This is a genomic window from Cerasibacillus sp. (genome assembly GCF_036516575.1).
Taxonomy (GTDB): Bacteria; Bacillota; Bacilli; order Bacillales; family Amphibacillaceae; genus Cerasibacillus.
In genome coordinates, this window is sequence record NZ_DATBTY010000006.1 from 115,343 (window position 1) to 207,423 (window position 92,081).

Here is a 92,081-nt window from a genome sequence, read left to right on the forward strand (position 1 = left end):
ATTTTCGCAATCTCTTACAACAGCAACCGAATATGGAAGTATGCCTTGATGTAGATGCGGAACGCTTTGTAACATTATTTTTAGAAACATTGGCTAAAAGGAAATAAGTAAAACAATCAACAGAACTAAATTAATAATTTAATTATTATCAAAACACCTTTTGTTCAAGCAACATGAATAAAAGGTGTTTTTATAATCAAGGATGTAAGCACTTACTAATGACGGGAGGGAGATCGGTGGATTATATTATTTTAACGGAGTTTGTCTTGTATTTCTTATTGATTATTGGAGTAGGGTATTTTACGAGCCGAACGAAGATGAGTCATGATGTGTTTATCTTAGGTGGAAAGAAACTCCCAGGATGGGCGTTAGCTTTTTCAGAGCGGGCAACAGGTGAGTCAGCATGGCTACTACTTGGATTTACTGGTTTTGTTTTTGCAACTGGATTATCTGGTATTTGGGTTGCAGCAGGAATTGCTTCTGGAATTATTTTTGCTTGGGCCTTTCTATCTCGGAAATTTATGAGAGAAGCAGAGAAGTATAATGTTCTAACATTGCCAGATTATCTAGCAACAAAATTTGGCGAAAAGGCAAAAATGATTCGGTGGTTAGCAACGATATTAATTGCAAGTTTTTTCGTTTTTTATGTTGGAGCGCAATTAGCAGGAGCAGGAAAATTGTTTCTGACAACTTTTGAAATGAATGAAACAGCAGGAATTATTATTGCTACATTAGTTATTATCGCGACGGCTTTTTTCGGAGGCTTTATTTCTGTTGTTTGGACAGATATGATTCAAAGTATTATGATGCTAATTACATTATGTGTCTTGCCAATTGTTGCACTCATCTATGTATGGACGAATGATTTGTCCATTGCTGAGTCTTTAATTACCGCTGGACCATCCTTTAATGCGTGGCTTGGTGGAACGACTGGCTTTGCGATAGGTGTTTTGTTTTTTAATAATTTTTCATGGTTTTTTGGATATCTAGGCGGTCAACCACAATTAAGTGCACGATTTATGGCGTTGAAAAATGAAAAGGAAGCTAAACAAGGTATTTGGATTGCTGTTATTTGGACATTACTCGCTTATACAGGAGCATTTGTAATCGGTTTAGCGGCTATTGCGATGTATAAACAAGGTTCTTTCGTTGATGTGGAAATTGTATTACCACAAATGATTATTGATTTAATGCCACCATGGATTTCTGGACTATTACTGGCGGGCATTATGGCGGCAATTATTACAACAGCAAACTCACAATTAATGGTCGTTACGAGTTCAGTAAGTGAAGATATTATTCATAAAACGTTAGGGTTAAATGTAACTGATCGCCAATTGTTACTTATTTCTAGAATGACGGTATTGCTTGCTGGAGTAACTGGTATGATTATTGCTTTATTTTCCGATTCGTTATTGTACCTTGTTGTCAGTTGGGCTTGGGCAGGAGTAGGCGGGACATTATCACCAGCAATCCTTCTTACATTTTTCTGGAAACGTTATTCTAGCGTGGGGTTAATTACTACGATTATTTCAGGCTTTGTTTTTACAGTTATTTGGATTAGTACACCATTGGATGGAATGATAACCTCTCGATTTACGACATTTTTCATTGCAAGCATCTTTGGTATTATTTTTAGTCTTATTTTCCCAGATAGTCAACAAAAGAAAAAAGAATCAGTTATAGAACAACGTGTCTAAAAAGTGAAACTGTGACATAACTCGTATCAAATAATGGTTAAAGCTTGGTACATCATATTTTGTTTACTTGAACGAAAAACAATATTGGGGGAGAATTTGTAAATCCACTCCTTTTTCTTAGATGTAGAGATCTCTATTTATAGATGTTATCATTACACCTCAAATACGCCTCAAATCGCAGTATATCTTTGAATGATTAAATGGGATATAACTCCTACTAAAATTATCGACTTACATACCATTGAACCCTCCAATGCGATATGAAAGAAAAAGACACGATATAAACGTACAAATCCTCAGCACATTGTCGAGTATTTTCCAAGAGCAATTAATAAATATATTGACTTCTAACATTTGCATTATGAAAGTATCAAAAAAGACTAAACGGCCTTAGCCCTCTTGAATACAGAGCTAAAGCCGTTTAGTCAATTTTTATAATTTCCGCTTTCTACTTGACAAGTCCAAGTTCATTCTGGTCTTTTTCCTTATTTAGTTTAGAATAGCTACAACGACAGACAAAATTAGCAGTAGTGTAGGCATAAATGCTTGTTGGATTGGGTCTTTGGCGCGGATGTGCGTAAGTGCTGCGAAAAACATGATAATTGCTAGGCCAACTCCACCGATAATGGCAAGAATTGGTACCCAAATACCAATGATTAAAGCAGCCGCCCCAAGTAGTTCAAGTATACCTGTCACGACACGTAACCATTGTGGTAAGCCGAAGTGTTCAAAACCTTCTACCATTTCTTTCGCTGTAAACTTCATAATCCCGAACATGATAAACCCTAATCCGAGTATAACTTGTAAAATAATTGCAACGATATGCATAAACCGATCTCTCCTTTAAGTTCTTCTTTGATAAATATGATCCATAACTATTATGCAATAGATAGTATATTTATGGAAGTAGGCACTTAAAAGTGTTATAGTATCCTAAAAGATACTATTGGATGAGGAGTGGTCTTTGATGCAGGATAAAACGTGTCACGGTGTCGAGGTAGCGATTGAAGCCTTAGTAGGTAAATGGAAACCAATTATATTATTTCATCTCATGGAAAAGGGGACGATGCGATTTAATGAATTAAAACGAGCAATCCCAAATATTACGCAAAAAATGCTCACTTCACAACTACGTGAATTAGAACATCATCAAATTGTTAATCGAAAGGTCTATCCACAAGTTCCTCCAAAAGTTGAATATTCACTAACAGAATATGGTAAGGAGATTATTCCTATTTTGCAATCGATGCAAGAGTGGGGGACAATTCATAAGAAATACATGGTTGAAAATAATATTGATTATGCAGAAGGTTGAAAATAAAAAACACTCGCTAGTTTTGAATGTGGGTGTTTTTCTATTGACAAATAAAACAATCTGCTTTAATATCATAAACAAGTTACTCATAGTGGTAACTTTTCTACAATCTGAAATATACCCCTATATGTATTTTAAATTTAATGCGCGCGCATATAATAGTGTACACTAAACCTAAAGATTATTTAGAGAGAAGAGATGTCATGACACAAGATTATATTGTTTCTTTAGAAAAATTTAAGCAAAAATATGAAAGTCAGTCTGATTTATTTGTTCTAGATGTTCGAGAAGATGATGAATATGCCTTTGCTCATGTTCCAAAATCAGTTCATATTCCCTTAGGACAATTAGAAGCAAATTTATCTAAATTACCACAAGATAAGGATATTTATATTATCTGTCGGACTGGAAATCGCAGTGATTTTGCTGCGCAATTGCTCATGCATTATGGTTACAAACATGTATTTAATGTTGTGCCGGGCATGATTGCTTGGGACGGTCCAATAGAAACTGGAATTTAAGAATAATATGAAAGTGGGGAAAGATTAATGTCAACGATTATTACAGCTAGTGAATTAGCGAGAAAAATTATTAACAACGAGGATGTGCTTATCCTTGATATTCGCTCTCAGGAAAATTTCGATAACTGGAAAATTGAAGGGGTAACTGTTAAACATATTAATGAACCATATTATAATTTAGTAAATGGCTTGGAAAAGCTAGATGGTCGCCTTAAAAAAGAGCAGGAAGTCGTTGTTGTCTGCGCAAAAGGTGGTACATCATCAGAAATAACAGAAATGTTAGATGATGCTGGATTTGCACATGTTTATAATTTAGAAGGTGGTATGAGAGCATGGAGTGAACACCTTGAACCAGTCAAAATTGGTGATTTAACAGATGGGGGATCACTTTACCAATTTGTTCGCTTAGGAAAAGGCTGCCTTTCTTATTTTATTGAATCAAATGGAGAAGCAGCGGTTGTTGATCCAGTTCGTATGACAGAAACATTTACAGCTTTTGCAAGTGAGAAGGATGTGACTATTAAACATCTTATTGACACGCATCTGCATGCGGATCATATTTCCGGTGGAAGAAAGTTAGCTGAACAAACAGGTGGCATTTATCATCTCCCACCAAAAGATGCGACTGAAGTCACATATGGTTATCAGCCGTTAGAAGAAGGCAAAGATATTATTGTCGGAAATACAACAGTTAAGGTTCAACCGATCTATTCACCAGGGCATACAGTTGGGAGCACATCATTAATCATTGATGATCAGTATTTATTAACAGGCGATATTTTATTTGTTAAATCAATTGGTCGACCAGATTTAGCTGGTAAGGCTGAAGATTGGGTCGCTGATTTACGTCATACCCTTTATACACGTTATAAAGAATTATCAGCTGAACTCATCGTTTTGCCTGCACATTTTTCTTTTATTGAAGAATTAAGTCAAGATGGATCAGTCTCTGCTCGTTTAGGTGATTTATTTGAGAATAATTCAGGTCTTAATGTTGAAGATGAAGGGGACTTCCGCAAATTAGTAACTGAAAACCTCCCACCGCAACCGAATGCTTATCAAGATATTCGTCAAACAAATATGGGGAAAATAAATCCCGATTTAGAAGAACAACGTGAAATGGAATCCGGTCCAAACCGTTGTGCTGTTGAAGGTTAATTGATTTATTTGATACTAAAGGAGACCTTCTATAAGGAGGTCCCCTCTAATTTTAGGGGGCGACATGATGGAATATAGTTTATTGTTTATCCTTGTTATCTTTTTAATTGGTTTTATCGGTTCTTTTATTTCTGGGATGGTTGGTATTGGTGGTTCGATTATTAAATATCCACTCCTTCTATATGTCCCAGCTTTATTGGGACTTCAGACGTTTACATCACACGAAGTATCCGGGATTAGTGCCATTCAAGTGTTCTTTGCAACAATAGGTGGTGTTTGGGCCTATCGAAAAGGTGGCTATTTAAATAAATCGCTTATCCTATATATGGGGGTTAGTATTTTATTTGGGAGTTTCCTTGGTGGCTACGGTTCCCAATTTATGACGGAGATAGGAATCAACTTGGTCTATGGTGTTCTGGCAACAATAGCAGCTATTATGATGTTCATACCAAAAAAGGGAATTGATGATATACCTTTAGAACAAGTCACGTTTAATAAATTTTTAGCAGCTTTGCTTGCTTTTATTGTTGGAATTGGTGCTGGTATTGTTGGAGCAGCAGGAGCATTTATACTTGTTCCGATTATGTTGGTCGTACTAAAAATACCAACCCGAATGACAATTGCATCCTCTTTGGCTATCACATTTATCTCGTCAATTGGATCAACTACAGGTAAATTATTAACAGGTCAAATTCTCTATGTTCCAGCCATTATTATGATTGTCGCTAGCTTATTTGCTGCGCCTTTAGGTGCAAAAGCGGGTCAAAAAATGAATACTAAGATTTTACAATGGATACTTGCACTTTTAATTTTAGCAACTGCGATAAAAATATGGGTTGATATCATTTAAAGATCTCTTTAGATAAAATTGCCATACGGATTCTCAACTGCATATAGCTCATCTTTCAAACATTTATTTTTGTGTTGACTTCTAAAAAATACCAGCAATTTATTACTAATTTTCAATTTGCATAAATTCGCCGAATGGTCCAATACTATAGAGCGAAATGGTAATTAGATATAAGAAGGTGAGCACAATCGAACAAACATTGCTATACTTAAGAGAGTCCTTAGCTAACTATGTGAACGATAATAAAGTAAGCAAAAAAATATATCTTAAATTAAGACGTGGTAATTATAAGGATGAGCGGGATTTTGTAGAAGATCTGACCGAAAGAGAAGTTTCTTATCTAAATAAATTGCTAGCACAGGAAATGCATTATGCTAAAAACAACGATGATCAAGTTCGTTTAAGCCAACTAAATGAGATTTATGAATTGTTGTATTAGTTGGTTGTTTCAGAATGAACAAATATTGATTTTTGGTTAAAAATAAAGTATAATACAGTTAGCTGCATTGTACGTATATAAATTAAGTTTTAACCTCTATTGTTAGTATAGGGAGTTTTAAATCGAAGCTCTAATGCCGTGCCGTGATCGAGCGGAAGGCAGGAAAGTTTCTGCGAACACCCACTTGGTCGAAGTGGTGGTTTAAAACTTTTTTTACTAGTTTATACGGCAATTGTGGCTTATTCTTTTTAATAACAGAACTCGCATCATATTAGTGGGTTCTGTTTTTTTAATGTCATTAATGATAGGAAATAGTTATACCTTTATATTGATAAGTAATATTATTTTAATCTCATTTATTGGGATATAATGGGATTAGAACCGATAAATGGAGGGATTTCAATGTCGTCTTTACTTCAGGCAATCGACCATGTTCAATTAGCAGCACCAATAAACAGTGAGGATACAGCTCGTGAGTTTTACCATGATGTACTTGGACTTTCTGAAATTGAAAAACCACTACCATTAAGGAAACGTGGTGGCGTATGGTTTCAATGGGGGCAGGTGGCGATTCATATTGGAATTGAAGAACCATTTACTCCTCAGAAAAAAGCTCACCCAGCTTTTCAAGTAAAACATTTAAATGATTTAAAAGAACATCTGCGCGTATCAGATATTCCTTTTATTGAAGATGATCGTTTACCAGGAGCTGACCGGATTTATGTTTCAGATCCGTTTGGGAACCGCTTGGAATTTCTAGAATGGAAAAATAAATAAGAGGGATTAGCCCTCTTATTCTTCATTAGTGAATGTCACGTAAAGTAAGTAGGCTTCTTCATGATCTGTAAGGTGTTCTAAAACGTCTTCTGAATGTATCTCATTTGGCGCAGAGTGCGTTGTATCATTTGAATAAATTATATATCCAATTAAATGCTTTTCTTCCATTTCAATTGGCTCAGAAAGATTTGTGTATGCATAAACGGATGAAGTCGTTTCTTTAATTTTTTGTGGGTCAGTTTTAAAAGAACTAGAACCAGAGGAATGGATGATGGATCCAATCCATTGTCGGGTGTCATTTATATTCTGTTGAGCCAAAATAATGCGAAATTTATTTTCGCTCAACTCTTCATGTGGTAAACTCGTTTTTAAAAAAGGACGTTCTTCTTTTTGCTCTCCATTTTCATAATAATCAACTGAAAGCTCTACTGCTGCTGGTTCGTAATTATGTAATTCGACATCGTAAACGAATGAGTGATCAGTTAAACTTCCTAACAGTTGTTTTTCAGATTTTGATAAATTCGCTTCTTCAATGATAATGTTACTTTGTTTTTCAGATGTACACGCAGTAAGAACCGTTAAAAGTAAGGAAATAAATAAATAACGATAACGTTTCATTGTACTTCTCCAATCTCTTTTATTTATTTTAATTGTATCGTTCATCATGATTAAAAACAATATATTTCCGAAAATTTAAAACCCTAGAAAATGCCCTAGGGTTTGTATAACTGGATGTTTGGACTACATCATTAAAGAAAACGGTCATATGATACAGTATTCCTATTAATACTATTCCATTTTATCTAGAAGAAAAACGGAAAGAAAAAGCGTCTAATTCCAAAGAATGGGAAGAAGAAAGGATGAAATCTTCTAAAACGAAACGGAAATCTACCAAAGGATGGTCCAAAACCGAATTGCCTGTCATCGTTATAATCAGTCTGTGCAGATTGATGTTCTTCTCCGATTGGCATAAAAAGATGCACATGTTCATGATCGATATCCATAATGATCCCATCATAGTATTGACCATCATTCATTTCCATTATCACGTAATGATAACGATGCTTATGACAAAAATCTTTCATCTCTTCAACCCGATGGTGCGACATCTCTTTATTTTGATGCATTGAAGCATATGGCATCATTTGATCTCCAGTCGCCACTGTATGATGACTTGAATGTCCTTTTTTATTCATGTTTTAATTCCTCCTATTACGTTTTTTTAAGGTAGCTTTTAATGGGCTACCTTCTCTTTGCATTAACATTCTATGTAAGCGTGACAAATTACGTACTAGGCGTTCATCACTATAATCTATCGTTCAATTTGTCATATGTTTAATAATTTTTATATGTGTGAAAGCTATAAACGTAAACGGATACAAGTATGCTGTTTCATTACGGTTATATCGCATTGAATGCTCAATGTACCAATTTGTGGTAAATGTAAGAGTTATATTCAATGGTACGAAAGAAGCCCGGAGCTGTTTGATATTAAACGTTCCCTTGATCCTGATAAACATATCGAGGTAATCAATCTGAAACAAGATAAAAAATAAAAGCATTCCAAAAGTCAAAATAGGACTTATTGGAATGCTTTTTTTATACAAATCGTTCTAGTTTTAGTCGTTTATTAATATAGAAAACGATGAATATGGCTAATGCCATCGTCACAAATTCACTTAGTGCTAATGTAGACCATAGAATGAGAAAACCATCTTTTAATCCAACAAATACTTTTAACATGTACGCAATGATAAACATATTAAATGAAAAAACGGCTGTATTAATGAACATGAGTGCTACTTTGTTTTTAACAAATTGTGCAAATAACATTGTGATTCCTAAAGAAAGTGCTGTGTGAAGGACACCAAAAACGAGGTCTGCCTTGGTCGGTGAATAAATTAAATTAGCAATAAACACACCGAGTACAATTCCAAAGAAATATTTTTTGTTAAAAACGATCAGATGATTAAATAATTCGGACAGCCGAAGTTGGATATTTAGGAATCCAAATGGCGCTACAAGTGCCGTTACAGCGAAGTAAAGTGCGGCCACAAGTGCATTTGTTACAAGTGTTTTTGATTTCATATTCTATTCTCTCCCTTAGTTTTTTTACGTGGGATGGTTTCGAACCACGGTGTTTATTCACAATAAATAAGTATAATGGAAACGTTATGTGTGTGTCAAAACAAAATGATTTAAGTTGACTACTTTTAGAGAATCAGAAAGGTAAGGGTTAAGCTTTTTTATTTTTAAGGGAGAACATGATGTTATGACTGTCTATATATATCCTTCAATTTCATTAAAAAATGAATATGATAAAAGTTTATAAGTAGTATTAGGTGCTAACACCTTGTGTTATAATTAGGTTAAAATTGTTAAAAACAGGAGGACATTATGTATTCCTTTGCTGCAAGATTTTTAAAGATTTTTTTAAGTTTATTTGGACGAATTGATGTCTATGGTAAGGAACATTTACCACAATCAGGTGGTTATGTTATTGCTTGTACACATACAGGATGGGTAGATATTTTATGGTTGGGAATCTCTGTTTTTCCAACGAAAATACATTTCATGGCTAAGAAGGAATTATTTCAAACACGATTTACAAAATGGTTAATGACTGAATTGAATGCTTTTCCAGTAAATCGCGAAAATCCAGGACCAAGTACACTTAAAATCCCGAGAAAATTATTAAAAGAGGGAAAAGTAGTCGGTATTTTCCCAAGTGGTACACGGACAACAGAAGATGTGCCCTTAAAGAAAGGGGCAGTAACGATTGCTAACTTGGCCAATGTGCCAATTGTTCCAGCTGCTTATGTTGGACCTAATAATTTCAAAGAATTATTAAAAAGAAAGAAACCTGTTCTCATATTCGGAGAGCCGATAATGATTGACCAACAACTACCTAAAAAAGAAAAAATCGATCGCATGCTCCATATACTTGAGAAGGAAATGACATCATTACAAACAGGCTTTAAATCAAAAGTAAAAAAGTAGTATTTTGGAGCAAGAGTCCCCTAAATGAAATAAGCGGAAAGAATGTATGAGTTTGAGGTGCCCTTCATGAGTTAGACCAATCAATGCTAACTCTAGTTTTTTACTTTTGTAAAAGCTTTTGCGTGAATCAACGCGATATAATCTCAATTCGGTTCTCCTGATTAAGTCGCATTAAGGATTAAGCCCATAATCTAATGTCACCTTTCGCCAATCTATATGAATCTCATTGATGTACTTAACTGAGCATGCCTAAATGTATCATATCGCCTATTTTCACATATGTATATATGAGATGTTTAAGTGAAAGTGAGGTAAAGTCAATGGATTCTAATAAGAAAAAAGTAAATAAAAATCGAAAAACGGAACAGTTAGACCAGTTTAGGATCAAAAATACAGGTCATAAAATGACAACGAATCAAGGGTTGAAAGTATCGAATGATGAAGACTCTTTAAAAGCAGGGATACGGGGTCCGACATTACTTGAGGATTTCCATTTAAGAGAAAAGATTATGCATTTTGACCATGAACGTATTCCAGAAAGGGTCGTTCATGCCCGGGGATTTGCCGCGCATGGGGAGTTTGAGTTATATAAGTCGATGAAAAAATATACGAGAGCACATTTTCTCCAAGAGCCGGGAAGCAAGACACCTGTTTTTGTACGTTTTTCGACGGTTGTTGGAAACTTAGGTTCGAAAGATACGGCGCGTGATGTACGTGGTTTTGCTACTAAATTTTATACGGAAGAGGGGAACTATGATTTAGTAGCGAACAACATGCCGGTGTTTTTTATTCAAGATGCGATAAAATTCCCCGATATTGTTCATGCGATCAAACCGGAACCTCATAATGAAATGCCACAAGCATCTTCAGCACATGATACGTTTTGGGATTGGGTGGCAAATAATCAGGAGTCAGCTCATATGATTATGTGGCTCATGTCGGACCGTGCTGTTCCGAGAAGTTGGCGTATGATGGAAGGGTTTGGTGTTCATACGTTTCGATTCGTCAATGAAGAAGGGAAAGGAACCTTTGTAAAATTTCATTGGAAACCTGTTCTAGGTGTTCATTCTTTATTATGGGAAGAGGCACAGGTGATTGGTGGAGTTGATCCCGATTTTCATCGGCGTGACTTATGGGAAGCTATAGAAAAAGGAGCATCCCCAGTATATGAATTAGGGGTACAAATGATTCCAGAAGAAGATGAATTTATGTTTGACTTTGATATTCTTGATTCAACGAAAATATGGCCAGAAGAAATGGTACCGGTTGAAATAATCGGGAGACTTACGCTCAATCGTAATGTGGATAACGTCTTTGCGGAAACAGAACAAGTCGCTTTTCATCCTGGTAATGTTGTGCCAGGAATTGACTTTACAAATGATCCACTTTTACAAGGAAGACTTTTCTCCTATTTAGATACACAATTGTTACGTTTAGGTGGACCGAACTTTGTGGAAATACCGATAAATCGACCTATTTGTCCGTTTCGCAATAACCAACGTAACGGTTTTAGCCGTCAACGAATTGATGTGGACCGCGTGAGTTACCATAGAAATTCACTGGCGAATAATACGCCAGCGACTACAAGCCCAGAAAAGGGTGGTTATGCTCATTACCAAGAAAAAGTGGAAGGACGGACAATCCAAGCTCGAAGCGATTCATTTACAGATTTCTTCTCACAAGCTCGATTGTTTTGGAATAGTATGTCCCCAGTAGAAAAAAATCATATTTTAAATGCTTTTATTTTTGAATTAGGTAAAGTTGAAAGCCGTTCTGTAAGACAACAGTCTGTTGATATGTTTGCGCATGTTGATGAAAATTTAGCTCGGATCATTGCTGACAATATAGGAGTAAATCAACCTACTGTTACCCAAGTTCAAGTGTCTGAAAGGTCCCCTGCGTTGAGTCAGGAGAACACACCAAAATCACCTTATTCATTAAAGGTTGGCGTGTTGATTGGTAATGGATTTAATGGTGGGGAAGTAAAAGGTGTTCTTCAAGCATTAAAGGGGCAAGGTGTTTTTGTCGATCTGATTAGTGAAAAGCTCGGACCGATCAGAGGAACAGATGGTGTGGAATTAAATCCAGATCAAACGATTGTGACATCATATCCTGAACTTTATGATTCAATTTATATTGTTGGGGGTAAGACAGATCATCAAGATAAATTTAATCAGGCTGTTAAGATATTTTTAAATACGACGTATAAGCACTATAAACCGATTGGCATCGCGACAACAGGAGAAAAATATGCCAAAACGAGTGATGCAAATAATTTAGCGGGTGTTGTTTTTGCTAGAAATAATCGTCAATTTGCTGAAGAATTTATCGCCACCATTAGTCAACAGCGATTTTGGAATCGGAGATAATGAGTTATGTTCATTTTATTTACCAAAGAAGAAGCCGGGACAAAATGACTGTCCCCTGTAGACAGAGGGAATAATAAAAATTGACTTAAGCGGTTTTAGCTCTGTATTCAGGAGAGCTAAAGCCGTTTAGTCTCTATATCAATTGATTTTAGGGAAACCTCAGCAATGTGCTGAGGATTTGTACGTTAATATCGTGTCTTCTTTTCCATCATACCGCATTGAAGTGCTCAAAGGCATGTAAGTCAGCGATGTTATTTCAAATTACCTCGCATTGAAGCGTTCAATGTTATGTAAGTCAGTGACGCTATTTCAAGTAAGCTCGCATTGGAGCGTTCAATGTTATGTAAGTCAGTGATGCTATTTCAAATTACCTTGCATTGAAGTGCTCAATGGCATGTAAGTCAGCGATGTTATTTCAAATTACCTCACATTGAAGCAATCAATAGTATACAAGTCAGTGAAAATAGTAGAAGTTATATTGCATTGAAGGATTCATAGTTACAAATCGGTGCTCTGAGACGTAGTTATAACACCTATAATAAGAGATCCACGCCTAAAAGGAGTGGATTATTAGTGATTGCTAGGATTATTTATCTTTTAATAACAAACTATACATAACCTTTCCCAAGTACTGTCTTTCGTTCCAGCTAGCAAAATATGATGTGCCAATCTTTTTTTCATTATTTGATACTAGTTATGTCACCACCTCTTTCCATATTTACGTCATCATGAATCATCTTTAATGTTTAATCCAATCAATTTCGCAAAACCGATTGCTTGTTCTGATGAAACGGTACATCCGCTTAATTCTGGTAAACTCACTGTTAACCGTTCAAAAGAATTCGTGCTTAAATCAACGCCATTTAATGACGTATTCGCGAAGTTTGCTTCATTTAATTGGCATTCCTGAAACTGAACTTTCTTAAACTGACATTCATAGAAGTCACTCTTTTCTAAGAAGCATTCGTCAAATAGAACATGTTTCAAACGAGAAAACCCAAAGGCACTGAGTCCAGCTTGACATGATTCAATCCTAACATGCCCAAGTGTTGTTTCAGAAAAATTCATACCAAGCATTTTGCAATTTTTAAAATGGACACGATGAATCATACCGCTACTAAAATCAACATTTGATAAATCGCAATGGTCAAAGATGACATCCATTAAATCAATATTAGGAAACGATACATTTTCAAAGCGGACATGTTTAAAGATAACTTGGTGAAAGTAGATTGGCTGGAACATGTCATGATGTATCAATTCATTTTCAAACATGCATAAAGAATAGTAAGGGTCGTCAGTTACTTCAAAAGTTTCCAAGGGTAAATCATGGGGAATCCTAGGTTTTTGCAAGTTATTCCTTCTTTCATGTTTATTTTAAAAAAATATGCACTTATCTGTCTCTTGTTATATTTATTATATTATAATAAAGAGGTAAAAGGAAGATTCATAGGGGGAATGAGATGGATCGGTTTTGGTTGCGGATTATTCTATTTGCTGGATATTGGTTCTATATCTTGTTGCAGTTTGATTCGTTTTAAGTTCTACTAATAAAAGGACTAAATCCGTTTTTATTTTCTCATCTTTGTGACAGAAGATTATTTTTCTTATAAGTTTCATGATTTTGTTATATTTAATCCACTTCTCCAGCTGATTTTAAGCTAAACTAAGATTATAAGTATGTGTTTGGATAACTAAGGGGGAAGTCGATTGATTGAATTATTATTAGATGAACTTCATGTGTCATCTGTTTGGAATGGTGGTATTTTACTACTAGCGTTTTTTACAATCATATTATATTTATTTATTTTACCGAATGGAAAAAACCATACGTGGTGGAAATCGATTATTTTTATTGTTGGAGTAGCAGTTGCATACATGGCGATCGGAAGTCCATTAAATATTGTTGCGCGTATTCAATTTAGTACGCATATCATTCAATTTCTATTATTCTTTTTAGTAGCGCCGCCTCTACTTATTATCGGTTTTAAGACGGAAATTATTCATCGGGTGTTAAAATTTTCAATTGCTAAAAAAATTGCTCGTGTTTTAACAAATCCTTATTTCGTTTTTGTTCTCTTCTTCTTATTAATCAGTATCTTCCATTTACCGTCTGTTTTTGATGCGGGGAGAATGGATATTTACGTTAATTACTTCTATATGTTTGGACTATTTTTCTTGGCAATCTTATATTGGATTCCGATTGTGACACGACTGCGTTTGAATAAGAAACAGAAGTTAATCTATCTTGGTGCAAGTATCATTGCGCTTATACCAGTGAGTGTATTCTTAATGCTTTCAACTGATAATTTATACGAGACATACTCAGATTTAGGTGTGTTTGTTGAAGCGCTTGAAGCGTGTTTCCCACCAGATGAAGAACCTTTACCAGCTTCATTCTATGAAACATTGTTACCGAATAAACCCCATATGGAACAGCAACTCGGTGGTAAAGTGTTACTTATTGGTGAATCGATTATCTTTTTAATCACGATGGCACTTGTATCCTTTATTGAACCACGTTTGAATAGAAAATAACTGAATACATCGTCATGTTAAGCACTCTTTGATTGTTATCAAGAGTGCTTTTTTGTATAAAAAGTGATTCCATATGTGTTTACGATCGTCGCATGAGCGATGTTATTAACTTCAGCTGTTAGAAATATGCAACAATTTAATGCCGCATTACCATTCATAGCCGTGGCGATGGCAATGATTGGTGGAGCGTTTTGGCCAATAGAACTGGTAGAGTCAAAGCTCATGATCGCTTTATCTCATGCGATGCCAATTAAATACGGAATGGATATGTTACATGGTGCGGCTGTTTATGGATATCCTTTAGACGAATTGTTCAAACCAGTCAGTATGTTGTTGTTAATGGGAGTACTAATGATGGGAATTGGCATCCGTCTAATGGAAAAAAGACATGTTCAGTGAATAGGATTGTCCTAAAATATGAGGACACTCCTTTTGTTTTCCATTGATTATTGATAAATATGGTAAAATAAGGCATGCTTATTATAAAACAGGAAAAATAGAAGGACGGTTTATATGAAAAATAGCTGGCATATCTTTACAGAAGATTGGAGAAACATCATAACCAATTGGGTAGTTGCAGTCGTGATTGGTGGACTAATCATCCTACCGTCTCTATATGCATGGTTTAACATAAAAGCATCATGGGACCCATATAGTCAAACAGATCAAATCCCAGTAGGGGTCGTTAATGAAGATATAGGGGCGACAATACGTGGAAATGATCTCGATGTCGGTGGTGAATTAATCGACACTCTAAAAGAGAATAAATCTTTCGAATGGCATTTTTTAAAACGTGAAGAAGCGCTGGATGATTTAGAATATGGTGATTTATATGCAGTCATTATTATTCCAAAAGATCTCTCTGAAAAACTAGGGTCAGTTGTATCAGATCATCCTGAGAAGGCTCATATTGACTATTATGTAAATGAAAAAATTAATGCTATCGCACCGAAAATTACCGGAAAGGGTGCCAGTGTGATTGCAGAAAATATTAGTAGTCAGTTTGTTTCCACGGTAAATGGCGTTATTTTCGACATTTTTAATGAGATTGGTCTAGAACTTGAAAAAGACTTACCTAATATTAATCAATTTGAAGAGTACGTTTTTATGTTAGAAGAAAAAATGCCGTCCATTAAAGAACAGCTTGATCAGACATATACAGATGCTGAACAAGCCGAAAAAATGCTTCAAAAAGCTGAAGGAGCTTTACCAGAAGTTGAAAGGGTGACGAAGGAAAGTCTTCAAAAAGTAAATAATGCAAAAACGACATTACAGACAGTTGAAGAGCATTGGCATACATTAGCACCAATCATAAAAGATACGGTTCATGATGTTCAAAAAGAAATGAATCAACTTGAGGATTATTTTACAAAAGTTGAAGATCAGCCGATTGATTTAAATAAAGTTAAAGAAAAAATGCAACATGTTGACCAACAATTTTCGGATGGTATTAAGAAATTAGACAATTTGATTCATACGCTAGAAACGAAAGGTCAATCAGAACAACATTTGCGAAAACAACATCAATCTCTTGAAAAAGATTTAACAGCTCTAAAAGAACAACTTGATCATGAGTCGCAAGATACAAAAACGATTGAACAGGTCATTGATTTATTACAAACGACAGATCATCAATCTACACAGCAAATAACCGAGGACTTAAAAAAATTTAAAGGTCACTTAGAACAAATTCAAGTCAATGTGAATCAACTCAATGATGTGATAAAAACAGAAAAACCACGTGTTGAAGAGACATTACGTACAATTCGTCAATTGACAAAACAGGCGAATCAGCATCTTGATAAGTTTTTAAATGAGTTCGCTGAAAAAGTTGAGCCTAAAGTTAATCAAGTGTTGAAACAAGCACATCAAACGTTAGATAAAGCGTTAACGATTATTCAAGATGTGCAAACAGCACTTCCAGAAGTTAAACAAATGATAGGTAAAGTCGACAAAGAATTAAAAGAAGGAAAAGATGGATTAAATCAGGCGATTAATCGTTTTCCAGTTATAAATAATAAAGTGAAAGAATTAGCGAATCGACTTCGTAAAATAAATGAGGAAGCTGATTTAGCCGAAATCATTAATTTATTACAAAATGATCCAGAAGCTGAGCAAAGCTTCTTTGCTGAACCAGTCGTTCTTCATGAAAATAAAGTCTTCCCTATCGAAAATTATGGTACGGGCATGACACCATTTTACACAGTATTGGCGATATGGGTCGGTGGACTATTATTAATCTCAGTCGTGACAACAGAAGGGAATCGTTTAGACAGCTATACATTTCGTGAAGCATATTTTGGACGATTATATACTTTCCTATCTATATCCTTGTTACAAACATTGATTGTAACCGTTGGAGATTTATACCCAATCGGTGTGCATGCTGTAAATCCGGTATGGTTTGTTGTATTTGGTTTATATACGAGCCTTATCTTTATGACAATCATTTATACGCTTGTTTCTGTACTTGGTGATATCGGTAAAGCGGTAGCCATTGTTATGCTCGTCCTACAAATCGCTGGTTCTGGTGGAACATATCCAGTCGTTTTATTACCAGAATTCTTTCAAAAGATTCACCCATTCTTACCATTTACGTATGCAGTTGGTCTCATGCGTGAAGCGATAGGTGGCATCGTTTGGGAACGTGTTATACACGATATACTCTTTTTAACTTTATTTGCTATACTTGCCTTAATTTTAGGTGCGTTTTTAAAAGAACCGATTAATAAACATTCACGTGAATTGAAAAACAAATCACAAGAATCGGGTTTATTTCCGTAAATCAGGTTAAGCTGGAGACAAATTGTTTCCAGCTTTTTCATTTCAAAAAACTCCCAACTCTGTGACTGCTTATTTACTGATATAATAGAATAACAGATATGGGAGAGATGTTGTTATGAAAAAGTGGGGGAAACGACTCGCCGTTCTAGGAGGCATATTATTCATTATTCTTGTTTGTTCTAGCTACTATTTCTATCATCTAGCTATCCAACGTGGTGAAAAGAAGTTTCTAGAAGGAAATCAGGACTTAGAAGTTTCGGCCCAAGCAATGGAAGAATTTATAGCAGGGGATTGGCGCGAGTGGGTCCGGGAACAACAGTTTCAAGACATGATGTTAACTTCGTTTGATGATTTAAAGCTGAAAGGCTATTTCCTAGAAGCTAAACAGCCATCAAATAAATTAGTTGTTTTTGCACATGGTTATTTAGGTCATGGTAAACAGATGGGCCTGTTTGGACAATACTATTATGAAGAACTAGGGTTTAATGTATTTATGCCTGATTTAAGAGGGCATGGACAAAGTGAAGGCGCGTATTATGGGTTTGGTTGGCATGACCGGCTTGATTTAATTGATTGGACGAATCAATTAATTGACCAACTAGGTGAAGATACGGAAATTATCTATCATGGCTTATCGATGGGAGCAGCGACCGTTTTAATGGCGAGTGGTGAAACACTACCATCACAAGTAAAAGCGATCATTGCCGATAGTCCGTATACGGATGTGTACGAATTATTTAAATATCAAATGGATAAGATGTTTCATTTGCCTGCTTTTCCTTTACTAGACCTAACAAGTGTTATAACGAATATAAAAGCAGATTATACGTTGAAAGAAGCATCAGCATTGAAACAAGTCAAAAAGGCTCAAGTACCTATTTTATATATTCATGGAGAAAATGATACATTCGTACCAACTCATATGACACGGGAATTGGCAGAACATACATCTAGCCATCATATCGTGTGGACGGTTCCACATGCTAATCATGGTGAAGCTTTTGTATTAGAAAAAGAAACATATATACAAAAAATACAATCATTCTTAAACAAGTACGTAAAAGATTGATTCATCTATAAGAGCTTAAAGAATGAATTGTTAAACGCAAAGAAATCATCTTCTTTGCGTTTTTTTGTGTTTAAAAAATTTGTAACATTTTCTTTCTAGAGCAGGTTGAAGATATTTTCTTTAATAGACTAATTATTTATTTAATTTCATTAAGGTTCTGTACCCGAACGAGTTGTTTTCTCTAGCATAAAATAGTTAACAGCATAATAGGAGGTGTAAGTATTATGATGGAAAATCTTCATTTGTCCAATAACAAACACCGGAAACACAATATTAATGATTTTATCAAAGCGATGACGAAGTTGGAAAATGCTTTCGCTGATATTTTAAATGCAGAAGCAAAGTATTTACGTGAAAATCTAAATCACTTAAACCCAGACGAAGCACTCAAGTTTAATGAAAAACTGGAGAACATTTTAAAGCTCATTATAAAAAAAGAAATCATCTTAGAATTTCTTTTTGATGAAATCAAGCAGTGTCCGAAGAAATGTAGCGAAGTGTGCGATTGTTACTGTAAAGATGAGCATGATACATGTCCTTGTGAGGGATGTAAACCACATGATTGTTGTTGTCATTGTTGTTGGTGTTGTAAAGACTAAGTGCTAGTTTAAATAAAAGAGTAGTAAAATAGTCTGTTTTTACTTCAATTAAGTGATACGTACAACAAGGAAAAGTTAGCCTGCATAAGCTAGATTAGCACGATGAAAAAGGAGGGATATTATGGCCTTTAATGACGCTGTTCTTGAATTAGAAACAGAGTTGACAAACGCATTAGCAGCTATAACTGACAATGGAGATCCAAATCGGATTGAAAGATTTTTACGACTGCTCATTAAAAAAGAGATCATTCTTAAAATGTTAATTATGGACATTGACCGACTTTAAATGATTTTTTAGCACATGAATGAAAGGAGAAAATACAATGTCAAATGGTTTTCAAGATATTATCGGCGAATTAGAGCGACAATTAGGAGAAGCTTTAAGGATTATAACTGAAAATGGTGATATAGATCAAATTGAGAGAATGGCAGAGTTATTAATCTTAAAAGAAAAGTTAATTGAAGAACTTATTGATGCGCTCTGTCAACCGATAGACACGACTTTTGAAAATAGTGATGAAATTGTTATTAACGATGATGAACAAGGTCCAGCTAACCCTTATCCGTCGGAAATTGGTGTATCAGGATTGGATGGGGCAATCCGCGATGTTACAGTCACCTTATATGGCTTAAGTCATACATGGCCAGATGATTTAGATGTTTTACTCGTTGGACCTGAAGGGCAAAATGTCATGCTTATGTCAGATGCAGGCGGAAGTCTAGATGTCGAAAATGTTACTTTAAAGTTTGATGATGCTGCAGCAGATTTTTTACCTGATTCAGGTCAAATTGTTTCGGGAACATTTAAACCAACGAATTATGAAATGGATACAAACTTACCGAATCCAGCTCCACCACAGCCTTATGGTACAACGTTAAGTGTTTTTGATGGTTTAAATCCAAATGGAACGTGGCGTTTATTTGTGTTTGATGATGCTGGGGGGGATAGTGGTGAAATTGCTGAAGGTTGGGATATAACGATTAAAACGAATCCTTGTGTACTTCCTACCGATTCTGAAAATGATGTTGGTGATGACCAAGAAGATAATGGGAACGGGGTTCATTCAGTAATTTCCAATTTGGAATTTGAACTTTCTCGTGCTTTTCAGGCAATACTTGATTCAGGAAATCCAGATCAGATTGAAAGATTCCTTAAATTGTTGATTAACAAGGAATTACTAATTTTGTTAATTAAGGACGAACTTGGAAATGGTAATGGAGCCGACTGTCCTTGTAAGTTTAGAATAGGTATTCAAGGAAACGCAGCTCCTACAGATGTTATCGTGACACAAGAAGGACAGGAAGATACGAATTTAAGTGGAACGATTAATGTCTCTGCTGAACAATGTTTTACAGGTTCTACAAGATGTAATCCTAATGTCGATGAATTTTCAATTGATTTTGGTTCGGATGGAACAACGATAAACTTTACGCAAGGTAGACGGACAACAATATCCTGTGAAAACGGCACCGTTGCTAGATTACAAGGGACGGCGCAGGCAAGCGGTGACCTCTTATCAGGTGATTTTAATGTGAGTATTGAATTAACTGTTGATCCGGATACAGAAATAGGAACGTGGGATATTTTTGCCCAAAGTTTTGATGGAGACACAACCTTCTCAACACAATTTACAGCTCCTATTTCTTCTAGAACATTTATTGGCGCTTGTTCTGAAAATGTAGGACCGAATTAGCTCAGTTTGAAGCAGCCGCTTTCACAGGGCTGTTTTTTTATTAAATTGGTTAGTTAACATAGTGTATGTAACATATACCATATAGGTGACTAATTGGAAAGGGGAACAAAATGATGCCAGTTAGGAAAGAGTTTATGAACAGTGTGATGAATCTAGAAAAAGCGATGGCTAATACGTTAAATGCTGTTGTTAAAACAGGCCATTTGGATTATATAGAGAGAATAACAAAACGAATGATTCAAAAAGAATTAGTTTTAGAATCACTCTTTAATAAAATCAATTGAGATGCTGGCTATAAATAAATTGCTTAAATCAAACCTTACACTATACTACTTTAGCGTGAAAAGAATGTAGACGTTAACAATTCAAAAAAATAGAGAGCCACTGAGTGCGCTAGCACAAGGCGGCTCGCCAATAGTCATTTTCGTATTGCTTTCTGTTGCTTTAATATAGTTTGTCTCAATTTTGAAATATGCATTATAGATGTCTTTCGAACCAACGACAAATATGATTTAGACGTTCAATACGCATTTGTGGCTCACCACTGCGACTTAATTCATGATTAGCACCTGGGAAGCGGACAAATTCGACTTCCTTTTTTAAATGTTTTAAAGTAATAAACAGCTGTTCGGCTTGCTCAATAGGACAACGAAAATCTAGCTCGCCATGTAATATTAGTAATGGTGTTTCTACATTCTTTGCGTATTTCAACGGAGAAAAATCCCATAACTTCTCAGGGTCGTCAAGTAAATGATATCCGTGCTCCCATTTCGTAAAGAAGAAACCAATATCACTAACTCCATAAAAGCTAAGCCAATTGCTGATGGAGCGCTGCGTAACGGCGGCTTTAAATCGATTTGTATGGCTCACAATCCAATTTGTCATAAATCCACCATAACTACCACCAGTCACACCCATTCGCTTTTCATCGATGAATGAATAAGTTTTAAGTGCATAATCGACTGCTTCCATTAAATCACTGTAATCTTTCCCGCCGTAATCTCCACGACAAGCATCGACGAATTTTTGACCATAGCCATGGCTGCCACGTGGATTCGTATAAAGAACAACATAGCCTTTAGCAGCAATGAGTTGTAGTTCATGAAAATATGTTTGCCCATACATCGCGTGTGGTCCACCATGTACTTCAAGGACTAACGGATATTTCTTACCTTCTTTAAATCCGTATGGTCTAAGTAGCCAACCTTGAATCGACCAGCCATCAGATGTTGTATATTGAATCTCTTCAGGCTCAGATAACAAAACATTATTTAAATAATCTTTGTTAGCATATGTTAGCTGTTTGATTTGCCCGTTTTTTAGGTAATAAAAATTACACGGATCAGTCGGGGTGCTAATACCAGCGATAAATGCATCTGTATCAGGGTCATAAGAAAAACCGAATACATGTGAATTATCACTATAAATGGTTTTTAAATGCCCTGATAAATCAGAAGTGTAAATTCCTGTTGCCCCACGATCGGTTCCGATAAAATATAATGATTTCTCATCTTGGCTCCAAACAGGACCAGTCTGCGATACGCCTAAACGGGTGTCACCAATCATGGCATCACCTAATTGAATATCCCATTGTTCACTAAGGCATGTCTCTGTATGATTCTTTAGATCAAAAACATATAGCTTTGTCAATGTCGCGCCCATATATTTAAAATCATGTCCAAAACAGGCAATTTCGTTTCCAGTTGGCGAAAATGTCGCTTGATAGAAATTTCCTTTCTGTTGATTGATTTTAGTGAACTTCTTTGTTGGGATATGAAGTGTATATAAATCAAGAAAGAGTTCTTCATCCTCATTTTCATTTAAATTAGCACTAAAAAGTACTGTGGTACCATCTGGTGAAACATCTTGAAAATAATGATGATGTGCTCCAGTAGTTAATTGTGTTATTTTCTTTGTTTGTAAATCATATGAAAGGATGTGTGTTTTTTTGTCATCATGAAAACCTCTCGCATCTGATTTGTATTTTAAGCGATTTACAATGAGTGGTTGTTTTGATTTTTCATTTTGTTTTTGTTCTTTTTCCGCTTTAGTTAATTCTTTTTGCGAATGAATATCATCATCACTTTCTAAAAAGGCAGTGAAGAAAATGGATTTTCCATCTTTTGACCATTTCGGATTTGTTGCCCCGTATGTCAGTGTTGTTAATTGTTCTGCTTCACCACCAGATAAAGACATAAGCCAAAGTTGTGTTGTGCCAGAACGATTGGATTGGAAGACGAGTTTTGTCCCATCAGGTGATAGACGTGGATGACTATCTTTATGGTTTCCAAATGTCCATTGAATTTGCTCTTTCTCATCGTGACGATATATATGTGACTCGTAGGTGTCCGTATCTTTAATAGTAGTAGATACATAGAAAAAGTCTTGATCGTTAATACCGAATTGTGGATCACTGTAAACATGTAATGATGTAAAATCATCAACTTGAACGGCGCGTTTTGACATTAGATATGCCCCTTTCTATAATTAGAAAATATTTTGATAACGTTTTTATTAGTTTAAACTATTTCGATTAACGAATCAATCGATAAAATAAAAAAGCTACCTTTTTCTAAGGTAGCTATTGTTTAACTGTTTCTGTTTGAATTGATGCGTCTTGTTCGTATGCTGCTTGGAGTTTTTTACTAATAGGTCCAGGCTTTCCATCAGCAACGGGTGCGCCGTCAACCTTTACAATTGGTAACACTTCAGATGTACTACTTGTTAAAAATAGCTCATCAGCTGATTTAATATCTTCTAATGTGAATGCTTCTTCAATAAAAGGAATGTTTAGTTTTTCACTAAATCTTTCTACAGCCATTCTGACACATCCGTGTAAAATGTTTTCCGTTACAGGATGTGTATAGATATGGCCGTCTTTCACGAGATATACATTTGAAGAACTACATTCGGTTACAAGCCCATCTTTATGAAGAATAGCTTCATAGCATTCTTTCTCTTTAGCGGTTTGTTTTGCTAAAATATTTGGTAACAAGTTTAAACTTTTTATATAACATTTTTCCCAACGGATATCACGTTCAGTAATTGTACAGACACCATGCTCTAGTTGATTTAATGGTCGCGCTTGTTTACTGATGTAAGCATAAACGTTAGCAGTAAGATTTTCTGGAAAAACATGGTCCCTCGGTGCTGATCCACGTGTTGCTTGTAAATACACTTTCCCATCTTCTGTCATCTGATTCCTTTTTATTAATCCGTTTAATAATTCGGTTAATTCAGTTTTTGTGTAAGGCAATTCAAGTTTAATCGCTTTAGCAGAACGAAAGAGTCGTTCGACATGTTCTGTTAATAAATAATAATTTCCACGATAAATGCGAATCACTTCATAGATCCCATCACCAAATTGTAGACCACGCTCTTCAAATGGATATTTAAGACTATCACGATGCACAAATTTGGCTTGTGATAAGACTACAGGATACACTCCCACCATTGATTCCCCCTTTTTATAGGCTATTATATACGGATACGTATGGAATGTAAATATTCTCGTTATAATGTATTCCGCCAATGGTCGAGTATGTGACTAAATACATTTCGAAAAATTGTTATAAATAGTTACTCTTATCAGTGTTATAGTTGAATTAATAGATAGAAGGGTGGCGGAAAAATTGGTTGCATTACTTCAACGATTTGAACCAGCCGATCGAGATAAAATGATACAAAGGAGTAAATTATTTGTTGTTGAAAAAGGTGACACGGTCTATAAAGAAGGAGATCCGGCACATCATTTATATTTTATTGAATCAGGAGAAGTGCGTATCTTTAAGAATATTAGTGACGATAAAGAAATAACTATTTTTATTCGACGTAAACAAGATGCATTTGGAGAAACAGGCGTATTTACTGGAACAAAATATACAAATACGGCAAAAGCGACAAAGCGTTGCAAACTATATGTTTTACAAAAAAAAGATATTGTGTCCTTGATAAAACAAAATGGTAAAATAGGTTTAGAATTTACAAAGTGGTTAACTGAAGAACTTGAAATTAGTAAAGCAAAAATACGAGATTACCTCGCATTCGGAACAGAAGGAGCGATTGCATCAATCTTTATCCGTTATTCAAATATGTATGGGGTTATTTCGTCAGAGGGTATTTCAATTACCGAGCCGATCAAATTAAAGGACGTTAGTAAACATATCGGGGTATCGCGAGAAACAGTTAGTCGTATAGTTAATAAATGGAAGGAAAACGGCATCGTTACAAATATTAATAAACAATATGTTATTAAAGATATTGATTATCTCACACAATTATTAGCTTGTGATACGTGTGCGGTAAAAAATTGTGTGCTATAAAGTGAAATCGTATCGTTCATACAATCTAAATGAAGAGTGATATAATATTGATATCTTCTAAATTGTTTTGTAAGATGGTTAGTGCTAAAGGAGTTGTCATGTAGTGGATATCAGCTTATTAAAACAAGAAGTGATTGAATACAGTAAAAAAATCGGGATTGATAAAATCGGCTTTACAACTGCTGATGTCTTTACTGAGTTAAAAGAACGGCTTAGACGGCAACAAGAACTTGGGTACCAATCAGGTTTTGAAAAAGGAACGATTGAAGAGCGAACCGAACCACGTCGTCTTGTTCCAGAGGCACAATCCATCATTGCAATTGCTGTTGCATATCCATCACGGATGAAAAACGCACCTCGTGGAACGAAAGAAAACCGACGAGGGATTTTTTGTCGGGCGTCGTGGGGAATGGATTATCATGTCGTTTTAAGAGAGCGACTTATGAAGTTAGCTAACTATATAAAAGAGAAAGTCCCTGATGCGATTACAAAATCAATGGTGGATACAGGTGAATTATCCGATCGAGCGGTTGCTGAACGAGCGGGAATAGGCTTTAGTGGAAAGAACTGTTCAATCATCACGCCGGAATTTGGTTCATATGTTTATTTGGGTGAATTAATTACGAACATTCCATTTATACCAGACAAACCAATTGAAGACAGTTGTGGTGATTGTCGTAAATGTATCGACGCTTGCCCAACTGGGGCACTTGTCCAAGGTGGACAACTTAATGCACAGCGATGTATCGCTTTTTTAACACAAACGAAAACGATTTTGCCAGATGAATTTCGTGACAAAATCGGTAATCGATTGTATGGTTGTGATACATGTCAGCAAGTGTGTCCAAGAAATAGACAGGCTGATTTTCACCATCAAGTAGAATTTAAACCAGACCCTGAATCAGCGAAACCGCTTTTAAAACCACTACTAAAAATATCTAATCGGGCCTTTCGTGAAAGGTTTGGATCGATGTCTGGTTCATGGCGTGGTAAAAAACCAATTCAAAGAAATGCTATGCTTGCACTGGCACATTTTAAAGATAAAACCGCAGTAAATGATTTAATCGATGTGATGCGAGAAGATGTTCGTCCGGAAATTCGTGGTACTGCTGCATGGACATTAGGTAAAATTGGCACAGAGGAAGCTTTTTCAGCGATTGAAGAGGCAATTGCCTATGAAACGGATGATCGTGTTTTATATGAGATGGAAAAAGGATTACAATTTAGGGGAGATTAATGAAGTCATATTAAAATGGCTTTTGAACAAAGAGGAAAAGAGGGGCTTATGTGAAACAAACAACATTATACTACGCAGAAATCGATACGCCGGTCGGCCCCATGTTAATTATGAATGATGGGAACACAGTCCTTCGTATCGATTATGGTACATTCGAAGAACTTGAGTTACAACTTCAGAATTGGACAGAGCGTTATGTTAACAATGCTGTGTTTCTCAATTATCCAGAAACATGTCATGAAGTTATTGAACAATTAAACGAATATTTTTCTGGTGAGAGATTAGCTTTTTCATTTGAATGGCAAGTACATGGAACCCCATTTCAAAAACAAGTGTGGGAAACCCTTGTTAAAGAGGTTGCTTATGGCCAAACAAAGTCATATCATGATATTGCTAAAATGATTGGTCGACCACAAGGTAGTCGTGCGGTCGGGCGTGCATTAAATAAGAATCCACTATCTATTGTCATTCCGTGTCACCGTGTAGTCGGTAAGAGCGGTAAATTAGTTGGATATGATAGTGGTCTAGAAAAGAAACGTTTTTTACTGCAACATGAACAAAAAAAACTAAAAAAAATTTAAATAATGATATCACTAAACCCTTCTCCATATGAATAAGATGGAGGAGGGTTTTTATGGATATATGGGAAGATTATTGGAAGAACGTATTATCTTTTCAGTTCAATCGGCAAAAAGAAATTCCGAACTGGCTCATTCGAAAAAAAGAATTATATAAACAACGAGAAGCGACGATTATTAAAATTAATGGTAAAGCACATATCTATCATAGACTGACTGATGCTTATCACGTTTCATTTCAATATTTATTACATCTTGTTTTTTTGATTAAGCAACATGAGTTAATTTACGCAGAAGAGGTTGTTATTCCTTATCGATATTATAAGAAAATTGGAGGAACAACTATCCATGAGCCATTGAATGATCGTAAACGTAATCATGTTGAAAAGGAACCATCATTAGACTTAATTAACAATATAGGAGAACATCAGAATATGAAGCGTGTCTTTAAATACGATCGTTTAAAAGCTGTTCAATATGCAGAAAGATGGTGGAATAGTTATCATCCGAATTTTCGCCAATTTGATGTTGATTGTACAAATTATGTATCACAATGTCTTTATGCTGGTGGAGCACTAATGTGGGGAAGTCCAGTCCGAAACCGTGGCTGGTGGTACAGACAAGACAACTGGAGCTATAGTTGGGCAGTGGCACATAGTATGCGTTGGTACTTAAGTGGAGCATCACAAGGGATTAAGGGGATTGAAAAGTCATCCCCAGAACAATTACTTCCAGGCGATGTCATTTGCTATGATTTTCAAGGGGATGGTCGATGGGATCATACGACAATTGTTGTCACAAAGGATGCCAACAATATGCCGCTCGTTAATGCACATACCGTCAATAGTAGACATCGCTACTGGTCTTATGAAGATTCCACTGCATGGACACCACAAATTGAATATAAGTTTTTTCATCTAACAGAATCATGATATAATGAGATGGTTTATTTCATTATTAATGTAAGGGAGTTATGTGAAGTGGGCTTACATGTTGTACTCTATCAACCAGAGATTCCAGCGAACACGGGAAATATTGCAAGAACATGTCTAGCGACAGATACGACACTTCATCTGATCCATCCACTTGGATTTTCATTAGAAGATAAAATGGTTCGTCGTGCAGGTTTAGATTATTGGGAGCATGTTGATGTTGTGGAGCATCATGCGATTGATGAATTGTATAGCGCTTATCCGAATGGAAAGTTTTATTATATTGAAAACTTCGGAACAAAGTACTATACAGACTATGATTATAGTGATTCTGATGATGAGTTGTTTTTTATTTTCGGTAAAGAGTCAAAAGGGATACCTAAAGAATTGCTTGTTGGGAAGGAAGATAGATGTTTACGAATCCATATGAACGATCACGTTCGTTCACTCAATTTATCGAACACGGCCGCTATTATTATTTATGAAGTGTTACGACAACAAGGTTTTCCAGGTGTAAAGTAAATAAGAAAAACCGCCATATTCTAAGTGGCGGTTTTTCTTATTGATTATCTTTTGGCACTCCTGGTTTTGCTTCATAACCAGATGCAAAAATAGAAATTAAAAAGGCAACAACAACACCTAAAAGAAGTGTGATTTTCATAAAAGCTTCCTCCTCTTGTTGATATGTACGTTTGCTTAAAACTTATGATGTACTATATTAAAGCGTTTCATCCGTATTCATTATAACGGAAATTGAGTCACTTGTACAACTGAGAAGGGTAAAATAGAAACGTTTTTTCAGATGAAATAACAGTTGAATTTTAAACGCCATTTTGCTGCTCTTAGCGTAAAATACCTTATTTTAAACACTGTGATTTTTTATAGGGAAAATGAAGTGACAAAACAAGTTTTGTAATCATTGTATAGAGTAAGGAAATAAGGTATATTAGTTGATGAAGAAGCACTCTATATCTATAATAGACTGTGGAGTAAGAAAGCCGTATTGCTACGGAGAAAGTTAACTTCTAATGGGGGTATAGGATGTGGCACAGAGTGAAGAATCTACGCTAAGATTCTGGGAAAGATTTCATGGCCCAAACATGGGGTATATTGAAGAACAGTATGAATTATATTTAGAAGATGCAGAGCTAGTTGATCCATCCATCAAACAATTATTTGATGAATATGGGGCCCCTGAGTGGAGGCAACACGATGGTCAATCGGTACAAGTTAGCTCAGCTCCATCTGCTGGCGATGTAAAGAAATTAACAGCTGCAATGAAGCTTGTTGAGGCAATTCGTCGTTATGGGAACTTAGAGGCAGATATTTACCCAGTTGGTCGTGAGAGAGAACGTAAATCACATTTAGTAGATCCAAGTAACTATCATTTAACAGACCATGATTTAAAAAACATCCCAGCTGATTGGCTGTGGGAAGAAGCGCCTAATCATGTACGTAACGGCTTAGATGTTGTAATCGAGTTAAAGAAATTATATTCTGGTACGATTACGTATGAATATGATCATGTGAATAGTGATGAGGAACGTCAATGGTTACTCGATCAAATTGAATCTCGTAAAAATCATTTACAATTATCTCATGAAGAGAAAAAACAACTTCTAGAGCGTCTTGCTCAAGTCGAAGGTTTTGAAGACTTTTTACAGAAAACATTTGTTGGGCAAAAACGTTTTTCAATAGAAGGTCTAGAAGCAATGGTTCCAATGCTTGACCGCATTGTAAAATATGCAGCAGAAGATAAAATTGAAAATATTATGATGGGAATGGCACACCGTGGCCGACTTAGCGTATTAGCTCATGTGCTCGGGAAGCCAATGGATGTTATCTTTTCCGAATTCCATCATTCTCCAGATAAAGAACTTGTTCCATCAGAAGGTTCTAAAGGGATTAACTATGGTTGGAGCGGTGACGTGAAATACCATTTTGGTGCTGTTAGAGATGTTGAAAATGGTGATGAAACGACCACTCGAATTATTATGGCACATAATCCATCACATTTGGAATTTGTCAATCCAGTTGTCAATGGTTTTGCACGTGCAGCACAAGAAGACCGTTCAGAACGTGGCTACTCAAAACAAGATATGAATAAAGCGATTCCAGTGCTCATTCATGGAGACGCAGCATTTATCGGTGAAGGAATTGTCGCTGAAACACTAAATTTAAGTAATTTACCACATTATACAACAGGTGGAAGTATTCATATCATTGCAAATAACTTAGTTGGTTATACAACAAATCAAAAAGACGGTCGTTCGACACGTTATGCTAGTGATCTTGCAAAAGGATTTGAAATCCCAATTATACACGTGAATGCTGATGATCCAGTAGCATGTCTATCAGCTATTAAATTGGCTTATGATTACCGCCAAAAATTTAATAAAGACTTCTTAATTGATTTAGTTGGTTATCGTCGCTATGGTCATAATGAGATGGATGAACCGAGAGCAACACAACCAACACTTTATAAGAGTATTGATGAACATCCAACTGTTGCAACTGTTTTTGCTGAGAAATTATCAGATGAAGGTGTCGTCACAAAAGATCAGTTTACGCAAATAAAAGATAACATTGAATCAGATCTTCGTGAAGTTTATAACAATATGAAAGAAAACGAAATAGTTGCTGAAGAGCCAGAAGTACCAGCTGTTTTACAAGCTGATATAGAAGAAATTGATACTTCTATACCATTAGAAACATTACGTGATTTAAATGAAGGTTTACTCGAGCGTCCTGAAGGATTTAATCAATTTAAAGGATTAAATCGAATTTTAAAACGTCGTAAAAAAGCACTTGATGAAGGAAATAAAGCGGACTGGGGTGCTGCGGAGGCATTAACCTATGCTTCGATTTTGAATGATGGTATTCCAATTCGTCTAATGGGTCAAGATTCTGAACGTGGTACATTTGCGCATCGTCATCTTGTTTTACATGATACGGAAACAGGGGAAACATATTGTCCAATGCACGGTTTAAAAGAGGCAAAAGCATCTTTTGATATTGGGAATAGTGCGTTATCTGAAACAGGTGTCCTAGGATTTGAGTATGGCTATAGTATTCAATCACCAGAAACACTTGTTATTTGGGAAGCTCAATTCGGTGACTTTGCTAACGTTGCCCAAGTTATTTTTGACCAATTCATCTCATCAGCTCGTGCGAAGTGGGGAGACATTTCGAATATGGTCATGTTACTTCCACATGGCTATGAAGGACAAGGGCCAGAGCATTCCAGTGCACGTTTAGAGCGTTATTTACAGTTATCAGCAGAAAATAACTGGATTGTCGCCAATGTGACATCAACGGCACAATTCTTCCACTTAATGCGTCGTCAAGCTACATTAAAAGGATCAGAACAAGCACGTCCGTTAATTTTAATGACACCGAAAAGCTTGCTACGTAATCAGCGTATTGCATCAACTGCTGAGGAATTTGTGAATGGAAAGTTTGAATCATTACGCAATCAGCCGAACTTGAAAGTAAGTAAGAAAAATGCAAAGCGTCTATTAATTGGTAGTGGAAAAGTGATGGTCGATATTGAACAAGAAATCGAGCGCTCTGATGAGAAATTTGAATGGTTACGTGCTCTTCGCTTAGAGCAAATTTATCCATTCCCTAAAAAAGAGCTTGAGAAAGAACTAAAACAGTTACCTAATCTTGAAGAGATAGTATGGGTGCAAGAAGAACCAAGAAATATGGGTGCTTGGAGCTTCGTAAGTGAATATTTAAGAGACTTAATACAAGAGAATCAAACCTTACGCTATGTAGGTCGTCCTGAGCGTTCCTCACCATCTGTTGGTGATCCAAATATTCATAAACTAGAACAAAATCAAGTTGTACAACAAGCAATTAACCCAACTATAGGAGGAGAATCCAAATGAAGGAAATTATCGTTCCAGAACTAGCTGAGTCGATTACTGAAGGTACTATTTCTGAATGGCTTGTAAAAGAAGGCGATCGCGTTGAAAAGGGTGACCCTGTACTAGAACTTGAAACAGATAAAGTAAATGTTGAAGTGAATACAGATTATGCAGGTGTCATCACTGAAATCTTAGTTGGTGAAGGTGAAGACGTAGAAGTAGGGGATGCAATTGCTAAAGTAGATGAAAACGCTGAAGCTGGTGCAGCACCTGCTAAAGAAACACCAAAAGAAGAAGTAAAAGCGGAAGAGCCAAAACAGGAAGCACCTGTTCAAGAAGAACCTGCTCAAGAGGTTGATAAACTTGATGTTATTGCGACTCCTGCTGCTAGAAAACGTGCTCGTGAGTTAAATATTGATTTATCAAAAGTTAGCCCACGTGATCCACTTGGCCGTATTCGCCCAGAGGATGTAGAAGCAGCACATAAAACAGACTCTCAGCCAAAAGCACCTGCTAAAAAGACAGCTGCAGCAGCACAAAAAGCAGAGTTTGACAAACCAGTTATTCGTGAAAAAATGTCTCGTCGTCGTATGACTATTGCTAAGCGACTTGTTGACGTGCAACATACAGCTGCTATGTTAACAACATTTAATGAAGTTGATTTAACAAATATTATGGCATTACGTAAAGAGCGCCAAGAAAAATTTGTTGAAAAACACGACATAAAATTAGGATTCATGTCATTCTTTACTAAAGCAGTTGTTGGTGCACTTAAAGAATTCCCACTTCTTAATGCAGAAATTCAAGGTGATGAATTAGTTATTAAACAATTTTACGATATCGGCATTGCCGTTGCTGCTAAGGAAGGGTTAGTCGTTCCAGTCGTTCGTGATGCAGATCGTCTAGATTTTGCTGGGGTTGAAAAAGAAATTAAACGATTGGCCGCAAAAGCACGTGATAATAAATTAAGCTTAAGTGAGTTACAAGGTGGATCATTTACAATTACAAATGGTGGGGTATTCGGATCAATGATGTCTACACCAATTTTAAATGCGCCACAAGTAGGGATTCTTGGTATGCATACAATCCAAAAACGCGCGGTTGTTATGCCAGACGATTCCATTGAAGTACGTCCAATGATGTACCTTGCATTATCTTATGACCACCGTATCGTAGACGGTAGTGAAGCTGTCCGCTTCTTAGTTCGCATTAAAGAAATGCTTGAAGATCCATATGATCTATTATTAGAAGGATAATAAAAACATTTTAAGCTTCGGCCCACATTAAAGTGAGCCGAAGCTTTTTAATTAGAGTTTTCGTTTGTCCGATTATGTTGAACTGAAACCTTCTTTTGGATATATAATAGTCGACCTAATAATGTGATGGCACCAGCACTTAATCCAATAATGATACCAACCCAATAGCCGAATGGTTGTAACGTTGTATAATTGGCTAGGAGCCAGCCACTCGGTAATCCGATAACCCAATAAGAAATAAATGCCATAATGAGCGTCATGTTTACATCTTTATATCCACGAAGCGCACCTTGTAGTGGTGCACCGAATGCATCAGCAAATTGAAAAATAATGGCATAGTAGATAAATTGTTTTGTTAACATGATGACGGCTGGGTCGGTATGATATAGCCTTGCCACAGGGTCATTAAATAGATATAATGTTAACCCGGCGAATAAAGCGATAAAAATTCCGCCACTAATACCGATATAGCCATATGTTCGGGCGTGATCGAAGCGTTTTGCACCAACCTCATAACCGATTGCAATTGTAAGTGTCATACCGACACTTAAAGGAATCATATATAATAAAGAAGCGAAGTTCATCGCCGCTGTGTGTGCTGCAATAGTTTGTGTACTATAAGTACTCATAAATAGAGTAACAGCTGAAAAAATACTCGTCTCAAAAAACAATGCAAACCCAATTGGGACTCCAATTTTTAATTGTCTTCCCCATTCAATAAAGGACGGTTGTTGCCAATTTGTTAATATACGATACCGTTTAAAAGGCTTGACTTTCATCGTTGTACCAATTGCAATGATACATACGAGCCAGTAAGTAATCGCTGTTGCAATTCCGGAACCGATCCCCCCGAAACTAGGAACCCCGAACTTCCCAAAAATAAAGATATAATTAAGGATTATATTTAACGGCAACGAAACTAAAATAATGACCATTGAAATCCGTGTCTTCCCATGAGCATCTATAAAATTTCGTAATGTGTTAAAGATAAATAATGGAATAATCCCTGTTAATAATGAAATTAAATAATACTTAGCCGTATATCGAACACCCTCTTCAAGATCCATCATTTTAAGAATAGGATTTATAAGCAAGCCAACACTTATGATTACTATGATAGCTAAAGTAATGGCTAAATAAAGTGCCTGTTGCATTTTTCCAGGAATATCGTCTTCTTTTTTTGCCCCGACTAACTGAGCAATAATTGGTGTCACAGCTAGTAAAATTCCGTTAATACCGGTAAAAATGGGTACCCAGAGGCTCGAACCTATGGCAACCCCAGCTAAGTCAACAGCTCCAGCTTTACCCGACATGATTGTATCAAAGAAGTTCATTAAGTACATACTGAGTTGTGTAATTAAAATAGGAATTAAAATATAGCCAAATAACTTTATTTTTTCATTTAATGATGTTGTTTCGTGCATGAAATTCTCCCTTTTTTAATTTGTTTTTGTTAGGATAGATTTGTAAGAGAAAAGGATTACAAATCTTTAAAGAAAATAGGTATAATATATATTTAGTGTATCAAGAAGAGGAGAAACATGTTATGAAAAAGAAACGAATTTTATTTACCGGTGGTGGAACTGCAGGGCATGTTATTGTTAATTTAGCGTTGATCCCCGTGTTCCAACAGGAAGGATGGGAAGTTGATTATATTGGTTCGATTAATGGGATTGAGCGTCAGTTAATTGAGCCATTAGATCACGTCACCTATTACCCGATTTCAACAGGAAAATTAAGACGCTATATGTCAATAGAAAATTTTAAAGACCCATTTAAAGTATTAAAGGGGACGTTTGAAGCATGGCGTATTATTGGCAAGCGAAGGCCAAATATTATATTTTCAAAAGGTGGTTTTGTTTCGGTTCCAGTGATCTTTGCTTCACGTTTACGCCGTGTGCCTGCAGTTATTCATGAGTCTGATTATACGCCAGGTTTAGCAAATAAGCTAGCTTTTCCTTTTGCTAATAAAGTCCTTGCAACATTCTCTGAGACGATGGATTATTTGCCAAGTAAAAAAAGTGAATATGTCGGTGCTGTCATTCGTGAGGAGCTCTTTAAAGGTAATGAAAATAAAGGATATGAGTTAACAGGCTGCACAAATGAAAAACCGGTACTCCTTATTATGGGGGGGAGTGCTGGATCAGAAAGAATAAATACGATTGTAAGACATAGTTTAGATGATTTATTGATGCATTTTCAAATCATACATATATGTGGAATTGGGAAAAAAGATGACACAATTAAGCAAGAAGGCTATGTGCAATTTGAATATGTCAATGAAGAATTAAATCATTTATTTGCTATTACTGATTTTGTTTTATCGCGTGCTGGAGCGAATGCAATTTTTGAATTTCTTGCTTTACAAATTCCGATGTTACTTGTTCCACTTTCACGACAAGCGAGTCGAGGTGATCAAATCATCAATGCAGCTTCGTTTCAAAAGAAACAATTTGCACATGTATTAGAGGAGGAAGACTTAACAGCAGAAACATTATTAACGAGTTTATTAAAGCTACGGAAGGAAGCGCCTATTATTAAAGATCACCAAGCAACATACCAAAGTAGTGAATCACGTGATCGAGTCATTGAGATTATAAAAGAACAGGCGAAAAAATAAAAGGAAAATGTTTTTAACGTGAAATTAACTCATTTAATTAAAAAAGAAGTTAGATGCTTCCATCTCAAGATGGACTGCCTAACTTCTTTTTACATTTACTGGTGTTTTGTCCTAGCCTCATATCAGCTAAAAAATATTTATTTCATAAATGGCCACCAATTTATTTTCCCGAATATGCGGACCATGATTGGTACAAACAGTGGTAGCATGACAAAAGCATATAGAAATAGACCTGTTAACACAACTGTGGCTATTTGGAGAATGGATAGAACGCCCGACGGTAACATGGCTGAAAATGTTCCGCCTAAAATAATTGCTGCTGAGATAATGACAGTTCCCATGTTTTTCATTGCTGTTAATAATCCTTCTTTGATTTCCATCGTTTTATACTCATTAAAACGGTCCATTAAGAAAATACTATAGTCAATTCCGAGTGCAATTAACATAACAAATGCAAAGAAAGGAACAGCCCACGTAAGCCCATCATAACCTGATAAATTGACAAAAATAAACTCCGCAAACGCCATTGATGTGAGATACGTTACAATCAAAGATCCGATTAAATAGATTGGCATAATGAGTGAACGTAACAATAAGATCAAAATGATAAAGATACCAATCAGCATGAGAATAGCGGTTCGCTTATAATCATCATCTGATATGTTTTGTAAATCGTAGTTTGTACTTGTAACACCGCCTAGCTTTGGATCACTCTTTGCAAAAACGGAGTCCTGTTTTGCTTCATTTGTTTTAGCTTCTATTTTATCAATCATATCCATCGCTTTTACTGAATATGGGTTAACTGTTAACACAACATCCCATTTCGTAATTGTTAAGTCATCACTTAGATATGGTTTCGTACCATCAATAAAATCTTCATGATTTAGGGCTTCTTGTGGAATATAAACGAATGGTTCATGTTCTTCTGTATTGAAATCTTTAAGAAAATCTTTCATATCAGTTAAACCGTCTTCGATTTTGCCAAGCCCATCGGCACCTTCTGAAAGCCCATTTGATAGAGTGTCAAGTTCTTTCTCCATCGTTGAAAAAGCTTTCTTCAACTCATCTTGACCGTTAAGTATACGATTCAAGCCATCACTGAGTTGAGGTAAGTTTTTTGTCACTTGGCCTTGCCCATCATATGCTTGTGATAAACCACTGTGAAGCTCATCGAGGCCACCAATTAGCTCACCAATTCCGGCTGATAATTGTTCTTGTCCTTTAATGATCGCTGAAAAGTTTTGGTTTAGTTTATTAAGTGGTTGAATAACTTCTTTCTCAACTTGGTTGGATAACTGTCCTAGCTGACCTAATTCTTTTTGAATGGTAATAAATTGTTTTTTTAGCTTATTAATTTCTTCAATCATCCCATCGATCATCACATGAGTTGAACCGTATGTTCTTAAATAAGTTTCATCCTTTTGTAATTGTGGATTAGCTTTAATTGCCTCATGATGAATCGCATCAATTGGTCCCCTTAATTGCTCCAATGCTTGAACAAACCGATTTAAATCTTCAGGTTTACCAAATTGTCCTGTATTAAGGTCAATTTTTCCAAAGTCTTTTAAACCTTTAGCAAGTGCTTGATATCCTTTTAAAATCTGTTTGTTCCCGGAAATACTTTCGTCAAAATTTTGCTTAATGGTTGTTAAATGGTCTTTTACTTCCTTAGCTCCAAGTGCGCCAGATTTCATTCCTTCTTGGATTGTAATGAGCGCCTTTTTGACATCATCAATTCCTGACTTTGCTTCTAAGGTGCCAGCTTTTAATTGATTAATACCATCTTCAGCTTCAGAAAGTTGGGGTTTGGCTGCTTTTATTTCTTTTGAAGCTTCTTTTAATCCATCTTGAACGTCAGTTAATCCATCAGTGCTCTGTTTTATACCATCAGCGATTAAATCGGTTTGTTCATCGACAAGAAAGTCTTCTATAATATCACCAGCTGGACGTGTGGCACTTCTCACTTCTTGGACACCGTCAAGCTTGTTAATTTCAGCTGTTATTCTCTCGATATCTTGATAGTTGGATCGTGATTCGATTGGTTCATTTGACGTCATATAGACGGTTACAGGCATTGCTTGCCCAGGTCCGAAATGATCAGCAATGAGATTAAACCCTTTTACGGTGTCATATGAGTCGCCAATTTCTTCTAAATTATTATACGATTTAGTCCCATCATAAGAGATTATAGCAGGTACTGTAATGACTAATACGATGATAAGTGCCCAAAGCGGTCTATACCAAGAAAATTTCCCAGCAAAACCCCAAATTCTACTTTCTTTATGTTCGACTTGTTTATGAAATGGCCAAAATAACTGGTTTCCTAATAAACTTAAGAAGAACGGAACGAGTGTAAACAAGGCGATAAGTACAACGAGAACCCCAATTGCTACAGCAACTGCAGATTTATATAATGAAAAAGTTGATAGACCAATCGTTGAAAACCCGATTAAGACAGCAATTGCTGCATAAAGAATTGTTTTCCCCGCACCTTGATATGTCGCGATAACGGCATCTATTTTTGATTCATGATTAGCCAGTTCTTCCTTATAACGACTGATGATTAAGATGCAATAATCGGTTCCGATCCCGAACATAACCGCAACCATGAAAATCTGTGTATATGTTGATAATGGGAAATCAACTGAATCGGCTAAAATGGCAACAATGCCTTGTGCGGCAAGATAACTCATTCCAACTGTAAGTAATGGAATCAGTGGTGCAACAAATGATCGGAATACAATGAACAAGATAACTAAAATCAATCCAACCGTAATTATTTCCGTTTTACGCAACCCTTCTTCTGAGTTCGTAATAATATCTTGGTTAATGTAGTCTTCACCGGTTAGATAATGGTCAACTTTGATATCTTCTAAAGTTTTATAAATGGCTGATTGAGATTGTTCAATTTCTTGGTCACTGAAAGAAACATGAAATGGAACGATGATTGTTGTCCCATCTTCTGAAACAGTTTGTGATTCAATTTCTTTATGCTTACGAAAGTCTAAAATGTTTGATATGGCAAGACTGTCTTCATTTTCTTGTAAGCGATCAATGGCTTTTTCAACGGCTTGAATATCCGTTTGTGATAACCCTTTTTTGTCATGAAAAACGAGGACCGCGCTTGATGTATCACCATCACTATCTTCAGTCATTTGTGCTAAAAGTTCATTGGCTTGTTGTGATGGGGCATCTTCAGGAGCAGTGATTTGCCCTTTTTCACGGACAAGCTCTTGTAAATTAGGTGCCAATAGAAAAAGTGCGGTTGCCGCAATGACCCATAAGGCAATAATAAGCCAACGAAAACGTAAGACATGTTTCATATGGTATTTCCCCTTTCATTTATTGATAATCTGTTTCATCCATAAGTCGAGCCAATCGTTCTAAAGATTGGATGAAGCCTTTAATTTCGTCATCCTCAAATTGTGATAAAAGAGGTGTAAAAGCTCGTACTATTTCGGTTTCTGTAAAGTTAACCAATTCTTTTCCTTCATCAGTGACTTTCAAATAAATATTACGACGATCGCTCTCATCACGAATACGGTGAATCAAACCTTTCTTATAGAGACGATTTACTTGATTGGTAACAGCACTTTTCCCGATGCCAAAAGCATTAGCGATTTCCGTACTCGTACAGGGCTGGTTCTGAAGGACATATTGCAATGTGGAAAATTGATCTGTTGTAATATCTTCATGTACTTTTTCTTTCATTATTTGATTAATTTTGCGATAAACCGCACTAATAGCAATTTGATATCGACTTGCTAATTCCTTAAAATTCATAACATCACCTACTCTAAAATAGTTCATCGGTTAAATAGTTCACTAAGTGAACAATTACAGCATAACAGGATAACATGATTGAAGCAATGCTATGATAAAACTTTCGAAAAGTGTTCATTTCTATGAATCTAATTTGTGTAAAATCGTTTTAATTTTAGTCATATTTGGCTTAATCGTGTGCTAATAAGAGATATTACGTCCATAAATTAAGAAAGCGCTATCTATTTTAGATTAATCGTTTTATATGAAGGTTATTCGCTGTAAATCTGTTTTAATGACGTTTGCGATTCACTTCCTTGTTCGATATCCTTGATAGTGTCTTACTTTTGCTGCTTTATTTTCTTCAATATTGCCTCTCTTAGAAACTCATAAAATAATAGTTGGTTTATCTCGTTTATTGTTTATATTTTAATCATCAAAAAAACAATTAAAGTATGGAGGAATTAATTACATTTATGAAACGAATATTAATGTCAATATTGCTATTATTTGTATTGATTCTATCGGCATGTGGTTCAGATGAATCATCAAGTGATATCAATACAATTGTATTTGCTGATGCTGGTTGGGATAGCATACGTATTCATAATCATATTGCACAAACGATTGTTGAAGAAGGGTTAGGATATGATACAGACGTGACAGCAGGATCAACTGCAGCAACGTATCAAGGATTGCGTAAAGGCGATATTCAAGTATATATGGAGATTTGGACAGATAATTTAATCGAGATTTATGAAGAATCGATTGAAGCAGGTGATGTAGTTAAAGTATCAACTAACTTCGATGACAATGACCAAGGTTTATACGTACCTACTTATGTTATTGAAGGTGATCCAGAACGGGGCATTGAGCCGAAGGCACCAGATTTAAAGAGAGTAGAAGATTTAAAGAAATATCCTGAAGTGTTTGAGGATCCAGAAGACCCAGGACGTGGTCGGATTATTAATGGACCAAGTGGTTGGTCAGTTCAAAAAACAATCTCTGAAAAAATCAAAACATATGATTTGGATGAAACAATGAATGATTTTGTTCCTGGCTCTGATTCAGCTGCGGTAGCGGATCTTGTTTCAGCATATGATGATGGCAAAGGTTGGGTTGGCTATTATTGGTCACCGACATGGGTAACAGCTAAATATGATTTAACATTATTAGAGGAAGACCTATATGATGAAGAGGTTTGGAATGAAAACAAATCAACCGAATTTCCACCGAATGATGTTGTAGTTGGTGTCAATAAAGATTTACCAGCTCAAGCACCAGATGTAGTGGAATTTTTAGAAAAATATGAGACAAGCAGTGAGCTAACTGAAGCAGCTCTTAAATATATGCAAGATGAAGATGTATCTGCTGAGGAAGCAGCTGAGTGGTGGATGAAAGAATATGAAGATGTTTGGACAAAATGGGTTTCTACTGAAGTAGCGGAAAAAGTGCAAGAGGCACTCAATTAAAGTGTTGGAAGCAGCTGACCGGTATGGACAGCTGCTTTTCAACATTAAAAAATTTAATAAGAGGTGAGATGGCTGCATAAAGCAGTCTGTGTATGGGTAGTTTTCCTGATATAAAAACAAATTTAGGTGAATATGCGGATTTTATTGTAACGTTTTTAGATGAAAAGTTTAAAGGTTTGTTTGAAGCCATCTTTTATATTACATCGCGAACAATAAATGCCATTGATGGTTTCTTAGTATGGCTGCCTTGGTGGGTGTTTATCGCTCTCATCATTATTTTAGGTTCGTATTTTCGTTCCGTGTTTTCAGGGATTTTGTACGGTCTTTTTGTCTTTCTAATAGGGACATTTGGTCTATGGAATGAAATGATGACAACGATTGCGATAATGACAGTTGGTGTTATTATTGCTGTTATAATCGGTATTCCAACAGGGATTTTAATGGCTTATCGAAAAGGCTTTTCTATGGCAATGCGTCCTTTATTAGATGCGATGCAGACAATGCCAAGTTTTGTTTATCTTATTCCAGCGATTTTTTTCTTTGGATTAGGGAACGTATCGGCCATATTTGCGACACTTATTTATGCATTACCACCTGTCACTCGATTGACAGAATTAGCTATTCGTCAAGTTGATCGTGAAGTCGTCGAATCAGCCCTTTCATTTGGTTCATCAAAAGGACAAATGCTTCGTAAAGTTCAATTACCTCAGGCTATGCCCACCATTATGGCGGGTGTTAACCAGACAACGATGATGGCATTGTCAATGGTTGTTATTGCTTCCATGGTAGGGGCTAAAGGATTAGGTGAACAGGTGCTTGTAGCGATTAATCGAATCGATATTGGATTAGGATTTGAAGCTGGTATTAGTATTGTCTTTTTAGCGATTATCATTGATCGGATTACAAATGGAATTGCTAATAAATTTCAAGGGAAGAAGGGGGTGCAATCATGACAAGTCATATTAAATTAAACCGTGTAACAAAGATTTTCGGACCTAAACCACAATCTGTCCTTCCGCTGATTAAAGATGGTATGTCCAAAGAAGAGATTCTTAGTAAGACAAATCATACAGTCGGTGTGTATAATGCTAGTTTTGAAGTGAAAAAAGGTGAGATTTTTGTCATTATGGGGTTGTCAGGCAGTGGTAAGTCAACATTAATACGTTGTTTTAATCGTTTACATGAACCGACATCAGGGGAAATTTATATTGATGGTGATAATATCGTTTCATATGACGAAGCTGAATTGACAAAAATGAGACAAGAAAAAATTGCCATGGTGTTTCAGCATTTTGGTCTTTTTAGTCATCGAACGATTTTGGAGAATGTAGAGTATGGCTTAGAAATTCGGAAAGTACCAAAGGATGAACGCCGTAAAATAGCTATGAAAAATATTGAAATCGTCGGATTAAAAGGTTATGAACAACAATATCCAAATGAATTATCTGGTGGGATGCAACAACGTGTTGGCCTAGCTCGGGCGCTTGCAAATGATCCCGATATATTACTAATGGATGAACCGTTCAGTGCGCTGGATCCGTTAATCCGCCGTGAGATGCAATTAGAATTAATTCATATTCAAAAGAAGTTACAAAAAACGATTATTTTTATAACACATGATGTGAATGAAGCATTTAAGCTAGGTGACCGGATTGCTGTCATGAAAAATGGAGAAGTTGTTCAAGTTGGGACATCTGAAGAAATTATTAATGAACCGGCAAATGATTATATTAAAGAGTTTATTAAAGATATTGATCGGTCAAAAATATTACAAGCTAAACAAGTGATGACTAACTCAGCACCAATTATTAACGAAACTGATTCGTTGGCAGATGTTCAGAGTTCATTAAAGGATAAACAAATGAAGGATATTTGTGTTGTTGATCAAGAACAAAAATTAAAAGGGATTGTCACATATGATCAAGTGATGAATGCTCATCATAATACATCTATTAAAGAAATCATGGATACTGAATGTGTCGTTGCATCCCAGGACGAATATATTCATGAGCTTATTCCAAAAGCGACTCAGTCATCACATATTTTACCGGTTGTCAATGATAAACAGAAAGTTGTTGGCATACTTTCAAACCGGGATATTTTAAATTGTTTAGTTTGAGAAAATAAGTAGTCGTTAGGACTAAACCGAAGCTAAATAAGAAAAAGACCTGGACAAAATGAGCTGTCCCAAGTAGACAGTGAAAATAATTAAAATTGACTTAAGCGGTTTTAGCTCTTTATTCAGAGGGCTAAGACCGCTTTCTCTTTTTTGATAGCTTTCGTAATTATAGAGGTCAATGTATTTATCAATTTCTTTTGGAAAATGCTCGGCAATATGCGGAGGATTTATACGTTTATATCGTGTCTTTTTTTCTGCGATATCGCATTGAAGTGTTCAATGATATAAAAGTCGGCGATGTTGGATGAAATTAACTCGCATTGGGGTGTTCAATGTTATGTAAGTCAGTGATGTTAGTTCAAGTTATATCGCATTGAAGCGTTCAATGATATGTAAGTCGGCGATGTTGGATGGATTTAGCTCGCATTGGGGTATTCAATGTTATGTAAGTCAGTGATGTTAGATGAAGTTATCTCGCATTGAAGTGTTCAATGATATACAAGTCTGTACTTCGAGGCGTAATGATAACACCTATGATATTCATAAAAAAGAGATCCACCCCTAAGGAAAGGAGTGGATTATTATTTTTAGTGATTGCTAGGAATATTTATTTTTTAATAAAAAACTATACAAGATATGATGTACCAAGCTTTGATCATTATTTGATGCTAGTTATGTCACAGTCTCTTAATTTTTTCATAGAATGATACGGTGATTTATATAAACAAATAGGAATTTAAAATATCTATTCACGTGTAATGACATCAACTTTTCCTGTTCTTGGATCAATCACAAGGCCGTGAACTTTGATGTATTCAGGAAGTAAAGGATGATGACGAATGATGGAGACACTTTGTTTGACAGAATCTTCTACACTTTCAAACCCACTAAATTCCTCTTCAAAATGAATTCCAGAACGTTCAATTGTTTGAATAGTTTCCTGTTTGACTCCATTTTCAATCATTTTTTCTTGTAATTTAGAAGGAATTGTATGGGACATGCCACAGTCATAATGACCAATAACAACCACTTCTTTTGCGCCAAGCTCATAGATGGCAACAAGGATACTTTTCATTATAGTATCGTAAGGTTTTCGGATGATTGCCCCAGCGTTTTTTAACATTTTTACATCGCCATTCTTAAGATTTAATGCTTTTAAGAGTAATTCGATTAAACGTGATTCCATACAAGTCAAAATGACCATTTCTTTATTAGGTGGGCTATTCGTTTCATAAGGCATATATTTTTTATTAGCTACAAATTGTTCGTTATATGCCAACATATCATCTAAATGTACCATATGTATTCCTCCTCGTGTAGTATGTTTAGGCGTTAATTTTTCGCCTTTTCAATCTGACTCATTCATAAAAATTTGTCTCTTCTAGTGCACCCGTTACTTTCCAATGCAGGCGGACGCTTTCCTAAGAGCTTCTTGAATCTCTTCACTCGCAAAAAAACTCGTTCTTGGGTCTCAAGACGCGGGCTTTTATCGCAGGAGTCGTCACCTTCCGTTCCAAGTAACTTGGTTCTTTTATTATACTATTTCACCATAGTGAAAACCAATATGTATAACAGATATCGTAAAAAAATCTTATCTTTATAAAAATTTTAAAAAAACTCTTGTCATTTTAGAATATATATATTAAAATGCATATTGTGACATAAAAAAAGGATGAAAGAGGGTCATACAGATGATTATATTAAAAAATGAAACCAAGAAAAAGTTCATAATTTGTACCAGCATGATGGAGTTGATGGATTCCTCATCTTGATGCTGGGCTAATACATCTGTGGCTCCTTTATGGTTAATTGGAATAGAATAGTGTTATTTATTCTAATTGTGCATGCGTCATAGGCGTATGCCTTTTATTTTGCCTGAAAATCATTTAGTGAGCGCAGAGAAAGGGTGAAACCAACCGTGTTTTCTATATTTAAAAAGTTAGATTGGTTTTTCAAATATTATTGGAAGAGATATTTAGCGGCTATTTTAGCCTTGGTTTTTGCAAGTACGCTTTCACTTATTCCACCTAAACTGGTTGGATTTACGATTGATCATATTCAATATCACACATTAACAGAGAAAATCTTAATGCTTGTCATCGTTGGCTACATCATCTTAGCATTTGTTCATTACACAGTTTCCTTTTTTTGGGATTATACGTTGTTTAGCGGAGCAATTATTTTAGAAAAGTGGATGCGTAGTAAGTTAATTGCACATTTTTTAAAAATGACTCCACCGTTTTTTGAAAAGTTTAAAACTGGGGATTTGATGGCAAGAAGTACCAATGATCTAAAAGCGATTGCATTAACGGCAGGATTTGGCATTTTAACACTTGTTGATTCAAGTATCTTTATGTTGATGATTGTAGCTGTTATGGGATTTACGATTAGTTGGAAGTTAACATTAGCGTCACTGTTACCATTACCGATTATGGCTTTAATTATGAATAAATATGGTGCAGCAATTCATGCGAGATTTACAAAGGCGCAAGAAGCATTTGGGGAAATGAACACAGGTGTACTAGAATCTATTCGTGGTATTCGCGTTGTTCGCGCTTTTGTTCAAGAAAAACAAGATATTGAGCGTTTTAGCAATAAAACGGATGAAGTATATGAAAAAAATATGGCAGTCACTAAAGTGGACGCTTTATTTGAACCGACAATAACAATATTAGTTGGTTTATCATATACGATTGGGATTGGTTACGGAGCCAATCTAGTTTTTAATCAAGTGATTACACTTGGAGATTTAGTTAGTTTCAACGTTTATTTAGGTATGCTCATTTGGCCGATGTTTGCGATGGGTGAGTTGATTAACATATTACAACGAGGGAATGCATCATTAGACCGTGTAAATGAGATTTTAGACTATGTAGCAGATGTTAAAAATAATAAAGATGCTCAAGTCATTGGTGAAGTTGATCAGATTGTTTTTGAACATGTTTCATTTACATTTCCAGCAAGTAACCGAAAAAGCTTAGATAATATTAGCTTCCAAGTCAATAAAGGTGACACAATCGGCATTGTTGGTAAAACCGGTGCAGGAAAGACAACATTATTTAAATTGCTATTACGACAATATCCGAACTTCAAAGGGAATATTCGTTTATCTGATGTACCAATTGAACAGATTGATTTAGAGCAATTGCGCGATTGGATTGGTTATGTGCCTCAAGATCAAATATTATTTTCAAAATCGATTAGAGAAAATATTCAATTTGGAAAAGAAGATGCTACCGATACAGAAATATCTCGGGTAATGGAACTCGCTCATTTCCTAAAAGACATTCAACAATTACCCGATGGCTTAGACACAGAAGTCGGGGAGGGTGGTGTGTCGTTATCTGGAGGGCAGAAACAACGCGTCGCTTTAGCGCGAGCGTTTATAAAGGATCCAGAGATTTTAATTCTTGACGACTCTATGTCAGCTGTGGACGGTAAGACGGAAGCAAATATTATTCAACATTTACGCGAAGAAAGAAAAGGGAAAACAACGTTTATTGCGTCACATCGATTGTCCGCTGTTGAGCATGCAGATTTAATTATCGTCTTAGATGAAGGGAAAGTTATCGAACATGGTACACATGAATCACTAATCCAAGAAGATGGCTGGTATAAAGAACAGTATGATTTACAACAGCTTTCTCGAGGAGAGGAGGCGTTTGAATGAAGAAAGCAACGACTGAGAAAAGGTTATTTCAATATGCTTTAAAGTTTAAAAAGGGGATTATCATCGGAATTATATGTCTGATGATTGCCACTGGATTAGAGTTAGCTGGTCCATTAATTGCAAAGAAAATTATTGATGATCATATTGTTGGAATAGAGGGTGCATGGAATGAAGTTGAGGAGCAGATTGACGGAAATACGGTTACGTTTCAAGATAAGTATTATAAGCGAACAGACCGTCAAATATCAGAGGACAAAGTTTTAGGAAAAGCAACACTTCTTCAGGTTGAAAAGAATTATTATCTTATCAATCAAGAAGTTCCTTTAACAGGAAAGCGGGCGGTTACTGGGAATCAAGTAACCATACAAACACCCGATGGTCCGATTAAAGCGAATGGACAAAAGCTTCGATTAACAGACTTAGCACAATTTATTAAACCGGAAAAACGTCCCATTTTTCTATTACTAGGATTATATGTGTTACTGTTATTTGTAGCTGGTTTGTTTCAGTTTTTTCAAACATATATGTTGCAAAAATCATCGAATCAAATTGTTAAAAAAATGCGTAATGACGTCTTTTCTCATATACAAAGATTGCCGATTCAATATTTCGTCAATAGACCAGCAGGTACAATCGTCGCACGTGTCACAAATGACACAGAAGCGATACGTGATTTATATGAACGTGTACTTTCCATTGTCATTACAAGTTTCATTTATATGTTCGGTGTCTATATCGCGATGTTCTTTCTTGATGCTAAACTAGCGGCTCTATGTTTATTAGCTATTCCACTTATTTATATTTGGATGAGATTGTATAAAATATTCGGTTCTAAGTTTAATCAAGTGATTCGTTCAACAAACAGTAAAATAAATGGAAACATAAATGAATCAATCCAAGGTATGCCAATCATTCAAGCCTTTCGTCGTGAAAAGAAAACGAAAGAGGATTTTGAAACATTAAATACGCGCCATTTCACATATCAACGTAAATTATTAAAACTAAATGCCTTGACATCACATAATTTAGTGACTTTTTTCCGTAATATCACATTTGTTGTTTTTATATGGCATTTTGGGTCGTTTTCATTAGAGCCTGGAAGTGTCATATCCATTGGATTGTTATATGCCTTTGTTGATTATTTAACACGCTTATTTGGTCCAATCAATAATATCGTGAATCAATTGCCATTATTAGAACAGGCACGTGTTGCGGGTAGCCGCGTCTTTGAATTAATGGACGAAGAAATTGAAGATGTGAACCATACACAAATTCCGCGTTATAATGGCCATATTTCTTTCCAAAATGTATCATTTGCTTATGATGATGAATATGTGTTACACAATATTTCATTTACGGTCCAATCAGGTGAAACGGTTGCTTTTGTTGGACATACTGGTTCAGGTAAGAGTTCGCTAATGAATTTGCTTTTTCGCTTCTATGATCCACAAAAAGGAAAAGTCTATATTGACAATCACAATATAAAGGATTGGTCACGCCAACAAGTACGCAGTCATATGGGGATTGTGCTTCAGGATCCATTTTTATTTTCTGGAACGATTCTTTCTAATGTGACGATGAATGATGAACGCATTTCACGTGAACAAGCGATTAAAGCATTAAAAGCCGTTGGTGCTAACCGCTTTATTGAGAAATTACCAAATGGTTATGATGCTGAAGTGACAGAGGGTGGGACGACATTTTCCCTTGGTGAAAGGCAACTGATTTCTTTTGCCCGTGCGCTAGCTTTCGATCCAGCTATTCTCGTCTTAGATGAAGCGACGGCGAATATCGATACGGAATCAGAAAGTTTAATTCAAGAAGCTTTAAAAGTACTGAAAAAAGGTCGAACAACTTTAGTTATCGCCCATCGACTTTCAACCATTCGTGATGCAAACACGATTTTTGTTCTTGAACGTGGTAAGATAAAAGAAAGTGGAGACCATCATGAATTACTAGGACAGAAAGGCATTTATAGTGAAATGTATCAAATGCAGCAACAAGGTGCACGTGTGTCCCTGACATAATCGATGTTATCCACAATTGACTTCACAAATAATAATATAGTTCAAAATAGGATGATGGTGATGTCATGAAGGAAAACCAAGAGCACCAAGTCGATATTATTGATGAGGATTTATATGAGGAAATTGACGATGAAGAAATGTATGAACTCGTTCAACAGGCACGTCAAGAAGCTTGGGAAAGGGAAAGAGAACGTACAAAAAACAAGCAAGTCAAACGCCCTTTCCCAAAATGGATGTTTTGGCTGATTGCTTTGGCACTTATGTTTAATATTGTGGCCTTACTTCCACAAACCTTATCTATTCCAGCGATTGACTTTTTGATGACATCAACCAAATTATCAACTTCACAAACGATTCAATCATACAAAGATGCAGTTGTTGTGATTGAGACTGAGGGGAGTCGCGGTACAGGTTTTTCTATCAATGCAAATGGTAAAATCATTACGAATGAACATGTTGTTAAAGAAGAAGCAGAAGTAACTGTTGCCTTTAGAAATGATGGATTATTCCGTGCGTCTGTTGTTGAAACATATCCAGAAGTTGATTTAGCTGTGTTACAAATAATTGAAGGCAAAGATTTGCCCTTTCTATCTTTAGCTAAGCAAGCACTATTTGAAGAAAGGGAAAAAGTGACGTTTATCGGTAATCCACTTCGATTCCAAGGTATCGTGAACGAAGGACATATTATTGATTATATCCAATTAAAAGAATGGGATGAACCCGTACTTATGATAGAAGCACCGATTTATCGGGGCAATAGTGGTAGTCCAATCATCAACGAGCAAGGTGAAGTAATTGGGGTTGTGTTTGCTACGCTTGACCATACAGAATATGGTACCGTGGGATTATTTATCCCGATTGATTATTATCATAATCGCCAATAATATGAAAAGGAATGCCCTACTAAATGGGCATTCCTTTTTTAGTTTGATTTATTGCATTTCGATTGTTGCTGTTGGAGTCGTATATTTCATCGCGTGATCTAGATAGCATAGGAGGTTATCGTGTGTTTCAACAATTATTTGTTGGTCTGTTGCATAGTGATAGGCATGGAGAAAGTGTTGGATTCGTTTTGATAAGATATCATCTTTTGTACGGACCATTAGGATAAGTAAATTATCCCATTGTCCCCATAAAATATAATATAAAGCTTTGTCATAATCTGGTATTTCCATTACATCCCTCCTATAAAGGGTCATTATAGGTTTCCCGCTTTCTACAATATATTTCCCAAACAATGTTGGTGTGCTTGCCATTTAAAGGGTTTGTCATGTCCGTATAATAAATTGAATTAGATACAAACTACAAATGATAAAATAGAAGGAGGGATATATCTTGAAGCGAAAAATAATCACTGTCTTTACAGCATTCGCATTGTTAACAGGTTGTAATGTTACAGATGATAATGCAACGCGAAATAATAATAATGATGGAGTCCAACCAACGCGATTTGAAAATACAGGTACAGGGGACCGGATGAACGATAATAATAACCGAAACAATACGGACAATAACCGTAATCGAAATCAGGCGAATAATGAGCAGCGATTCAATGATAATAATACAAACGGTAATAATCAAAATCGCTACGATGTTGCAGAAGAGGCAGCAGAACAAATTGCCAACAAAATACCAGAAATTAAAACAGCTTACGTATTAACAACTGAAAATAACGCCTATGTAGCAGCGCGATTGGATGCAGGCAATGAATCAGATCGAAACCGTGATAATGCACGAAATACAAAAAATAACAACAATAAGGATAACAACAATAACAACAATAACGATGAAGAATTAACGGAAGACATGAAAGAACGTATTGCTGATATTGTTCGTTCAGTTGATAATGATATTGAAAATGTTTTTGTATCAACAAATCCTGATTTTTATAATTTAACAACAAACTATGTAGACGATGTTGATGGTGGAAGACCAATTGAAGGATTCTTTACTCAATTTGAAAACATGATTGAACGTTTATTCCCACAAAATAGATAAGTTAGAGGAGTAAAAAAACGAGAATTTTTCTCGTTTTTTTACTGTTTAAAATAGGGAGCGAGCGTTGACTTAAGAATGTGTGCGCTTTTTTTAAATTGTCCTTTTTCAATATTATTTAACTTCAACTCAATGATCTCGCGTATTCCTTTTCTATTAATTACGGCGGGTACACCTAGATAAACATCTTTTTCATCATACTCACCCTCAAGAAGAGTTGAAACCGTAAGGATAGAATTTTCATTGCGGAAAATCGCTTTAGTAATGCGAACGAGCCCCATAGCAATCCCGTAGTATGTGGCACCTTTTCGATTAATGATGTGATAAGCAGAATCACGGACATTGATAAAAATCTGCTCTAAATCCTTCTGGCTAAACTTATTGTTCTTTTTAATGTATTTATCGAGTGGTATACCACCAATATCAGCAGTAGAAAATACAGGTAGCTCACTATCACCATGTTCACCAATAATATTAGCGTGTACATTTTTAGGGGAAACTTTAAAATAGTCACCTAACATATACCGAAAACGAGCTGTATCTAAAATCGTTCCTGAACCGATCACTCTTGATTTTGGAAGGCCACTATATTTCCATGTTGCATAAGTTAAAATATCTACCGGATTTGTTGCTATAAGAAAAATACCATCAAAACCACTCATCATTACTTGGTCAACGATTGACTTAAAAATGGCTAAATTCTTTTCAATTAAATCGAGTCGTGTTTCTCCTGGTTGTTGATTAGCACCAGCGCTGATAACGACAAGGTCGGCATGTTGACAGTCACGATAATCTCCATAATGAATGTTTGTATAATCTGGGGCAAATACTTTACCGTGATTTAAATCCATGACGTCTCCTTGTGCTTTATCCTCATCTTTATCGATGAGAATAATTTCATCGGCAATCCCTTGATTTAATAATGCAAATGCATAACTTGAACCAACAAAACCAGTTCCAATAACGGCTACACGGTTTCCCTTTACCATTTTTATCACATCCTTTTTATCGTTATATTTATTATAACTGAGTATAAACTTGATTTAATTACCAAATTAGAAAAAATAACGAAACTTTATGGTAAAATGTAAAGAGAACATTGCACTGGAAAGAAAGGATGAAAAACATGTCACAACAAGTATTAAATTACTTACAAGGAAATCGCAAACAACTATTAGATAGCTTAAAGGAATTTCTATCCATACCGAGTGTAAGTACGGACAGTGAATATAAAGATTCAGTCCGAAAAGCAGCAGATTATCTGATTACATATTTAAAAGATATTGGATTTAACCTAGTTGAATTACAAGAAACAGCGGGGCATCCAATTGTCTACGCTCATTATGATCAAGCAGGAAAGGACAAACCGACTGTTCTCATTTACGGTCATTATGATGTTCAACCAGCTGACCCTTTAGAGGAGTGGAAAAGTGATCCATTTAAACCAGAAATAAGAGAAGGACGTCTATACGCTCGTGGTGCAAGTGATGATAAAGGTCAAGTCTTTATGCATTTAGCGGTTTTAGAAGCGTTTATGAAAACAGAAGGTAAGCTACCATTAAATATTAAAGTATGTCTTGAAGGAGAAGAAGAAATCGGTAGTGAAAATTTATACCATATGCTTGAGGAAAAGAAAGAGTTATATGCGGCTGACTTCGTTGTCATTTCAGACTCAGGTATGGTTGATGAAAACCAGCCAACAATATTATATGGCTTAAAGGGCTCGACTGGTCTTGAGTTAACTGTTACAGGTCCTGAACGTGATCTTCACTCAGGTATATATGGTGGGGCAGTACGTAATCCTATCATGGCTTTATCACATATTCTTTCTTCAATCAAAAATGAAGATGAAGAGATTTTGGTGGATGGATTCTATGATGGAGCTGAACAACTATCAACCGAAGAACGTGAATTGATTCAGAGTGTTCCTGGTGAAGATTATGTTCAAACAACCGGTGTAATCGAAACTGTATCAGAAAAAGGCTATACAGCAAAAGAACATACAATGGCACGTCCAACGTTTGAAATTAATGGGGTTTACGGTGGCTATCAAGGGGAAGGTACAAAGACGATTATCCCAACGTCTGCAACAGCTAAAATTACATGCCGGTTAGTTCCTGGCCAAGATCCGGTTCATGTTCAGCAATGTATTAAGAAGCATATTGAAAAAGTCAAACCATCTGGCGTAACAGTGGATCTAAAGATAGAAAAGTTTTCGGCTAAAGCTTATAAAGTGGAACCGAATCATCCACTGATTAAAAAAGCAGCAGATAGCTATACAAAAGCCTTTGGAAAAGAAACGGTTTATGCTCGTATGGGTGGTTCGATTCCGGTTGTCGAATGGCTTGATACCATTTATAATGTTCCTGTTGTGTTACTAGGGTTTGGTACGCCAGAAGATCGTCTACATTCACCAAATGAAAGTTTCCCATTATCAAGTTTCGATAAAGGGATGGAAACACTCGTCTATTATTGGAATTCATTTCAAAAATAGGGGGAGTTATAGTGAATAAATTAGCTGTCGTTACTGGGGCATCGAGAGGCTTAGGGAAGAATATTGCTATTTTATTTTTGAAAAAGAACATACCTGTTATCGGCCTTTCACGTCATGAAAATGAAGATTTAGTCCAAATAGCAAATGAATATGATACGACTTACCAACATATAACATGTGATTTAAATGATCAGAAAGAAACGCTGGAAGTCATGAAGGACATTGAAGCGAAGTTTAAACAGGGTCAAATCGCTTATTTAGTTAATAATGCAGCTATGATTGAACCGATTCACCAAGCAGCAAAAATAGACCCATTTCAATTAGCGAAACATATTCAGGTTAATGTAACAGCACCGATGACGATAACAAATTATCTTTTGCATGCTTTAAATCAAAAGAGTGGTACTTTGATCAATACAATCATTACATCAGGTGCGGCCGAACGTGCAGTTCATGGATGGAGTGCTTATTGTAGTACGAAAGCCGCAATGAATCGTTATATTGAAACAGTCGCTTTAGAACAGAAAAATTTAAAAACAAACCATATGATAATTGGGTTAAGTCCTGGTATTATGGATACAGAGATGCAAACTGAAATTCGCAAAAGCACGCGCGAAGCGTTTGCTGAAATAGATACATTTATTCAATATAAGGATGATAAGTTGTTACGTCAACCAGAGGAGATTGCACAAATCCTCATGCATATATTATTTGAAGAACAACTTACTAATGGAAAAATATACCATGCTCGAAATTATTTCTAACCAAAAAAAATCTGCTTGCAAAATGGCAGATTTTTTTCTCGGATTGAACGAGACTGCAGGAAATATTTGTTTGTGGTAAACTTTAAATAGTTTTTTAATATGCTGTTTAATAGGTTATTTGATTATGTAGGGAAAGGGAGTTATAAATGATTACACGGAAAAGTAAACGTGAAATTGCACAAATGCAAAAAGCAGCTGATTTACTTGTTCTCACACATAAAGAAATTGCAAAAATGATTAAGCCAGGCATAACAACAATGGAAATTGAACAATTTGTTGCTGATTTTTTAAAAAAGCATGGTGCTACTGCAGAACAAAAAGGTTATCAAGGATATAAGTATGCCACATGCGCTTCGATTAATGATGAAATCTGTCATGGTTTTCCGCGTCACGAACCTCTAAAAGATGGTGATATTGTCACGATTGATATGGTTGTGAATTTAAACGGCGGTCTTGCTGATTCGGCTTGGACTTATGCAGTTGGTGACGTTGATGAAAAAGGTAAACGTTTAATGGAAGTGACAAAAACATCGTTATACAAAGGAATAGAACAAGCAAGACATGGAAATCGTCTTGGAGATATTGGGCACGCCATTCAAACATATGCGGAAAAAGAGGGTTTCTCTGTCGTGCGTGATTTTACAGGACATGGAATTGGACCAACGATACATGAAAATCCATACGTCCCTCACTATGGAGAAAAGGGTAAAGGTTTACGTTTAAAAGAAGGTATGACCATCACCATTGAACCGATGTTAAACGAAGGTGATTGGAAAAGCAAAATGGATGCGAACGGTTGGACAGCGCGTACAATTGATAAGGGCCGTTCTGCACAATATGAGCATACCATTGTTATTACAAAAGGCGATCCGATTATTTTAACTGAACAAGACCGTGATATTCCACCACTTGATTAAAGGAAAAATCCTAGGGTTAAACGACCCTAGGATTTTTTTCATCCATTATGTTGTAATTGAGCGCTATTTGATTTACCGCCGAAGATAACAGTAATCAATGGACTTAATAAACAGAAGAAGGCAAATGGTAAGTAAGTGAGAACAGGAACACCGAGTACATCAGCAATAAATACACCACATACACTCCAAGGAACGAGAGGGTTAATGACTGTTCCTGCATCTTCTAAAGTCCGTGATAAAGCTTTATTTGATAAACCAACTTTATTGTATAAATTTTTGTATGTTTCACCTGTTAATAAAATGGATAAATATTGCTCACCTATTAAAACGTTTATTCCAATTGCAGTTAAAGCTGTTGATACAATAATGGAACGAATACGTTGTAATTTCCGTTGCAACGTTTCAAGAATAGATGGAATAATACCTGTTACAAATAGAAGTCCACCAAAGCCAAGTGCTAAAATGACAAGGGACATCGTGAAAAACATGCTTTCAATACCGCCTTTAGAAAGCAATGTATTAACAGGCTCAAAGTCAGTTGTTGCCGTATAGCCTTTAAACCAAATATCCCATACTTCATTAAAAGATATGGTCTTCGTTATAATAGCAAGTATAGTAGCTAATAAGCTGCTAATTGTAATTGACATAAAAGCGGACATTTTAAATAAAACAGATATTACAAGTACTAATAATGGTAGCCATGATGTCCAGTGAATTAATCCAGTTGATTGTAAAGCATTCATATATTCTGTTGTTGTATCAATTTTCGCTCCCGTTTTAGGGGATAAAAAGATAAATAAGATAAATGAAATAATAAACGCTGGTATCGTTGTTAAGCTCATATGCTTAATATGATCAAATAAATCAACTTTAACAATCGTAGAAGCTAAGTTAGTTGTATCAGATAAAGGTGACATCTTATCACCGAAAAAAGCTCCAGATACGATTGCGCCAGCTGTTATAGCTAGAGAAGCATCTAGCGCTTGGCCGATACCGATGAATGCCACACCAATCGTTGCAGTCGTTGTCAATGAGCTTCCGAGTGAAACACCAATAATGGCAGTCACTGTAAAGACGATGGCATAGAACCATTTCCCATCAACTATTGAAAATCCCAAATCGATCAATGCTGGAATTGTTCCACTCATAATCCAACTACTCATTAATACACCGATTAATAAAAACAAAAACAATGCCCCTAAACTATTTCTTGCACCTTCAAGCATACCAGCATGTAAATCATCAAAAGCAATTTTATGAATTAATCCATAAATGATCAGAAAGAATATACCTAATAAAATCGGAATATGTGGGACAGTCCCAATCTCGATAATATAATAACTAATCATCCCTACTAGAATCATGAAAATAATAACGGCTTCGAACACATGCGGTTTGTACTTCGCTTGGATTGGAAACATTCATACTCCTCCTTTTAATTTTAATGAAATAAAAAAAGCTTCATCCCTAATGAAAGGGACGAAGCATACTCCGCGGTACCACCCTGTTTGCCAATGACGTCAATTGGCCACTTACTTCCTAGGATATATCCTTATTAACGAAATGTGTAATTCATTAAATTCCCTGCCAAGACTTGCACCAACCGTCTTGTCTCTTTTCGCTGCTCAGAAATCAACTACTCGGTCATTTCAGGATAACGAATATTCGATTTTAAATATTAGTGAATAATATACACTGTTATTCTCCTGATTGTCAACTGCTTTTAAAATGATATAAAATTCAGAGAACAGACTTAGAAATTATATTTATGTCTGAAGCATGATACAACGGCATAAAACAGAGAAAAATGGACTTAAAAGATTATATTATTTATTTTTTAGGGTAAATCTATTGAAATTATTCTAAACATTTAGGATAATATATAAAGAAGACTTGTCAGATGGAGTTTTTACTGTACTTGAACCCAAGTCGCACTTATTTCAAAGTTTAGTGTCGCGAAGATAAAAGGAACGAGGGAGGGCATATGTCATGAATAAAGAAAAAACAATATATCGTTTCAAACGTTATCAAGGAAATCGTGTTCAAGCGAAACGAGAAATTTCATTTGAAATGATGCTGTCTGCTCGGTTACTATTGGATGAAATATGTTTCCAACGAAATAAAGAACAGTTAATGACCGCCATTGATACGGCTATTGAATCAGGTGATCAAGAGATGTTTCAAACGTTAAGTGAGTTTTATAAACAATACGTTTGGGAATAAGGAAGATGGGACAAAAATAATATGCTAAACTCAAAGCCAAACATTGTACTATTCCAGCGGTGGAAATATACGTAGGTTTCTGGTCGACTTATAATACCGACGTCGTGTGGTCTAGGCCGACACAAGATGACAGTCTGACGCAGGAAAATAGGCATCGGTGAGACCCCGGAGTGCGTTAGCGCGAGGTCGATGACAATCATCACGTCCTGTGACGACATCGACACTAGCACGTCCTGTGCGTCGGAGGCTCACCAGCCACCCGCCAAAAAAGCGAAGTATATTTCCAAAGCAGTGTATATGCACTTCGTTCGGGTTATTCTTTGATAAAAACGCCTTTTGTCCCAATCTCTTTCTCAACGTTTTGGATATATTTAACAAAAAGTTAATAATAATAAGGCGAATACTTTGATATGCTACAAGAAAGGAGGGAAAAGGGCAAAATGAAATCAAAGAAGAAGCAAAGATTAGGTTGGGTGTTGTATGATTTTGGGAACTCAGCATTTGCTACCACTATTATGGCTGCAGTCCTACCGACATTTTATTATGACGTTGCTGCTAAAGGATTAGAAAATCATCTTGCTACGAGTTATTGGGGATATTCACAATCGATAGCAGCTTTAATTGTTGCGATATTAGGTCCCATTTTAGGTGCCATAAGTGACTTCTCTGCTGCAAAGAAGAAGTTCTTAAGATTCTTTTGTTATATGGGTGTCATTGCCAGTATTTTGTTAGCTTTTGTCGGTGAAGGCGATTACATATTTGCCTCGATATTATTAATTATTGGTACGGTTGGATTTTCAGGTGGGAATGTTTTCTATGATGCATTTTTACCAGAAATAGCTGAGGAGGAAGAGATGGACCGTGTGTCTGCCGCGGGATATGCTTGGGGATACATTGGTGGTGGTGTACTGTTAGCAATAAATTTATTAATGATTTTAAAACATGATTGGTTCGGCTTACCGAATGCTACAGTAGCAAGTCAAGTTTCGTTTGCAACTGTGGGGATTTGGTGGTTTATTTTCTCTATTCCATTATTTAAAAATATCCGTGAAGAAAAAAAGCCCGCTGTTAAACGTGATCAATCATATATCGTTATTGGATTTTCCCGTTTAGGTCAGACGATAAAGGAAATTACCAAATATAAGCAATTATTACTATTTTTATTTGCATTTTGGCTATATAACGATGGTATTTCAACAATCATTAAAATGGCAACAATTTATGGAAGGGATATTAATATTGGCCAGAATGATTTAATCGCAGCCTTATTAATTACTCAATTCATTGGAATTCCTTGTACTTTCTTTTTTGGTTGGTTAGCAAAGAAAATATCTGTTAAATCGGCATTAATGCTATCACTTTACATTTATATGGGTATCGTTATATTCGGATATTTTATGTCATCTGCACTCCATTTTTATTTACTCGCTATGTGTGTCGGGTTTGTTCAAGGTGGAGCACAATCATTGAGCCGTTCTCTATATGGTCGACTTGTTCCGGCTCATAAGCGAGCAGAGTTCTTCGGGTTTTACGGTGTATCAGCGAAATTCTCTGCTGTATTTGGACCGTTTTTATTCGCAATAGTCGGTCAACTAACAGGTTCTAGTCGCCTCGGAATTATCTCATTAATTTTCTTCTTCTTGGCTGGTATTATTTTATTGAAATTTGTTAATATCGAAAAAGGAATTGAAGAAGTCAAAGGGAAAAAAGCAAGCTAAAAAATCAGGCATGTTGCCTGATTTTTTTATCTAAATAAGTGGGTCACTGTATTTATTTTCTATTCCTAATGCCACTGGTTTGCCTGTATCATAAGAGATATCATCGATTAATGCAATTAGTTGATCATCGGGATGTTTTTGATTAGGCGATGTCCAGTAACTCAAAACCATCGGCATAATTTCGCATGCATCTATTTTACTTTGATTATATAAATCGATGAAGCTCTTTGTCGATGATTCCTTTGTCGCTGGATGATGCCATACGGTATGATTAAGATTCAAAAAATCTTTATCATCTGTAACTGGTCGAAGGGAATAGGCAGATATAAATGATTTTAATAAAACATTTTTCCAACCGTACGGATCATAGAGAATGCGTTGTGCACGTTTTAAATCACGATAAGACTTTTGAATATAGTTATCTGACGAGAGTGCTCTGTCTGGATAATGTTTGTGGATTGTTTCATGTAATAGTGAAACAATTGCTTTAGGCATGGAAAAACCGACATTAATTTCATTATTAACGGGTGATTTCCATGTTTTCAAATGGTGATATTTATCCATCATTAATGTATCGATAATAATTTCCAACCGTTGATGATTACTCCCCTTATATCCCGCTCGATAGTGAATGTATGGATGCGTATGCCGGTCAAGGATATGATGTGTTATGAAACCAAATACAAATGCTTGAACATTGTCATCCATCTCTTTAGCAGTTGTAATTAAATCAATTAAAAATGGACCACACCGTTTTGTATGGATTAAGGTCCCGATTTCTTGAACAGGCCCATCTTTAAACCATGGCCAAAAATTATAATAAAAGAAAGGGTCAGGACCTTGGGCACCTAACTTCATCACTCTTTCGCTTGTAAAATACACCTGTCGTGTATTGTTAATGGTGTCAACAACATCTTCACAAAAGAGAATGTGGGTCCAAATATTAGGCAATGTATATCCCTCCTTTTTCATATATGTCAATATTTATATTGGGTAACAACATTTTTTACACGCTATAAAGAAAGGTCTCCCTCATCACATATTATAAATGATAATCCTTCTTTTCGTATGCTTTCTTAAGAAAATTACTTGTTTTGTAACAATCTAACGCTATCAAATGACATTAAGAAGAAATTTGGTACAATATATGGTGTATGGTTAGTTTATCAAAGGAGGAACTAGAGATGGATTTTCGGATTGAACATGATACATTAGGTGAAGTGAAAGTCCCAGCGGATAAATATTGGGGAGCACAAACACAACGCAGTAAGCAAAATTTTCCAATCGGTAATGAAAAAATGCCGAAAGAAGTCATTCGTGCTTTTGCTATTTTGAAGAAAAGTACGGCAAAAGCTAATAGTAAGCTCGGGCTCTTAGATGAGAAAAAGGCAGAAGCCATTGCCCATGCCGCTGACTTAGTATTAGAAGGAAAATTAGATGATCATTTTCCGTTAGTTGTTTGGCAAACAGGAAGTGGGACACAGTCCAACATGAACGTTAATGAAGTCCTTGCACACGTAGGAAATAAATGGTTAAAAGAGCAAGGTAGTGACTTAGTCCTTCATCCAAATGATGATGTTAATAAGTCTCAAAGTTCAAATGATACATATCCAACGGCATTGCATGTATCAGCAGTTTTAAAATTAGAAGATGTGGTCTTACCAGCACTTGAACAAATCAAAGCAAGTGTAAAGGAAAAAATGGAAGCCTTCAAGAATATTGTTAAAATTGGTCGAACTCATTTACAAGATGCGACTCCATTGACATTGGGGCAAGAAATAAGTGGTTGGCACCGTATGTTAGAAAAGTCGCAAATAATGATAAAAGAAAGTGCCGAGCATTTAAAAGAGTTGGCAATTGGTGGAACGGCTGTTGGTACAGGATTAAATGCTCATCCTGATTTCTCGAACCTTGTCTGTGAAGCGATTAGTAAAGAAACCGGAAAAACATTTGTTTCTGCGCCAAATAAGTTTCATTCATTAACTAGTTACGATGAATTAGTATATGCACACGGTGCATTGAAGGCTTTGGCTGCTGATTTAATGAAAATCGCTAATGATGTGAGATGGCTAGCAAGTGGTCCACGCTGTGGAATTGGTGAGATCACTATTCCTTCAAATGAACCAGGAAGTTCGATTATGCCAGGAAAAGTAAACCCAACTCAATCTGAGGCAGTTACAATGGTTGTTGCTCAAGTGATGGGAAATGATGCTACAATTGGCTTTGCGGCAAGCCAGGGAAATTTTGAGCTAAACGTATTTAAACCGGTGATGGCATATAATTTCTTACAATCATGTCAATTATTGGCCGATAGCATGCTTTCATTTGATGAACGTTGTGTACGTGGTATTGAGCCGAATGAAGAAAAGATTGAAAGGAATTTAAATGATTCATTAATGCTTGTAACCGCATTAAATCCACATATTGGTTATGAAAATGCTGCTAAAATAGCTAAAACAGCCTATGAAAACAATGCGACATTAAAAGAAACAGCCGTTGAATTAGGCTTATTAACTGAAGAACAATTTGATGAATATGTTGTACCGAAAGACATGACACACCCGAAAGAATAAATGATATGAGACAGGGACATAACTAGCATTAAATAATGATTAGTTGGTACATCATATTTTGTTAACTGGAACGAACGAAAGACAGGCTTTGGAAGAGGCTTTGTATAATTTCTTATAAAAAAATAATAATCCACTCCTTTTCTCAGGGGTGGATTTCTTTTTATAGGTGTTATCATAACGCCTCAAAGCACAGATTTGTAAATCTTTGAACGCTCCAATGCGATCTAAGTTTAACTAAAATTACTGACTTACATACAATTGAACACCCCAATGCGATCTAAGTGTAACTAAGATCACAGACTTACATACAATTGAACGCTTCAATGCAATCTAACTGTAATTAAGAATACAGACTTACATACGATTGAACACCTCAATGCGGTCTAACTGTAACTAAGATCACTGACTTACACACCATGGAACGCTCCAATGCGATCTAACTCTCAAACATCGCTCACCTATATATCTTTAAACACCCTAATGCGATATTGTAGTAAAAAGACAAGATATAAAATGTATGAATCCTAAGCACATTTGCTGAGCAGTTTTTTCTGCCTGGCAGGGGCAGTTCATTTTGCCCCCGTACGCTTTTTTTATTAGTAAATCATGTTCAATTTTCCAACGTTTATCAGTGATAAGATTTCTTGAACTGTGAACAATATAGACTACAGGAGGTGATATCAATGGCTAACAACAATTCAAATCAATTGCTAGTGCCTGGCGTTCAACAAGCATTAGATCAAATGAAATATGAGATAGCTCAGGAATTTGGTGTTAATTTAGGAGCAGATACAACATCACGTGCTAACGGTTCTGTTGGTGGAGAAATTACTAAGCGTTTAGTTCAGACTGCCCAACAACAATTAGGTGGCGGAAGCACACCACAATAAAATAATGATGGCTTCATAAGGAAGGTTATTCCTGTTCTTATATTAAAAAGAAGAAGGAGGGTCTGATGACCTTCCTTCTTTCTATATTAAGAATGGATACGTTTTTCTGTTTGAATATCAAAGAAATGAGCTTTATTCATATCTAGTGCTAGTTCAACTGACTCCCCATTTGTCACATTAGTTCTCGAATCAACGCGTGCAATAATATCTTGGTTGGATAAAGATAAATAGAGATATGTCTCTGAGCCCATCAATTCAGCCACTTCAATTTTCGCTGTTACTTTTGTGTCAGGAGATGATTCCATAAAACTTAGCTCATCATGTAGATCCTCTGGGCGTATACCAAGAATAATGTCTTTATTGACATAGCCTTGTTCGCGAAGAGGCTTCATTTTTCCTTCTGGTACTTTAATTTTGATGTCATTAAGAGTGAAATACCCATCGATTAATGTTCCTGTTAAGAAGTTCATGGCAGGTGAACCGATAAAACCACCAACAAATACATTTTCTGGATTGTCATATACTTCTTTAGGTGCTCCGACTTGCTGGATAATACCGTCTTTCATAACGACTAGGCGAGTCGCCATTGTCATTGCTTCGGTTTGGTCATGTGTTACATAAATGGTTGTCGTTTTTAAACGATTATGCAAACGTTGGATTTCGGCTCGCATTTGAACTCTCAATTTAGCATCTAAATTGGATAACGGTTCATCCATCAGAAATACTTTAGCATCTCTAACAATGGCACGTCCTAAAGCAACACGTTGACGCTGTCCGCCTGATAATGCTTTTGGTTTTCGATCTAAGTAAGCTTCAAGCCCTAAAATCTTAGCCGCATCCTTTACACGGCGGTCAATTTCGTCTTTCTTAAACTTACGTAGCTTAAGTCCGAATGCCATATTATCATACACATTCATATGTGGGTATAAGGCGTAGTTTTGGAATACCATGGCGATATCGCGATCCTTAGGTGCAACATCATTCATTAGGCGGTCATCAATATATAATTCACCACTTGAAATTTCCTCTAAACCAGCGATCATACGTAATGTAGTTGATTTTCCACAACCAGATGGCCCAACAAATACGATAAATTCCCGATCTTTAATATGTAAATTGAAGTCTTGAACAGCTACGACATCTTTATCGAACACTTTTTTTAAGTTGTTTAATTTTAGTTCAGCCAATGTTTTTCCTCCCTGTGAGTGATTCCAATGCTACTTTCATTATATCGCCTTATAAAAGGCAAATAAATGGTCATGTTGCACAAAAACAGACTTATCTTTTGTGCAACATGACTAATCGAGAATCATAAGTGCTAAATAGACGATAAATGCGTCATGAACATGTCTTATGTCCAGGCCTGTTTGTGAAGAAAATTTGTCCAGTCGATATTGAAGACTATTACGATGGACGAATAATTGTTTAGCAGCATGTGTAATATTAAGATTACATTCAATCAGTGTTTGTACCATCTGGCGTAATTCATGATTGTTTTGAAGACAGTTTAACTCATTTGGAATCAATTTCTGGAGTAGTTCTCGATCACTGTTTTCAATTATAAAAACAGGCAACGCATCTAGAAACGTCAAAACATGAGCATTGTCATATTTGAATGCAATTGGAGCGTATCGGCTAATCTGATCATATATGAGTGGTGCGTCTAATATATTTGTTTGGAGTGGACCAATTAAAAAACGTAATTTAACATATAAATCGCTCATTAACACGTGGATGATTTCTTTATAAGATAGCTGTTCGGTATTTGGTTGACATTCTTCAATAAGAACACCTGAATCATTACTCTCCCAAAGGACGATAACATCATTTTGGAATAATTGTTTCATGGCATCTTTAAAAAGAATCGGTTCCATCGATTGTTCAGGGAATTGAAAATATATTAAACGAAATTCAATGTTTTGAAATGATTGCGTGTCAATAGGTTGTTTATAATGTAGAAGTTGTTTCCACCATTGCTCTTTTTTTGTTAGTTTTGGGAAGTATTCATGAACAGGCTTTAGAAAAGTTGCGAGTAATGTACAGTCCTTTTCGGTTAGTTCAGTTTTAGCAATTCCAATGTATTCTCCGTCTTTCCCTAAAAACCATTCATAATCGTCATTTAGAGTTTTAGCGTCGTTTGCATAAAAACAAATAGATGGAAAAATATTTTTCAACTGTTTATACATTTTGAAAAACCTCTTTTCTCTATAAGGTTTTTGGATTTTTTATATCAAAATAGGAGGGAAATTTAATTTTTATCTTTAGGTATTTATTCATATGGGTATACATAGATTAAATCGTCTGATATAGTTATTTCAGATAGATTCGTTTTATTTTATAAAGGGGGCAAGGCAATGTCTAATATGTATGATAGCGCATATGATATAGAAAAAGCAATTCGCAATAGTGTTGAATTTAAAGAACTTGTGGAAAGTTACCAAAGTGTGATGAATAATAATGAGTCTAAACAATTATTTGAGGATTTTCGTGATACGCAAATTAATCTGCAAGAAAAACAAATGCAAGGTGTAGAAATAACACAAGAAGAAATTGAAGGAGCACGGCAAATTGTTGAAAAGGTTCAACAAAATGAAATGATTTCAAGTTTAATTGAAAAAGAACAGCGACTAAATCTAATGATTAATGATATTAGTCGCATTATAACGAAGCCGTTAGAGGAATTGTATGACAATTAATCACATGGCTTATATCATGAAATAAGACTCACATTCGTGGGTCTTATTTTAGATTAAGAGTGGAACAGAAGTAATTTAGCATTAGGTGAAACGAGGCGATGTGTGTGTTCACTATAGCCTTCCTTGTCTAGTTTTTCTTGGCCAATTTCCTTCGCTTCTAAATCAGTCTTTGCTTCGATTTTCTCATCAAGTAATTTCTTTCCATCTTTTTCGAAGACGGTTAATACATATGTTTTCATAATTATCCCCCTTAATGAAATCGCTTACCCCTATTATAGTATATTTCAGCTTATTTTTGAATAAATAGCCTCGGCATCGAACGTGCATTCGTGTTGGTGATTTGGTAAAATAAAAGGAAAAGGAAATAGGAGGAAACGGTGATGAGCCAAATTTCATTTATTCATGCGGCAGACTTACATTTGGATACACCATTTCGTGGGTTAGCACATATACCAGATACGATATTCTCTGATATTCGTGAAAGTACGTTTCGAGCATTTCGTCAACTCGTTGATGTAGCGATACAAAAACAAGTCGACTTTGTCTTGTTAGTGGGTGACTTATTTGATAATGAACGTCAAAGTCTTAAAGCCCAATTCGAATTACGCCAAGGCTTTGAACGTTTAAGAGAACATCGTATTCATGTCTATATGTCCTACGGCAATCATGATTATATAGCAGGTAATATTCATCCGATAAATTATCCTGATAATGTTTATGTGTTTCCTGATGATACTGTACGTCATGTCGTATACACGAAGGAAGGTCGAGACCTGGCAACCATTTATGGTTTTAGTTACGAAGAACGTGCGATACATACGGCAAAGGTCGACGAGTACAATCTTGCTCAAACAAAGACACCGTTTCATCTAGCCATGTTACATGGCAGTTTAAAGACAAATACGGAACATGATGTTTATGCTCCGTTTACATTAAATGATCTATCTGACAAACCATTTGATTATTGGGCACTAGGACATATTCATAAAAGACAACAATTAAAAATGAACCCACCAATTATTTACCCTGGTAATATTCAGGGGAGAAATCGAAAAGAGACTGGGGAAAAAGGATGTTATTACGTAGAGTTATCGTCAGAAAGTCCAAACATAGATTTTATTCCTTTGCAATCGATTCAGTTTCAAACAGTGAATTTACATGTTGATCATATCCAAACGATTCATCAGTTGGGGGAGGTATTAAAAGCGAAGATTCTTAATCAGTTTTCCACTGCTATTCCACAGCTGTTTGATGTGGTTTTTTTCGGCACGCAATCTCAAATATTAATCTGGAAAAGTAACGGTATGTTGGAAGAAGTTATCGAACTTATTAATGATCAACTCATCACACTTGATACATGGAAATATATTTATCGATGGTCAGATGATATAAAGCAGGCGGAGCATCTAGATACTGAAGGTGATCCGTTTATGGCTGAATTAAGGCGTGTAATCGAATCGTCAAATATGGCGGAATGGCTCGAAGATCTCTATCATCACCGCGAAGCTCGGAAATATCTAATCCCCATGACAGCGGACGAAGAAGAGGCGTTAAAAGCTGAAGTAAAGCAACTTTTATTTTATATGCTCCACAACAAATCGAATTGAGGTGATTTGATGCGATTTAAACAAGCATTTATTTATGGTTTCGGGAAATGGGTCGATTATACGATTGATTTTTCGGATTCATCATTTCTTGTTATATATGGGACAAATGAATCGGGAAAATCGACCATTCAGAATTATATTTTATTTATGTTGTTTGGCTTATATCCGAGTGAACGTGCTTTTTATCGTCCGAAAACGAGTAGTAAAATGGGCGGGCGCTTGACAGTTATCGATCCGGATGTTGGAGAATTTACAATTGAACGGCTTGACCATGTTCGAAATGGTAAAGCTGTTTGTTTTACTGAGACAGAACAATATGATGAGGAATGGTTAAAGAAACGATTAAACGGCTTAACACGAGAAACATATCAGGCGATTTTTTCCTTTTCGGCGGTTGATTTATTAACGATTCGCGATATGAAGGAAGATGAATTAAGTGAAGTTTTGTTAAATATTGGATTAACCGGTTCGACACATATACATACAGTAGAAAAGAAATTAGATGATTCACTTGCTGACCTTTTTAAACCATATGGAACACGGCCTAAAATGAATCAACAGCTGTCTAACTTAAAGATAATGGTGACTAAACAAAAGCAACTTAAAGATGAAAGTATACGCTATCGAGATAAAAGAGAAGCAGTTTCACGTTGGCAAGCTAAATTAGCACGTTTAGAAGAGCGCCTAACCGAGGAGAGAGAAGCTTTTTTACAGTTGGAAAGAGTAGAACAAGCCCTTCCATACCTTTACTCATATATCGATGCATTTAATGAGAAAAATACACTTGACGAGATAATAGGATTTCCAGAAGACGGTATATTACGTTTAGAACAAATAAAGGAAAACATGGTTCCCTTACTAAGCGAGTACGCCATTTACGAGAAGAATATGCAAGAATATCATAAAAAAATGACAGATTTAGAAGATGTCAAATTGGACCAAGCATCGCTTGAACAGATTGACAAAGCCCTTCAATATGAAGCACGTTACCAACATCTTAATGAAGAATTACGGAAACTGAAAAAAGCATATGCATCAGAACTTGTTCAATTAAATACAGAACTTGAACATTTAAATCTCAAATTGACAAGAGATGGTCTACCTGAGCTTCGTTTACCATTCCATATTGAAAAAACATGGTTAACGATAAAACAACGTCATGAAGATCTAACATTACAAAGCGAACAACTTAATCGTGAAAAGCGCATGCTAGAAAAACGACTCACACAGCTAGAGGAAGAAAAAAAATCCATAGAAGGTCAATTATTATCACAAGAAACACGATTAAAAATGGAACAAACAATGGAACATTCCAAAAAAGCTGTTTACATGAAAATGCTAGAACAGCGATATAATAGAACGAATGAAAAGGCGAAAACAAGTATAGATAAATTGCAACAAAAGACAAAGCTCACCAGCATTATAGGGATGATCATTTCCCTAATAAGTGGTATATTCGCATTACTAAATGAATCTCCATGGTATTACGCTGGAATATTAATTGGACTCCTTCTAAGTGGTGCTTCGTTATTTGTGGGGAAGAAATCTAAAGTTTATGTTAAACAATGGATGACGACTATGAATGAAGTACCTGATTCGATCCTTTCACAAGAGGAAGAAAAGGAAGTCCTAGCGCAATTAGCATCAGATAATACAAAGCGTCAACAGCTAAGCTCTATACAACAAGAAATAAAGAAATTATCTGTGCAATATCACGTCTGTGACGAGAAAATAATCGATCATACCATCCATGAACAACAACTAGATCATGACATTCACGAGCAACAAAAGCGTTATCCATTCTTATCTGATGTAGAAGTATCTTTTTGGCCAACACTTTTTCACACATTAAAACGCATATTAGCACGCCACAAAAACGTTGCCGATATAAAAACAGATATGATTGAATGTGAACAACATATTAATCATATACGGGAAGTAGTAATAGTGTTAATGAAAGACCTACGCATTAGGCAGATGGATAAGGCAAAACTCTCATCTTGTTTTGAACAATTGAAAGAGATGATAAACGATGACGAGAAGAAACAGATCAAGTTAGAAAATTATAAGCGATTATCTCAGGACGTCATGAACCAATTAGCATCGGTTCAGGCAAATATAAAGATTTACGAACAAGAAAAGCAATTACTATTTCAGACAGCCCATGCACAAGATGAGGAAGATTATTATAGAAGGGCAAAACAATATGAACGGCACCAATACTTAGTATTAAAAATTGAACAAATTGAGAATAGCTACGCCCCAATGTTTTCTAAGAAAGAGTGGGATGCTTTAGTAAAAGAACAACCAACGCATAAGGAAATAAGTATGAAGAAGCAAGAACAAGCCCTGAAAATGAATCATATTGAAGAAGATATTGAGCATATCAGGAAGCAGATTGCAACAGCAGAAGTGGAAATGAAAGAATTGATATCATCTCATGCATATTCAGAATGGATTCACCGTTTTCAACTTGAAAAAGATGAGCTGAATACCCTAGCTAAACAATGGTCTACCTTAAAAGTTGCTAGAATGTTATTACAAGAAACGAAGAAAAAATATAAAGAGAATTATTTACAACATATACTAGACAAAGCATCCACTTTCTTTATGTATATCACGAATGAACAATATGCTAAGATTATTGCACCAACAGATGATAGTGGGTTTAAGGTGGAATCTAAGAATCAGCTAAGATATGATGTAACAGAATTATCTCAAGGAACAATTGATCAGTTATATGTTTCTTTACGCCTAGCAATTGGTGTTATTATGAGTAAATCCGAGCGATTACCGTTTATCATTGATGATGCTTTTGTCCATTTTGATGGTAAACGAACAGATCGCATACTTGATATATTAGCTACTCTAGCGAAAGAAAGACAAGTTATTTTATTTACATGTAAGAAGGATATTAAAGAAAGAGTGGACCAGACTCATATCATGACAATCGAAAATGCCTATCAACACATATAAGGCATATTAAAAGGGAGAGAATCAGCGAATGAAGAAAGGGATTAAATCATTACAAGTCGGTCATAAATTTGATGGTTTTATGTTAATTAAAGAGGCAACAAAAGGCGTTGCAAGTAACGGGAAACCATTTTTAACATTAATTTTACGAGATATTTCTGGGGAAATTGAGGCTAAACTATGGGATGCAACACCTGAAGATGAGACGGTGTATACCGATGAACAGATTGTGTATGTAACAGGTGATATCACACAATTCAGAGGAAAATCACAACTGCGTATTTATACGATTCGTCCAGCTCAAGTCACTGACGGTGTGCAAATGAGCGATTTTATTGAGAAGGCACCTGTAGCGAAAGAAGTTCTCTATGAGAAAATAATGGAAGCTGTCTTTGAGATGGAAAATCCGAGTATCCAGCGTATGATTCGTGCGTTTATTAAAGCATATCAAGACGAATTACTCACATTTCCTGCGGCCGTATCTAATCACCATGCCTATATGTCTGGTTTGGCACATCATATTGTCAGTATGCTACATTTAGCAAGAGAAATTTGTAAGTTATATCCAGATGTTGATCGCGACTTACTCTATGCAGGCATTATTTTACACGATTTAGGTAAAATCAAGGAATTATCTGGTTTTGTTACGACATCGTATACACTAGAAGGTAAACTAATTGGCCATATTCCGATGATGGTTGAAGAAATCGGTCAAATGGCTAAGCAATTAAAAATAGAAGGTGAAGAAGTTGTCGTCTTACAACATTTAGTACTAAGTCATCACGGTAAAGCGGAGTGGGGCAGTCCAAGACCACCACTAATTCGTGAGGCTGAATTATTGCATCTTATCGATCTCATTGATGCCCGAATGAATACATTAAACCGGGCACTTGAACATGTTGAGCCAGGGGAATTTACTGAAAGGCTTTTCGCCTTAGATAACCGTTCTTTCTATAAGCCTAAATTTGAATCATACGTAAAAGAAGAAGGCATTTTTTAAACAATATGTCATATATCTATTATTAAGAAGGGACGAGGGGTGTATACAGTGTTTTTAGGCGTACCTTGGTGGGTTATTTTATTGATTGGCTTTACATTTTTAAGTGGATATATGGCGTTAAGAGCAATGGTCGCTGAAAAAAGGTTAGAGCAGCGGTTTATTGAACAAGAAGGGCAGATTTATATGGAACGAATTGAAGAGGAACGGCAAAAGCGATACATTAAAAAAGTGGGTGAGTAGCATCGAAGCTACAACCCACTTTTTACTTAACCTTGTGCATTTTGCTGGTCTAAATTAAATAAGTCTTTAAATTGATCATCTTTCACGTCAATTTCAGCTTGATCGAGTAGTTCCTTTAGTTTCGCCTCTGTATCAACTTTTTTATTTCTTAAGTCGTTTTTGATCATGTCTTCCATGTCTTCGAAGCTACCAATGTCCTCTTCTTTTTTACGCTTGTCTACTAATAAAATAATATGGTAACCGAATTGGGACTTTACAGGTTCGCTGATTTCGCCTTTTTTCATACTATATGCTTGATTTTCAAACTCAGGAACCATTTCACCTGTTGAGAACCAACCAATATCGCCACCATTTTCAGCAGAACCATCTGTAGAATGTTCTTTTGCTAGCTTTTTAAAATCAGCACCTTCATCAAGCTGTTTCTTAAGATCTTTTGCATCTTTTTCATCCGCGACAAGGATATGACTTGCTTTTAGTTCGGTTTTCATTCGTTCATATTGTTCTTTTAGTTCATCATCAGTAATCTTGACATCACCAAACATCGCTTCTTCGTAAAGCATACTCATGCGAATTTGTTCTCGTAATTGATCTTCGTCTTGAATCCCCTGTTGCTGGAGGACAAGGTCGAATTGCTCGCCCATTTCATCTTTCATCTGTTTAACTTCTTTATCAATTTCCTTATCGTCGATATCATATTTGTCCTCAAGTATTTTCAATAACATCATCTGTTGCAGGACATTTGCACCAATCTGGTCTTTCATTTCAGTATAAAATTCTTCTTTTGTAATATCACCAGATTTTGATTTTACAATGACATCTCCTGAATTACTGCAACCGGAAAATAATAAAACACCCGCACTAATTGTTGCGGCAATGGCTAACTTCTTCATGTGAACACTCCTAATCTAGATATAAACTTCAATTTCTCACTACCAATAAATATAACATATTTTCTTGTAAAAACATACTATCGATTTACTGAATTTTATATCAAATCATCGCTTGTTGAACTTTAATATATGATGTGAATAAAAGAATTAATATGATTATATTCATGAACCGAAACATTTTCTCTTGGCGTTGTTTACTTAATTTAAGTTTAAGGCAAAATTTATATGTTAGTATATTGAAAATAAAGAAAACGATAAAACTATAAATAGGAAATATGATGTTCATCCACAAATCCCCCTAATAAAAGAACAATTCTCGTAGCCCCTTTTAAAACAGCCTCTCCCTTACTGTAACAAAATTAATGCAGGCTGAACAGGGGAAAACATAATTAGTAATATTTATTATAGCAAAACACGCCTTTATTGTGTTTAAAATGGTATAATATAAGTTACCATTTTTATCGGTTTGATTTTGTTGTAAACGAGGTGTTGTCATGCAAAATAAGACGGCATTCCATCTACAGCTCATTATGCAATTAATTGATATGGAAAAATTCCCTTTAACGAAACTATTAATTGAAAAAAATGTATCGGAACAAGAATATGTTGATTTCATGCAATTGCTTCAGCAAATTAATCAAGATTATCAGGAGCAAAAAGATGAAGGGTTATTAGATTTCACATCATTACTCATACAATTTGTTGGAATGTTAAATGAAAAATTAAGTCCAAATGAAACGATTTTAGCATTAAGGCAAGAAGGGTATTATATAGATTTAATGAATGAATTTATATCACTATTAAATAAACATAATCTCTGAAATGGCTATCATTAAAGTAACGCTATTGGGGTTCAGCACACTCGTTTAATAAAAAAAGTAATCGGACACATACCGATTACTTTTTGTTTTTCTTTACTTTCTCTTCTAATTCTTTTAGGCTTACTTCTATTTGTTCTAAATAATCTTTAATGCTTTCTTGATGTGGTTCAACAGATTCTTTCCAAGCAATGACAGAGCTTTTCATCTCACGAGTGAGATCTTTAATCAGTGCCGAGCTTTCTTTTGATGTTTTAGCTAGCTGGTCCTTTAATTTTAAACCATCTCGTTTTAATCCTTCAAGAAGTTCTTTCCATTCAGTCGCTTGATCCTTTAGCTTTAAACGCGTATCTCTTCCAGAAGCTGGCGCACTTAATAAAGTTGCTGTTGCACTAACAACGCCGCCAACGAAAATACCGAGTAGTAATGATTTGGCTCTTGACATCGTTAATAACCCCTTTCTAATGAAAAAAGTAACATTCTAATTTAATTATAACTTAAAATGAGACACAAGAACAATAACGGTTACATTTATATTGTGTCATCTTATCAAATTTAGTAAAAAACCCTCTGACTGTTAAAGCCAGAGGGATGATTTGGATAATCATGTGGTACGTGGACGCATTCGTTTCAACACGCCTTGGGCAATTGGGTAAACAACAACCATAACCATTGTGTTAACTGCTGCTGCTGGCAGAACAATACCGATAAATAAAGTAATAAATCCGCCTTCCATCAGATTGACAATAAATAGTGCGACGGTTAAAAACACACTACCACTAATAATTGTGCCAATTGCTGTTAGGATAGGTAAGATAATATTTATATTTCCCTTTTGCCTCAAGAAAAGAAATAAACCTAAAAATACAAATGCCGTAATCGGTTTATCAATCAAATTAGCAATTTGTCCACCTGGTGCACCTGTTGTTAAAGCAGACACAATTCCTGTTACAATTGAAAGTAACAAGACATAATTGGCTTTAGGAAATAAAATAATGCCTAAAAACATCATTGCTAAAAGCATATCTGGCTTCATCCCAAATAAAATCGGTGGGATGATAGCGTGTAATACAGTACCAATACCTACTAAAAGGGACAGCAATACTAAATCTTTCGTCTTCATTGACTCATCTCTCCTATTCTATTCTAACTCTTCTAGACGTTCCCAACTGTACACTCATTGTCAATTGCGGAACTTATAATTTAGTATAACAAATCATAGATAAAAGAAAAAGAACTTATCTATTTTATTTGTTGACTAATCTCTTTTGCGATTTGTTGTAAGTCATTTGGTGTATAATCCTTCTCATGTGTATGCCAGTTTGGTGAGTAGCCATCGCCTTTACCATATCGCGGTATTAAGTGAAGATGTAAATGGAAAACGGATTGTTCAGCAGCACGTTCATTATTATTAAGTAGATTCATTCCAAGTGGTTGATAAGCATCTCGAATAGCGTTAGCAATGGATGGTACACGCTCAAACAAATGCTTAGCAACCTCAGGTGGTGTCTCATAAATATTTTTCGTATGTGTCTTTGGTATCACTAACGTATGTCCTTTTGTTACTTGGCTAATATCGAGAAAAGCATAAACATGTTCATCCTCGTAAATTTTAGCAGAAGGCAATTCTCCAGCAATGATTTTACAAAAGATACAGTCTTTTTCTTCCATTTTATTCATCCCCTTTTCATATTGTTACGTTCATTGTAATGATGGATGATATGTATGTCAAAAAATAATAATGAGGCATGACGTTTGTCATGCCTCGATTCGGAAGAGATAGGACGTCAACAATTAGGATAACAACTTCTTTTAGTTGCTATGGTATGATAACCGTTTTAACAGCATCCTTTGACCGAGAGGATATCAACCTGCTAAAAGGGTTTAAATCATATACTTGTCGATTGGAATCACCTCATTATTTTTATTAATGTCGGTGAGTCATCCTTATCTCTTCACTATGTATTATGGGGTTTTAATGATTATTTATACATGAATTAGGGAGGTAGGAGGTGTATTTTATTGTGTTTAATGATAAAATTTGTAAAAAGAATGTTTTCGGAGACGGAGGGCTGATTGTGAAAGCTTTATTGCATGTTGAAGATCTTCATGGCGGCTATACACATAAAAATGTATTACACGGTTTAACATTTGACGTATTTCCGAATGAAATCGTTGGATTGATTGGTCTAAATGGTGCGGGAAAAAGTACCACCATTAAACATATTATTGGTTTGATGAAAGAAAAAAAGGGTAAAATCACACTTAATGAAAAAACTGTACATGAGGATCCAGAAGCGTATCGGACACAACTTGCTTATATTCCAGAAATCCCAATCCTCTATGATGAATTAACACTATATGAACATCTTCGTTTAACGGCAATGGCATATAATCTCCCAAAAGAGATGTTTGAACAAAGGTTAGATATGTTACTCCATGAATTTCGGATGGATAAAAAGCTAAAATGGTTTCCTGTCCATTTTTCTAAAGGAATGCGACAAAAAGTGATGATTATGTGTGCATTTTTGATTGAACCACAATTGTATGTTGTTGATGAACCATTTGTAGGGTTAGACCCTTTAGGTATTCAGTCGTTTATCCAACTCATGATTAAAATGAAAGAGCAGGGGGCAGGCATCTTGATGTCGACCCATATTTTAGCGACTGCAGAAAAGTATTGTGATCGGTTTATTATCTTACATGATGGTCACCTTCGCGCACAAGGTAGCTTACAGGAATTACGGGAGCAGTTTGCTATGCCAAATGCAAGTCTAGATGACCTATATATCCAGTTGACAAAGGAAGATGATCATGTTTGATGCTGATCGATTATTTAAAGAGCGTTTGTCACGTTATTTGAGGGAAACAGGTCAATATTTACGTTATATGTTTAATGGTCATATTGCAGTGGCATTGTTTTTCTTTATTGCGGCATTTGCTTATTTCTATCAACAATGGTTATTGAATCTTCCAGAATCATTTCCAAGTACAACAATCATGGCGATTGTATTTGGTTTTTTAGTGAGTATTGGTTCTGTCCGAACGCTACTTCAAGAAGCCGATTTAGTCTTTTTAGTATCAGCAGAAAATAAGATGCGTCGATATTTTAAAAAGACCCTATTACTGAGTTATTTGATTGGATGGTATCCCGTCTTTTTAGTTGCAGCTTTATTTGGTCCTTTATACTTCGCTAGCTTTCCAGAACGAAGTGGAAGAACGTACTTACTGCTTGTCGTCGTATTGCTCATTTTTAAGGGATGGAATTTGCTTGCAACTTGGTGGATGAATAACATCCAAGATAAAATGATTCGTACCATCGATTTATTAACTCGCGTACTTATCTCAACAGCTGTTTTTTACTTTCTGATTGATGGTACAATTATTCTGGCAGCTGTTTTTACAGTTTTGTTTATTGGTGTGTTTTTATATGATTTATCGATATCCCGGAAACAATCGAATATAAATTGGTATTTATTAATCGAAAAAGACCGAAACCGTATGCAAGCTTTTTATCGCATCGCCAATTTATTTACAGATGTACCTCATTTAAAAAATCCAGTCAAAAAAAGAAACTGGCTTATCTCTTTATGGGGCAATCGTGTGGCATATGATCAACGCTTAACGTATGATTATTTATTTCGTTTAACGTTTATACGTAGTGGGGACTATTTAAGTATGTACATCCGGTTAATCGTTGTCGGTGGTTTATTTATTTACTTTGTTCCGATTAATTGGCTGAAACTGTTATTTGCGTTTCTATTTCTTTACATGAGTTTATTCCAAATGATGACAATCTATCGGCATCACCGGGTAAATATTTGGTTAGATATCTATCCAATTACCCAATCAGATAAAAAACGAGCTCTGTTACGGCTAATTATGAAGTTAGCATTCGTGCAAACAGTGATTTTTACGGTAGTTACGCTTTTACAGCAAAATTATCTAATGACTGGTATTGTTTTAATCGGTGGCTTAATATTTAGCTATGGGTTTGTTTATTTTTATATAAAAGGAAAATCAATTTAATGAAGAGAGCCAGCTCCTCAGTAATGGGAAGCTGGCTTTTTATGCTTCTTGGTAATTTAAATAGGCTTTAATTAGTGTTTTGGCAGCGATTGGCATTGCTTTTTCATCGAAATCAAATTTAGGGTGATGATGTGGGTATGGATTTGACTCTTTGAATGCACCTGTAAAGAAAAATGCGCCCGGCTTTTCCATCAAATAATAAGCAAAGTCTTCGCCACCCATCGATGGTTCGACTTCAACGATTTCTTGTATTTCTTCAATGCTATCTTTTGTTTTCATGACGAGTTCTGCTTCTTTTTTATGATTGACAACGGGTGGATATCCTTTCGCATAATCAAACGTATAAGTAATATCATTCGCTAAACAAATACCTTTGACCTGCTTTTCCAAAGCTTCGATAATTAGTGTTTGAATCGTCGGATCTAAATAGCGTACGGTTCCATCAAGCTCAGCTTTATCAGCAATGACATTAAAGGCAGTACCTGCATGAAATTTACCAATCGATAAGACGGCTGTGCGCATCGGATTGATTGTTCGACTAATAATTGTTTGTAGTTGAGTTACTAATTGGGCACCGATTGTGATGGCGTCCTTAGTTTCATGGGGGGCTGAACCATGTCCACCTTTACCTTGTAAAGTAATACGAAAACTATCAGCGCCTGCCATTAGAACATCTTTTGAAATCTCGATTCGTCCAACTGGTACGCCTGACCATAAATGTGTTCCGAATACGGCATCAAGATGGTCAAGTGCACCGGATTCGATGATTGGCTTTGCTCCACCAGGATTAACTTCTTCTGCGTGTTGATGTATGAAAACAACAGTCCCTGGAAGTTCGGCTTGGAATTTTGTCAGAACACGGGCAATGACAAGAAGTGTAGCCGTATGTCCATCATGACCACAAGCATGCATCACACCATCCACTTTTGAGCGATAAGGGACATCTTTTTCATCTTGAATTGGCAAGGCGTCGAAGTCAGCCCGTAAGCCAACCGTCTTACCTGGTTTACCGCCTTTTAGTGTCGCGATGACACCATTACCTCCTACTTTTTCTTGATAGGGGAGACCGAGTTGTTCATAATATTCAGCAATATATCTTGCAGTTTTCTCCTCTTTAAAGGATAATTCTGGGTGTTGATGTAAGTAACGGCGAATTTCAACCATTTCAGTAAAAGATTGATCGATTGCTTGTTTAATTTTTGAAAACATGATGTATGATTCCCCCTTATTTTATATACTTTAAATAAATGAAATTCCATTTATTATACCATTTTTCAGAAGATGATGTCTAATATCTTTGGTAAAAGTAACTCGGACTTGAGACGGAGAGGAAAAGCATCTTAAGATGGTTTATCTTACAGCGCCTCCCTGATAGAATAGATTTAACTGTTATTGAACTTATTCATTTAATGACCCTTGATAGGTGGGATAAATATGCGTAGAGGTATTTTTTATTATATGATTGCTTTTTTTCTAATCGGTTTTGGTGTCTTATTAATTTTTGAGAATCTCGGCATTATGTCGTTTAGTTTTAAAACGGGATGGCATTACTTATATCCGGTTCTTATCATATTCCTTGGAATGAAATGGGTGAGTGATCGTTTCAGATATCGGGGTGGAAGTTTATTTTTTGGAAGTTTATTCATTCTTTTTGGTTCATTATTGCTTCTTGATCGCTTTCAAGTGATTACATTTCATTTCAAAGATATATTTAAACTTTGGCCATTACTCATCATTTATTTTGGTTTTTCATTATTAAAAGGATCACGTCCAGTCGTTGTCATGAATTGGTCAAAAGGTAAATCAGATGCTGATGATATTTTTGATGATGAAAAAGTTGACGACAAAGGTTCCATGTTTTCAGTCGGGAATTATGAATACAATCAACCGAATTGGAAAGTCGAGCCGATGTCATTAAGGAGCTTGGCAGGGGATTTCTTTTTCGATTTTTCAAAAGCATTTATACCGGAGAAAAAGATTCCTATTCTCATTGATTCTTTAGCAGGCGATGTCCATGTTTTAATACCAGAACATGTTGAATTTCGTGTGCGAGCCCATGTCGTCGCTGGTGAAATTGATGTTGTTGGTCAATCTACCGATGGGATTAATCGAACATTTACATTTGAAACGCCTGGCTATGGTTTTTCTGAACAAAAGCTAGATTTCCAAATTCGGTTAAAAGCAGGATCAATTCGTATTAATTACGTGTAGAAAGAGGTGATTCTTTGTTTAAGCAGTTAAGTGGTATACGTTATGTTTATATTCGTTCCAATCTTTATAGTTTATTTATTACAACGGTCACATTACTTGCTATTTTATTAACAATTTACGTTCTCTTTGAACCGAAATGGCTTCATGTGACGAGTATTTTTGTCTTTATTATCTTATATATTGTATGTGGGACAGTTATTTCTTTTTATGCGGGTTTTGAGTCGAGTGGCGACTTGAAAAATCGGATTGACGGCTTGTCTGTATTAATCACACAATATACGAACGGAAACTATTTATCTAGTATTTATTGTGACCGTGATGATGAGATTTCTCGTATTAGTAATGAATTGAATCAACTTGGCGTGAATATGCAAGCACAGGTAAAATCGTTACAGCGATTAGCTGACGAAAAAACAGAGTTTGCTAAATCGACGCACAAATCAGCTGTTATGGAAGAAAGACAACGATTGGCACGCGACTTGCATGATGCTGTCAGCCAGCAACTTTTTGCTCTAACGATGATGTCAGAAGCAGCACTTAAACAATTTGACCATCATCCTCACGTTGCTAAAGAACAAATGCATGAAGTTGTGCAGGCGGCACTAAAAGCACAGACCGAGATGCGTGCTTTAATGCTTCATTTAAGACCGGTACATCTATCAGGTGATCCGCTTCATAAAGGAGTTAAACAGTTAATAGCCGAATTAAAAGATAAATGCCAGATTGAATTTCAGGTTAATATTTCAGATGATCTCGTTTTAAGTGAAGCGATTGAGGACCATATATTTCGTATCATTCAAGAAGCATTGTCTAATATACTACGACATGCAAATGCAACACGGGTTAGAATTGATGTTTATATGCGACATGATGAATTATTCGTTCATATTCGTGATAATGGGAAAGGGTTTGAAGTTGAGCAAGATCTAAATAAAAAAACATCCTATGGTTTAAAAACGATGCGTGAAAGAAGTCAAGAACTTGGTGGTACATTTATTATTCGCTCTGATGAGGATGAGGGTACAAATATTGATATCCGTATTCCAGTACATGATTAATTTATAAGGGGGTTTATTTATGATTCGTGTCGTAGTTGTTGATGATCATGAAATTGTTCGTAAAGGAATGATTGCTTACTTACAAACGGATGGTGATATTGAGGTGGTTGGTCAGGCATCGAGTGGCTTTGCTGGTGTAGAAGTAATATTGCAAGAAAAACCAGATGTCGTTCTGATGGACTTAATTATGGAAAATGGTACAGGGATTGAAGCGACAAAACAAGTGATGGAAAAGTTTCCAGAATGTAAAATTATCATTCTTACGAGCTATTATGATGATAAACAAGTATTTCCAGCCATTGAAGCGGGTGCTTTTAGCTATTTATTAAAAACAGCGTCTGCTGATGAAATTGTCCAAGCGATTAAGAAAGCAGTAATTGGAGAAAATGTCATTGAACCAAAAGTAGCCAATAAAATGTTAACAAGCTTTCAAAAAGACACCTTAAAACCTCATGACGAATTAACACCTCGTGAGATGGAGGTTCTCTTATGTATTGGGAATGGTTTAACAAATCAAGAAATTAGTGAGAAATTGTATATCGGCATCAAGACGGTAAAAACACATGTGAGTAATATTTTGTCAAAGTTAGGTGTTAGTGACCGTACACAAGCGGCTGTTTATGTTCATCGCAATGGTCTCCTTTAAGCGATCATGACTTATTGATAGTGCCTTTTTCTATTTTCATGTATAATTATTTTGATTACATTTGAGGGAGAGTCCTAACATGACGTCTGATAAATCGCTTGAAAACCTCATGCTCATTATTTGGACCATTGCACTGTTAGCAACAGGTGGCAGTCTTTATTATTCTGAAGTCATGGGATTTGTACCATGTGAATTATGTTGGGTACAACGTATTTTTATGTATCCATTGATCGTTATTTACGGTGTCGCTTTATGGAAGAAAAATATCCAAATCGCATTACCAGGTTTATTTTTAAGTGGGATTGGCTTTCTCGTATCGACTTATCATTATTTATTACAGAAGCTTCCGCTATTACGAGAGACAGGTGATACTTGTGGATTAATTCCATGTCATACGCAATATGTTAATTATTTGGGATTTATTACCATTCCTTTTCAAGCTGGAATTGCTTTTTTAAGTATATTTGTTCTTCATTTATTGATATTAAATCTAGTTAAGAGGTGAGATAGGATGCAAAAGAAGATGTTAGCGATTATTGGTACAATCGTTCTATTGTTTTTAGCTTTGTTTATTGTGAACCAGTATAAAACGAAGCAAGCAGTAGATGGTGGTAATAATAGTTATGAAAAAAAGGATTTAAATCAGTCGACGATTAAGCAAATGGATGATCCATTATATCAAAACCAAATCACTCCTAACACGCTGAATCAAGCACTTGAGAAAAAAGAACCGATGACGGTTTATTTCTATAGTCCGGAATGTAGTTATTGTTTAGAAACAACCCCGATTTTAGTGCCTTTAGCTGAGGAATTGAACATAGATCTAAAGAAAATTAATTTATTAGAGTTTAAAAAGGGTTGGGACTCTTATCAAATAGAAGGTACACCGACACTTATTCATTATGAAGATGGTAAAGAGGTTGCTCGTATAGATGGTTTTAATGAAAAAGAAGTGTTTAAAGACTTTTTTGAAGAGCATGTCTTAAAAGAAAAATAAGGGAATTATTTTGATCATGAGAATAAGGGTTGTCCTCAAAAGAGGATACCCTTATTCTTCTTTTATCATGGTGTATGTTTTTAAAAATGGGCGGTCAGCAAAATATGCCGGTTGTTTAACCGATTGTTTGTTATGTGCTTTCTCAAATGCTTTTGATTCTCTCCACTCATCAAAAAATGCTTCTGATTTCCACTGTGTTAAGACGATATAAGCAAGCCCTTTTTTAGGCTTTAACAATCGAAAGGCTTGAAAGCCGGGCATTGTTTCGACTGCGTGTTGTCTCTGCTTGAAGCGCTCCTCAAAAACAGGCTGACCTTCTATTGTCACAGGAATATGATTCATAGCAATAAACCCGCGACGCTCGATCTCACCTTTTGATAATAAAATGCCATAGGTTCTTCCGGCCGCGAATACAGATTTCCCTCCTCCTTCATAATAGGCTAGCGTATTGTTGTTTTTCATGAAGTAAAAAGATAAGTGATCATGCTTTTGTTCCAGCTTTTTCAAAAAGGCATATGTTCCATTTGTCATATAAGCTTTTGTTTTCACCATCTTGAATAACGCTCCTTTCTATATATTATTATGTCATAGACGTCATATAAGAGCTATTGACTATGAAGTACTCGTTCTTTCCCCTTTTAAAAAAATGTCGTATAATGTAGACCATAATACATATCCATCAATAGATTGGGGTGAATCCATGATGAGGGGGAAGCCATTGACCACGAACCCACTGCAACGTATTCAACGGAAAATAAATATTCCTTTTTTTATTTTAGCCATCATTTTATTTATTAGTTTAACTGGTTATCTCTTTATATTATATGGAGGACGTTTATTTGTTGATGAGGAGAAAATGATTTTACCAGCAGCTACTATCATTGAAACGGTAGATGGTCAACTAATCCACCGTTTATATGAAGAAAATCGGACACCTATTGACATTAACCAAATGCCCGATCATGTATTAGAGGCATTTGTTGCAATTGAGGATCGGCGTTTTTATGAACATGCGGGAATTGATAGTAAATCAGTATTTCGTGCCATAGTAAAAGATGTGATTGCTGGAAGTAAGGTAGAAGGGGCGAGCACGATTACCCAGCAAGTCGTAAAGAATTTGTTTTTAACACATGATAAAACATGGTTGCGTAAAACAAAAGAAGTGATGGCGGCCATTTATTTAGAACGTCATTATTCCAAAGACTATATTTTAGAACTGTATGTCAATTCTATATACTTTGGGCACGGTGTTTATGGGATTGAAATGGCTGCTCAAAAATATTTTTCTAAACCGGCTAGAGATTTAACGGTCACTGAGGGGGCATTACTGGCAGGACTTGTTCGTTCGCCAAATCATTATTCACCAATTAATCATCCCGACAAAGCACTCAAAAGACGAAATACCGTTTTAAAGGCGATGAACGAATGTGGATTCATTTCTACAGAAGAAAGAGTGCGAGAAACAGGGAAGACTTTAGATTTACAAATAAATGAATCAAGTAATCAGCCGTACTTAGCAAGTTACATTGATATAGTGACAAAAGAAGCGGCTGATAAGCATCAGCTCACCATAAGTGAGCTGAAACGTGGCGGTTATCGACTCGTTGTCAATCTTGATGAAAGGATTCAAAAGATAGGCTACGATCAATTTCAAAATGATCAATATTTCCCAGGCAATGCATCAGGCATTGAAGGTGCATTTGTTATGCGGGAAGTAAAAACAGGAAAAATCGTTGCTGCTGTGGGGGGAAGGGATTATCAATACGGGGATTTAAATCGTGTAACAGTTAAACGCCAGCCCGGTTCAACGATGAAACCAATAGCAGTCTATGCTCCTGCTATGATGGGGAAATCGTTTAAACCCTATAGCATTATTCCAGATCAAAAAGACTTAGTGGATGGTAATCATACGCGTAATAGTGATGATACATATGCAGACTATGTTTCATTATATACAGCATTAATAGAATCAAAGAATACATCAGCGGTTTGGGTTCTTGATCAAATAGGTGTTGACTATGCGAAAGATTATTTGCAACAAATGGCAATCCCTTTGCCAAATGACCATGGTTTAGCCATTGCCCTAGGTGGATTGAAATATGGCATAACGCCTATCCAGTTAATGGATGCTTACGCTACATTTCCAAATGAAGGGAAGTTTCAGCCTTCACGTGCAATTGAAAAAATATATTTGCCGAGTGGTGATTTATTGTATCAAGCGCATGAAAAACAAACAGACGTATTCACACCACAAGTGGCCTGGAATATGACAAAAATGCTAGAAGAAACTGTTAACAAAGGGACGGCACAAGCTGGCTTCTTTGACCGTGCTCTAGGTGGAAAGACAGGCACAACCGAGCATCCACATGTAGCAGGAAAAAACAAGGACATATGGTTCGCGGGATTTACGCCCGATTATGCTTTAGCTGTATGGATTGGGTACGATCAATCAGATAAGATGCATTATTTAACTGGTGGAAGTAGCTACCCAACAACATTAGCGAAACAGATATTAACAGAAGTTAATAAATCACAGCAATTAGTACAAACGTTTAATAAACCAGAGGAAGTAAAATCACTTGACCCACCGATACAACTACCAGAGATTAGCGATTTACAAGCGGATATCGAATGGGAGAGCTTCTCTTTAAGTGGCAAATTAACATGGAACGGTTCAACTGATAAGCGGGTTATTTATCGAATCTATCAGGTTGAACCAGGGATTGATAAACGAATAGGTGAAGTCACAGGGATTCATGAGTATCGAATAAATCTATCATCGTTGTTTAAATCCAAGCAATACTATGTTGTACCTTATGATCCTTTAACTAAATTGGAAGGAAAACGCTCACCATTTGTCGAATTATCATTGTCATATGACAAATTAATGACAAAATAGGCCGTTTGCTATACACGTATGTATTAAATGGCTATAGTTAATAATGGTGGATAATATGAAGAAAGTTATAAAAAAAGGGTGAAAATAATATGTCAAAGCAATTTAATGATACAATCCTTAGGGCATATCGAGGGGAAAAAGTTGAATACACACCTGTTTGGTATATGCGTCAAGCGGGTCGCTCACAACCAGAATACCGCGAATTAAAAAAGAAATATTCACTTTTTGAGATTACACATCAACCAGAAACATGTGCTTATGTGACACGTTTACCAGTAGAAACTTATGATGTTGATGCAGCTATTTTATATAAAGATATTATGACACCTCTTCCTGCGATGGGAATTGATGTAGAAATTAAATCTGGGGTAGGACCAGTTATTTATAATCCAGTTAAAACGATTGAAGATGTGGAAAGCTTAAAAACATTGGATCCAGAAAAACATATCCCATATGTATTGGATACGATTCGTATATTGACAGAGGAACAATTGAATGTCCCATTAATAGGTTTCAGTGGTGCGCCTTTTACTTTAGCAAGCTACATGATTGAAGGTGGGCCATCTAAAAATTATGGTAAAACAAAAGCACTGATGTACAGTAACCCTGACATGTGGTTCATGTTAATGGATAAATTAGCAGATATGATTATTGTGTATGTTGAAGCGCAAATTAAAGCGGGGGCTAAAGCGATTCAGATTTTTGATTCTTGGGTTGGTTCATTGAATGTTAGAGATTACCGTAAATACATAAAGCCGATCATGACACGAATCTTCACAGAGCTTCGTAAATTTGATGTACCATTAATTATATTCGGAGTCGGTGCTAGTCATTTATTGCTTGAATGGAATGATTTACCAGTTGATGTGATTGGACTTGATTGGCGTACATCAATTAAAGAAGCGCGTGAATTAGGTGTAACGAAAGTACTGCAAGGTAATTTAGATCCAGCTATCTTATTAGCGGATTGGGATACAATTGAAACACGAGCGAAAGAAATCCTTGATCAATCAAAAGATGATGAACATCACGTTTTTAATTTGGGGCATGGTGTTACACCAGATGTAAAACCAGAAACATTACAACGTTTAACAGAATTGATTCACACATATTCAAAACGATGAACATTCAATGATGAGGTGAGATGATATGGGAAGAGAGAAAATGGGCTTATTAGTCATGGCCTATGGTACACCATATAAAGAAGAGGATATTGAACGTTATTACACACATATTCGTCACGGGAGAAAACCATCTCCAGAAGCATTAGCTGATTTAACAGCTCGATATAAAGCAATTGGTGGGATTTCTCCACTTGCTAAAATTACTGAAGACCAAGCAAAAGCTTTAGAAAAGGCTTTAAATCATGTTCAAGAAGATTATGAATTCCATGTATATATCGGTTTAAAGCATATCGAGCCGTTTATTGAAGATGCAGTAGAAGAAATGGCAAAGGATGGTATCACGCAAGCAGCATCTATTGTTCTAGCGCCACATTATTCAACATTTAGTGTTAAGTCATACAATGGTCGTGCACAAGAAGAAGCTGAAAAGCATGGGATTTCATTTACATCTGTTGAAAGTTGGTACATGGAGCCTGACTTTATCGCTTATTGGGCAAGAGAAATTAAAAAGGAATATGCGAAGATGAGTGACGAAGAACGTCAAAAAGCGGTCTTAATAGTTTCGGCTCACAGCTTACCAGAGAAAATTCTTCAGCACAATGATCCATATCCAGAACAGTTAGCGGAAACAGCCCAGTTAATTGCTAAAGAAGCAGGGGTAATAAACTATGAGATTGGTTGGCAAAGTGAAGGAAATACGCCTGATCCATGGTTAGGTCCAGATGTTCAAGACTTAACACGTGATTTGTATAAGGAAAAAGGCTATACATCATTTGTTTATGCACCTGTTGGCTTTGTCTCAGATCACTTAGAAGTATTATATGACAATGACTATGAGTGTAAAGTCGTTTGTGATGATATTGGTGCAAGTTATTATCGTCCAGAAATGCCGAATGTTGATCCGTTGTTTATTAATGCAATGGCGAATGCAGTTATGACAAAGATAAGGCGTGATGCCTAATGAAATCTAAAAATATCTTAGTCGTTGGTGGCGGAATAACGGGTTTATCTGCGGCATTTTATTTGCAAAAACATATTCAGGAACATCGTCTTCCATATCATGTTAAATTAGTCGAATCATCCAATCGGATTGGTGGGAAAGTTCAAACTGTCCGCCGTGAGGGATTTACAATTGAACGGGGACCTGATTCATTTTTAGCACGTAAAAAGCCTGCTGTCGAACTCGTTGAAGATTTAGGATTAACCAATCAGCTTGTTCGTAATGGAACAGGGCAATCGTATATTTTAGTCGGTAAGAAGTTGCATAAAATGCCGAGTGGCTCCTTTATGGGGATTCCTACACAAGTTAGACCGTTTCTATTTTCAGGCATGTTTTCTCCAACGGGAAAACTACGTGCGGGAATGGATTTTCTTATTCCAAAAGGGAAGCAGGTTGAAGATCAATCCTTAGGGCATTTTTTTAGACGCCGGTTTGGCGATGAATTGGTTGAAAACCTTATCGATCCCTTATTATCGGGTATTTACTCTGGTGATATGGATGATATGAGTTTAATGGCAACATTTCCCAACTTTTATCACTTAGAACAGAAATACGGTAGTTTAATTAAAGGATTAAATAAATCGATGCCAAAGAGAAAGTCGACTAAAAATAAAAAGAAACAAGGTATGTTCTACTCACTTAAAGGTGGATTAGAAACGTTGATTGATGCTCTCGAAAAACAATTAAAACCGGGTACAATTCAATTACAAACAGCAGTTGATCATATCGAGAAAAAAGACCATGGCTATCATGTGCTATTAAGTGATGGCTCTGTTTATAATGCGGATGCTGTTATTATGGCAACGCCACATCAAACGTTACCTAACATCTTTAGCCAGTATGACTTCTTTAATGTATTTCGTGATATGCCATTAAATTCGGTTGCTAATGTGGCAATGGCTTTTGATAAATCAGCAATTAAAAGAGATATTGATGGGACGGGATTTGTCGTCTCAAGAAATAGCAAGTTCCGCATTACCGCTTGTACTTGGACACATAAAAAATGGCTTAATGCAGCACCAGAAGACAAGGCGCTCATCCGTTGTTATGTTGGGCGCCCTGATGATCCAGAAGCAGTTGATTTATCAGATGAAGACATGGTGAAACTGGTTCTGAAAGATTTAAATAAAATCATGAAGATCAAAAAGAAACCACTCTTTTCTGTTGTCACAAGATGGAAAAATGCGATGCCTCAATATACAGTTGGGCATTTAGACCGTTTAGCAACAGTAAAGCAAGCGATGACTGAACATCTACCAGGTATTTATTTAGCAGGTAGTTCTTATGAAGGTGTAGGTTTACCAGATTGTATTGATCAAGGAAAACAAGCTGTTGATAATGTCTTAAATTATTTATAAAAGTATCATAAAAAAGCAGTCCGATAAGTCTTTTGACTTTCGACTGCTTTTTTTCTCATTTGAATGCTCAATGTGCTATTATTCATGTCACATCGGTCTACTTGTATATCATTGAGTTGCTCAATGAATTTAACAAATAAAATAAGCGGAGAAAACCCGTTTCTCCGCTTATTTTTGAGTTTAGGGGTTATTCAAACTAACCCGTACTCAATTATTCATAGCTTTTTTCCAACTCATCGACTAATGAGCCAACATATTGAACAGCTGTTTTAATGGCATCCGGTTTTGTCATATCAATGCCAACTTTTTTAATCAGTTCAAGCGGTGATAATGTCCCACCCGCTTTTAATACATCTAACCACCCGTTAACTGCTGGTTCACCTTTTTCTTTAATTTTATGAGCTACAGCAGTAGAAACGGTTAATCCAGCTGAATAAGTATATGGATAAAGTCCCATATAATAATGCGGCTGGCGCATCCAAATCAAACCGGCACCATCATCGATGACGACTTCATCTCCCCAAAATGCTTGTATCGCTTCTTTCTTCTGTGTTGAAAGTACATCAGCAGTTAGCGGTGTGCCTTTTTCGGCTAAATCATAAACACGACGTTGGTATTCACCTTCTAATAAGTGTGTAATAAAATTATGATAATATGTCCCTAAAAGCTGTGTGATGACCCAGCGCTTCAATTGTTTATTATCCCCGGCTTTTTCAAGTAAGTAATTACCGAGTAATAATTCGTTCATCGTTGAAGGTGCTTCGACAAAATAAGTAGAAGGTCTTGTGTTAAATAAAGAATGATTTTTCTGTGCTAAATAGAAATGCCCAGCATGTCCTAATTCATGGGCTAATGTAAAGGCGCTTTCCATCGTATCTGTCCATGTTAATAATATATAAGGATGTGCTCCATATGGACTAGAACAAAATGCACCTGTCGCTTTTCCGATATTATTAGAACGGTCAACCCAACCGTTTGTAAAGCCTTCTTTCATGATGTTGTGATATTCGGGTCCCATCACTTTTAATGCTTCAAGAATCGTTTCTTTTGCTTCATCGTATGTTGTTTTAGGATTGTAATCTGGATCAAGTGGTGCTTTTAAATCACAATAGCGGATGTCTTCTAATCCAAGTTTTTCCTTTTTTAGTTTCGCATACCGACGCATATGTGGTGCGAGCTCAGACTGAATAATATCTAGTTGATTCTCATACATTTCCAAAGTGACTTCCTGTGGTTGTAGTAACATCTCTGTTACCGAATCATATCCTCTTAGTTTTGCCAAAGTGACTTGTTTCGTTACTTCTGTGGCATATGTTGCGGCATAAGTATGTTTATATTGATTAAGTGTTTTAATATATGAATCATAGGCATTTCTTCTAACGGTTGTATCCTCAGAAATCTCATATTTTTCTTCATAGAGTGCTGCTGACATTGGAATTTCTTTACCGGTTCCGTCTTGAATCGGGTCGAATACCATATCCGATGATTTGCTCCTAGAGTAGATCATATATGGTGCTTGATGTACTTCTTCTAAAGCGGCTAATGTTTCTTCAACTTCTGGTGTAAGGGTATATGGCTTTTTCTTTAAAATATCGTTAAGCATTTTTTGATAATTGTTTAGTTGAGGTTCATCTTGTTTAAATTGCTCAAATCTTTCTTTTGGTATGTCTAGTAATTCAGTCTCAATAAAAGTTAGTTGAGCGTTTATTTTTGCTGTTAAGGCTGCTACTTTTGCCGCATCACGCTGACAACCAGAATCACTACCATCCGTACTTAAACGAAGGCTAGCATAGGTGGATACCCGAATTAGCCTTTCTAAATATGCTTCATATGCTGTTATACAACCGAATAATTGTTCAGCACTTTCGTTTAGTTTACCTTTATAAGCACTGACTTTTTGCACGTCTTCTTCTAAAGCTTGTCGTTCTTTTTCCCAGTCATCATGCGATGAAAATAATGCTGATAGATCCCATTTTTGATTATTTGGGATTTCAGAACGCTTTTGTAATACTTGTGTTGTCATTTCAGAATACCCCTTTCATTGCAATAAATATTTCGCTTGTCTAAGTAATTATAATATATTTTGCTGAAAAAGGATACTGTATTTCTACTCTTTTATTTGTTCAGAATATAATGGGCAAAAAAAAGAACAGCTATTTGGGGAATAGCTGTTAAGAGGAAAGGAAGTATCATGTTACAATTACAGTAAAATAATTATTTGGGATGTGCTAAACCTATCTTGCTGGATGATTACAATCATCGCATAGGTTGCCATAGCAATCCGCTTGTTCAAACATTTCGTTGCCACATTGCTGGCATCTTTTTTTCGGAAGGTTTCTGAAAAACTCTAATACGTTAACCATTGACAATCCCCCTATGTGCCTTTTTGTAATACAACAGATTAGTCCATTGCATTACTGTGATACAACAATTTCAAGCGTTGAATACATTGTAATACAACAGATGCCACTTTGTCAACACTGTTTTATAACATTTTTAAAGTTTTTGACGAAAGGATGTCAAAATAGATGTTTTTTTAAAGCGTCAATGGTTGCTAGTCATTTGTGAATCCATTAAACTTAAGATGATATACATAACCTGGGAGGTATCGTTATGAAGTTTATTGACAACCAAGGAATTACCGATCCAACGGTAAACTTAGCTTTCGAGGAATATATTTTACAAAACTTTGGAGAAGATGATACATATCTTCTGTTCTATATTAATGAGCCGTCGATCATTGTTGGTAGAAACCAGAATACGATTGAGGAAATTAATACAGATTATGTAGAGAAAAACAATATCAAAGTTGTCCGCCGTCTTTCTGGTGGTGGGGCTGTTTACCATGATTTAGGGAATATTAATTTTAGTTTTATTACAAAAGATGATGGCGATAGTTTCCACAACTTTGAAAAGTTTACGAAACCAGTTGTTGAGGCATTAAATCAATTAGGTGTCCCAGCTGCATTAAAGGGAAGAAATGACCTTGTCGTTAAAGAGCGTAAAATATCTGGAAATGCGATGTTCGCTACAAAAGGACGCATGTTTAGCCATGGAACATTGATGCTTAATTCAGAAATCGAACATGTTGTAGCTGCTTTAAATGTTAGTCAAGCTAAAATTGAATCAAAAGGGATTAAATCAATCCGTAGCCGTGTCGCTAATATAGCTGAATTTATGGATGAAGATATTTCGATGGAAGACTTTAAAGAGATGTTATTAAAACATATTTTCAATGTGGATGATGTGAAAGATGTTCCACGCTATGAATTAACAGATGAAGACTGGAAAAACATTTACGAGATATCTGAAAAGCGCTATCGCAACTGGGACTGGACTTATGGCAAGTCTCCTGCATTTAACTTTAAGCGGTCACATAAGTTCCCATCAGGTCTTGTTGACGTTCGACTTGATGTTAAAAAAGGAATCATCGAAAATTGTAAAATCTACGGGGACTTTTTCGGACTTGGTGAAATTAAAGTCGTTGAAGATCAACTTAAAGGTGTCCGACATGAGAAGCAAGCGATTACAGAAGCATTAGATGATCTAGATGTGGCCCACTATCTCGGGAAGATTACGAAAGAGGAATTTATAGGGTTATTATATTAATACATTTGAGTCTGGAACAAAAATAATATGTTCAACTCAAAGACGAACTTTGTACCACTTTAGTGGAGGAAAGATACGTAAACTCCTGGTCGGCTAGGTACGACCACGTCCAGTGGCCTACACCGACACTAGACGCACAGTCCGTCGCGGGAGGAGAGTATCGGTGGGACCTCCGGAGTGCGTTAGCCCATTACTGAAAAAGCAATGCGCGACGAACTTCCATTATTACAAAAAGCGCAGTGCTTACAGGAAGAGCAGCTCATGATGCTGCCATAATGACATGCGTTACTCTTCAATGCATTGTCTCGTACTGCTATTCATCGGCGAGAGGCTGTATTGAGGTCACAATGGGTTGCCTCGTACTGCTATTCATCGGCGAGAGGCCGTATTGAGGCATCAATGCGTTGCCTCGTTCTGATTTTTAACTGTGAGAGGCTGTATTGAGGCATCAATGCGTTGTCTCGTTCTGATTTTCATCGGCGAGAGGCTGTATTGAAGCTTCAATGCGTTGTCTCGTTCTGATTTTCATCGGCGAGAGGCTGTATTGAAGCTTCAATGCGTTGTCTCGTTCTGATTTTCTTCGGTGAGAGGCTGTATTGAAGCTTCAATGCGTTGTCTCGTTCTGATTTTCTTCGGTGAGAGGCTGTATTGAAGCTTCAATGCGTTGTCTCG

Annotated in this window: 84 protein-coding genes, 1 other RNA gene and 1 riboswitch (1 of these 86 cut by a window edge); of the genes, 59 read left to right on the forward strand and 26 right to left on the reverse strand. The window is 36.0% G+C overall.

Features of this window, described 5'->3' with window-relative positions:
* Positions 1-107: the end of a nucleoside hydrolase gene (locus VIG73_RS01770; RefSeq protein ID WP_331638778.1), read on the forward strand. It extends 829 nt beyond the left edge of the window; the window shows 107 of its 936 coding nt (coding positions 830-936); its start codon lies off the left edge, out of view; the stop codon is at positions 105-107.
* A gap of 129 nt (positions 108-236) precedes the next feature.
* Positions 237-1,700 (forward strand): sodium/proline symporter, encoded by a 1,464-nt coding sequence (locus tag VIG73_RS01775; protein ID WP_331638780.1) that lies wholly within the window; start codon positions 237-239, stop codon positions 1,698-1,700.
* A gap of 489 nt (positions 1,701-2,189) precedes the next feature.
* Here VIG73_RS01775 and VIG73_RS01780 read toward each other — a convergent pair whose 3' ends face one another.
* Positions 2,190-2,528 (reverse strand): DoxX family protein, encoded by a 339-nt coding sequence (locus VIG73_RS01780; protein ID WP_331638782.1) that lies wholly within the window; start codon positions 2,526-2,528, stop codon positions 2,190-2,192.
* Between the two features lie 139 nt (positions 2,529-2,667).
* Here VIG73_RS01780 and VIG73_RS01785 point away from each other — a divergent pair, with 139 nt between their 5' ends.
* From VIG73_RS01785 to VIG73_RS01815, 7 genes are all read left to right on the forward strand, one after another.
* Positions 2,668-3,015 (forward strand): winged helix-turn-helix transcriptional regulator, encoded by a 348-nt coding sequence (locus VIG73_RS01785; RefSeq protein WP_331638784.1) that lies wholly within the window; start codon positions 2,668-2,670, stop codon positions 3,013-3,015.
* A gap of 203 nt (positions 3,016-3,218) precedes the next feature.
* The gene (locus VIG73_RS01790) at positions 3,219-3,536 is read left to right on the forward strand and encodes a rhodanese-like domain-containing protein (protein WP_331638786.1); all 318 of its coding nucleotides are present in this window, start codon (positions 3,219-3,221) and stop codon (positions 3,534-3,536) included.
* A 27-nt stretch (positions 3,537-3,563) separates the two neighbouring features.
* Positions 3,564-4,694: an MBL fold metallo-hydrolase gene (locus VIG73_RS01795; RefSeq protein ID WP_331638788.1), complete on the forward strand. Its 1,131-nt coding sequence runs from the start codon at positions 3,564-3,566 to the stop codon at positions 4,692-4,694.
* 67 nt (positions 4,695-4,761) lie between these two features.
* Positions 4,762-5,544 (forward strand): sulfite exporter TauE/SafE family protein, encoded by a 783-nt coding sequence (locus VIG73_RS01800; RefSeq protein ID WP_331638790.1) that lies wholly within the window; start codon positions 4,762-4,764, stop codon positions 5,542-5,544.
* Positions 5,545-5,722: 178 nt separating this feature from the next.
* Positions 5,723-5,983 (forward strand): sporulation protein, encoded by a 261-nt coding sequence (locus VIG73_RS01805; RefSeq protein WP_331638792.1) that lies wholly within the window; start codon positions 5,723-5,725, stop codon positions 5,981-5,983.
* A 56-nt stretch (positions 5,984-6,039) separates the two neighbouring features.
* A non-coding RNA gene (ssrS, locus tag VIG73_RS01810) (6S RNA) lies at positions 6,040-6,228 on the forward strand.
* A 157-nt stretch (positions 6,229-6,385) separates the two neighbouring features.
* Positions 6,386-6,760 (forward strand): VOC family protein, encoded by a 375-nt coding sequence (locus VIG73_RS01815; RefSeq protein ID WP_331638794.1) that lies wholly within the window; start codon positions 6,386-6,388, stop codon positions 6,758-6,760.
* A 15-nt stretch (positions 6,761-6,775) separates the two neighbouring features.
* On the opposite strand, the gene VIG73_RS01820 is transcribed toward VIG73_RS01815, so the two are convergent.
* The 3 genes from VIG73_RS01820 to VIG73_RS01830 all read right to left on the reverse strand — a co-directional run bounded on the left by VIG73_RS01820 (position 6,776) and on the right by VIG73_RS01830 (position 8,848).
* Positions 6,776-7,378 carry a hypothetical protein gene (locus tag VIG73_RS01820; protein ID WP_331638796.1) on the reverse strand — a complete coding sequence of 201 codons (603 nt, stop codon included), beginning with the start codon at positions 7,376-7,378 and terminating at the stop codon, positions 6,776-6,778.
* 185 nt (positions 7,379-7,563) lie between these two features.
* Positions 7,564-7,956, reverse strand: coding sequence for a hypothetical protein (locus tag VIG73_RS01825; protein WP_331638798.1), 393 nt, complete (start codon positions 7,954-7,956; stop codon positions 7,564-7,566).
* A gap of 403 nt (positions 7,957-8,359) precedes the next feature.
* Positions 8,360-8,848, reverse strand: coding sequence for a QueT transporter family protein (locus VIG73_RS01830; RefSeq protein ID WP_331638800.1), 489 nt, complete (start codon positions 8,846-8,848; stop codon positions 8,360-8,362).
* A gap of 9 nt (positions 8,849-8,857) precedes the next feature.
* Positions 8,858-8,902: riboswitch (PreQ1 riboswitch) on the reverse strand.
* Between the two features lie 255 nt (positions 8,903-9,157).
* Here VIG73_RS01830 and VIG73_RS01835 point away from each other — a divergent pair.
* Together VIG73_RS01835 and VIG73_RS01840 are read left to right on the forward strand one after the other, a co-directional pair.
* On the forward strand, positions 9,158-9,760 hold the full coding sequence (locus VIG73_RS01835; protein ID WP_331638802.1) for a 1-acyl-sn-glycerol-3-phosphate acyltransferase: 603 nt from the start codon (positions 9,158-9,160) through the stop codon (positions 9,758-9,760).
* Between the two features lie 320 nt (positions 9,761-10,080).
* Positions 10,081-12,129, forward strand: coding sequence for a catalase (locus tag VIG73_RS01840; RefSeq protein WP_331638804.1), 2,049 nt, complete (start codon positions 10,081-10,083; stop codon positions 12,127-12,129).
* Between the two features lie 726 nt (positions 12,130-12,855).
* Here VIG73_RS01840 and VIG73_RS01845 read toward each other — a convergent pair.
* A complete protein-coding gene (locus VIG73_RS01845; RefSeq protein ID WP_331638806.1) occupies positions 12,856-13,482 on the reverse strand; it encodes a pentapeptide repeat-containing protein in 627 nt (208 codons plus the stop codon).
* Between the two features lie 357 nt (positions 13,483-13,839).
* On the opposite strand from VIG73_RS01845, the gene VIG73_RS01850 reads away from it, so the two are divergent.
* From VIG73_RS01850 to VIG73_RS01885, 8 genes are all read left to right on the forward strand, one after another.
* Positions 13,840-14,667 (forward strand): cytochrome c oxidase assembly protein, encoded by an 828-nt coding sequence (locus tag VIG73_RS01850; RefSeq protein WP_331638808.1) that lies wholly within the window; start codon positions 13,840-13,842, stop codon positions 14,665-14,667.
* Between the two features lie 99 nt (positions 14,668-14,766).
* Complete coding sequence (locus tag VIG73_RS01855; RefSeq protein WP_331638810.1) at positions 14,767-15,066, forward strand: ABC transporter permease; 300 nt, start codon at positions 14,767-14,769, stop codon at positions 15,064-15,066.
* A gap of 114 nt (positions 15,067-15,180) precedes the next feature.
* A complete protein-coding gene (locus tag VIG73_RS01860) occupies positions 15,181-17,451 on the forward strand; it encodes a YhgE/Pip domain-containing protein (RefSeq protein WP_331638812.1) in 2,271 nt (756 codons plus the stop codon).
* 115 nt (positions 17,452-17,566) lie between these two features.
* Positions 17,567-18,520, forward strand: coding sequence for an alpha/beta hydrolase (locus VIG73_RS01865; RefSeq protein ID WP_331638814.1), 954 nt, complete (start codon positions 17,567-17,569; stop codon positions 18,518-18,520).
* Positions 18,521-18,744: 224 nt separating this feature from the next.
* A complete protein-coding gene (locus VIG73_RS01870) occupies positions 18,745-19,119 on the forward strand; it encodes a hypothetical protein (RefSeq protein ID WP_331638816.1) in 375 nt (124 codons plus the stop codon).
* 121 nt (positions 19,120-19,240) lie between these two features.
* Positions 19,241-19,405, forward strand: a complete 165-nt coding sequence (locus VIG73_RS01875; protein ID WP_331638818.1) for a hypothetical protein — start codon at positions 19,241-19,243, stop codon at positions 19,403-19,405.
* 37 nt (positions 19,406-19,442) lie between these two features.
* A complete protein-coding gene (locus VIG73_RS01880) occupies positions 19,443-20,813 on the forward strand; it encodes a hypothetical protein (RefSeq protein WP_331638820.1) in 1,371 nt (456 codons plus the stop codon).
* A 113-nt stretch (positions 20,814-20,926) separates the two neighbouring features.
* A complete protein-coding gene (locus tag VIG73_RS01885; protein ID WP_331638822.1) occupies positions 20,927-21,097 on the forward strand; it encodes a hypothetical protein in 171 nt (56 codons plus the stop codon).
* Positions 21,098-21,290: 193 nt separating this feature from the next.
* On the opposite strand, the gene VIG73_RS01890 is transcribed toward VIG73_RS01885, so the two are convergent.
* Entirely contained in the window at positions 21,291-23,279 is a 1,989-nt protein-coding gene (locus VIG73_RS01890; RefSeq protein WP_331638824.1) for a S9 family peptidase, read from the reverse strand.
* A 115-nt stretch (positions 23,280-23,394) separates the two neighbouring features.
* Positions 23,395-24,264, reverse strand: a complete 870-nt coding sequence (dat, locus tag VIG73_RS01895; protein WP_331638826.1) for a D-amino-acid transaminase — start codon at positions 24,262-24,264, stop codon at positions 23,395-23,397.
* A 181-nt stretch (positions 24,265-24,445) separates the two neighbouring features.
* Between dat and VIG73_RS01900 the strand changes: the two genes are divergently transcribed.
* From VIG73_RS01900 to odhB, 7 genes are all read left to right on the forward strand, one after another.
* Positions 24,446-25,135 (forward strand): Crp/Fnr family transcriptional regulator, encoded by a 690-nt coding sequence (locus VIG73_RS01900; RefSeq protein ID WP_331638828.1) that lies wholly within the window; start codon positions 24,446-24,448, stop codon positions 25,133-25,135.
* A 103-nt stretch (positions 25,136-25,238) separates the two neighbouring features.
* Positions 25,239-26,372 (forward strand): tRNA epoxyqueuosine(34) reductase QueG, encoded by a 1,134-nt coding sequence (gene queG, locus VIG73_RS01905; protein ID WP_331638830.1) that lies wholly within the window; start codon positions 25,239-25,241, stop codon positions 26,370-26,372.
* 50 nt (positions 26,373-26,422) lie between these two features.
* A complete protein-coding gene (locus VIG73_RS01910; RefSeq protein WP_331638832.1) occupies positions 26,423-26,953 on the forward strand; it encodes a methylated-DNA--[protein]-cysteine S-methyltransferase in 531 nt (176 codons plus the stop codon).
* Positions 26,954-27,006: 53 nt separating this feature from the next.
* On the forward strand, positions 27,007-27,882 hold the full coding sequence (locus VIG73_RS01915; RefSeq protein WP_331638834.1) for an amidase domain-containing protein: 876 nt from the start codon (positions 27,007-27,009) through the stop codon (positions 27,880-27,882).
* 48 nt (positions 27,883-27,930) lie between these two features.
* The gene (gene trmL / locus VIG73_RS01920) at positions 27,931-28,404 is read left to right on the forward strand and encodes a tRNA (uridine(34)/cytosine(34)/5-carboxymethylaminomethyluridine(34)-2'-O)-methyltransferase TrmL (protein ID WP_331638836.1); all 474 of its coding nucleotides are present in this window, start codon (positions 27,931-27,933) and stop codon (positions 28,402-28,404) included.
* Between the two features lie 521 nt (positions 28,405-28,925).
* On the forward strand, positions 28,926-31,775 hold the full coding sequence (locus tag VIG73_RS01925; RefSeq protein WP_331638838.1) for a 2-oxoglutarate dehydrogenase E1 component: 2,850 nt from the start codon (positions 28,926-28,928) through the stop codon (positions 31,773-31,775).
* The gene (gene odhB, locus VIG73_RS01930; protein ID WP_331638840.1) at positions 31,772-33,010 is read left to right on the forward strand and encodes a 2-oxoglutarate dehydrogenase complex dihydrolipoyllysine-residue succinyltransferase; all 1,239 of its coding nucleotides are present in this window, start codon (positions 31,772-31,774) and stop codon (positions 33,008-33,010) included. The genes VIG73_RS01925 and odhB overlap by 4 nt, the downstream gene beginning before the upstream one ends.
* Before the next feature lie 47 nt (positions 33,011-33,057).
* On the opposite strand, the gene VIG73_RS01935 is transcribed toward odhB, so the two are convergent.
* On the reverse strand, positions 33,058-34,434 hold the full coding sequence (locus VIG73_RS01935; protein WP_331638842.1) for an MATE family efflux transporter: 1,377 nt from the start codon (positions 34,432-34,434) through the stop codon (positions 33,058-33,060).
* 122 nt (positions 34,435-34,556) lie between these two features.
* On the opposite strand from VIG73_RS01935, the gene VIG73_RS01940 reads away from it, so the two are divergent.
* A complete protein-coding gene (locus VIG73_RS01940) occupies positions 34,557-35,630 on the forward strand; it encodes an undecaprenyldiphospho-muramoylpentapeptide beta-N-acetylglucosaminyltransferase (protein WP_331638844.1) in 1,074 nt (357 codons plus the stop codon).
* A 137-nt stretch (positions 35,631-35,767) separates the two neighbouring features.
* Here VIG73_RS01940 and VIG73_RS01945 read toward each other — a convergent pair whose 3' ends face one another.
* Positions 35,768-38,953, reverse strand: coding sequence for an MMPL family transporter (locus VIG73_RS01945; protein ID WP_331638846.1), 3,186 nt, complete (start codon positions 38,951-38,953; stop codon positions 35,768-35,770).
* Positions 38,954-38,972: 19 nt separating this feature from the next.
* Complete coding sequence (locus tag VIG73_RS01950; RefSeq protein WP_331638848.1) at positions 38,973-39,413, reverse strand: MarR family transcriptional regulator; 441 nt, start codon at positions 39,411-39,413, stop codon at positions 38,973-38,975.
* A 455-nt stretch (positions 39,414-39,868) separates the two neighbouring features.
* On the opposite strand from VIG73_RS01950, the gene VIG73_RS01955 reads away from it, so the two are divergent.
* The 3 genes from VIG73_RS01955 to VIG73_RS01965 all read left to right on the forward strand — a co-directional run bounded on the left by VIG73_RS01955 (position 39,869) and on the right by VIG73_RS01965 (position 42,983).
* Positions 39,869-40,864 carry an ABC transporter substrate-binding protein gene (locus VIG73_RS01955; protein WP_331638850.1) on the forward strand — a complete coding sequence of 332 codons (996 nt, stop codon included), beginning with the start codon at positions 39,869-39,871 and terminating at the stop codon, positions 40,862-40,864.
* Between the two features lie 92 nt (positions 40,865-40,956).
* A complete protein-coding gene (locus VIG73_RS01960; protein WP_331638851.1) occupies positions 40,957-41,817 on the forward strand; it encodes an ABC transporter permease in 861 nt (286 codons plus the stop codon).
* Positions 41,814-42,983, forward strand: coding sequence for a glycine betaine/L-proline ABC transporter ATP-binding protein (locus tag VIG73_RS01965; RefSeq protein ID WP_331638853.1), 1,170 nt, complete (start codon positions 41,814-41,816; stop codon positions 42,981-42,983). The genes VIG73_RS01960 and VIG73_RS01965 overlap by 4 nt, the downstream gene beginning before the upstream one ends.
* 745 nt (positions 42,984-43,728) lie before the next feature.
* On the opposite strand, the gene VIG73_RS01970 is transcribed toward VIG73_RS01965, so the two are convergent.
* Complete coding sequence (locus tag VIG73_RS01970; protein ID WP_331638855.1) at positions 43,729-44,283, reverse strand: carbonic anhydrase; 555 nt, start codon at positions 44,281-44,283, stop codon at positions 43,729-43,731.
* Positions 44,284-44,901: 618 nt separating this feature from the next.
* Between VIG73_RS01970 and VIG73_RS01975 the strand changes: the two genes are divergently transcribed.
* The 3 genes from VIG73_RS01975 to VIG73_RS01985 all read left to right on the forward strand — a co-directional run bounded on the left by VIG73_RS01975 (position 44,902) and on the right by VIG73_RS01985 (position 49,564).
* Complete coding sequence (locus tag VIG73_RS01975) at positions 44,902-46,653, forward strand: ABC transporter ATP-binding protein (RefSeq protein WP_331638857.1); 1,752 nt, start codon at positions 44,902-44,904, stop codon at positions 46,651-46,653.
* On the forward strand, positions 46,650-48,680 hold the full coding sequence (locus VIG73_RS01980; protein ID WP_331638859.1) for an ABC transporter ATP-binding protein: 2,031 nt from the start codon (positions 46,650-46,652) through the stop codon (positions 48,678-48,680). The genes VIG73_RS01975 and VIG73_RS01980 overlap by 4 nt, the downstream gene beginning before the upstream one ends.
* A 65-nt stretch (positions 48,681-48,745) precedes the next feature.
* Positions 48,746-49,564, forward strand: a complete 819-nt coding sequence (locus VIG73_RS01985) for a S1C family serine protease (protein ID WP_331638861.1) — start codon at positions 48,746-48,748, stop codon at positions 49,562-49,564.
* A gap of 48 nt (positions 49,565-49,612) precedes the next feature.
* Here the strand turns inward: VIG73_RS01985 and VIG73_RS01990 are convergent, their stop codons facing one another.
* On the reverse strand, positions 49,613-49,855 hold the full coding sequence (locus tag VIG73_RS01990) for a YhdB family protein (protein ID WP_331638863.1): 243 nt from the start codon (positions 49,853-49,855) through the stop codon (positions 49,613-49,615).
* A 160-nt stretch (positions 49,856-50,015) separates the two neighbouring features.
* Between VIG73_RS01990 and VIG73_RS01995 the strand changes: the two genes are divergently transcribed.
* Positions 50,016-50,678 (forward strand): YhcN/YlaJ family sporulation lipoprotein, encoded by a 663-nt coding sequence (locus VIG73_RS01995; RefSeq protein ID WP_331638865.1) that lies wholly within the window; start codon positions 50,016-50,018, stop codon positions 50,676-50,678.
* A 38-nt stretch (positions 50,679-50,716) separates the two neighbouring features.
* On the opposite strand, the gene VIG73_RS02000 is transcribed toward VIG73_RS01995, so the two are convergent.
* Positions 50,717-51,670 carry an L-lactate dehydrogenase gene (locus VIG73_RS02000; protein WP_331638924.1) on the reverse strand — a complete coding sequence of 318 codons (954 nt, stop codon included), beginning with the start codon at positions 51,668-51,670 and terminating at the stop codon, positions 50,717-50,719.
* 131 nt (positions 51,671-51,801) lie between these two features.
* On the opposite strand from VIG73_RS02000, the gene VIG73_RS02005 reads away from it, so the two are divergent.
* From VIG73_RS02005 to map, 3 genes are all read left to right on the forward strand, one after another.
* Positions 51,802-53,169, forward strand: coding sequence for a dipeptidase (locus VIG73_RS02005; protein WP_331638867.1), 1,368 nt, complete (start codon positions 51,802-51,804; stop codon positions 53,167-53,169).
* Between the two features lie 11 nt (positions 53,170-53,180).
* The gene (locus VIG73_RS02010; protein WP_331638869.1) at positions 53,181-53,933 is read left to right on the forward strand and encodes an SDR family NAD(P)-dependent oxidoreductase; all 753 of its coding nucleotides are present in this window, start codon (positions 53,181-53,183) and stop codon (positions 53,931-53,933) included.
* A gap of 146 nt (positions 53,934-54,079) precedes the next feature.
* Positions 54,080-54,850: a type I methionyl aminopeptidase gene (gene map, locus VIG73_RS02015; protein WP_331638871.1), complete on the forward strand. Its 771-nt coding sequence runs from the start codon at positions 54,080-54,082 to the stop codon at positions 54,848-54,850.
* A gap of 38 nt (positions 54,851-54,888) precedes the next feature.
* Here the strand turns inward: map and nhaC are convergent, their stop codons facing one another.
* Positions 54,889-56,271, reverse strand: coding sequence for a Na+/H+ antiporter NhaC (gene nhaC, locus VIG73_RS02020; protein WP_331638873.1), 1,383 nt, complete (start codon positions 56,269-56,271; stop codon positions 54,889-54,891).
* Between the two features lie 568 nt (positions 56,272-56,839).
* Between nhaC and VIG73_RS02025 the strand changes: the two genes are divergently transcribed.
* Positions 56,840-57,073, forward strand: a complete 234-nt coding sequence (locus tag VIG73_RS02025) for an IDEAL domain-containing protein (protein ID WP_331638875.1) — start codon at positions 56,840-56,842, stop codon at positions 57,071-57,073.
* A gap of 440 nt (positions 57,074-57,513) precedes the next feature.
* A complete protein-coding gene (locus VIG73_RS02030; protein ID WP_331638878.1) occupies positions 57,514-58,791 on the forward strand; it encodes an MFS transporter in 1,278 nt (425 codons plus the stop codon).
* 30 nt (positions 58,792-58,821) lie between these two features.
* Here the strand turns inward: VIG73_RS02030 and VIG73_RS02035 are convergent, their stop codons facing one another.
* On the reverse strand, positions 58,822-59,742 hold the full coding sequence (locus VIG73_RS02035) for a zinc dependent phospholipase C family protein (protein ID WP_331638880.1): 921 nt from the start codon (positions 59,740-59,742) through the stop codon (positions 58,822-58,824).
* Between the two features lie 233 nt (positions 59,743-59,975).
* Between VIG73_RS02035 and fumC the strand changes: the two genes are divergently transcribed.
* Both fumC and VIG73_RS02045 read left to right on the forward strand, forming a co-directional pair.
* A complete protein-coding gene (gene fumC, locus VIG73_RS02040) occupies positions 59,976-61,364 on the forward strand; it encodes a class II fumarate hydratase (protein WP_331638881.1) in 1,389 nt (462 codons plus the stop codon).
* A 683-nt stretch (positions 61,365-62,047) separates the two neighbouring features.
* The gene (locus VIG73_RS02045) at positions 62,048-62,254 is read left to right on the forward strand and encodes an alpha/beta-type small acid-soluble spore protein (protein ID WP_331638883.1); all 207 of its coding nucleotides are present in this window, start codon (positions 62,048-62,050) and stop codon (positions 62,252-62,254) included.
* Between the two features lie 86 nt (positions 62,255-62,340).
* Here the strand turns inward: VIG73_RS02045 and VIG73_RS02050 are convergent, their stop codons facing one another.
* Both VIG73_RS02050 and VIG73_RS02055 read right to left on the reverse strand, forming a co-directional pair.
* Positions 62,341-63,441, reverse strand: coding sequence for a sn-glycerol-3-phosphate ABC transporter ATP-binding protein UgpC (locus tag VIG73_RS02050; RefSeq protein WP_331638885.1), 1,101 nt, complete (start codon positions 63,439-63,441; stop codon positions 62,341-62,343).
* 111 nt (positions 63,442-63,552) lie between these two features.
* On the reverse strand, positions 63,553-64,440 hold the full coding sequence (locus VIG73_RS02055) for a PucR family transcriptional regulator (protein WP_331638887.1): 888 nt from the start codon (positions 64,438-64,440) through the stop codon (positions 63,553-63,555).
* Between the two features lie 168 nt (positions 64,441-64,608).
* Between VIG73_RS02055 and VIG73_RS02060 the strand changes: the two genes are divergently transcribed.
* Positions 64,609-64,950, forward strand: coding sequence for a YlbF family regulator (locus tag VIG73_RS02060; protein WP_331638889.1), 342 nt, complete (start codon positions 64,609-64,611; stop codon positions 64,948-64,950).
* 53 nt (positions 64,951-65,003) lie between these two features.
* On the opposite strand, the gene VIG73_RS02065 is transcribed toward VIG73_RS02060, so the two are convergent.
* A complete protein-coding gene (locus VIG73_RS02065; protein WP_331638891.1) occupies positions 65,004-65,189 on the reverse strand; it encodes a YhzD family protein in 186 nt (61 codons plus the stop codon).
* Between the two features lie 141 nt (positions 65,190-65,330).
* Here VIG73_RS02065 and VIG73_RS02070 point away from each other — a divergent pair, with 141 nt between their 5' ends.
* Genes VIG73_RS02070 through VIG73_RS02085 form a run of 4 tightly spaced genes read left to right on the forward strand, consistent with a single transcriptional unit; the run spans position 65,331 to position 70,770 of the window.
* Entirely contained in the window at positions 65,331-66,557 is a 1,227-nt protein-coding gene (locus VIG73_RS02070; RefSeq protein ID WP_331638893.1) for a DNA repair exonuclease, read from the forward strand.
* Between the two features lie 9 nt (positions 66,558-66,566).
* Positions 66,567-69,533, forward strand: coding sequence for an ATP-binding protein (locus VIG73_RS02075; protein WP_331638895.1), 2,967 nt, complete (start codon positions 66,567-66,569; stop codon positions 69,531-69,533).
* Between the two features lie 28 nt (positions 69,534-69,561).
* Complete coding sequence (yhaM, locus tag VIG73_RS02080) at positions 69,562-70,530, forward strand: 3'-5' exoribonuclease YhaM (RefSeq protein WP_331638897.1); 969 nt, start codon at positions 69,562-69,564, stop codon at positions 70,528-70,530.
* 39 nt (positions 70,531-70,569) lie between these two features.
* Complete coding sequence (locus tag VIG73_RS02085; protein ID WP_331638899.1) at positions 70,570-70,770, forward strand: sporulation YhaL family protein; 201 nt, start codon at positions 70,570-70,572, stop codon at positions 70,768-70,770.
* 26 nt (positions 70,771-70,796) lie between these two features.
* On the opposite strand, the gene VIG73_RS02090 is transcribed toward VIG73_RS02085, so the two are convergent.
* Positions 70,797-71,660, reverse strand: coding sequence for a peptidylprolyl isomerase (locus tag VIG73_RS02090; RefSeq protein ID WP_331638900.1), 864 nt, complete (start codon positions 71,658-71,660; stop codon positions 70,797-70,799).
* Between the two features lie 494 nt (positions 71,661-72,154).
* Here VIG73_RS02090 and VIG73_RS02095 point away from each other — a divergent pair, with 494 nt between their 5' ends.
* On the forward strand, positions 72,155-72,481 hold the full coding sequence (locus tag VIG73_RS02095; RefSeq protein ID WP_331638901.1) for a DUF1878 family protein: 327 nt from the start codon (positions 72,155-72,157) through the stop codon (positions 72,479-72,481).
* 76 nt (positions 72,482-72,557) lie between these two features.
* Here the strand turns inward: VIG73_RS02095 and VIG73_RS02100 are convergent, their stop codons facing one another.
* The 3 genes from VIG73_RS02100 to VIG73_RS02110 all read right to left on the reverse strand — a co-directional run bounded on the left by VIG73_RS02100 (position 72,558) and on the right by VIG73_RS02110 (position 74,149).
* On the reverse strand, positions 72,558-72,923 hold the full coding sequence (locus tag VIG73_RS02100) for a YtxH domain-containing protein (RefSeq protein WP_331638902.1): 366 nt from the start codon (positions 72,921-72,923) through the stop codon (positions 72,558-72,560).
* 159 nt (positions 72,924-73,082) lie between these two features.
* Complete coding sequence (locus tag VIG73_RS02105; protein WP_331638903.1) at positions 73,083-73,601, reverse strand: tryptophan transporter; 519 nt, start codon at positions 73,599-73,601, stop codon at positions 73,083-73,085.
* Between the two features lie 119 nt (positions 73,602-73,720).
* Complete coding sequence (locus VIG73_RS02110) at positions 73,721-74,149, reverse strand: HIT family protein (RefSeq protein ID WP_331638904.1); 429 nt, start codon at positions 74,147-74,149, stop codon at positions 73,721-73,723.
* A gap of 407 nt (positions 74,150-74,556) precedes the next feature.
* Between VIG73_RS02110 and VIG73_RS02115 the strand changes: the two genes are divergently transcribed.
* Both VIG73_RS02115 and VIG73_RS02120 read left to right on the forward strand, forming a co-directional pair.
* The gene (locus VIG73_RS02115) at positions 74,557-75,300 is read left to right on the forward strand and encodes an ABC transporter ATP-binding protein (RefSeq protein WP_331638905.1); all 744 of its coding nucleotides are present in this window, start codon (positions 74,557-74,559) and stop codon (positions 75,298-75,300) included.
* Positions 75,293-76,507, forward strand: a complete 1,215-nt coding sequence (locus VIG73_RS02120; RefSeq protein ID WP_331638906.1) for an ABC transporter permease — start codon at positions 75,293-75,295, stop codon at positions 76,505-76,507. The genes VIG73_RS02115 and VIG73_RS02120 overlap by 8 nt, the downstream gene beginning before the upstream one ends.
* A 39-nt stretch (positions 76,508-76,546) precedes the next feature.
* Here VIG73_RS02120 and VIG73_RS02125 read toward each other — a convergent pair whose 3' ends face one another.
* Positions 76,547-77,716 (reverse strand): M20 family metallopeptidase, encoded by a 1,170-nt coding sequence (locus VIG73_RS02125; protein WP_331638907.1) that lies wholly within the window; start codon positions 77,714-77,716, stop codon positions 76,547-76,549.
* 225 nt (positions 77,717-77,941) lie between these two features.
* Here VIG73_RS02125 and liaF point away from each other — a divergent pair, with 225 nt between their 5' ends.
* From liaF to VIG73_RS02150, 5 genes are all read left to right on the forward strand, one after another.
* Positions 77,942-78,718, forward strand: a complete 777-nt coding sequence (gene liaF, locus VIG73_RS02130; RefSeq protein WP_331638908.1) for a cell wall-active antibiotics response protein LiaF — start codon at positions 77,942-77,944, stop codon at positions 78,716-78,718.
* 14 nt (positions 78,719-78,732) lie between these two features.
* On the forward strand, positions 78,733-79,776 hold the full coding sequence (locus tag VIG73_RS02135) for a sensor histidine kinase (protein ID WP_331638909.1): 1,044 nt from the start codon (positions 78,733-78,735) through the stop codon (positions 79,774-79,776).
* 19 nt (positions 79,777-79,795) lie between these two features.
* Positions 79,796-80,422, forward strand: coding sequence for a response regulator transcription factor (locus tag VIG73_RS02140; protein WP_331638910.1), 627 nt, complete (start codon positions 79,796-79,798; stop codon positions 80,420-80,422).
* A 79-nt stretch (positions 80,423-80,501) separates the two neighbouring features.
* Positions 80,502-80,927, forward strand: a complete 426-nt coding sequence (locus VIG73_RS02145; RefSeq protein ID WP_331638911.1) for a disulfide oxidoreductase — start codon at positions 80,502-80,504, stop codon at positions 80,925-80,927.
* A 6-nt stretch (positions 80,928-80,933) separates the two neighbouring features.
* Positions 80,934-81,419 carry a thioredoxin family protein gene (locus VIG73_RS02150; RefSeq protein WP_331638912.1) on the forward strand — a complete coding sequence of 162 codons (486 nt, stop codon included), beginning with the start codon at positions 80,934-80,936 and terminating at the stop codon, positions 81,417-81,419.
* 51 nt (positions 81,420-81,470) lie between these two features.
* Here VIG73_RS02150 and VIG73_RS02155 read toward each other — a convergent pair whose 3' ends face one another.
* Complete coding sequence (locus VIG73_RS02155) at positions 81,471-81,971, reverse strand: antibiotic biosynthesis monooxygenase (protein ID WP_331638913.1); 501 nt, start codon at positions 81,969-81,971, stop codon at positions 81,471-81,473.
* Positions 81,972-82,137: 166 nt separating this feature from the next.
* Here VIG73_RS02155 and VIG73_RS02160 point away from each other — a divergent pair, with 166 nt between their 5' ends.
* The 4 genes from VIG73_RS02160 to hemY all read left to right on the forward strand — a co-directional run bounded on the left by VIG73_RS02160 (position 82,138) and on the right by hemY (position 87,800).
* Positions 82,138-84,318 (forward strand): PBP1A family penicillin-binding protein, encoded by a 2,181-nt coding sequence (locus VIG73_RS02160; RefSeq protein ID WP_331638914.1) that lies wholly within the window; start codon positions 82,138-82,140, stop codon positions 84,316-84,318.
* An 89-nt stretch (positions 84,319-84,407) separates the two neighbouring features.
* Entirely contained in the window at positions 84,408-85,442 is a 1,035-nt protein-coding gene (gene hemE, locus VIG73_RS02165; protein WP_331638915.1) for a uroporphyrinogen decarboxylase, read from the forward strand.
* Positions 85,443-85,467: 25 nt separating this feature from the next.
* Positions 85,468-86,403 carry a ferrochelatase gene (gene hemH, locus VIG73_RS02170; protein WP_331638916.1) on the forward strand — a complete coding sequence of 312 codons (936 nt, stop codon included), beginning with the start codon at positions 85,468-85,470 and terminating at the stop codon, positions 86,401-86,403.
* Positions 86,403-87,800: a protoporphyrinogen oxidase gene (gene hemY / locus VIG73_RS02175; RefSeq protein WP_331638917.1), complete on the forward strand. Its 1,398-nt coding sequence runs from the start codon at positions 86,403-86,405 to the stop codon at positions 87,798-87,800. Before hemH ends, hemY begins: the two co-directional genes overlap by 1 nt.
* Before the next feature lie 211 nt (positions 87,801-88,011).
* On the opposite strand, the gene pepF is transcribed toward hemY, so the two are convergent.
* Positions 88,012-89,823 carry an oligoendopeptidase F gene (gene pepF / locus VIG73_RS02180; protein ID WP_331638918.1) on the reverse strand — a complete coding sequence of 604 codons (1,812 nt, stop codon included), beginning with the start codon at positions 89,821-89,823 and terminating at the stop codon, positions 88,012-88,014.
* 211 nt (positions 89,824-90,034) lie between these two features.
* On the reverse strand, positions 90,035-90,163 hold the full coding sequence (yhfH, locus tag VIG73_RS02185) for a protein YhfH (protein ID WP_331638919.1): 129 nt from the start codon (positions 90,161-90,163) through the stop codon (positions 90,035-90,037).
* A gap of 250 nt (positions 90,164-90,413) precedes the next feature.
* Between yhfH and VIG73_RS02190 the strand changes: the two genes are divergently transcribed.
* The gene (locus VIG73_RS02190; RefSeq protein ID WP_331638920.1) at positions 90,414-91,409 is read left to right on the forward strand and encodes a lipoate--protein ligase; all 996 of its coding nucleotides are present in this window, start codon (positions 90,414-90,416) and stop codon (positions 91,407-91,409) included.
* Positions 91,410-92,081: the final 672 nt, after the last annotated feature.

Coding starts and splice junctions, on each gene's coding strand:
- VIG73_RS01780 (WP_331638782.1), bottom strand. CDS start 2,528: ATGCATATCGTTGCAATTATTTTACAAGTTATACTCGGATTAGGGTTT.
- VIG73_RS01785 (WP_331638784.1), top strand. CDS start 2,668: ATGCAGGATAAAACGTGTCACGGTGTCGAGGTAGCGATTGAAGCCTTA.
- VIG73_RS01790 (WP_331638786.1), top strand. CDS start 3,219: ATGACACAAGATTATATTGTTTCTTTAGAAAAATTTAAGCAAAAATAT.
- VIG73_RS01795 (WP_331638788.1), top strand. CDS start 3,564: ATGTCAACGATTATTACAGCTAGTGAATTAGCGAGAAAAATTATTAAC.
- VIG73_RS01800 (WP_331638790.1), top strand. CDS start 4,762: ATGGAATATAGTTTATTGTTTATCCTTGTTATCTTTTTAATTGGTTTT.
- VIG73_RS01815 (WP_331638794.1), top strand. CDS start 6,386: ATGTCGTCTTTACTTCAGGCAATCGACCATGTTCAATTAGCAGCACCA.
- VIG73_RS01820 (WP_331638796.1), bottom strand. CDS start 7,378: ATGAAACGTTATCGTTATTTATTTATTTCCTTACTTTTAACGGTTCTT.
- VIG73_RS01825 (WP_331638798.1), bottom strand. CDS start 7,956: ATGAATAAAAAAGGACATTCAAGTCATCATACAGTGGCGACTGGAGAT.
- VIG73_RS01830 (WP_331638800.1), bottom strand. CDS start 8,848: ATGAAATCAAAAACACTTGTAACAAATGCACTTGTGGCCGCACTTTAC.
- VIG73_RS01835 (WP_331638802.1), top strand. CDS start 9,158: ATGTATTCCTTTGCTGCAAGATTTTTAAAGATTTTTTTAAGTTTATTT.
- VIG73_RS01840 (WP_331638804.1), top strand. CDS start 10,081: ATGGATTCTAATAAGAAAAAAGTAAATAAAAATCGAAAAACGGAACAG.
- VIG73_RS01855 (WP_331638810.1), top strand. CDS start 14,767: ATGTTATTAACTTCAGCTGTTAGAAATATGCAACAATTTAATGCCGCA.
- VIG73_RS01860 (WP_331638812.1), top strand. CDS start 15,181: ATGAAAAATAGCTGGCATATCTTTACAGAAGATTGGAGAAACATCATA.
- VIG73_RS01865 (WP_331638814.1), top strand. CDS start 17,567: ATGAAAAAGTGGGGGAAACGACTCGCCGTTCTAGGAGGCATATTATTC.
- VIG73_RS01870 (WP_331638816.1), top strand. CDS start 18,745: ATGATGGAAAATCTTCATTTGTCCAATAACAAACACCGGAAACACAAT.
- VIG73_RS01875 (WP_331638818.1), top strand. CDS start 19,241: ATGGCCTTTAATGACGCTGTTCTTGAATTAGAAACAGAGTTGACAAAC.
- VIG73_RS01880 (WP_331638820.1), top strand. CDS start 19,443: ATGTCAAATGGTTTTCAAGATATTATCGGCGAATTAGAGCGACAATTA.
- VIG73_RS01885 (WP_331638822.1), top strand. CDS start 20,927: ATGCCAGTTAGGAAAGAGTTTATGAACAGTGTGATGAATCTAGAAAAA.
- VIG73_RS01890 (WP_331638824.1), bottom strand. CDS start 23,279: ATGTCAAAACGCGCCGTTCAAGTTGATGATTTTACATCATTACATGTT.
- VIG73_RS01915 (WP_331638834.1), top strand. CDS start 27,007: ATGGATATATGGGAAGATTATTGGAAGAACGTATTATCTTTTCAGTTC.
- odhB (WP_331638840.1), top strand. CDS start 31,772: ATGAAGGAAATTATCGTTCCAGAACTAGCTGAGTCGATTACTGAAGGT.
- VIG73_RS01935 (WP_331638842.1), bottom strand. CDS start 34,434: ATGCACGAAACAACATCATTAAATGAAAAAATAAAGTTATTTGGCTAT.
- VIG73_RS01940 (WP_331638844.1), top strand. CDS start 34,557: ATGAAAAAGAAACGAATTTTATTTACCGGTGGTGGAACTGCAGGGCAT.
- VIG73_RS01945 (WP_331638846.1), bottom strand. CDS start 38,953: ATGAAACATGTCTTACGTTTTCGTTGGCTTATTATTGCCTTATGGGTC.
- VIG73_RS01950 (WP_331638848.1), bottom strand. CDS start 39,413: ATGAATTTTAAGGAATTAGCAAGTCGATATCAAATTGCTATTAGTGCG.
- VIG73_RS01955 (WP_331638850.1), top strand. CDS start 39,869: ATGAAACGAATATTAATGTCAATATTGCTATTATTTGTATTGATTCTA.
- VIG73_RS01960 (WP_331638851.1), top strand. CDS start 40,957: ATGGGTAGTTTTCCTGATATAAAAACAAATTTAGGTGAATATGCGGAT.
- VIG73_RS01965 (WP_331638853.1), top strand. CDS start 41,814: ATGACAAGTCATATTAAATTAAACCGTGTAACAAAGATTTTCGGACCT.
- VIG73_RS01970 (WP_331638855.1), bottom strand. CDS start 44,283: ATGGTACATTTAGATGATATGTTGGCATATAACGAACAATTTGTAGCT.
- VIG73_RS01980 (WP_331638859.1), top strand. CDS start 46,650: ATGAAGAAAGCAACGACTGAGAAAAGGTTATTTCAATATGCTTTAAAG.
- VIG73_RS01985 (WP_331638861.1), top strand. CDS start 48,746: ATGAAGGAAAACCAAGAGCACCAAGTCGATATTATTGATGAGGATTTA.
- VIG73_RS01990 (WP_331638863.1), bottom strand. CDS start 49,855: ATGGAAATACCAGATTATGACAAAGCTTTATATTATATTTTATGGGGA.
- VIG73_RS02005 (WP_331638867.1), top strand. CDS start 51,802: ATGTCACAACAAGTATTAAATTACTTACAAGGAAATCGCAAACAACTA.
- map (WP_331638871.1), top strand. CDS start 54,080: ATGATTACACGGAAAAGTAAACGTGAAATTGCACAAATGCAAAAAGCA.
- nhaC (WP_331638873.1), bottom strand. CDS start 56,271: ATGTTTCCAATCCAAGCGAAGTACAAACCGCATGTGTTCGAAGCCGTT.
- VIG73_RS02025 (WP_331638875.1), top strand. CDS start 56,840: ATGAATAAAGAAAAAACAATATATCGTTTCAAACGTTATCAAGGAAAT.
- VIG73_RS02030 (WP_331638878.1), top strand. CDS start 57,514: ATGAAATCAAAGAAGAAGCAAAGATTAGGTTGGGTGTTGTATGATTTT.
- fumC (WP_331638881.1), top strand. CDS start 59,976: ATGGATTTTCGGATTGAACATGATACATTAGGTGAAGTGAAAGTCCCA.
- VIG73_RS02045 (WP_331638883.1), top strand. CDS start 62,048: ATGGCTAACAACAATTCAAATCAATTGCTAGTGCCTGGCGTTCAACAA.
- VIG73_RS02055 (WP_331638887.1), bottom strand. CDS start 64,440: ATGTATAAACAGTTGAAAAATATTTTTCCATCTATTTGTTTTTATGCA.
- VIG73_RS02060 (WP_331638889.1), top strand. CDS start 64,609: ATGTCTAATATGTATGATAGCGCATATGATATAGAAAAAGCAATTCGC.
- VIG73_RS02065 (WP_331638891.1), bottom strand. CDS start 65,189: ATGAAAACATATGTATTAACCGTCTTCGAAAAAGATGGAAAGAAATTA.
- VIG73_RS02070 (WP_331638893.1), top strand. CDS start 65,331: ATGAGCCAAATTTCATTTATTCATGCGGCAGACTTACATTTGGATACA.
- VIG73_RS02075 (WP_331638895.1), top strand. CDS start 66,567: ATGCGATTTAAACAAGCATTTATTTATGGTTTCGGGAAATGGGTCGAT.
- yhaM (WP_331638897.1), top strand. CDS start 69,562: ATGAAGAAAGGGATTAAATCATTACAAGTCGGTCATAAATTTGATGGT.
- VIG73_RS02090 (WP_331638900.1), bottom strand. CDS start 71,660: ATGAAGAAGTTAGCCATTGCCGCAACAATTAGTGCGGGTGTTTTATTA.
- VIG73_RS02095 (WP_331638901.1), top strand. CDS start 72,155: ATGCAAAATAAGACGGCATTCCATCTACAGCTCATTATGCAATTAATT.
- VIG73_RS02100 (WP_331638902.1), bottom strand. CDS start 72,923: ATGTCAAGAGCCAAATCATTACTACTCGGTATTTTCGTTGGCGGCGTT.
- VIG73_RS02105 (WP_331638903.1), bottom strand. CDS start 73,601: ATGAAGACGAAAGATTTAGTATTGCTGTCCCTTTTAGTAGGTATTGGT.
- VIG73_RS02110 (WP_331638904.1), bottom strand. CDS start 74,149: ATGGAAGAAAAAGACTGTATCTTTTGTAAAATCATTGCTGGAGAATTG.
- VIG73_RS02120 (WP_331638906.1), top strand. CDS start 75,293: ATGTTTGATGCTGATCGATTATTTAAAGAGCGTTTGTCACGTTATTTG.
- VIG73_RS02125 (WP_331638907.1), bottom strand. CDS start 77,716: ATGTTTTCAAAAATTAAACAAGCAATCGATCAATCTTTTACTGAAATG.
- liaF (WP_331638908.1), top strand. CDS start 77,942: ATGCGTAGAGGTATTTTTTATTATATGATTGCTTTTTTTCTAATCGGT.
- VIG73_RS02140 (WP_331638910.1), top strand. CDS start 79,796: ATGATTCGTGTCGTAGTTGTTGATGATCATGAAATTGTTCGTAAAGGA.
- VIG73_RS02145 (WP_331638911.1), top strand. CDS start 80,502: ATGACGTCTGATAAATCGCTTGAAAACCTCATGCTCATTATTTGGACC.
- VIG73_RS02150 (WP_331638912.1), top strand. CDS start 80,934: ATGCAAAAGAAGATGTTAGCGATTATTGGTACAATCGTTCTATTGTTT.
- VIG73_RS02155 (WP_331638913.1), bottom strand. CDS start 81,971: ATGGTGAAAACAAAAGCTTATATGACAAATGGAACATATGCCTTTTTG.
- hemE (WP_331638915.1), top strand. CDS start 84,408: ATGTCAAAGCAATTTAATGATACAATCCTTAGGGCATATCGAGGGGAA.
- hemH (WP_331638916.1), top strand. CDS start 85,468: ATGGGAAGAGAGAAAATGGGCTTATTAGTCATGGCCTATGGTACACCA.
- hemY (WP_331638917.1), top strand. CDS start 86,403: ATGAAATCTAAAAATATCTTAGTCGTTGGTGGCGGAATAACGGGTTTA.
- pepF (WP_331638918.1), bottom strand. CDS start 89,823: ATGACAACACAAGTATTACAAAAGCGTTCTGAAATCCCAAATAATCAA.
- yhfH (WP_331638919.1), bottom strand. CDS start 90,163: ATGGTTAACGTATTAGAGTTTTTCAGAAACCTTCCGAAAAAAAGATGC.
- VIG73_RS02190 (WP_331638920.1), top strand. CDS start 90,414: ATGAAGTTTATTGACAACCAAGGAATTACCGATCCAACGGTAAACTTA.